This is a genomic window from Streptomyces sp. NBC_01244, assembly GCF_035987325.1.
In the GTDB taxonomy this organism is placed as follows: Bacteria; Actinomycetota; Actinomycetes; order Streptomycetales; family Streptomycetaceae; genus Streptomyces.
Genome location: NZ_CP108489.1, coordinates 111508 through 225352, shown reverse-complemented (window position 1 = coordinate 225352; position 113845 = coordinate 111508). Strand labels below are relative to the sequence as shown.

At 72.7% G+C, this 113845-nt stretch carries 100 protein-coding genes and 1 pseudogene (2 of these 101 running past the window's edge); 34 read left to right on the top strand and 67 right to left on the bottom strand.

All coding sequences use genetic code 11. The annotated features are described in order from the left end of the window. The 6 genes from OG247_RS43405 to OG247_RS43380 form a co-directional block, all read right to left on the bottom strand. On the bottom strand, positions 1-733 hold the start of the coding sequence (locus OG247_RS43405) for an MMPL family transporter (protein WP_327258022.1). Its footprint begins 1550 nt before the window's first position; 733 of the gene's 2283 nt are visible here — the first part of the coding sequence; its start codon is at positions 731-733; its stop codon lies beyond the left edge, outside the window. A gap of 116 nt (positions 734-849) precedes the next feature. Next, entirely contained in the window at positions 850-2232 is a 1383-nt protein-coding gene (locus tag OG247_RS43400; RefSeq protein ID WP_327258021.1) for a condensation domain-containing protein, read from the bottom strand. Next, positions 2229-2495: an acyl carrier protein gene (locus OG247_RS43395; RefSeq protein WP_327258020.1), complete on the bottom strand. Its 267-nt coding sequence runs from the start codon at positions 2493-2495 to the stop codon at positions 2229-2231. Before OG247_RS43395 ends, OG247_RS43400 begins: the two co-directional genes overlap by 4 nt. Before the next feature lie 28 nt (positions 2496-2523). Continuing rightward, positions 2524-4329, bottom strand: coding sequence for an acyl-CoA dehydrogenase family protein (locus tag OG247_RS43390; RefSeq protein ID WP_327258019.1), 1806 nt, complete (start codon positions 4327-4329; stop codon positions 2524-2526). Continuing rightward, a complete protein-coding gene (locus tag OG247_RS43385; RefSeq protein ID WP_327258018.1) occupies positions 4326-6077 on the bottom strand; it encodes an acyl-CoA dehydrogenase family protein in 1752 nt (583 codons plus the stop codon). The genes OG247_RS43390 and OG247_RS43385 overlap by 4 nt, the downstream gene beginning before the upstream one ends. Continuing rightward, complete coding sequence (locus OG247_RS43380) at positions 6074-7738, bottom strand: fatty acyl-AMP ligase (protein ID WP_327258017.1); 1665 nt, start codon at positions 7736-7738, stop codon at positions 6074-6076. Before OG247_RS43380 ends, OG247_RS43385 begins: the two co-directional genes overlap by 4 nt. 323 nt (positions 7739-8061) lie before the next feature. Between OG247_RS43380 and OG247_RS43375 the strand changes: the two genes are divergently transcribed. Next, the gene (locus tag OG247_RS43375; protein ID WP_327258016.1) at positions 8062-9876 is read left to right on the top strand and encodes an AfsR/SARP family transcriptional regulator; all 1815 of its coding nucleotides are present in this window, start codon (positions 8062-8064) and stop codon (positions 9874-9876) included. A 134-nt stretch (positions 9877-10010) separates the two neighbouring features. Here OG247_RS43375 and OG247_RS43370 read toward each other — a convergent pair whose 3' ends face one another. From OG247_RS43370 to OG247_RS43280, 19 genes are all read right to left on the bottom strand, one after another. Then, a complete protein-coding gene (locus OG247_RS43370) occupies positions 10011-10820 on the bottom strand; it encodes a 4'-phosphopantetheinyl transferase family protein (RefSeq protein ID WP_327258015.1) in 810 nt (269 codons plus the stop codon). 76 nt (positions 10821-10896) lie between these two features. Continuing rightward, the gene (locus OG247_RS43365) at positions 10897-11835 is read right to left on the bottom strand and encodes a TauD/TfdA family dioxygenase (protein ID WP_327258014.1); all 939 of its coding nucleotides are present in this window, start codon (positions 11833-11835) and stop codon (positions 10897-10899) included. 239 nt (positions 11836-12074) lie between these two features. Continuing rightward, a complete protein-coding gene (locus OG247_RS43360; RefSeq protein WP_327258013.1) occupies positions 12075-12821 on the bottom strand; it encodes a 2-hydroxychromene-2-carboxylate isomerase in 747 nt (248 codons plus the stop codon). Further along, positions 12818-13570: a 3-oxoacyl-[acyl-carrier-protein] reductase gene (fabG, locus tag OG247_RS43355; RefSeq protein WP_327258012.1), complete on the bottom strand. Its 753-nt coding sequence runs from the start codon at positions 13568-13570 to the stop codon at positions 12818-12820. Before fabG (OG247_RS43355) ends, OG247_RS43360 begins: the two co-directional genes overlap by 4 nt. Then, on the bottom strand, positions 13567-14070 hold the full coding sequence (locus OG247_RS43350) for a 3-hydroxyacyl-ACP dehydratase FabZ family protein (RefSeq protein ID WP_327258011.1): 504 nt from the start codon (positions 14068-14070) through the stop codon (positions 13567-13569). The genes fabG (OG247_RS43355) and OG247_RS43350 overlap by 4 nt, the downstream gene beginning before the upstream one ends. Continuing rightward, positions 14067-14456 carry a 3-hydroxyacyl-ACP dehydratase FabZ family protein gene (locus tag OG247_RS43345; protein WP_327258010.1) on the bottom strand — a complete coding sequence of 130 codons (390 nt, stop codon included), beginning with the start codon at positions 14454-14456 and terminating at the stop codon, positions 14067-14069. Before OG247_RS43345 ends, OG247_RS43350 begins: the two co-directional genes overlap by 4 nt. After that, the gene (locus OG247_RS43340) at positions 14453-15001 is read right to left on the bottom strand and encodes an acyl carrier protein (protein ID WP_327258009.1); all 549 of its coding nucleotides are present in this window, start codon (positions 14999-15001) and stop codon (positions 14453-14455) included. Before OG247_RS43340 ends, OG247_RS43345 begins: the two co-directional genes overlap by 4 nt. 43 nt (positions 15002-15044) lie before the next feature. Further along, a complete protein-coding gene (locus tag OG247_RS43335) occupies positions 15045-16148 on the bottom strand; it encodes a beta-ketoacyl synthase N-terminal-like domain-containing protein (protein ID WP_327258008.1) in 1104 nt (367 codons plus the stop codon). Continuing rightward, on the bottom strand, positions 16145-16987 hold the full coding sequence (locus tag OG247_RS43330; RefSeq protein WP_327258007.1) for an SDR family oxidoreductase: 843 nt from the start codon (positions 16985-16987) through the stop codon (positions 16145-16147). Before OG247_RS43330 ends, OG247_RS43335 begins: the two co-directional genes overlap by 4 nt. Continuing rightward, a complete protein-coding gene (locus tag OG247_RS43325; protein WP_327258006.1) occupies positions 16981-18063 on the bottom strand; it encodes a beta-ketoacyl synthase N-terminal-like domain-containing protein in 1083 nt (360 codons plus the stop codon). Before OG247_RS43325 ends, OG247_RS43330 begins: the two co-directional genes overlap by 7 nt. Beyond that, positions 18060-19337 carry a beta-ketoacyl-[acyl-carrier-protein] synthase family protein gene (locus OG247_RS43320; RefSeq protein ID WP_327258005.1) on the bottom strand — a complete coding sequence of 426 codons (1278 nt, stop codon included), beginning with the start codon at positions 19335-19337 and terminating at the stop codon, positions 18060-18062. Before OG247_RS43320 ends, OG247_RS43325 begins: the two co-directional genes overlap by 4 nt. Further along, a complete protein-coding gene (locus tag OG247_RS43315) occupies positions 19334-20302 on the bottom strand; it encodes an acyl-CoA thioesterase (protein ID WP_327258004.1) in 969 nt (322 codons plus the stop codon). Before OG247_RS43315 ends, OG247_RS43320 begins: the two co-directional genes overlap by 4 nt. Beyond that, positions 20299-21207, bottom strand: a complete 909-nt coding sequence (locus OG247_RS43310) for an alpha/beta fold hydrolase (RefSeq protein ID WP_327258003.1) — start codon at positions 21205-21207, stop codon at positions 20299-20301. Before OG247_RS43310 ends, OG247_RS43315 begins: the two co-directional genes overlap by 4 nt. After that, entirely contained in the window at positions 21204-22313 is a 1110-nt protein-coding gene (locus OG247_RS43305; protein WP_327258002.1) for a beta-ketoacyl synthase N-terminal-like domain-containing protein, read from the bottom strand. Before OG247_RS43305 ends, OG247_RS43310 begins: the two co-directional genes overlap by 4 nt. After that, positions 22310-23476 (bottom strand): beta-ketoacyl-[acyl-carrier-protein] synthase family protein, encoded by a 1167-nt coding sequence (locus OG247_RS43300; protein ID WP_327258001.1) that lies wholly within the window; start codon positions 23474-23476, stop codon positions 22310-22312. Before OG247_RS43300 ends, OG247_RS43305 begins: the two co-directional genes overlap by 4 nt. After that, on the bottom strand, positions 23473-24765 hold the full coding sequence (locus OG247_RS43295) for a beta-ketoacyl-[acyl-carrier-protein] synthase family protein (protein WP_327258000.1): 1293 nt from the start codon (positions 24763-24765) through the stop codon (positions 23473-23475). Before OG247_RS43295 ends, OG247_RS43300 begins: the two co-directional genes overlap by 4 nt. A gap of 122 nt (positions 24766-24887) precedes the next feature. Beyond that, entirely contained in the window at positions 24888-25154 is a 267-nt protein-coding gene (locus tag OG247_RS43290) for an acyl carrier protein (RefSeq protein ID WP_327257999.1), read from the bottom strand. 90 nt (positions 25155-25244) lie between these two features. Next, positions 25245-26288 carry a LuxR C-terminal-related transcriptional regulator gene (locus tag OG247_RS43285; RefSeq protein ID WP_327257998.1) on the bottom strand — a complete coding sequence of 348 codons (1044 nt, stop codon included), beginning with the start codon at positions 26286-26288 and terminating at the stop codon, positions 25245-25247. 174 nt (positions 26289-26462) lie between these two features. Continuing rightward, on the bottom strand, positions 26463-26663 hold the full coding sequence (locus OG247_RS43280) for a hypothetical protein (protein WP_327257997.1): 201 nt from the start codon (positions 26661-26663) through the stop codon (positions 26463-26465). A gap of 286 nt (positions 26664-26949) precedes the next feature. Between OG247_RS43280 and OG247_RS43275 the strand changes: the two genes are divergently transcribed. The 5 genes and pseudogenes from OG247_RS43275 (at position 26950) to OG247_RS43255 (ending at position 30889) form a co-directional block, all read left to right on the top strand. Further along, the gene (locus OG247_RS43275) at positions 26950-28557 is read left to right on the top strand and encodes an acyl-CoA carboxylase subunit beta (protein WP_327257996.1); all 1608 of its coding nucleotides are present in this window, start codon (positions 26950-26952) and stop codon (positions 28555-28557) included. A 90-nt stretch (positions 28558-28647) separates the two neighbouring features. Then, positions 28648-28938, top strand: coding sequence for an acyl-CoA carboxylase subunit epsilon (locus tag OG247_RS43270; RefSeq protein WP_327257995.1), 291 nt, complete (start codon positions 28648-28650; stop codon positions 28936-28938). A 113-nt stretch (positions 28939-29051) separates the two neighbouring features. Beyond that, complete coding sequence (locus OG247_RS43265) at positions 29052-29528, top strand: phospholipase (protein WP_327257994.1); 477 nt, start codon at positions 29052-29054, stop codon at positions 29526-29528. 32 nt (positions 29529-29560) lie between these two features. Beyond that, positions 29561-30538: pseudogene (locus OG247_RS43260) on the top strand (hydroxyacid dehydrogenase); the annotation flags it as partial. Between the two features lie 24 nt (positions 30539-30562). Further along, a complete protein-coding gene (locus OG247_RS43255) occupies positions 30563-30889 on the top strand; it encodes a chorismate mutase (RefSeq protein ID WP_327257993.1) in 327 nt (108 codons plus the stop codon). Here OG247_RS43255 and OG247_RS43250 read toward each other — a convergent pair. Beyond that, on the bottom strand, positions 30878-31510 hold the full coding sequence (locus OG247_RS43250; protein WP_327258067.1) for a response regulator transcription factor: 633 nt from the start codon (positions 31508-31510) through the stop codon (positions 30878-30880). The genes OG247_RS43255 and OG247_RS43250 overlap by 12 nt on opposite strands. Next, positions 31510-32802: a sensor histidine kinase gene (locus OG247_RS43245; RefSeq protein WP_327257992.1), complete on the bottom strand. Its 1293-nt coding sequence runs from the start codon at positions 32800-32802 to the stop codon at positions 31510-31512. The genes OG247_RS43250 and OG247_RS43245 overlap by 1 nt, the downstream gene beginning before the upstream one ends. A gap of 153 nt (positions 32803-32955) precedes the next feature. On the opposite strand from OG247_RS43245, the gene OG247_RS43240 reads away from it, so the two are divergent. Continuing rightward, positions 32956-33477 (top strand): DedA family protein, encoded by a 522-nt coding sequence (locus OG247_RS43240; protein ID WP_327257991.1) that lies wholly within the window; start codon positions 32956-32958, stop codon positions 33475-33477. A 104-nt stretch (positions 33478-33581) separates the two neighbouring features. On the opposite strand, the gene OG247_RS43235 is transcribed toward OG247_RS43240, so the two are convergent. Both OG247_RS43235 and OG247_RS43230 read right to left on the bottom strand, forming a co-directional pair. Then, the gene (locus OG247_RS43235; protein ID WP_327257990.1) at positions 33582-36251 is read right to left on the bottom strand and encodes an FAD/NAD(P)-binding protein; all 2670 of its coding nucleotides are present in this window, start codon (positions 36249-36251) and stop codon (positions 33582-33584) included. 739 nt (positions 36252-36990) lie between these two features. Beyond that, the gene (locus OG247_RS43230) at positions 36991-39177 is read right to left on the bottom strand and encodes an MMPL family transporter (protein ID WP_327257989.1); all 2187 of its coding nucleotides are present in this window, start codon (positions 39175-39177) and stop codon (positions 36991-36993) included. A 515-nt stretch (positions 39178-39692) separates the two neighbouring features. Here OG247_RS43230 and OG247_RS43225 point away from each other — a divergent pair. From OG247_RS43225 to OG247_RS43165, 13 genes are all read left to right on the top strand, one after another. Next, on the top strand, positions 39693-40154 hold the full coding sequence (locus tag OG247_RS43225; RefSeq protein WP_327257988.1) for a carboxymuconolactone decarboxylase family protein: 462 nt from the start codon (positions 39693-39695) through the stop codon (positions 40152-40154). A 247-nt stretch (positions 40155-40401) separates the two neighbouring features. Beyond that, complete coding sequence (locus tag OG247_RS43220) at positions 40402-40812, top strand: VOC family protein (protein ID WP_327257987.1); 411 nt, start codon at positions 40402-40404, stop codon at positions 40810-40812. A gap of 143 nt (positions 40813-40955) precedes the next feature. After that, on the top strand, positions 40956-41495 hold the full coding sequence (locus OG247_RS43215) for a helix-turn-helix transcriptional regulator (protein WP_327257986.1): 540 nt from the start codon (positions 40956-40958) through the stop codon (positions 41493-41495). A 318-nt stretch (positions 41496-41813) separates the two neighbouring features. Next, positions 41814-42590 (top strand): alpha/beta fold hydrolase, encoded by a 777-nt coding sequence (locus tag OG247_RS43210; RefSeq protein WP_327257985.1) that lies wholly within the window; start codon positions 41814-41816, stop codon positions 42588-42590. 119 nt (positions 42591-42709) lie between these two features. Next, complete coding sequence (gene cysC / locus OG247_RS43205; RefSeq protein WP_327258066.1) at positions 42710-43291, top strand: adenylyl-sulfate kinase; 582 nt, start codon at positions 42710-42712, stop codon at positions 43289-43291. Continuing rightward, the gene (gene cysD, locus OG247_RS43200) at positions 43288-44226 is read left to right on the top strand and encodes a sulfate adenylyltransferase subunit CysD (protein WP_327257984.1); all 939 of its coding nucleotides are present in this window, start codon (positions 43288-43290) and stop codon (positions 44224-44226) included. Before cysC ends, cysD begins: the two co-directional genes overlap by 4 nt. Before the next feature lie 2 nt (positions 44227-44228). Continuing rightward, positions 44229-45557, top strand: coding sequence for a sulfate adenylyltransferase subunit 1 (locus tag OG247_RS43195; RefSeq protein ID WP_327257983.1), 1329 nt, complete (start codon positions 44229-44231; stop codon positions 45555-45557). Next, positions 45557-46660 (top strand): aliphatic sulfonate ABC transporter substrate-binding protein, encoded by a 1104-nt coding sequence (locus OG247_RS43190; RefSeq protein WP_442813699.1) that lies wholly within the window; start codon positions 45557-45559, stop codon positions 46658-46660. The genes OG247_RS43195 and OG247_RS43190 overlap by 1 nt, the downstream gene beginning before the upstream one ends. A gap of 72 nt (positions 46661-46732) precedes the next feature. After that, positions 46733-47536: an ABC transporter ATP-binding protein gene (locus OG247_RS43185; protein WP_327257982.1), complete on the top strand. Its 804-nt coding sequence runs from the start codon at positions 46733-46735 to the stop codon at positions 47534-47536. Next, positions 47523-48440 carry an ABC transporter permease gene (locus OG247_RS43180; RefSeq protein WP_327257981.1) on the top strand — a complete coding sequence of 306 codons (918 nt, stop codon included), beginning with the start codon at positions 47523-47525 and terminating at the stop codon, positions 48438-48440. The genes OG247_RS43185 and OG247_RS43180 overlap by 14 nt, the downstream gene beginning before the upstream one ends. Positions 48441-48527: 87 nt before the next feature. Next, positions 48528-48746, top strand: a complete 219-nt coding sequence (locus tag OG247_RS43175; RefSeq protein WP_327257980.1) for a hypothetical protein — start codon at positions 48528-48530, stop codon at positions 48744-48746. Between the two features lie 90 nt (positions 48747-48836). After that, a complete protein-coding gene (locus OG247_RS43170; protein WP_327258064.1) occupies positions 48837-50588 on the top strand; it encodes an ABC transporter ATP-binding protein in 1752 nt (583 codons plus the stop codon). 138 nt (positions 50589-50726) lie between these two features. Continuing rightward, positions 50727-52655, top strand: coding sequence for a multicopper oxidase family protein (locus tag OG247_RS43165; RefSeq protein ID WP_327257979.1), 1929 nt, complete (start codon positions 50727-50729; stop codon positions 52653-52655). 65 nt (positions 52656-52720) lie between these two features. Here the strand turns inward: OG247_RS43165 and OG247_RS43160 are convergent, their stop codons facing one another. The 3 genes from OG247_RS43160 to OG247_RS43150 all read right to left on the bottom strand — a co-directional run bounded on the left by OG247_RS43160 (position 52721) and on the right by OG247_RS43150 (position 54947). Next, complete coding sequence (locus OG247_RS43160; protein ID WP_327257978.1) at positions 52721-53383, bottom strand: sulfotransferase family protein; 663 nt, start codon at positions 53381-53383, stop codon at positions 52721-52723. A gap of 18 nt (positions 53384-53401) precedes the next feature. Continuing rightward, positions 53402-53833, bottom strand: coding sequence for a carboxymuconolactone decarboxylase family protein (locus OG247_RS43155; RefSeq protein WP_327257977.1), 432 nt, complete (start codon positions 53831-53833; stop codon positions 53402-53404). A gap of 85 nt (positions 53834-53918) precedes the next feature. Beyond that, on the bottom strand, positions 53919-54947 hold the full coding sequence (locus OG247_RS43150) for a methyltransferase (protein WP_327257976.1): 1029 nt from the start codon (positions 54945-54947) through the stop codon (positions 53919-53921). Between the two features lie 222 nt (positions 54948-55169). On the opposite strand from OG247_RS43150, the gene OG247_RS43145 reads away from it, so the two are divergent. Then, positions 55170-55787: a mycothiol-dependent nitroreductase Rv2466c family protein gene (locus OG247_RS43145; protein WP_327257975.1), complete on the top strand. Its 618-nt coding sequence runs from the start codon at positions 55170-55172 to the stop codon at positions 55785-55787. Positions 55788-55818: 31 nt separating this feature from the next. Here the strand turns inward: OG247_RS43145 and OG247_RS43140 are convergent, their stop codons facing one another. Together OG247_RS43140 and OG247_RS43135 are read right to left on the bottom strand one after the other, a co-directional pair. Continuing rightward, positions 55819-56697 (bottom strand): NmrA/HSCARG family protein, encoded by an 879-nt coding sequence (locus OG247_RS43140; RefSeq protein ID WP_327257974.1) that lies wholly within the window; start codon positions 56695-56697, stop codon positions 55819-55821. 105 nt (positions 56698-56802) lie between these two features. Further along, positions 56803-57531 carry an SDR family oxidoreductase gene (locus OG247_RS43135; RefSeq protein ID WP_327257973.1) on the bottom strand — a complete coding sequence of 243 codons (729 nt, stop codon included), beginning with the start codon at positions 57529-57531 and terminating at the stop codon, positions 56803-56805. A gap of 350 nt (positions 57532-57881) precedes the next feature. Between OG247_RS43135 and hemG the strand changes: the two genes are divergently transcribed. Then, entirely contained in the window at positions 57882-59363 is a 1482-nt protein-coding gene (gene hemG, locus OG247_RS43130) for a protoporphyrinogen oxidase (RefSeq protein ID WP_327257972.1), read from the top strand. A 239-nt stretch (positions 59364-59602) separates the two neighbouring features. On the opposite strand, the gene OG247_RS43125 is transcribed toward hemG, so the two are convergent. The 9 genes from OG247_RS43125 to OG247_RS43085 all read right to left on the bottom strand — a co-directional run bounded on the left by OG247_RS43125 (position 59603) and on the right by OG247_RS43085 (position 71235). Then, a complete protein-coding gene (locus tag OG247_RS43125; protein WP_327257971.1) occupies positions 59603-61354 on the bottom strand; it encodes an FAD-dependent monooxygenase in 1752 nt (583 codons plus the stop codon). Positions 61355-61582: 228 nt separating this feature from the next. Then, complete coding sequence (locus tag OG247_RS43120) at positions 61583-62035, bottom strand: pyridoxamine 5'-phosphate oxidase family protein (RefSeq protein WP_327257970.1); 453 nt, start codon at positions 62033-62035, stop codon at positions 61583-61585. Beyond that, positions 62032-63183: a threonine aldolase family protein gene (locus OG247_RS43115; protein WP_327257969.1), complete on the bottom strand. Its 1152-nt coding sequence runs from the start codon at positions 63181-63183 to the stop codon at positions 62032-62034. Before OG247_RS43115 ends, OG247_RS43120 begins: the two co-directional genes overlap by 4 nt. 6 nt (positions 63184-63189) lie before the next feature. Then, positions 63190-64593, bottom strand: a complete 1404-nt coding sequence (locus OG247_RS43110; protein WP_327257968.1) for an aldehyde dehydrogenase family protein — start codon at positions 64591-64593, stop codon at positions 63190-63192. Further along, positions 64590-65687, bottom strand: coding sequence for a hypothetical protein (locus OG247_RS43105; RefSeq protein ID WP_327257967.1), 1098 nt, complete (start codon positions 65685-65687; stop codon positions 64590-64592). Before OG247_RS43105 ends, OG247_RS43110 begins: the two co-directional genes overlap by 4 nt. Then, positions 65629-67470, bottom strand: a complete 1842-nt coding sequence (locus OG247_RS43100) for an asparagine synthetase B family protein (RefSeq protein ID WP_327257966.1) — start codon at positions 67468-67470, stop codon at positions 65629-65631. Before OG247_RS43100 ends, OG247_RS43105 begins: the two co-directional genes overlap by 59 nt. Beyond that, the gene (locus OG247_RS43095) at positions 67458-68462 is read right to left on the bottom strand and encodes an alpha/beta hydrolase-fold protein (RefSeq protein ID WP_327257965.1); all 1005 of its coding nucleotides are present in this window, start codon (positions 68460-68462) and stop codon (positions 67458-67460) included. Before OG247_RS43095 ends, OG247_RS43100 begins: the two co-directional genes overlap by 13 nt. Beyond that, the gene (locus OG247_RS43090; RefSeq protein WP_327257964.1) at positions 68459-69868 is read right to left on the bottom strand and encodes an MBL fold metallo-hydrolase; all 1410 of its coding nucleotides are present in this window, start codon (positions 69866-69868) and stop codon (positions 68459-68461) included. The genes OG247_RS43095 and OG247_RS43090 overlap by 4 nt, the downstream gene beginning before the upstream one ends. After that, entirely contained in the window at positions 69868-71235 is a 1368-nt protein-coding gene (locus tag OG247_RS43085) for a formylglycine-generating enzyme family protein (RefSeq protein ID WP_327257963.1), read from the bottom strand. The genes OG247_RS43090 and OG247_RS43085 overlap by 1 nt, the downstream gene beginning before the upstream one ends. Positions 71236-71548: 313 nt before the next feature. On the opposite strand from OG247_RS43085, the gene OG247_RS43080 reads away from it, so the two are divergent. After that, positions 71549-72346 (top strand): phytanoyl-CoA dioxygenase family protein, encoded by a 798-nt coding sequence (locus OG247_RS43080; RefSeq protein WP_327257962.1) that lies wholly within the window; start codon positions 71549-71551, stop codon positions 72344-72346. A gap of 20 nt (positions 72347-72366) precedes the next feature. On the opposite strand, the gene OG247_RS43075 is transcribed toward OG247_RS43080, so the two are convergent. Then, on the bottom strand, positions 72367-73689 hold the full coding sequence (locus tag OG247_RS43075) for an ATP-grasp domain-containing protein (RefSeq protein ID WP_327257961.1): 1323 nt from the start codon (positions 73687-73689) through the stop codon (positions 72367-72369). 78 nt (positions 73690-73767) lie between these two features. Here OG247_RS43075 and OG247_RS43070 point away from each other — a divergent pair, with 78 nt between their 5' ends. Further along, a complete protein-coding gene (locus OG247_RS43070) occupies positions 73768-75009 on the top strand; it encodes an MFS transporter (RefSeq protein WP_327257960.1) in 1242 nt (413 codons plus the stop codon). A 53-nt stretch (positions 75010-75062) separates the two neighbouring features. Here OG247_RS43070 and OG247_RS43065 read toward each other — a convergent pair whose 3' ends face one another. Both OG247_RS43065 and OG247_RS43060 read right to left on the bottom strand, forming a co-directional pair. Then, the gene (locus OG247_RS43065) at positions 75063-76604 is read right to left on the bottom strand and encodes an alpha/beta fold hydrolase (protein ID WP_327257959.1); all 1542 of its coding nucleotides are present in this window, start codon (positions 76602-76604) and stop codon (positions 75063-75065) included. Positions 76605-76853: 249 nt separating this feature from the next. Further along, positions 76854-77588 (bottom strand): gamma-glutamyl-gamma-aminobutyrate hydrolase family protein, encoded by a 735-nt coding sequence (locus tag OG247_RS43060; protein WP_442813698.1) that lies wholly within the window; start codon positions 77586-77588, stop codon positions 76854-76856. A 376-nt stretch (positions 77589-77964) separates the two neighbouring features. Here OG247_RS43060 and OG247_RS43055 point away from each other — a divergent pair, with 376 nt between their 5' ends. Next, positions 77965-79170: a ParB/RepB/Spo0J family partition protein gene (locus OG247_RS43055; RefSeq protein ID WP_327257957.1), complete on the top strand. Its 1206-nt coding sequence runs from the start codon at positions 77965-77967 to the stop codon at positions 79168-79170. Positions 79171-79186: 16 nt separating this feature from the next. On the opposite strand, the gene OG247_RS43050 is transcribed toward OG247_RS43055, so the two are convergent. Continuing rightward, complete coding sequence (locus OG247_RS43050; protein ID WP_327257956.1) at positions 79187-80038, bottom strand: AraC family transcriptional regulator; 852 nt, start codon at positions 80036-80038, stop codon at positions 79187-79189. A 277-nt stretch (positions 80039-80315) separates the two neighbouring features. Here OG247_RS43050 and OG247_RS43045 point away from each other — a divergent pair, with 277 nt between their 5' ends. The 7 genes from OG247_RS43045 to OG247_RS43015 all read left to right on the top strand — a co-directional run bounded on the left by OG247_RS43045 (position 80316) and on the right by OG247_RS43015 (position 88322). Continuing rightward, entirely contained in the window at positions 80316-80645 is a 330-nt protein-coding gene (locus tag OG247_RS43045) for a 4Fe-4S dicluster-binding protein (protein ID WP_327257955.1), read from the top strand. Beyond that, positions 80642-82582 carry a hypothetical protein gene (locus tag OG247_RS43040; protein WP_327257954.1) on the top strand — a complete coding sequence of 647 codons (1941 nt, stop codon included), beginning with the start codon at positions 80642-80644 and terminating at the stop codon, positions 82580-82582. Before OG247_RS43045 ends, OG247_RS43040 begins: the two co-directional genes overlap by 4 nt. Before the next feature lie 122 nt (positions 82583-82704). Continuing rightward, the gene (locus tag OG247_RS43035) at positions 82705-84207 is read left to right on the top strand and encodes a glutamine synthetase family protein (RefSeq protein WP_327257953.1); all 1503 of its coding nucleotides are present in this window, start codon (positions 82705-82707) and stop codon (positions 84205-84207) included. 62 nt (positions 84208-84269) lie between these two features. Then, positions 84270-85556, top strand: a complete 1287-nt coding sequence (gene purB, locus OG247_RS43030) for an adenylosuccinate lyase (protein ID WP_327257952.1) — start codon at positions 84270-84272, stop codon at positions 85554-85556. A gap of 52 nt (positions 85557-85608) precedes the next feature. Continuing rightward, positions 85609-86217: a GNAT family N-acetyltransferase gene (locus tag OG247_RS43025; protein ID WP_327257951.1), complete on the top strand. Its 609-nt coding sequence runs from the start codon at positions 85609-85611 to the stop codon at positions 86215-86217. Beyond that, positions 86214-87257, top strand: coding sequence for a C45 family peptidase (locus OG247_RS43020; protein ID WP_327257950.1), 1044 nt, complete (start codon positions 86214-86216; stop codon positions 87255-87257). The genes OG247_RS43025 and OG247_RS43020 overlap by 4 nt, the downstream gene beginning before the upstream one ends. A 141-nt stretch (positions 87258-87398) precedes the next feature. Next, positions 87399-88322, top strand: a complete 924-nt coding sequence (locus OG247_RS43015; protein WP_442813697.1) for a response regulator transcription factor — start codon at positions 87399-87401, stop codon at positions 88320-88322. Positions 88323-88373: 51 nt separating this feature from the next. Here OG247_RS43015 and pcaB read toward each other — a convergent pair whose 3' ends face one another. From pcaB to eboE, 5 genes are all read right to left on the bottom strand, one after another. Continuing rightward, positions 88374-89876 (bottom strand): 3-carboxy-cis,cis-muconate cycloisomerase, encoded by a 1503-nt coding sequence (gene pcaB / locus OG247_RS43010; protein WP_327257949.1) that lies wholly within the window; start codon positions 89874-89876, stop codon positions 88374-88376. Then, entirely contained in the window at positions 89873-91900 is a 2028-nt protein-coding gene (locus tag OG247_RS43005; RefSeq protein ID WP_442813696.1) for an FAD/NAD(P)-binding protein, read from the bottom strand. Before OG247_RS43005 ends, pcaB begins: the two co-directional genes overlap by 4 nt. 318 nt (positions 91901-92218) lie before the next feature. After that, a complete protein-coding gene (locus OG247_RS43000) occupies positions 92219-93691 on the bottom strand; it encodes an FAD-dependent monooxygenase (protein ID WP_327257948.1) in 1473 nt (490 codons plus the stop codon). 66 nt (positions 93692-93757) lie between these two features. Next, positions 93758-95236 carry an FAD-dependent monooxygenase gene (locus tag OG247_RS42995; RefSeq protein WP_327257947.1) on the bottom strand — a complete coding sequence of 493 codons (1479 nt, stop codon included), beginning with the start codon at positions 95234-95236 and terminating at the stop codon, positions 93758-93760. 178 nt (positions 95237-95414) lie between these two features. Beyond that, positions 95415-96593: a metabolite traffic protein EboE gene (gene eboE, locus OG247_RS42990; protein ID WP_327257946.1), complete on the bottom strand. Its 1179-nt coding sequence runs from the start codon at positions 96591-96593 to the stop codon at positions 95415-95417. 459 nt (positions 96594-97052) lie between these two features. Here eboE and OG247_RS42985 point away from each other — a divergent pair, with 459 nt between their 5' ends. Next, a complete protein-coding gene (locus tag OG247_RS42985) occupies positions 97053-98138 on the top strand; it encodes a methyltransferase (RefSeq protein WP_327257945.1) in 1086 nt (361 codons plus the stop codon). 228 nt (positions 98139-98366) lie between these two features. Here the strand turns inward: OG247_RS42985 and OG247_RS42980 are convergent, their stop codons facing one another. The 10 genes from OG247_RS42980 to OG247_RS42935 form a co-directional block, all read right to left on the bottom strand. Then, positions 98367-99887, bottom strand: coding sequence for an FAD-dependent monooxygenase (locus OG247_RS42980; protein WP_327257944.1), 1521 nt, complete (start codon positions 99885-99887; stop codon positions 98367-98369). A gap of 108 nt (positions 99888-99995) precedes the next feature. After that, the gene (locus tag OG247_RS42975; protein WP_327257943.1) at positions 99996-101534 is read right to left on the bottom strand and encodes an FAD-dependent oxidoreductase; all 1539 of its coding nucleotides are present in this window, start codon (positions 101532-101534) and stop codon (positions 99996-99998) included. A 2-nt stretch (positions 101535-101536) separates the two neighbouring features. Beyond that, positions 101537-102481: an aromatase/cyclase gene (locus OG247_RS42970; RefSeq protein WP_327257942.1), complete on the bottom strand. Its 945-nt coding sequence runs from the start codon at positions 102479-102481 to the stop codon at positions 101537-101539. 50 nt (positions 102482-102531) lie between these two features. After that, positions 102532-103320 carry a 3-oxoacyl-ACP reductase FabG gene (gene fabG, locus OG247_RS42965; protein ID WP_327257941.1) on the bottom strand — a complete coding sequence of 263 codons (789 nt, stop codon included), beginning with the start codon at positions 103318-103320 and terminating at the stop codon, positions 102532-102534. Positions 103321-103332: 12 nt separating this feature from the next. Continuing rightward, positions 103333-103602 (bottom strand): acyl carrier protein, encoded by a 270-nt coding sequence (locus tag OG247_RS42960; RefSeq protein WP_326783021.1) that lies wholly within the window; start codon positions 103600-103602, stop codon positions 103333-103335. Positions 103603-103664: 62 nt separating this feature from the next. Then, a complete protein-coding gene (locus OG247_RS42955) occupies positions 103665-104876 on the bottom strand; it encodes a ketosynthase chain-length factor (RefSeq protein WP_327257940.1) in 1212 nt (403 codons plus the stop codon). After that, a complete protein-coding gene (locus tag OG247_RS42950) occupies positions 104873-106144 on the bottom strand; it encodes a beta-ketoacyl-[acyl-carrier-protein] synthase family protein (protein WP_327257939.1) in 1272 nt (423 codons plus the stop codon). Before OG247_RS42950 ends, OG247_RS42955 begins: the two co-directional genes overlap by 4 nt. Further along, positions 106141-106470 (bottom strand): TcmI family type II polyketide cyclase, encoded by a 330-nt coding sequence (locus tag OG247_RS42945; protein ID WP_327257938.1) that lies wholly within the window; start codon positions 106468-106470, stop codon positions 106141-106143. Before OG247_RS42945 ends, OG247_RS42950 begins: the two co-directional genes overlap by 4 nt. Positions 106471-106724: 254 nt before the next feature. Continuing rightward, positions 106725-107423 (bottom strand): antibiotic biosynthesis monooxygenase family protein, encoded by a 699-nt coding sequence (locus tag OG247_RS42940; protein WP_327257937.1) that lies wholly within the window; start codon positions 107421-107423, stop codon positions 106725-106727. A gap of 50 nt (positions 107424-107473) precedes the next feature. After that, positions 107474-108946 carry an FAD-dependent monooxygenase gene (locus OG247_RS42935; RefSeq protein ID WP_327257936.1) on the bottom strand — a complete coding sequence of 491 codons (1473 nt, stop codon included), beginning with the start codon at positions 108944-108946 and terminating at the stop codon, positions 107474-107476. Positions 108947-109112: 166 nt separating this feature from the next. Between OG247_RS42935 and OG247_RS42930 the strand changes: the two genes are divergently transcribed. After that, positions 109113-109583 carry a nuclear transport factor 2 family protein gene (locus OG247_RS42930; RefSeq protein ID WP_327257935.1) on the top strand — a complete coding sequence of 157 codons (471 nt, stop codon included), beginning with the start codon at positions 109113-109115 and terminating at the stop codon, positions 109581-109583. A 91-nt stretch (positions 109584-109674) separates the two neighbouring features. Here OG247_RS42930 and OG247_RS42925 read toward each other — a convergent pair whose 3' ends face one another. The 5 genes from OG247_RS42925 to OG247_RS42905 all read right to left on the bottom strand — a co-directional run. Then, positions 109675-110094, bottom strand: coding sequence for a pyridoxamine 5'-phosphate oxidase family protein (locus OG247_RS42925; protein WP_327257934.1), 420 nt, complete (start codon positions 110092-110094; stop codon positions 109675-109677). A 300-nt stretch (positions 110095-110394) separates the two neighbouring features. After that, positions 110395-110553 carry a hypothetical protein gene (locus tag OG247_RS42920; protein ID WP_327257933.1) on the bottom strand — a complete coding sequence of 53 codons (159 nt, stop codon included), beginning with the start codon at positions 110551-110553 and terminating at the stop codon, positions 110395-110397. Between the two features lie 34 nt (positions 110554-110587). Continuing rightward, the gene (locus tag OG247_RS42915; RefSeq protein ID WP_327257932.1) at positions 110588-112075 is read right to left on the bottom strand and encodes a condensation domain-containing protein; all 1488 of its coding nucleotides are present in this window, start codon (positions 112073-112075) and stop codon (positions 110588-110590) included. Between the two features lie 192 nt (positions 112076-112267). Continuing rightward, entirely contained in the window at positions 112268-113089 is an 822-nt protein-coding gene (locus OG247_RS42910; RefSeq protein ID WP_327257931.1) for a 4'-phosphopantetheinyl transferase family protein, read from the bottom strand. 207 nt (positions 113090-113296) lie between these two features. After that, positions 113297-113845 carry the 3' end of an acyl-CoA dehydrogenase gene (locus OG247_RS42905; RefSeq protein WP_327257930.1) on the bottom strand. Its footprint extends 1239 nt past the window's final position, so 549 of the gene's 1788 nt are visible here — the last part of the coding sequence; its start codon lies beyond the right edge, outside the window — the gene reads right to left on this strand; its stop codon occupies positions 113297-113299.

The following is a 113845-nucleotide window of genomic DNA, read 5'->3' as shown; positions in this document are numbered from 1 at the left end:
TCGCGATCCACTTGCCGAAGAACGTCAGGAAGCCCATCGCGGCGATGACCGACACCAGCGAGATCAGCACCGGCAGGCCGGCCGAGATCAGCGAGCCGAACACGACCGCCAGGATGACGATGGTGAGCGGGATCGACAGGACCTCGGCGCGCGTGAAGTCCTCGTCCTGGATCTTGTCGATGGCCTGGCTCACGCTGACCTTGCCGGTCTGCGCGATGGACACGGCGGGGTGGGAGGCCGCCTGCTCGATGATCGCCTTCTCCGTGGGTTCCATCGAGTACCCGGTCACGGAGAAGCGGACGAGCAGCGAACGCCCGTCCTGGGAGACCAGTTTGCGCGCCACCTCGGCGCTGTCGCTCGGAGAGACGACGTCGGACACCCAGGGGGCTCCGCTCTCGTCGTTGCCGAGTCCGCGCAGCGCCTGCGCGACGTCCTTCGCCGCGGCCTGCAGATCGGGGTTCTGGGCGAAGCCGGGGGCTCCGTCCTTCGCCTCGATGAGCACGTTCTCCTGGGGCGGCGCGAAGACCATGGCGTCGTCGAGCATCTTCTGTGCACGGCCCGTCTCACCCGGGGCGTGCTCGTCGAGGCTGGTAGAGCCGAGGCCCGCGCCCAGCGCGATGATGAGGACTACCAGACCCAGCCAGCCGAAGGCTGCCCGTTTCCGGTTGTGGACGCTCCACCGTGTGATGCGTTCGACCAGCGGCTTTCGGCCGGCCCCGGATACCTGATTCATGATGACGACCTCGTGGTTGGGGTGGTGGATACACGCTGACAGGCCCCTCTCATACGCGACCTATATCGGCTGCCATGGGGGGTTCGGCCTGGTGGGGGGAGGGCGCGGGGCGGCCGCTACCAGTCGTCGGATCCGGCGCCGAGGCTCAGCAGGTCGGCCAGGTCCTCGGTCGAGACGAGCGGGACCCGGGAGACCGCCGTGTCCGGCTCCTCCACCGCGGCCCGGACCATCCGCTCGAAGACCTCGGCGAACCGCCGTACGGTCTGCTCGGTGAACAGGTCGTCGGCGTAGCGCAGTACGACGGTGAGTCCGGTGCGGCCGGAGCGAAGTTCCACGTTGAAGTCGAACTGGCCCTCCATGTGGGGGAGATCGAGGAGGCTGAGCCGCAGTCCCGCGTACTCGGTGCCGTTCCCGTCCGTGCTGTTCCCGTCCGTGCCGTTCCCGTCCCCGACCAGGCCGGGGACGGGCAGCCGGTCCATGGCCAGCAGGGTCACGGCCATCGCGAACTGCGGGACCGGTACGGGGTGCCGCAGGTGGCTCAGGCCCCGCAGCAGTCCGTCGTGGGCGGCCGACACGGCCTCGCCGACGGTGGTGTCGGGCGTGAACCGGGCCCGCAGGGCGAGGGAGTTGACGAGGTAGCCGACCATGTCGGAGGCGCCCTTGCCCATCCGGACGGAGGCCGGGCAGCCGATGACGAAGTCGTCGAGTCCGGTGGACCGGTGCACCGCGGCCTGGAAGGCGCCGAGGAGCATCCCGAAAGGGGTCGCCCGGGCCAGTGCGGCGGCCTGCGGCAGCCGCTCCGCCAGCTCGGGGTCGATCCGGTGCGCGTGGGTCGCCCCGCGCAGCGCCGCCGCCGCGCCGCGCGGCCGGTCGGCCGGGAGGGTCGCGGCGACGGTCCCCTCGCCCAGTGCGGCCCAGTACCGCTCGGCGCGCTGCCGTGCGGGGGTGGCCGCGAGCCGCCGCTCCTCGGCGACGTGCGCGCCGTAGGGCACCTCGGCGGCGGGAAGGCCGCCGGTGCCGCCGGCGGCGAAGCCGGCGTAGGCGTCCAGCAGGTCGCGCAGCATCAGCCACTGGCTGGTGGCGTCGCCGGCGATGTGGTGGGCGGCCACCACCAGCGCGGCGTCGGCCGGGCCGCGCCGCAGCAGCACCACCCGGTACGGCCGGCCCTCCGAGAGCCGGAAGGGGCGGGCGCCCGCCGCGCGGGCCAGGTCGGCCAGCTCCGCGTCGCTCGCTCCGGTTGCCTCGTGCACCTCGAAGGGCGCGTCCAGGCCGGGGGCGGGACGGCGCAGCGGGCGGCCGTCCTCCTCCTGGTAGAGCGAGCGGAGCAGTTCGTGGCGGCGGGCGAGCTCGGCCGTGGCGCGGCGCAGCGCCCCTTCGTCGAGCGCGCTGTGCACCCGTACGCCCAGCACGATGTTGTACGCGGCGCTCTCGGGCGCGAGCCGGTGGAGGAACCACATGGCCTCCTGGCCCGCGGACAGCGGGAGGCTGCTACCCGTCACCGCCCGCTCAGCTCCTGGGTCAGGTGGGCGGTGAGGGCGTCGACGGTCGGGTGGTCCCAGGCCATCGTCGGCTCCACGACGAGGCCGAAGCGGTCCTCGACGTCCCCGCAGAGGGTGAGGGCGTAGACCGAGTCGAGGCCGAGCTCGATCAGCGCCGCGGCGGTGTCGACGTCCTGCGGACGGGATTCCAGGTAGAAGGCGACCCGCTCGACGAGCCAGTCGCGTATCTCGGTGGTGTCGGCGGCCTCGCGGGCAGCGGGCATGGTGGACTCCCTGTGGTGTGGGCCCGTTTCACAGGAGCGGGGCACGGATGAGGTCGAGCGTCAGGTTCTGTTCGTGGCGGCGGAGCAGCTCGGCGTGGACGGCTTCGGAGGCGTCCTCGGGAAGCGGCGGTGGCCGCAGGCCGAGCCGCTCGGCGAGCCGGTGCAGGGCGCAGACCACCCAGGCGGGCTCCCCGGTGAAGCCGTCCCCCTGCTGCCAGACGCCGATGCAGGCGGCCGCGGCGAGCACGTGCGCGTACCGGTCGGCGAGCAGGAAGCCGCGGCGGGAGGCGATGGCGGTACGGTCGCGCGCCGGGAGGGCGACGGCCCGGTCGCCGAGCCGCCGCAGTTCCTCCGCGAACAGCCGGGCCAGCGCGGTGACCTGCGGGTGGCCGTGGTCCCGGTCCGGGTCCGCCACCAGGCGGCCGAGGGTGTCGCGGCCGCGCGAGTTGAGCTCCAGGCGGGAGAGGTCGAGCGGTGGCAGCGGGCCGCCGGGCAGGAAGAGCCCGCGCGGCGGATCGACCGCCTCCGGCCCGTCGCCGTGCCAGCCGCGGGCGGCGATCCGGGGCAGCTGGGGCACGATCGTGGCCTGGCAGACGGCGCTGCCCGCGTGGGCGAGGGAGACGACCGGGAGGTCGCGGGCGGCCTTCTGGAAGACGGTGTACGGCCCGGTCCGCAGGTAGCTGCGGGCGCCGAGCAGCACGGAGAGCCGGTAGGAGGAGTCCTGGAGCAGTTTGGGGACCAGGTACTTGACGGCCGCGGACAGCACGCTCGTCTCGCCCGGCAACAGGTGCAGGGCGCGGGCGCCGACCGTGGACAGCGCGTCGCACACCAGCAGGTCCGTGAACGCGCCGGTCAAGGCGGCCCGCGGGGAGGGGAGGTCGGTGACGGGCCGCCCGTAGAGCAGCCGTTCGCGGGCGAAGCCCAGGACGGCCCGCAGCTGGGTGTCGCCGGTGCCGACCACCATGCCGGGCAGCACGCTGCGGGTGACCTGGAAGGCGCGCAGCACGGTCTCCATGGCGTCGCCCGGCCGGCCGAGGAGCGTGTCGCCGGGGACGGGGCAGTCGTGGAACTCGATGCCGCCGAGGAGGCAGCCGCGCACCCCGGAGACGGGGTAGCGGAAGTCCCTTCGCACGGCGTCCGCGGGCACCCCGTCGAGATCGACCAGGAGGTGGGAGTGGCTGCGGCTGCCGGGCCGGTCGTCGGTGCGGGCGAAGAGGACCGCGGCCTGGGCGCGGGAGACGTTGTTCACGAGCTGCTTGCCGCCGTCGACCCGGTACCCGCCCCGGGAACCGGGGTCGGGGTCGGGGGCGGCGGTGAGTTCGTGGCGGGAGAAGTCGCTGCCGTGGGCGAGCTCCGTGTACGCGGCGACGATGCGGCCGCCGGACAGCAGGACGTCGGCGGCCCGGCGCTGTTGCGCGGGCGAGCCGGAGGCCCATACGGGGAGCCCGGCGATGAAGCTGGTGACCCCGTAGCCGATGCCGAGGGAGCAGTCGCGCCGGAACAGGGCGCGCATGAGGTGCGCGAAGGAATCGGCCTGCTCGAAGCGGCCGCCGAGCGCACGGGGGACGAACTCGGCGTTCAGTCCGAACGCGGCGAGCATCCGCTCCCCTTCGGGGAGCAGCTCGCCCCGCTCGTCGGCGGCGAGGACGGCGGCCGCGCCCAGCGGGTTGTCCGGATCGGCGGCCGGACCGAGCAGGGCCTCCAGCCGTGCGGCGCGCTCCCGGATCCCGGGCCCGGCGGTGGCGGTCCCGGTCGTGGCGGTCCCGGTCGTGGCGGTCCCGGTCGTGGCGGTCCCGGTCGTGGCGGCGGGCGCGGGAAGCGTCGGGTGTGTCATGCCCCCTCCTCGGTGGTCGGGCGGCCGGCTTCGGCCAGGTCGCAGTGCAGCAGGGAGAACAGCCGTCCCGCCGCATGCTGGCGGCGCAGCGCCGGCAGCAGCCGGTCCAGGGCCGGTCCGTCCTCGTCGTCGAGGTCCGGTTCGCCGGTCAGCCGCCGCACCAGCCGGGTGAGGACGGCCTCCGGCCATCCGTCGTCGGACCAGCGGCCGGACGGGGTGTGCAGCCAGAGGTGGAGGGCGGCGGCGCCCGCGTACAGGAGCGTGTAGTCACGGGCCAGCGCGAAGGCCCGCTCCGGCACCTGACGCGCCGAGGGGCGGTGGGCGGCGAGCTCCCCGTGCAGCTCCCCCGCCAGGCCGAGGAGTCGTTCGGCGAGGGCGGCGAGCGGGGTGCCGGGCGCGCGCCGGGACACCTCCCGGGCGGCCGCGGGCAGCGACTGGACGACGCTGCACCCGGACCGGGCGTAGAGGGTGAGCGCGCCCGGGTCGAGCGGCGGAACCTCGGTGTCCAGGCCCGCGGCCGCCTCGACGCCCGCCGTGTCGGCGAGGCCGGCGTTCCAGCCGCGGACCAGTACGGGGAACTGGTTGACCAGGTAGTTGAGGTTGACGGCCGTGCTGCCGTCGAAGATGCCGACGATGCGGTGGTCGCGCTCGATCTTCTGGAAGGTCCCGTCGGCGTGGTCCCGCACGAGCATCGCGCGCGCTCCGAGCAGCTGCCGGACGGCGGCGATCGTCTCGTCGCCGATGGTGGGCACCAGGTACTTCACGACCGCCGACACCACGCTCTGCTCGCCGGTGAGGGTGTGGATGGAGCGGGTGGCGACCAGGCTGACGGCCTCGGCGGCGAGCAGGTCGGCGTACGCCTCGGCAAGGACCCGCCCCGCCTGCGGGAGTTCCGCGAGGGGGCGGCCGTACAGCCGGTGCTCCTCGGCGAAGCCCGTGCCGATGCGCAGCGCCTGGTCGGCCATGCCGAGGGTCATCGCCGAGCACAGGGTCCGGGTGATCTGGAAGCCGCGCAGGACGATCTCCAGGCCCTCCCCTGCCGCGCCGACCAGGGCGTCGGCCGGCACCTCGGCGCCGGTGAAGGAGATCCCGCTGATATCGGCACCCCGCACGCCGTGGGTGGGGAGCGCGGGCATGGCCTGCCAACTCCCCTCCGCCAGCTGGGACTTGTCGACGAGGAACAGGCTGAAGCCGCGGGCGCCGCCCTTGGGGTCGGTGCGGGCGAGCACGGTCACCAGGTCGGCGCGGGTGGCGTTGTTGATCAGCCACTTCTCTCCGTCGAGCCGGTGGCGGCCCGGGCCGGCCGGGACCGCGGTGAGCTCCCCGGCCAGCAGGTCGCTGCCGTGGGAGCGTTCGGTGAGCGCGAGCGAGACGACCGCGCCGTCGAGGACCCGGCCGGCGAGCCGCCGGGCCTGGTCATCGGCGCCCGCCACCCATGCGCAGACCGCTCCGAGGTAGGTCTTGGTGTGGGCCAGGGCCACGGTGAAGTCGCGCCGGCCCAGGGTGCGGATGATCAGCGACAGCTCCTCGGCGGAGCGCAGCGCGCCGCCGAGCGCTTCCGGTACGAACCACCGGGGCAGCCCGAGCTCGTCCAGCCGGCGGCAGGCCTCGGCCGGGAACCGCTCGGCGCGGTCCAGTGCGCCGAGGCGGGCGAAGGAGAAGGGGTTGGCCGGGTCGTGGGGGTCGCCGAGCCATCCCTCCAACTGCTCGGCGAGGGCGTACGGGGAGCGCACCGGTGCAGTCGTCACTGGTCGGCCGCCTTCCGGCCCCGGGGGGCGCCGGCCGGTACCAGCTCGCCCTTGAGATACAGCTCGCGCATGAGGGTGCGCTTGACCTTGCCGCTGGTGGTGCGCCGGACCTCGCCTATGCGCACCAAGCGCACCTCGCCGACCCGGACGCCGAGGCGGCGGGTGAGCCCGGTCTTGGCGCCGGCGGCGAGCCGGGCCAGTTCGTCGGCGGGACGGCGGCGGGCGCGCAGCTCCTGCACGACCACGATCTCGTCCTGCGGGCCGTCCGGGACGGCGAAGGCGGCGGCCGGAAGGCTCGCGAACTCCTGTTCCAGCTCGCCCAGTTCGCGCTCGATGTCGTGCGGGTAGAGGTTCCGCCCGTGCACGATGATCATCTCCTTGATCCGGCCGGTCACGAACAGCTCCCCGCCGCTGAGGGCCCCGAGGTCCCCGGTGCGCAGGAAGCCGCCGCCGAGTCCGACGGCCACGGCGCCGAAGGTGCGCGCGGTCTCCTCCGGCCGGCCCCAGTAGCCCTGGGCGAGGCTGGCGCCGCGGATCCAGATCTCGCCGACCTCGCCGGCCGGGAGCTCCCGGCCGGTGTCCGGTCCGATGATGCGGACCTCCAGCTCGCGGACGGTTCCGCTGCTCACCAGCCGCGGCGCCCCGGTGCCGGGCGCGGCCGGTTCGAGGCGGCCGGCGGCGAGCGCGGCCGGGTCCGCCGAAAGGACCACCGGGGCCGACTCGACGCGGGTACCGGTCACGAAGAGGGTGGACTCGGCGAGCCCGTACCCGGGCAGCAGCGCCCGGGCGGTGAACCCGGCCGGGGCGAACCGCTCCGCGAACCGCGCGAGGGTCGCCGCGTCGACCGGCTCGGCGCCGTTGCACGCGTGGGTCCAGCGCGAGAGGTCGAGGCCGGCGGCCTCCTCCTCGGTGACGCGGCGCGCGCAGAGCTCGTACGCGAAGTTCGGGGCGCAGCTGATGGCGGCGCCGGTGCGGTCGATCAGGCGCAGCCAGGACACGGGCCGTTTGAGGAAGTCCTCGGGCGGCATCAGCACCGCCGTGCCGCCGAGGTGCAGGGGCGTCAGGATCATCGCGATGAGACCCATGTCGTGGTACGCGGGCAGCCAGCTGCACCAGGTCTGTCCTGCGTGCCAGCCGTTGCTGCGGGCCATCAGGCCGATGTTGTGCACGAGCGCGGCGTGGGACACGACCACGCCCTTGGGGTCGCTGGTCGAGCCCGAGGTGTACTGGAGGAAGGCCGGCATGCGCGGCAGGACGGCGGGCGGTGTCCAGCCCAGCACGTCGGCGGCGGCCGCCTCTTCGAGCCGTTCGTCGTCGAGGACCAGCGCGGCCCCGCAGTCGGCGGCGATGCCCTCGGTGCGGGACTCCTGGAGGCCGTGGCCGCCCTGGGCCGGCACGGGCACCGGGGTCACGCCCGCGTAGAGGCAGCCGAGGAAGGCGCGGACGAAGCCGGTGCCGGGACGGAAGGCCAGCAGGACCCGCTGGCCGGGCGAGGTGTGCGCGAGCAGCCACTGGGCGACCGCCCGTCCGGCGCGGTCCAGTTCGGCGTACGTCATCACCTTCTCGTCGGCGCCCGCCGCGCAGAACCGTACGGCGACCCGCTGCGGATGTTCGGCGACCCGGCGCCGGAACCCGCTCACAAATCCGTCGAAGCTGATCACGCGGCCCTCTCCCCTCGTCCCTCGGCGGCTGGTGGCCCCGACCCTCGGCTGCGGGGCTATCGCGCTCCTATACGGGGGCGGGACCACGCGGCGGCGGGACGGCGGCAGGACGACGGCCGGGCGGCGGCGGGACGGCGGCAGGACGGCGGCACGGGAGGAAAGCGCGGAACGATATACGGAAGATCCGCGGAATCCATGTTCCGTTTCGGGGGCTGGCAGGGTGTTGCCAACGCAATGTCCTGACAGGTGCAAAAGCTGCCACCGGCCCTGAGCAGGGCCAAGACTTGTCCCCGTTGGAACTGCTACCGCACGGGGGAGACACCATGGAGTTCCAGATTCTCGGGCCGGTCGAAGCCCGGCGGGACGGCGAATGCGTCGCCCTTGCCGGAACGAAGGTCAACACGGTGCTCGCGGCCCTGCTCCTCGCCCGCGGCCGGATGGTCTCCGACACGCGGCTGAGCTTCCTGCTGTGGGGGTGGAACCCGCCCGCGACCATGAACGCGCAGATCTACACCTACGTCTCCCGGCTGCGGATACAGCTCGGCGACGAGATCCGGATCGTGCGCCAGCAGCCCGGCTACGCCCTGCACACCGGCGAGGCCTCCGTCGACTTCGTCACGTTCGAGCGGCTGGGCCGGCTGGGCCGCGAGGCGCTGGCCGACGGCCGTGTGGAGGAGGCCGACCGGCACCTGCGCGGGGCGATGGACCTGTGGCACGGGCCCGCCCTGTCCAACGTGACCGAATTCCTCGCCGACGCCGAACTGCCGCAGCTGGAGGAGGCGCGGGCCGCCGCCACCGAGAACCGGATCGAGGCGGACCTCGTCCTGGGCCGGCACCAGCAGATCGTGCCCGAGCTGACCGGGCTGGTGTCCCTGTACCCGGTGCGCGAGCGCATGCGCGCGCAGCTGATGACCGCCCTGTACCGGTGCGGACGCCAGGCCGACGCCCTCAGCACGTACCACGAGGGCCGCCGGGCGCTGGCCGAGGAACTGGGCGTGGACCCGGGCGAGGCGCTGACCGCCACCTATCAGCGGGTGCTGACGGGTGAGCTCCAGGTGCCCGCCCAGCCGCCGCGCCCGGTGACCGCCCGCACGCTGGTGCCTGCCATGCTGCCGCCCGACATCGCCGACTTCACCGGCCGCGCGGCCGAACTGGCCGAGCTCCGCAGGCTGCTGCCGCCCGCCGGGAGCGGCGCCCCCAGCTGGCACGCCCGCCGGTTCCTGATCACCGGCATGGCCGGGGGCGGCAAGACCGCGCTCGCCGTCCGGGCCGCCAACGACTGTCTGGCGGACTTCCCCGACGGCCAGCTGTACGCCGACCTCAGCCACTCCGACGGTTCCCCGCGCGACCCGCGCCGGGTCCTGGTCCACCTGCTGCGGGCGCTCGGGGAGGACGTGTCGAAGGCCGCCGGGGAGACCGACCTGGACGAGCTGATCCGCCTCTACCGGACCCGCACCGCCCGCAAGCGGCTGCTGATCCTGCTGGACAACGCCGTCAGCGAGCTCCAGTTGGGCCCGCTGCTGCCCGGGGCGCCCGAGCCCGCCGTCCTGATCACCAGCCGGACGGCGCTCGGCCCGGTCGGCGGGGTCCACACGATGGTGCTCGGACCGCTCAGCCCCGAGGACGCCTTCGCCATGCTGTGCGCCGCGCTCGGACCCGTCCGGGTGGGCGGGGACCCGGACGCGGCCCGGCGGATCGCCGGGTACTGCGCCGGACTGCCGCTGGCCGTCCGGATCGCCGGCAACCGGCTGATCACCCGGCCGCAGTGGTCGCTGTCGGGGCTCGCGGACCGCCTCGCGGACCCCGCGGGCCGGCTGTCGGAGCTGGAGGCGCGGGGGCTGTCCGTACCGCAGAGCCTGGCCCTGTCGCTGCGCCACCTGCGGCCCGAACGCAGGCAACTGCTGCACCGGCTGCCCGTGGTGGGCGGCTGTGCCCCCTTCCCGGCTGCGGTGGTCGCCGACACGCTAGGGCTGTCCGGGGCCGAGGCTGAGCACGCGCTGGAGGCTCTGGTGGACCACGGACTGCTGACGGTGTCGGACGGTCCGACGGCCCCGGTGTACGAACTGCACGAGCTGGTGGCGCTGTTCGCCCGCTCCCTGGGTCCGGCGCTGCCGGCGGCGGAGCTGGCGATGAGGTGAGTGCCGTGCACAAGCCGAAACCCCCTGCCGACGGGTGGAGCCGTCGGCAGGGGGTCGGGAGCGGAGCGGTGGAGAGAGGCGGGAAAGACGGGGAAAGCGGTACGGGCAGGTGTGTACGGGTGACCGGCGGCCGCTCAGGCGGCGGCCGGGAGCCCGGCGGGTTCCGTGAGGGCGGGCGGTACGGGCAGGTGGACGGGGACCGCGGTGAAGCCGTGGTCCCCGGCCAGGAACACCGGCCCGGTGCTGCCGGCCTCACGGGCGAGGGCGGCGTACCGGCCGGGCCCGAGCGGCAGGTCCTGCACGATCCAGGAGTCCGGACCCCGGAGCTCGCGGTGGCGGACCAGGACCGCGCCGGCGTCCTGCGGCCGTACCTCGATGGCGGACAGGTCGGCGACGATGCCGACGCCGCTGGCCTTGACGACGGCCTCCTTGCGGGTCCAGCCGCGGAAGAAGGCGGCGGTACGGGCCTCCTCGTCGGCCAGGGACGCCAGATGGGCCAGTTCCTCCCGCGACATGACGAACAGCGAGGTTCCGGTGAAGTCGTCGAGCAGCCGGGGATCCTCGATGTCCACGCCGACCTGCCGGTCGGCGGTGAGGGCGAGCAGCCAGTGCCCGCCGGAGCGGGACAGGTTGAAGTCGAGGCCGGTGGGCGGCCAGACGACCGCGGGTCTGCCGTGGGCGGGGTCGGGGCAGCGCGGGCAGGGCTGGCGCCCGAGCCGGATCTCCCCGGGGTCGGACTCCAGATAGCGGGCGAGGACGCGGCGGACGGCCGCGTGGATGTTGGCATAGCGGATGCCGGCGCGGCCCGAGCGGCGGACGGCCAGCGCCCGCTCCTCGGCGGAGAGCAGCTCCGCGGCTCCGGGCTCGGGGTGGTCGGAGGCTACGCCCTGCCAGACGTGGACGGCGTCGTCCTCGCGCAGGGCTCGGTAGGAGGCACCTTTCATGGGCCACTTCCTGACGGGTCGGTGATGGGCGTGCGTGGCGCGGGGCGGACCGGCGCTCACGCGGAGGAGCGCGGGATCAGTCGGACATGGCCACGAGGATGCGCCGGTTGCCGGTGAAGGGGCGGCGGCCGTGGGCGAGCAGCACGTTGTCGATGAGCAGCAGGTCGCCCTGGGCCCAGTCGACGTCGACGGCGTGTTCCAGGCCGCGGTCGCGGATCTGGGCGACGTACGCCTCGGGGATGGGGCTGCCGTCGGCGAAGGTGACGTTCTGCGGGAGCTCGTCCTCGGGGAGGATCTGGGCGAGCGCGGCGGCCGTGTCGTCGCCCAGGCCCGCCGGATGCCACTGATCGGCCTGGTTGAACCACACCTCGGCGCCCGTCACGGGATGCCGGGTCGTGGCCGGGCGCACGGACTCGACACGGATCCCGCCGTCCGGCTGCCAGGCCCACGTGCAGTCGGTGCCCCCGAGGAACGTCTCGACCTCCTCGCGCCGGTCGGTCTCGAAGGTGGCCTGCCAGGACTTGCCCAGGCCGAAGCCGTCGTGGAGATTCTGCACGTAGCGGACGCCGCCGACGAACGCCTCGCGCACCTCGTCGTCCAGGGACTCCAGCCAGCGGGCCGCGTCCAGGACCGGAGTGGCCCCGCCGCCGCCCGGGCGGACCTGACAGTAGAAGGCGAGCCGGGCCGGCCAGGCATCGGCGTAGCTCATCTCGTTGTGCATGGAGATCGTGAACTCCGGCGGGTACTCCGTCGAGGTGTAGACGTTCCCCCCGACCTTCGTCCGCGGCGAGTTGCCGTGCACATAGGCGAGCCGGCGCGGCAGCACCAGGTCGAGCACCGCGTCGAGGTCGTCCGCGGGCACGTCGAACCCCCGGAAGACGAGGCCCTTCTCCTTCACGAAGATGTCGGCGAGCCCGTCGGGGCCCAGGTCTTCAAGGACCTCTCGCAGTTCCTCCGGGCCTCCGCGGCCCTCCGGCCCGATGCGCAGGGGGGCCCAGTCGTCGCTGTTCGGCATGGTCACCTCTCGGTGGGTGTGAACGGTGTGTGGCAGGTGGTGAGGCGGTGTCACGCAGTGGAGTGCGGTGAGTCTTCCGAGGGTCCCGGCGGGGCCCCCGCCATCGCCATGGAGGGTCTATATGGCCCGGTACATCCAGATTTCTTCCCTCTGCCGGTGCGGGACGCGCGAAAGGGCCGCCGCCGGCTCGGGGGAGGAGCGGGCGGCGGCCCCTGGTCGGGCCGGGCGACGTGTGCGCGTCAGCCGCAGCCTCCCGCATGGCCGTCGTCGAAGGACGGTCCGTGCGGCGCACGGGGGGACTGCGCGGGCTCGGGCGCGGGCGCGGGCTCCGCGGCGAAGCGCCGGGTCAGGGCGGACACGAAGGCCGGAAGCCGGTCCAGCCCCCAGTACTTGTCGAAGTGGTCGGTGAAGAACGGGACTCCGAACACCCCGTCCCGGTCCACGTCCAGCAGGGCGCGCACCCCGGCCTCCCGCAGCTCCGGGTCCCGGGCGGCCCCGGACAGCTCGTCCGGATCGATGCCGAGCTCGGCGCCGAAGCCCGCCACCACCCCGGGGTCGCAGACGTCCAGCCCGTCCTGCCAGCGGGCGCGGGCGGCGAGGGCGATGTACTCGGGCCCCTTGCCGTGCCGGGCGGCGGCCAGGTACCCGAGGTGCGGGACCTCCCACACCGGCTCGCGGTCCACCGGCCAGCCGAACTCCAGCCCGCGCTCGGCGGCCAGCCGGCGCACGTCCTGGAGGATGTAGCGGTGCTTGGCCGCCGACATCGCCGTGTACGGGAACTCCCCGCCCGCCGCCCGGAGCATCTTCAGACTGAGCTCGTCCGGCTCGAAGAAGGGGACCCATTCGATGCGGCCGGCGAGCTCCCGGTGCCGGTCGAGCAGTTCCCTGTACGCCAGCCAGGAGTACGGGCTGCGCAGCGAGAAGTAGAACCGGGGCGGCCGACGGGTCCGCCGGCGCGGCCCGGCCGCGGCCGGACCGGCGCTCACAGCGAGATCCCGCCGTCCACCTGGAAGACCTGGCCCGTGATGTAGGCGGCCCGGTCGGAGACCAGGAAGGAGACCGTGTCCGCGACGTCGTCCGGCGAGCCGAAGCGGCCGAGCGCGATCTTCTTCCTCATCTCCTTGGCCGTCTTCTCCGTCAGCACCGCCGTCATGTCCGTCTCGATGAAGCCCGGCGCGACCGCGTTGGCCCGGATGCCGTACCGGCCGGCCTCCTTGGCGAGGGAGCGGGTGAAGCCGATGATGCCCGCCTTGGACGCGGAGTAGTTGGTCTGCCCGGCGTTGCCGGCCACCCCGGCGACCGAGGACAGGGTCACCAGCGCACCGCCGCCCCGCTTGATCATCGGGAAGACCACCGACCGGGCCAGGTTGTAGGTGCCGTCGAGGTTGGTGCGGATGACCGCGTCCCAATCCTCGTCCGGCATCAGCACCAGCGGCTTGTCACGGGTGATCCCGGCGGAGGTGATCGCGGCCCGGACCGGGCCGAGCCCCTCCTCCACGGCGTCGACGAACGCCTGCACCTGCGACCGGTCGGCGACGTCGACCCGGCGCGTCAGCACCCGGCGGCCCGTCTCCCGTACGTCCTTGGCGACGAGTTCGGCGGACTGGTCGTCCGAGCGGTAGCAGAAGGCGATGTCGTAGCCGTCGCGCGCCAGCCGGGCGACCACGGCGCGGCCGATGCCCCGCGATCCTCCGGTGACCAGGGCGACCCCCACGTCCGTCCCGGGGTCCGTCATGCCGCCACCGCCTCGGGCTGCGGGCGCAGTTCGGTGACGTCGCGCAGGGCGACCACCAGGCTGGCCACGGTCAGCAGGGGGCGGCCGTCCGCGAAGGACTCGCCTGCCAGGATGGCGGTGTCACCGGCCAGTTTGACCAGGCGGACCTCGTGCCGGACGAGCTCGCCCGGGTAGACACGGCCGGTGAACTCGACTCCGTTGATGGAGCCGGCCAGTTCCACCTTCCCGGCCAGCACGTCCGGGTTGGGGTCCTCCCAGACGGAGAGCAGCACCGCCGCCTGCGCCCAGGACTCCAGGGTGAGCGCGGCCGGGTAGGCGTAGGCCTCGGGGCCGGCGTCCTGGCCGATCCGTGCGTAGCAGGGCTCGTTGGCGGAGACCGCCTTGACGGCGGTCAGGCGCTCGCCGGGGACGACCTCGGCGACCCGGTCGACGAGCAGGATGGGGCTGCGGTGGGGCATCGTGTTCTTGATCCGGTGGAGTCCCCTGTCATCGGCGCTCACGCTGCTTGCTCCTTGTCCTTGTCCTTGCGGTACCGCAGCCGGATGTCGGCCACGGGGCCGGTGTCGGAGACGGCCTTGGCCCGTACGTCCAGCTCGGGGCCGGCGTCGGTGACGACGACGGTGGTGGTGATCCGGTCGCCGGGCAGGACCGGCCGGTGGAACCGGCAGCGGTTCATGGCCACCAGGTCGAGGGGACCGCCCCCGGCCCAGAGCCGGACGGTCCGGTCGGCGGCCTCCAGGAGGTACACGCCGGGCTGCACCGGGAAGCCCGGATAGTGCCCGGCGAGCACCGGGTCGGCCGGGTCCGCGGTGAAGGCGGTGACCGCTCCGTGCTCGTCGGCGGAGACGGGCTCCAGGGCGTCCCCGAGGACGGTCGCGGAACTCATGCGGCGACCTCCGGGGCGGAGGCGGGCGCGGCCAGCTTGCGGTCCAGCAGATCGTAGGTGCCCTGGAGGGAGGTGATGCCGGTGATCTCGGCCTCGGTCATCTTCACCGCGTACTCGCGCTCCAGGCGGACGGTGATCTCCAGCGCCATCAGGGAGTCGACTTCGAGGTCGTCGACGAAGTGGGCGTGGTCGGTGACCTCGGCCGGGTCGAGGTCGAGCACGTCGGCGATGAGATCGCGGAGCGCTTCCTTGTCGAGGGCGGCGGTGTGGTGGGCCATGTCGGTCATCCATTCGTGGGTTCGGTGTGCGTAGACGACGGCGCCGGGCGCTGCCGCGGGCTCGGGCTCGGGCTCGGGCTCGGGAGCCGACCCGGGCGCGTCCCCGGCCACGGAATCGGCTGCGGAGTCGGACTCGGCCGCGGCCACTGCGGGTCTGTGGAACCGGGGGGTCGGGTGGGCTGGCGGCGGGCCCGGGGCAGCGGTGGCCAGGTAGAGCAGCCGCCGTACCCGGCAGGACCGCCGGCGGGCGGCTGCGAGGAGGGTCAAGGCGCCTCCCGGGGCGGTCTGCCGCCCGCGGGCGCGGAGACGGTCAACTGGCACCACCCGCCTCCAGGACGGTGGCGCCGACCTGGCCGTCCGGGTCGACCGAGGTCACCAGGACGAGTTCGCCGGGGCGGGCGGCGGAGACGGCCGCCGCCAGCTGGAAGGCCGAGGAGGCCGCCGAGGTGTCGCCGATCAGCCGGCGCAGCCGTACCGAACGGCGGCCGCCCCCGTCGGCGAAGACCCCGGCGAGCGCCGACTCCTCGCGTCCTCCCAGCACCCCGCCGCAGTCCGAGGGGACCAGCAGCCGCACGTCCTCGGGGCGTACGTCCGCCTCCTTGAGGACCTCGGTGACCGCCCGTACGACGGCCGGGCCGGTTCCCTCGGGTTCGCTGAAGGCGATGAACCGGGCGCCGCGCACGGTCGCCACGGCCGTCCGGCCGTAGGCCCGGGCCCGGGCCGCCGACTCCAGCAGGAAGAGCGCGCAGCCCTCGCCGAGCGGCCCGGCCGGCCGGTGCGGGGCCCGGCCCCGGTACTCCAGCCAGGCGCGCTCCGCCGAGAACTCCTCGACCGCCCCGCACAGCACCGCCTCGCAGTGGCCCTGGCGCAGCAGCCGGGCGGCGTAGTTGAGGGCGAGCAGGCCGGTCACCGCGCCGCCCGCGACCGTGGTGTTGGGGCCGCGCAGCCGGTGCCAGATGGCGCTCTGGCCGGCGGCCTTGTTCATCACCGTGTTGGGGAAGTGCGCGGGGTCCACGTGGATGGGCTTCTCGGCGGTGAGCGAGGAGCGGGTGAAGTCCATGATCGACTGGACGCTGCCGTGGCCGGTGCCGAGAACCATGCCGATGTCGTCGGGGAGGTCCTGGGCCAGCCCGGGACCGGCCGAGTCGAGGAGCAGTCCCGCGGTGGCGACGGCCAGTGCGGTGGCCCGGTCCATGGCGCGGGTGCCCTTGCGGCCCAGGACGGCGCGGATGTCGAAGCCGGGGACGATGCCGGCCCGGTCGTAGGGGCCGGCCGGGTCGGGCAGCGGGTGCGTCGCCGGGTCGCCGGCCGCCAGGCCCGCGGTGAAGGCGTCGGCTCCCAAGCCGTACGGAGAGGCCGCGGACCAGCCGGAGACGACCAGGGTGCCGGCGGGGGCTGCGGTGGACGTGGTCATGACTCGCTCCTGACGAGGGACGCGGAGCCCCAGGCTCCGGCGGCGGCGTGGAGTTCGGCGCCGTCCACGCCGATGGTGTTGCCGCTGATCCAGGAGGACTCGGTGCGCGAGAGCAGCGCGACCGCGTCGGCGACGTCCTCGGGGCGGGTCAGCCGGCCGTGCGGGTTGTTCTGGGCGGCCCGGGCCACGTACACGTCGTGCTCGGGGATGCGTTCCAGGGCGGGGGTCACGGTGACCCCGGCGCGGATGGCGTTCACCGCGACCCCCTGGGGGGCGAGTTCGCAGGCCAGCTGGCGGACGTGGGCCTCCAGCGCGACCTTCGCGGCGGAGACGGCGCCGTAGCTGGGCAGCGCCTGGACGGTGCCGGCGCTGGTCATCGCGTAGACCTTGGAGCCGGTCCGGAGCAGCCCGGCGGCGGCCAGGTCCTGCGTCCAGTAGACGAGGCTGTGCGCCATGACGTCGAGGGTCATCTCCAGCTGGCGGGGGCTGATCGGCTTGTCCCAGCCCGCGCGCGGCAGGAACGGCACGAGGGTGCCGAAGGCGAGGGAGTGGACGAGGATCCGGACGCCGCCGGAGTCGGCCGTCAACTCCCGCAGGTCGGTGACCAGTTCGGCGCGGGCGGTGCGGGAGGCCGCGTTGGCGTTGTGGAAGCGGACCTCCACCCCCTGCGCGGCGATCTCGGTGACGAGCGCTTCGACCTCGTCCCGGCGGGAGGCGGTGTCGAAGTGCACGCCGAAGACGTTGACCCCCTCTGCCGCCAGGCCCAGCGCGACCGCACGGCCGATGCCGCTGGACGCGCCGAGGATCACGCACCAACTGCCTTCCAGTGACTTCAGCATGGGTTTCCCTCCCGTTCGGGGCCGTGGGGACGTACCGGCGGCCGGCCCAGGGCGCTCAGCAGTACGAAGGCGATGTGGCCGCGGCCGCCCGCGACGACCAGCAGCCGGTCTCCGGGCTCCCCGGTGACCAGGCGGACGAGCCCGACCGCGGCCGCGAGGCTGCCCGCGCCGAGCGGTACGGCGCCGGGCGGCGCGCCGGGCGCGAGCGCTCCGGGCGTCGGCGGGGCGGCCGGCCGGATGGCAAGGACCCCGTCCACGGCGGCCCGGGTGAGGGCGGCCACCGGGGAGCCGTCCAAGACGTAGTGCGGCTCGGGGGCGCGGGCCCCCGGTCCCGCGGCCGCCAGCAGGCGGTCGAGCGCACCGGTGACCGTGGCGGTCAGCCGGGCGCGGCCCGCCCCTTCGGCGAGGGAGCGCGGGGGGACGTGGAGGGAGCGGGCCCGGACGAGGCCGTGCACGGCCGCGCCGCGGGCCTCGGCTGCCGCCGGGGGCTCCAGGACCAGGGCGGCGGCGCCCTGTTCCCCCGGTTCCCCGGCGCCCTTGGGCAGGGCGTGTTCGGCCGCTCCGACGAACAGGGCGTCGCAGCGGCCTGCGGCCAGTGCCCGCGCCCCGGCCTCGACGGCCTCCAGGGCGGCGGTGCCGGGCGCGGCCAGGGTGAGGGCGAAGCCCTTGAGGCCGTGCTCGGCGGCGAGCCGGGAGCCCAGCACGCTGGCCGCGAAGTAGGGGGCGGTGGCGGGCGACAGGGCGTTGGCGCCGCCCTCCGCCGCCACCTGGCGGTCCATCCGGTCGAAGAGCCCGGCGAGGGCTCCGTTGAGGGCGAGGGCGGAGCCGCGCCGGTCCTCGGGCACCAGGTCGATCCCGCCGCCGTCGGCGGCGGCCCCGCGGGCGGCGGCGAGGAGGTACTGGGCGGCGGCGGGCAGGTACTTGTAGCCGCGCGGTCCGAGCCGGGTGCGGTGGTCGAACCAGTCGTCCGGCGGGCCGCCGGGCCACTGCGCCCGCCCTCCGGGTGCGTCGGGCGGCAGCACCAGGGCAGCGCCGGTCACGGCGAGTCCGCCGTCGATGCCGATCGGGAGGCTCATGCCGCCACTCCTCGCGTGGCGGGGCGTCCCCGGTCGGCGGCCGGGCCGTCGGCGGCTGCGGCGTCTTCGGCGTTTTCGGCGGCCTCGGCGTCTTCCAGTACCAGCGAGGAGTTGCTGCCGCCGAAGCCGTACGCGTTGACCAGTACCCGGCGCCGGCCGGGCTCCAGCGCCACCGGTTCCCGCTGCGGGAGCCATACCGGGCACTGCGGGTCCTGGTGGTCCAGGGGGATGTTGCGCGGCACCCGGCCGTGCCGGAGCACCAGTGCGGCGGCGACCGCGCCGAGCGCGGCGGAGGCACCGCCGGTGTGGCCGAGCAGCGCCTTCAGGCTGTACACGGGAACGTCCCGGACCCGGCGGCCGAGCACGTGGTGCAGGGCCCGGCTCTCGACCTCGTCGCCGATCCGGGTCCCGGTGGCGTGCGGGATGACACAGCCGATCCCGGCTTCCCCGCCGGGCCCGCCGAGGGCCTCGCGCATCGCCCGTACGATCTGCTCGCCATCGGCGTGCGGGGCGGTGGGGTGCCCGGCGTCGCAGCTCCAGCCGACGCCGGACAGCCGCAGCGGCCGGGCCCCGGCGGGGCGGGTACCGGTACGGGGACGGGTCGACGTGCGGGCCCGGTGGCTGGTGGCCGACTCGACCACCAGCATGCCCGCGCCCTCCGCGAAGACCGTGCCGGCCCGCTCCTGTTCGAAGGGGCGGCAGCGCTCCGGGTCCACGGCGCCCAGCCGGTTGAAGCAGCCGAGCGCGACGCGCGAGTAGGCGTCGGAGCCGCCCGCGAGGACCAGGTCCGCCTCGCCCGAGCGCACCATGTCCACCGCCATGCCGAGCGCGTAGCCGCCGGCCGAGCAGGCGGTGGTGACGTCGTGCGCGGCGCCGTACAGGCCCAGTTCCTCCGCGAGCCCGCCCGCCAGCCGGAACGGCGGCGTCCAGCCGCCGTCCCCGCGGCCGCGCTCGTTGGTGCCGGGCTCGCCCATGCAGCTGCCGACGACGACGGCGGCCCGGGCGGACCCGTCCCCGGACAGGGTGTCCGGGTCCAGGCCCGCGTCGGCCAGCGCCTCGCGGGCGGCCGCCGCGGCGAACCGGGCGGCCCGCTCCGCCGAGAGGTCGGGGTCGGGGACCAGGTTCATCAGCGGCAGGTCCATCTCGGCGAGCCGGTCCGCAGGCCGGTCCGGCAGGCGGATCCCGGCCGCCGTCATGGCCTGCCACAGGGCGTCCGTACCCCCGCCGTGGCAGGTGACGGCGCCGATCCCGGTGACCACGACCTCCTCGGTCATGCCTGCTTGCCCTCCAGCGCCGCGTTCATGCGGTCGTCGAAGGGGACCAGGCTCCAGTCGGCGCGGTTCTCGATGACCGCGTAGCCGTGGGTGATCTGGCCGGTGGCCGTGTGCAGCAGCTCGCCGTCGCGGACCACGTAGGTGTCCATGCGGGAGTCGTAGGTGAAGCCCTTGAAGACGTTCTCGACGGTGATGACGACGTACAGGTCCTCCTCCATCCGCGCCTCGTCCAGGATGGTGATCCGCGAGTGCGGGACGACCGGGATCCAGTTCTGCTCGTCCAGCAGGGTCTTGATGGAGACGCCGCGGGAGGCGACGAGCTGGTCCTTGGCCTCCTCCATCAGGCGCAGGTAGCCGGACATCTGGATGCGCTCGGTGAAGTGGCAGTACCAGTACGGGATGCGGAACTTCCAGGCGAAGGCGTTGCGGCCGGCCGTGAGCTCCTTCGTGAGGTCGTCGGCGCCGAGGTCGACCCGGGGGGCCTCGACCTTCCAGGCCGGGGTGGCGTGCAGCGTGTCGACGGCGTACGGGGCGAGGGCCGCGGGGGCGGGCTTCTCGCCGCCGCCGCGCGGGTCGAGGCGCAGCTGCACGCGGACGGTGGAGGTGACGGCCTTGAGGAGGGTCTCGCGCTGCACGTGCAGGGTGACGGCGAGGAGGATCTCGCCGTCCTTGGCCTTGCGGTGCGGCTTGACCTCGGCGACGGCGACGTCGTCGATGTGGAAGGCGTGCAGGATGCGGGTGTCGATGTCGACGATGTCGGTGCACAGTCCGTACGTCTCGTAGACGGTGCCGGGCAGCAGGCCGGACCGGCGCAGGTGGTTCAGGACGGCTTCCTCGACGAGGTAGTTGACGTGCTTGAAGCCGATCCAGGTGCAGATGTTGGAGCCCTCGTAGCGGGGGCGGATCTCGAAGGTGGTCGGGGTCGCGAGGTCGAGGGTCACGGACTCGGACACGGTCAGGGTCACGTCAGCTCCGGTGCAGGCAGGGGCAGGGGTTCGGCCAGGGCGGTCAGGACGGTGGGGGCGGTCGAGGCGGTGGGGGCGGGCAGGGCGGCCCCGGTGGCCGTGCGGGCGGGTTCGGATACCGCCGTGCGCGGCCGGGAGCCGGTGAGGAAGGCGTTGACGGTGGCGGCGAACAGCTCGGGCTGCTCCGCCATCGGGAAGTGGCCGCTGTCGTCGAAGACCCGTACCTCGGCGTGCGGCAGGGCCTCGGCCAGGGCTCGGGCGTCGGACGGCGGGGCGGCGAAGTCGTGCTCCCCCGCGACGACCAGAACGGGCCGGGTCAGCGATCCGATGTCGAGGAACGGGCTGCGCAGGTAGGCGTCGAAGAACCGCATCCAGCCGTACGGGCCGACACGTTCGCGCATCTTCAGCGCCATCAGCTCGCGCAGGTCCCGCGGGATCCGGTCGGCGGAGCTGACGCGCAGCCCCTCGTCGAGGATCCGGTGGAAACCGTTGAGGTAGTACTGCGCGGTCTCGAAGTCGAAGTCGTCCGGGTCGCGGCGGTGGAACGGGGAGACCAGGACGACGGCGGCGGGGCGGGCCGGCCGCTCGGCGGCCAGCAGCTCCAGCACGGCGCCGGCCGCGAAGGAGTGGGCGACCACGGCGTCCGCGCCGCCGGGCACGCCGTCGAGGGCCTGGCGGACCCACGGCACCGGGTCGGGCCGGTGGCTCCAGCCGGTGCCCACGGCGGAGGCCGCCCAGGGCAGTTCGGCCTCCCAGACCTCCAGGCGGGGGGCGGCGAGCTCGCTGAACCGGCGCCAGACCTCGGTGGTGCCGGCCAGGCCGTGCAGGGTCAGGACCCGTACGGGCCTTCCGGCGCCCTCGGCGGGGCGCCGCAGGCGGACCCCCACCTCGGTGCGTCCGTTCACGGCGTGGCCCCCACGGGTTCGGAGGCGGACCCGGCTCGCGAGGACTCGTTCCTGTAGGGCTCGGCGGCCACCGGGAGGAACAGCAGCGCGGCCGCCGCGTCGTCCCCGCCCTCGTCCCCGGTGCCGGCCGTGGCCAGCACCGCGGCACCCGCGCCGCCGGACAGCCAGGCCGTCGCGGCCACCGCCTGGAGCACGCCGAGCGCGCCCGAGGACGGCCCCAGCAGCTCCGACAGGTCGTGCACCGGCGTGCCGGCGGTGCCGTCGCCGAGGGCGGACGCGGAGCCGCGGCCCCCCTCGAGGTGTTCGGGTACGCACCACAGCCCGAGGTCCCGGCCGTCCCCGGCCCGTACGGCGACCACCGCGTCGGCGTGCCGGGCCCGGCGGGCGTACGGACCGACCCCGGCCAGTGGGCGTACCCCGCGTGCCGCGGCGGATCCGGCGGACTCCAGGACCAGCGCGGCCGCACCGTCGAAGAAGGCCTCCCGGTCGGGCGGCAGCAGGTGCCGCACCTCGGGGTTGTCCGGTTCCACCCCCACGACCAGCACCCGCTCCACCCGGCCGGCCGCGATCAGCAGCGCGCCCCAGCGGACGGCGTCCAGCCCGGAGGTGGGCCCGTTGCACAGGGTCAGGTTGGCGCCGCGCAGCCCGTGGGTGATGGCGATCCAGGAGGCCACCACGTTGCTGGAGGTGGCCGGGAGCATCATCGGGCTGGTGCCCAGGTAGGTGCCGCGGGCGATGGTGGCGACGGTCTCGCAGACCGTGTCCACATTGCCGAAGTTGGTGCTGACCACGCAGCCCACCGAGGCACCGGGCACGGTCAGGGCGCCGTCCGCGCCGGTGAGTCCGGCGGCGGCGAGGGCCTCGCGGGCGGCGACCATGCCCAGTTTGGTGGCCCGGTCCTTGTAGCGCAGGCCGCGGCCGGTGAGTCGGTCGACCGGGTCGCCGGCGCCGCCGTGCCCGCCCCGCGCCCCGGGTCCCAGCTCCGCCGGGCCGGCGACGCCGGTCAGGGCGGTGCCCAGTCCGGTCACCACCACCTCGGCGGTGCGGCCGGTACCGGTGCCGGTACCCGGGGCGGGGGTTCTGGCGGGGGTTCTGGCGGTGCTCACGACGTGCCTCCCTGCAGGCTCTCGACCACGGCCACCGCGTTGAGGCCGCCGAAGCCGAAGGAGTTGATCTGGGCCAGCCGCAGCGGCTCCGCGGGCCGCAGGGCCCGGGTGCCGCGGACCATCCGGAACGCGCCCACCGCCTCCACCGGGTCGTCGAGCCCGAGGATCGGCGGCACGGCGCCCTGCCGCATCACGTCGACGGCCGCGACCAGACTGTGCAGCCCGGAGGCGCCCGCCGTGTGGCCGGTCATGCACTTGATGGCGGTCATGTAGGGGGACGGGTGCACCCCCGCGAACACCGAGCCCAGCGCCGCCAGCTCGGCCTCGTCGTTGAGCGGGGTGCCGGTGCCGTGCAGCATCAGCAGGTCCACGTCGGCCGGGACGATCCCGGCGCGGTCGTGCGCCTCGCGGATCACCGTGGCGATGTTCTTGGCCTCCGGGGCGGAGGGGTGGTGGGCGTCGCAGTTGACGGCCACCGAGCGGACCCTGACGTGCGCCCGGCCCGCGGGGGCCGGCCCGTCGGCCTCCCGGCGCAGGACCACGGCCACCGCGCCCTCGCCCTGGAGCATGCCGCGCCGCGCCTTGTCGAACGGGCGTACCCGGTCGGGAGCTTCGGGGTAGCAGCGGTCCAGCAGCCCGTAGGTGGACTCGGAGATGGTGTCCACGCCGGCCACCACGACGGTGTCGGCGGCGCCCAGCTCCAGCAGGTCCACGCCGAGCCCGAGGGCGTACAGCGAGGCGGAGCAGGCGTTGGCCACGGTGTGCGTGTCGGCGGCGCCGAACCGGCGCCGCAGCATGGTGCCGAAGTGCATGTCCCGGACGTCGAAGGGGATCCTGTCGCGCCAGGACAGCTCCACGGAGCGCAGTTCCCGCAGGGTCGTCCCGACGAGGACGGGTACCCCGTCGAGGTCCTCGCCGAGGCCGGCGTCCGCGAGGGCCGCGGCCACCGCCCGCTCCAGCCACCGGGTGGCGCGCAGCGGCTCGTCCACGCCGGGCGCGGGCCGGTCGTCGATCTCGTAGGCGACCTGCGCGCGGAACCGTGTGGGGTCGTAGCCGCGCAGCGGGGCCAGCCCGCTGCGGCCGGCGACGAGGGAGTCGTATATCTCGGCGACCGAGCCGCCGATGCTGGCGACGGCTCCCGTTCCGGTGACGATCCAGCTCATACGGGGCTCAGCTCCCCCGCGCCGGCGCGGCCGGCCACGACCCGCTCGGGGAGGTAGCGGGCCAGGATGACCACGGCGTTGTTGCCGCCGAACGCGAGGGCGTTGTTCTGCACGATGTCGAGGTCGGCCTCGACGGCGTGGTTGGGGACGCAGTCGACCCCGCACTCGGGGTCGGTCTCGGTGTGGTTGATGGTGGGCGGGATGAAGCCCTGGGTGAGCGCGACGGCGCAGGCGGCCAGGGCCACGGCGCTGGCGGCGCCCATGCTGTGGCCGATCATCGACTTGATGGAGACGGTGCGGGGCATCGCCTCGGCGCCGAAGACCTGCCGGATGGCGCCGGCCTCGGTGATGTCGTTGGCCTTGGTGCCGGTGCCGTGCGCGGACACGAAGTCGATCTGGTCCGGGGTGACTCCGGCGTTGCGGTGGGCGATGGCGATCGTACGGGCGATGCTGTCCCGGTCGGGGGCGACCGGGTGCAGGGCGTCGCAGGCCAGCCCGTAGCCGAGTACCTCGGCGTAGACGCGGGCGCCGCGCGCCAGCGCCGACTCCAGGCTCTCCAGGACCAGGATCCCGGAGCCCTCGCCGGTGAGGATGCCCCGGCGGTCCTTGTCGAAGGGCTGGCAGACCTCGGGGGCTATGGTGCCGAGCCGGTAGAAGCCGGTGAAGGTCTTGCGGCAGAGCGCGTCGGCGCCGCCGACCAGGGCGATGTCCACGTCTCCGCTGCGCAGGGCGTCGTAGCCGTACCCGACGGCGTAGTTGCCGGCCGCGCAGGCGGTCGGGATGGAGACCGCCTCGGCGTCCTCCAGGGCGAACTCGCGCACGATGGCGGAGGAGAGCCGGCCGGCCGGGAAGCGGGCGGCGGCCTGCGGGTCGTAGCTGTCGGGACCGGTTGCGAGGGTGCTCTCGACGAGCTGGTCGAGATCGCGCGACTCCCCGTCGGTGGTGCCGACGGACACCAGGGCCCGGCGGGCCCGGACGTCCTCCACGGCCAGCCCGGCGTCCGCGACGGCCATGCGGGCGGCCGCCACCGAGAACTGGGTGGCGCGGCCGAGGTCCTCCGGGTCCAGCCGGTGGATCCACTGCGCCGGATCGAAGTCGGAAACCTCGCAGGCGTTCGCGTACGCGAAACCTTCGGTGTCGAACGCGGTGATCGGCTTGGCCCCGCTGGCCCCGGCCCGCAGGCCGGCGGCGAAGGCCTCGATGCCGATGCCGATGCTGGTCACGACGCCGAGCCCGGTGACGACCACGCGGCGAGGCGCGACGCCCGGACCTGGCTGAACTGTGCTCATGGCTCACCCTCTGACTGTCTCGGGGCGGCACCGGGACCGGCGCCGCCGTGCGGCGCCCGCGCGGGGTCGCCCGCGGTCGCGCGGGGTCGCGGTGGGCCCGCGGCGTATGAAGGTTGCGCCGGTCAGGCGCCGAGGGCCTCGGAGACGACGGCGTAGACGCCGACGAGGTTGACCATCCGGCTCAGCTCGGCCTGGTCGATGGTGACCCGCTGGGTGCGCTCCAGCGCGGCGAGGATCTCGATCGCGCGCAGCGAGTCGGCGTCGTGGTCCTCCTTGAAGAGGCTGGTCTCGGTGACCTCGTCCTCGTCGATCTCAAGGATGTCGCAGACGATCTCCTTGATCTCCTGCTTGCGCTCGGTGGACAGCTCGCTGCTCACGACGTTGCTCATGTTCGGCTCCCTCGGAAGGTGGTCGGACGGAGCCGTTCGACTCCCAATCCGTTCGCTGGAGCGATCGTGAGCGAGGGTGCTATCGGACCTCTATACGAGGATCTCCGGCAGGTCCCCGCCGTCGCCGTCGCCCTCCGGAGAGGGTCCCGGCTCGTCGAGCCAGCCGAGTTTGGCCGCGTTCATGCCGGCCTGGAAGCGGCTCTTGGCTCCGAGGCGGCCCATCAGTTCGGCGGTGATCCGGCGGCCCGTGCGCACGGAGACGCCGAGCTTGCGGGCGACGACCTCGTCGGTGAGGCCCTCGCCGAGCAGCCGCAGGACGGCCCGCTCCTGGCTGCTGAGCTCCTCGGAGTCGGCGCTGCTGGCGCGCCGGCGCGGGCCCGCGCTGAGGGGGACGGCCTTCTCCCACACGAGCTGGAACAGCTCGCCGAGGCTGGAGAGGATGCCGGGCCCCCGGAAGAGGAGGGCTCCGGCGCCCGAATCCTCGGGGTCCATGGGCAGGATGACCACCTCGCCGTCGAAGATGATCATCCGGGTGGGGAGGGAGGCGACGGTGCGGACTTCGTTGCCCTGTTCGACGAGCCAGCGGGCGTGCTCCACCGACGGCGGGTCGTTGTAGATGCTGTCGAGATAGACGGTGCGCATGGACACGCCGCGTTCGACGAGGCTCGCGCCGAGCGGGCGGCTGGACCGGCGGGCGGCCTGGGACTGACCGCCGCCGGGGGCGAAGGTGAGCAGGCTCTTGCGGCAAGCCATCGAGATCTCCTCGATGCGGTCGCGGATCCGGTCGATTCCCTCGATCCGCTCGACCTCGCTGTGCCGGCGCTGCTGCCGGGAGACGGCGAATTCCTCTATGAGGCGGGCGACTTCCACCCTGGTTTCGGCCATTTGCCGCTGCCGCGACAGGAGATCGGTCTCGTGCTGGGCGAGCAGGGTCTGGAGTCCGAGGTCGGGGCTGATGGCGCGCAGCCGGCCTGGGGTCTCCCAGGACGGTCTGATGAGGCCGAGCCGCACGCATTCGTCCAGGGCGGCCCGAACCTTGGTGATCGGCCAGTGTAAGTGGTCCACCAGATCCTCTACGGTGCCGCAGGAGTTCAGCAGCAACGTACGGTACAACTCGGTGGCCTCAGCGCTCATTCCGATCGGTTCAAGCACGCGTCCCCCCGGCCCGCCGATTAACCATGCCTGATCATCGAAGTCCTGCAGCGGGTGAGCGTAACATGAACCGGCTGGTAATAACGGAACGCCCGTTCATCCGAGCGCACACTCGGCGAAGGGCGTTCCGTTATTACCGGCTGTAACCGCAATTCGTCAGGCCTGGCCCGGGCGCGGCGGAAGGTCCCACGTGGGGTCCTCCAGGGGCGCGGCCACCACTGAGTCCCACGTCGGGTCCGGCGGTGTGCCCACGCCGCCGGACTCGCCCGCCAGGACGGCGCCGAGGACCGGTGATCCGCTCAGCGCGAGCACCGCGGCCACTGCCACAAACGCCGACTTGAACAAATTGGCTGTCATTTCTGCTCCCCCATGGACTGCAATTCCACTGCGAAATCCGCATTAATCTGCGAGCCGAGTTCGGAGGCTGTTTACGCCTGCCGTTCCGATGACAGGATTCTTGCCGTGCGGATCCCGCGCTCACCAGGGGAATGGATTGTCAGGCTCTTGCCCTGGCAGAAGACTGTCACCGGTGGAATTCGTTCCGCTTGGTCCGCCGAAGGCCCTGCGCGTAGAAGAACTAGAGGTCGCGGGCCTACTACTGGCCGATGACGTGCATCCCCCTCCGGACTTCGGGAGCAGCCGCATGACCGTCGTCGATGCCTCGACCGCCGCTCCACCGGTCCTCGAGCCGCCCCCGAGGCCGGACCCTGCCACGCTGACCGCCGAACTACTGGACCGGCACCGGCGGGCGGCGGAGGGCACGGACCGGTCCGCGACCGAGCGGCAGCATGCCAGGGGCAAACTCACCGCCCGCGAGCGGCTGGACCTGCTCTTCGAGAAGGACTCGTTCTGCGAGGTGGAGCCGCTGCGGGTGCACCGGGCGACGGGTTTCGGCCTGGAGCACAAACGCCCCTACACCGACGGGGTGGTGACCGGCTGGGGCACCGTGGAGGGCCGGACGGTCTTCGCGTACGCCCACGACTTCCGGATCTTCGGCGGGGCCCTCGGGGAGGCCCACGCGGAGAAGATCCACAAGGTGATGGACCTGGCCGAGTCGGCCGGCGCCCCGCTCGTGGCCCTGTGCGACGGGGCGGGCGCCCGGATCCAGGAGGGGGTCACCGCGCTGGCCGGGTACGGCGGCATCTTCCGCCGCAACGTCCGCATGTCCGGGGTGGTTCCGCAGATCAGCGTCATGCTCGGCCCCTGCGCGGGCGGGGCGGCGTACTCCCCGGCGCTCACCGACTTCGTGTTCATGGTGCGCGGGATCTCCCAGATGTTCATCACCGGACCGGACGTGGTGCGGGCGGTGACCGGCGAGGAGATCAGCCAGGACGGCCTGGGCGGGGCGGACGTGCACGGCAGTACGACGGGCGTGGCAGCTTTCGTCCACGACGACGAGGAGTCGGCGCTGGCCGAGGTACGCCACCTGCTGTCGCTGCTGCCGTCCAACAACCGGGAGCTGCCGCCCCGGGAGTACCCGGGTGACTCGCCGGTCCGGCGGACCGAGGCGCTGCTGGACCTCGTCCCGGCCGACCCGTCCCGCTCGTACGACATCCGCGAGGTGATCGCGGAGCTCGTGGACGACGGCGACTTCACCGAGGTGCACGAGGGCTGGGCACGCAACGTGGTGTGCGCGCTGGCCAGGCTGGACGGCCATCCGGTGGGCATCGTGGCCAACCAACCCTCGTGTCTGGCCGGGGTGCTGGACATCCACGCCTCGGAGAAGGCGGCCCGGTTCGTGCGGACCTGCGACGCCTTCTCGATCCCGCTCGTGACCCTGCTGGACGTGCCCGGGTTCCTGCCGGGCGCCGACCAGGAGCACGGGGGGATCATCCGGCACGGGGCGAAGCTGCTGTACGCGTACTGCGACGCGACGGTGCCGCGGATCTCGCTGGTACTGCGGAAGGCGTACGGCGGGGCGTACATCGTCATGGACTCCCGCTCGATCGGCGCGGACCTCGCCTTCGCCTGGCCGACCAACGAGATCGCGGTGATGGGCGCGGAGGGCGCGGCCAACGTGGTGTTCCGCCGGGAGATCGCGGCGGCGGACGACCCGGAGGCGGCCCGGCAGCGGCTGATCGAGGAGTACCGCGCGCAGCTGATGCATCCGTATTACGCGGCCGAGCGCGGCCTGGTCGACGACGTGATCGACCCGGCCGAGACGCGGGCGGTGCTGATCCGGTCGCTGGCGATGCTGCGCAACAAGCAGACGTCGCTGCCGTCCAGGAAGCACGGCAACTCCCCCACCTAGACCCACCCCACGTCGACCCACCCCACCCGGACCCGCGCCGCCCGGACCCACCCCACCCAGATCCACCCCACCCAAAGCCAGGAGGCTCCCTTGAAGACGCTCTCATCCCCGGCCGAGGCTCCGGCCCGGGGCCCGGCCCGGGCCGCCGCGCCGGCCGCGGTCAACTCGATCGACCCGCTGATCTCCATCCTGCGCGGGACCCCTGACCCGGCGGAACTCGCGGCGCTCACCGCCGTCCTGCTGTCCCGGCTGCGCGAGAACGGGTCCGGGACCGGAGCCGATCGGGCGGAGCCGGAACCGGCGCCGGCGAGAGCCCCGTGGAGCCGGCCGGCCTTCCACTCGGCCGGGTCCTGGCACGCACCGGACGGCCTCGGGCGCTGACGCCGCGCCAGGTCCCGTATAGCCGCGGCGGAGCTCCGCGATAACCGCCCCTCCCACTCTGAGGCACGTCGGCGCCGGGAAGATCCCGGCGCCCCTCTCGTTGGAGGATCCCGATGCACCGTCGTCTCGCCACCGTGATAGCCGCTTCCGCCGCCGCGATCGTCGCCCTGGCCACCCCGGCCTCGGCCGCACCGGCCGACAAGCCCCAGGTACTGAGCAGCTGGACGCAGACCAGCACGGCGAGTTACAACGCCTGGGTGTCGGCCCGCGGCAACCAGGGAAGCTGGTCGGCGTACGGGTTCGACTGGACGACCGACTACTGCACGACCTCTCCGGACAACCCGTTCGGCTTCCCGTTCCAGACGGCCTGTGCCCGGCACGACTTCGGCTACCGCAACTACAAGGCGGCCGGCGCGTTCGACGCGAACAAGCCGCGGCTCGACGACGCCTTCTACTCGGACCTCAAGCGGGTGTGCTCCGGCTACTCGGGGCTGAAGAAGACCTCGTGCGACTCCACCGCGTGGACCTACTACCAGGCCGTGAAGGCCTTCGGCAGCAGCGCCGCCGTGGACGGCGGTACCTCCGTCTGACGTCGCCACCCGAGCCGAGAGAGGGACCGCCGATGAGCTCCCCCGCACTTGCCCCCTTCCGCGATCCCGCCGTGCGCAGGGCGACCGTCCTGCTGGCCGAGGAGCTGTCCCCGGCCACCGTGGCGGCCCTCGGGGCGGAGGTCGACGTACGCCGCTGCGACGGCACCGACCGGGGCGCGCTGCTGGCCGCGCTCGCCGACGCCGACGCCGTGATCGTCCGGTCCGCCACCACGATGGACGCCGAGGCCGTCGCCGCGGCCCCGGGGCTGAGGGTGATCGCCCGGGCCGGGATCGGCCTGGACAACGTGGACGTGGCGGCGGCCACCGCCGCGGGCGTGCTGGTCGTCAACGCGCCCACGTCCAACATCGTCAGCGCCGCCGAGCACGCCATCGCCCTGCTCCTCGCGGTCGCCCGCAACGTGGCCCCCGCCGACGCCGCGCTGAGGGCGGGCCGGTGGCAGCGGGCCCGCTTCACCGGTGTGGAGCTGTCGGGCAAGGTCCTCGGCATCGTCGGCCTCGGGCGGATCGGCTCGCTGGTGGCCACCCGGATGGCCGCCTTCGGCATGGAGGTGGTGGCGTACGACCCCTACGCGGACGAGGAGTCGGCGGCCCGCGCCGGGGTACGGCTCGTCCCCCTCGACGAGCTTCTCGCCCTGGGCGACTTCATCACCGTGCACCTGCCCAGGACCCCCGAGACCCTCGGCCTGATCGACGCCGGGGCCATCGCGCGGATGAAGCCGCAGGTGCGGCTGGTGAACGCCGCGCGCGGCGGCATCGTCGACGAGCGGGCGCTGTACGAGGCGCTCGTGGAGGGCCGGGTCGCGGGCGCGGGCCTGGACGTCTTCGCCACCGAACCCTGCACCGACTCCCCGCTGTTCGCCCTGGAGAACGTGGTGGTGACCCCGCACCTGGGCGCCGGTACCGCCGAGGCGCAGGAGAAGGCCGGCACTTCGGTGGCCGCCTCGGTCCTGCTGGCCCTGGCGGGCGAGCCCGTCCCCGACGCCGTCAACGGCTGATCCCCCGAGGAGAGAACCATGACCCGGCAGACGCTTTCCCACACCGTCCTGACTCCCCCCGCCGACGCCGAGAGCGTGATCGCGGGCCTGCGGGGCTCCATCGACGTGCTCGACGCGCAGATCCTGGAGCTGCTCGAACGGCGCCGCGGGCTCTCGGCCTCCGTCCAGCGCGCCCGGATCTCCTCCGGCGGGCGCCGGACCGAGCTCGGCCGCGAGAACGTGGTCATCAAGCGCTACGCCGACCGGCTGGGCCGGCCCGGCGGGACGATGGCCATGGCGCTGCTGGAGTTCTGCCGGGGGGCGACGGCGCCGGGTGTCCTCGGCGCGCCGGGATCAGGACCGTAGGAAGGCCAGGACCGCCAGCACCCGCCGGTGGGTGTCGTCCGCCGGCGGGAGGTCCAGCTTGGAGAGGATGGAGCCGATGTGCTTGCCGACGGCGGCCTCGGAGACCACCAGCTGGCGGGCGATCGCCGCGTTGGACTTGCCCTCCGCCACCAGGCCCAGCACCTCGCGCTCGCGGGCCGTCAGGCGCTCCAGCGGATCGCGGCGGCGGCGCAGCAGCTGGCGGACGACCTCGGGGTCGACGACGGTGCCGCCCGAGGCGACCTCCTGGAGGGCGGCCTGGAACTCCTCGACCTGGCCGACGCGGTCCTTGAGGAGGTAGCCGATGCCGGATCCGTCGCCGGAGTCGAGCAGCTCCGAGGCGTAGGTGCGCTGGACGTACTGGCTGAGGACCAGGACGGGCAGCGAGGGCTGGTCCGTGCGCAGCCGCACGGCCGCGTGCAGGCCCTCGTCCTGGAAGCCGGGCGGCATGCGTACGTCGGTGACGACGATGTCGGGCCGGTGCTCGGCGACCGCCGTGATCAGCGCCGGGGCGTCGCCGACGGCGGCGGCCACCTCGTGGCCGAAGCGGCTGAGCAGGCCGATCAGCCCTTCGCGCAGCAGCACGCTGTCCTCGGCCAGCACTACGCGGAGCGCTCGGTCTCGGTCCACTCGCAAGGAATCTCCACACGCAGCAGGGTCGGTCCGCCGGGTGGGCTGGACAGGGCAAGTCTGCCATCCAGAACGGACACCCGGTCGGCCAAGCCGGTCAGGCCCGAGCCCCGGCCGGTGTCCGCTCCGCCCCGCCCGTCGTCGTGGACTTCGACGGTCAGCCGGCCCCGCTCGTGCCGGCCGGTGACGGTGGCCCGGGCGGCGCCGCTGTGCTTGCCGACGTTCGCCAGCGCCTCGCACACCACGAAGTACGCGGCGGCTTCGACGGCTTCGGGGAGGCGGCTCGCGAGGTCGACGGTGACGTCCACGGGGACCGCGGACCGGTCGGCCGCGTCGGCGATCGCCGCGCCGAGGCCGTAGTCCGTGAGGACCTTGGGGTGGATGCCCTGGATCAGTTCGCGGAGTTCGGCCAGAGTCTTGCCCGCTTCCTCGTGGGCCTTGGCGAGCTGGTCGGCGAGGGGCCCGGGCGGGGCGTCCAGGCGGGCCAGTCCCAGCGTCATGGTCAGGGCGACCAGGCGCTGTTGCGCCCCGTCGTGGAGGTCTCGTTCGATCCTGCGGCGCTCGGCCTCGAAGGCATCGACCAGCCGCACCCGGGACCGTACGAGTTCGGTGACCCGCTCCCCGAGCTCCGGCTCGGGCGGCGCGATGAGCAGCCGGGTCAGTTCGGCGCGGGCGACCGCCACGGCGCCGAGGACGTAGCCGCAGACTCCGAAGAGCAGGAGGCCGAGAAGGGCGATGCCGATCGCCTGCGGCCAGGAGACGGTCGTCCATTCCTTGAGGACGGTTGCCTGGCTGTCCCCGGACGTGGCCAGCAGTACGGGGGTGGCCATCAGGCTGAGCGGCACGCACAGGGCCAGGCCTACGGCGAGGAGGTCCAGCGGCCACAGCAGGGTCGCGAAGACCACGGTGTAGCCGAGCTCGCGCCAGGTCACGGGCTCCCGGAACCGGGTGCGGGCCCAGGCCGTCAGGCCCGGCTCGGCCGGTTCGGCGTGCGGGGTGGGGGTGGGCCTGCCGTCCACCATCCGCAAGCGGCGGCGCTCCAGGGCGGCCACCGGGACTCCGGAGAAGGCCAGCAGGGCGAGCAGCGGGATCCCCACCAGGACGACGGCGAGCGCGGCGCCCACCGCCATCCCGACCACGAGGGCCAGCAGGACGACGATCCCTACGGGGGTGCTGCTGAGCAGGTAGCCGGCGGCCCGCCAGGGCCAGGCGGAGAGCAGGAAGCCGGGTCGGGCCATGGCCTGCCACACATTGACTGAGCGCATGGGTTCACCGTAGGAGACCGGTCTCTGCCGGGGCCATCCCCGCAGGGCGAGGGCCCCGGGTATGGCCAGCCCTACCTCAGGACTCGGCCCAGGGGTCGTGATCGGCGGCGCCGTACGCGGTTGTCTGGAGGGGACGCTGAGAGGGGGTCCGCGATGACGAACTGGCTGGCCGAGCACACACTGGTGTTCGGAACATGGGGTGTGCTGGCCGCGGTGCTGCTGCTGCCCGCGCTGGAGTCCGCGCTGCCGCTGTTCGGCGCACTGCTGCCGGGTCAGACCGCGGTGGTGATGGGCGGGATGCTCGCCGGCAGCGACCGGGTCCCGCTGTACGCGGCGCTGGTGATGGCGCTGGCGGGCGGAGTGCTCGGCAATGCCGTGGGGTTCGCGGCCGGGCGGCGGTGGAACACGCGCCTGCTGGAGCGGATCCCGCGCCGGCTGCTGCGGCCGGGGCACACCGACCGCGCGCTGTCGCTCGTACAGCGCGGGGGCGGGCGGGCCGTGTTCGTGGGCCGCTTCACGGCGGTGCTGCGCACGCTGGTTCCGACGCTGTGCGGGATGTCGGGGATGCCGCTGCGGCCGTACCTGGTGTGGACGGTGCTGAGCAGCGCGGTGTGGGCGTCGGCCTTCGTCTTCGTCGGGTACGGGCTGGGGCACGCGCCGCTGCCGCTGCTGTGACGGCCCGGCGTCCGTGTCCAGGGCCATCACCTTCCTCGAAGGCCGGTCCCTCGTCCGCCGGGAACCGGACGAGGGGACACCGCCCGCGGGCGGGCTCGCCGGCCTCAGCCCGGCAGGCCCGCCCGCATCCGCCGGTCCCGGGGCGCCTGCGTGCGTTCCAGGCGGGCGTCCAACATGCGGGCCGCCGCCTCGCAGCGGCCGTCCGCCGTCAGCGCGTACAGCAGGGTCTCCTCGACGACCTCGCGCTGCGCCGCGCTGCCGCCGACCCGGCGCAGGACGGGCAGGAGCGCGTCGAGGCCGCGGGCGGCGTCCCGGAAGCGTTCCTCGACGAGCGCGGCGAACGCGTCGCACAGGGGGGCGATGACCTCGCGCTGGACCTCGTCGGCGGCCGCCGCGTGATCGCGCAGCCGGCGCAGGGCGGCCAGGTCTCCGACGGCGGTGAGGCTGATGGCGCAGTGCAGGGCGGTGAAGGCGGTCGCGGGCCGTTCCAGGATGTCCGCCTCCACGGCGTCCAGGACGTCCGCGACGGGCAGGTCGCCGCGCCAGCTGTCGCTGAGCCGGGCGCGCCACAGCAGCGACCCCGAGTCCACCAGGGCCCGTACGCCGGTCACCCGGCCCGGGGAGAGCTGGGTGAACCAGCGCTTGCGGACGGCGGCGGGGTCGTCGAGGGCCAGTTCGTGCAGGGCGATGTGCCAGGAGAAATGGGCCCGGTGCACGGCGCCGCGGCCCCGCCCGGCGACCCACCGTTCCAGCCAGTCGCGGCCCGCGCCGTGCGTGCCGGTCTCGTAGTGGACGTGGGCGAGCGCGTGCACGGCGTGCCCGGAGGCGGGCTCGACGGCCAGGGCACGGTGGGCCAGTTCGCCGGCCTCGTGCAGGCGGCCCTGCTCCTGGCGCAGGAACGCCAGCAGGGAGGTGTGGAACCAGTGGCCGTCGTACGCGGAGGAAGTTCGCTCGACCAGGCGCAGCGCGTAGTCGTCGTCCAGGTCGTCGACGCCGGAGAAGGCGATCGTGGGCACGGCGACGGCGAGGGCGAGGGCGTCGGCCGGGTGGCGCTCCAGGTGCCGTGCGAGGGCCGCGTCGCCTTCGTCTCCGTGGACGCGGCGGGTGACGACCTCCACGAAGGAACGCTCGCGTTCGCACGCCCGCTCCCGGGCGCAGCGCTGTGCCTCCGCCAGGGCCCGGGGTACGTCGACGGCGGCTCCGCACTCGTGTCCCAGCAGGGCGAGGGCCGCGTGCCCGAGGGCGAAGCCGGGGTCGAGGGCGACCGCGCGCCTGAGGGAGTCCTCGGCGCCCGAGCGGACCTTCAGGATCCGGTCGAGTCCGGTGCGGTAGGCGGCGGCCGCCTCGGCGTGCGTGGACAGGCCGAGGCCGTGTCCGTCGAGCGGGCGGCGCGTGGTGCGGCGCCGGGGGGTGAGCGGTGCGAGCAGCTCCTGGGCGAGGGCGGCCGCCTGGACGCGGATCTCGGGGATGGCGGTGGTCTCCCACAGCTCGCCGCGGCGCGGGGCGCCGAGGGTGTACAGGGGCAGGGCGGTGGCCCCCTGCCCGTCGAGCAGGCGCCCGTCGAGGGTGGCGACGCCCATGCCGAGCGGGCCGGGCACCGCGGTGCCGGCTTCGGACAGGGAGCGCCACAGGGGGTCCTGCAGGCTCGGACCCGGCCCCGTGCAGTCGATGATCCAGCCCACGTGCAGGTCGCGCCCGCCGGAGAGCCCGATGTCCAGCGATCCGTCGGCGCGGACGTCGGCGCGGGTGACGGCGCCGGCGTGTACGGCGAGGCGGCGCGAGGTTCGGGCGCGCAGGAGGGACTCGCCGGTGTCGGGCGCCATGCGGTGGCGGTGGGTGTTCCACAACGCACCGTCGCGTTTGACGAATTCGGCGCGCTCCTCGGTGGTGAGGCGGCGCCACAGGTGCGCGGTGTGCGGGCGCAGGCTGTCGAGGGCGGGGCGCCAGTCGCCGTGCAGGCGCACGGCGCGGGCGACGTGGCGGTAGACGGTGCGGCGCAGCTGCGCGAAGGGAGCGTCGTAGAGGCCTTCGGGGGCGGGCATGGGGCCGGCCGGGGTCAGGGCGTGCGGCTGGGGCAGCAGGCCGTTGCGGGACGCGGCGTGCACCGTGCGGCCGGGGCGTTCGAGGGTGAGGGCGAGGTCGACGGAGGTCAGGCCGGTGCCGACGAGGAGGACGTCGCTGTTGTCGGCGCAGGGTCCGTCCAGCGCGCCGGGGGTCCAGGGCTCCGCGATGAAGCGGGCGGCGGCGCGCAGCTGCGCGGGGGCCCAGGCCGCGGTCGGGGCGGCGGGGCCGGTCGCCAGGACCGCGCTGTCGGCGTCGAGCCGCGTTCCGTCGGCGAGCCGGAGGGTCACCCCGCCGTCCGGGGCGCCGGCGACGTGCTCGGCGCGGGTGGTCAGCCGGCGTACGGACACGGTGCCGTGCGCACGGACGATGGCCTGGGCGAGCGTGTCGGCGAGATAGGCGCCGAAGCGGTAGCGGGTCGCGAAGTCGGCGGAGGTGACGGTGGGTTCGCCGTGGCGGCAGAGCCAGCGGGCGAAGTGGCCGGGGTCGTCGGGGTAACAGCTCATGCCGCCCGCGGGCACGTTGAGGCGGTGCGCGGGGTCCCGGGTGGCGTAGGCGGTGCCGCGGCCCGCTTCGGGGGCCGGGTCGATCAGGACCACGTCGAGGGGGGTTCGGCGGCGGGTGGCCATCTCACAGAGGTGGACGGCGGTCAGCGTGCCGGCCGCACCCGCACCGACGACGGCCACCGTGTACCGCTCACGGACTGGACTCACGTAATCCTCCGGCAGTGTTCGGCGGCGGGGCCGGTGGAACGGAGCTCCGCCTTCGGGTCGTGCTCGCTTTTCCAACCGAGTGAGTAGGAAAAGGTGTTGTCCTTAGAGGAATCCCACCCGGTGCTCGAGAGCCGCTCAAACACCGGTCGACGCCGGCCGGATCCGTAACCGGGAAACCGCGGACCGGTGGGGGCGGGAGACGGGGCCCGCCGGCCGAAACGCACCGGGTCGTCGCGCGGGGCGGGAGGGGCTTTCCGGTGGCACGGCTGCGCCTCCCTCCGTGCGACCCGCTGCGGGACGGCGCGTGGGTGGTGACCTCGTCGAAGAGGCAGGCGGCGGGCCGGGGCGACGGGCGTGAGGACGTCGTGCGCGCCCTGGAGGACGGGTGGTCCGGGGCGGCGTCGGGCCGGGATCCGCGTCGGTTCGCCGCGGCCGGCGGTGTGGACGCGGCGGCCGCAGGGGGCGTTGACGACGGGGATGTACGGCGGGAACTCCACGGCGTCGGGGGCACCCGAGGGCGTCGAGGACGGCCTCGTGGCGGCCGAGGGAGCCTGCGTCGGGCGGGGTGGTCCGGCCGACGGGGACGGCGTTCGGCCGGGGAAGGGACACACAGACGCAGCGGCCGCTCCTCGGCGCTTCGTTGGTTGACACCTCGAAGCGTGAGGAACGGCCGCCTGCGTCGTACTGGGAGGAACCGCAGATCAGTACGTCCGGTGACCTACGGCGTCACACCGCGATCTCAGACGGTGGTCGGCACGTCGGCCCGGCTCTTCCCGGACTCGTGCGGCGCCGCCTCCAGCTCCGGCAGGCCCGGCCGCCAGAAGCGCGGCCCCAGGTCCAGGGCCAGCGCCGGAACCAGCAGGCTGCGGACCAGGAACGTGTCGAGGAGGATTCCGACCGCTACCAGCAGCCCCTGCTGCAGTGCGCTGACCGTGGGGATGGCCGCGAGGACGAGGAACGTGGCAGCCAGCACCACGCCCGCCGACGTGATGACGCCGCCGGTCACCGTCACGGCGGTGAGGATTCCCTCGCGGTGCCCGCGCAGCTGCACCTCTTCCTTGGCGCGCGTCATCAAGAAGATGGTGTAGTCGACACCCAGCGCGACGAGGAAGATGAAGCCGAACAGCACCAGCCCGCGGTCGATCTTCGCGTGGTCGAGTACGTGGAACAGCAGCGAGGCCGTGCCGACGGCTGCCGCGAACGACAGCACCACGGACACGAGCAGCACCAGCGATCCGATGACCGCCCGCAGCAGGATGAGGAGCATCACCAGCACCACGGCGAGGATCAGCGGGATCAGCAGCTTCTCCTCGCTGCTCTGCCCCTCGGAGACGTCGAGCGCCACGGCCGTCTGGCCTCCGACGATCGCGTCGGCCGCCGGACCGGTCGAGCCGTCCAGTGCCTTCCTGATGTCCTTGATGGTGTCCTTGGCGGCCGCGGAGTCCGGAGCGTCGCGGAGCACTGCGGTCAGGTGCGTCCAGCCGCCCTTGGCCACTTGGGTGTCGACGGAGGACACACCGGGCACCTTGGCGACGGTGGCCGTCGCGGATTCGGCCCCGGCGTCGCGGACGTACACATCGGCGGGAGCCGACGAGCCCGCGGGGAAGTGCTTGGCCAGCAGCTGCTGGCCGGTGACCGAGTCGACCTTGCCGGTGAACTGCTCCGCCTGGGTCTGGCCGGTCTGTACGCCGAAGACGCCCAGCGCCATGACGCCCAGCACCAGCGCCGTGCCGATCCACACGGCGCGCGGGCGCCGTCCCACGGCTGCGGCGATCTTCGCCCACTTGCCGTGGCCCTGGGCGGAGTTCGGGTCGTATCCCGCGGTGACGCGCGGCTTCACGGGCCAGAACACCCAGCGGCCCAGGATCACCAGCAGCGCCGGCAGCAGCGAGGTCATGGCGAAGAACACCAGGACAACGCCGATGGCGACGACCGGTCCCAGACCCTTGGTGCTGTTCATGCTGCCGAACACCAGGCACAGCGTCGCGACCGCCACCGTAGCGGCGGAGGCGGCCAGAGCCGGCAGCGAGCCGTTCACGGCCAGCGCCATCGCCGTGTGGCGGTCTTCGTGCCGGTGCAGCTCTTCCCGGTAGCGGGCGATGATCAGCAGGGCGTAGTCGGTGCCCACGCCCACGGACAGCACCATCAGGACGTAGGCGCTCTGACCGTTGACCACCAGCCCCGCGTGCTTGGCGAGGAGGTAGACCACGCCGCTCGCCACCTGGCTGGCCAGCCCCACGGCGATCAGCGGAATCAGCCACAGCACCGGGCTGCGGTAGGTCACGAGCAGCAGCAGCGCCACCACGGCGAGCGCGGCACCCAGGAGGGCGCCGTCCATGCCGGAGTAGACCTCGGCGAAGTCGCGGATGCTCCCGGCCTCGCCGGTGATCTTGACGTCGAGACCGGCGGGGGCGCCCTCGGAGGTGAGCTTGCCGGCTTCCTCCACCTTGTCGGTGAGCACCTTGTTGTCGCTGGGCGAGGTGCGCAGCGGAACGCTCACGAACGCCGCGACCTTGTCCTCGGAGACCACGGCGGAGGAGACCTCGCCGACGGCCACCTTGTCGCCGAGCAGGGCGCGATCGGCGTCGATCTTGGACAGGTCGGCCGGGGTGAGGCCGCCCTCACGGGCGTAGACGATGACTGCGGAGCTGGAGTCCTTGTCGGCGAAGTACTGCTCCGCGAGCTGCACCGCCTTGGTCGACTGCGCGCTCGACGGCAGCCAGGTCTCGGGGTCGTTGTCCTGTACGTCTGCAAGGCCGGCGGCCAGCGAGCCACCGATGCCCATCAGCAGGAACCACAGCACAAGCACGACCCACTTGGAGCGCCGGCCGGCGACGAAGGCCGCGTACCGGCTCGCAACGGTGGGGGAAGAAGCGGGCGGTGGTTCCGTTTCCGTGGAGGATGGTGCCGGGGTCTGGGTCGTCATGTGACTCTCGCTGAGGGTCAGGAGCCGTGGAGCGGGGGCTCGGACGGAACTGGTGATACAAAGGTTCTTCACCAGAGGGGTGGAGTCCTGGTGGAGCCCCCCTCGAGTTGGCTTGAACCCGGGACTCCCGCGCCCCATGGCACTCCGGTTCTGGCTGATTCCCTACTCGAGCCCCGTGAGGCCGCCCTGGCGTACGGGCCCGGCGGGCGGCGGACCGGGCCCGTACGCGCACCCCGCCGTCGCCCCCGATCCCTTCGAGCGGCCCTTACGACCGGGTGCCGCGACGGGGGGACGTCGTGGTGGAATCGCGCTGGTGGATCGGCTGAGAGGTGGCACAGGCGCGCTCGAGGCTCCCTTGAGGAAGGCCGGGGGCACGCTCGAGACTCCCTTAAATCCGCTGGTCGCCGAAGGGGCGGTCCGTCGCCCGCATGCTTTTCCCCGTTCGCCGGTCACCTCCGTAGGGCAGGCTCGGTCAGTGTTGTGAAGGACGGAAAACACCCCTGAGGGAGCACCTGATGAAGGCTCGTATGCAGAACCCCGCCAAGCTTCTGCCGGACGCCATGACCGGCATTCAGAACCTCTACAAGGCCATGCACCAGGGCGGCGTCGAACCGCGCACGCTGGATCTGGTGCACCTGCGCGCGAGCCAGATCAACGGCTGCAGCGCCTGTGTCCACGGCGGCGTCACGGGCGCCAAGAAGGGCGGGGAGACCGACGAGCGTCTGCACGCCGTCGCGGCCTGGCGCGAGACGCCGTTCTTCACGGACTCCGAGCGCGCCGCGCTCGCACTGACCGAGGCCGCCACCCGGCTGGCCGACCGCAGCGGTCAGGCCGTGCCGGACGCGATCTGGGACGAGGCCGCCGACCACTTCACGGAGCAGCAGCTCGCCGCGATCCTCCTCATGATCGCGACGACGAACTTCTTCAACCGGCTGAACGCCACCATCCAGGAGCCCGCGGGCCAGAACTGGGGCTAGAGCCCAGAGGCCGACAGGACGGCCGCGAGGCCGTCCTCGGCCACGGGGGACCGGCGCGGCGCTGTCCTGACGGCCGGCGCCCACGGCCGGTCGACGCTGTGACGGGGGTGCCGGGGGATCTGTCGCGGGGAGCGGGTGCGCTCCGCGTGACATCCCCCGTGAACGTCACGGCGTGTCGGGGCGGCGGCAGGTGGCGGATCAGGAATCGAGAAGTTCGGTTCGCGCGGTCGCCCCTAGCCTGCTTGCCATGGACATCACGATTCACACGGCTTCCCTGCCGCATGACGACCCGGACGCTTCGCTCGCCTTCTACCGCGACCTCCTCGGCTTCGAGGTCCGCAGCGATGTCGGCCAGGGCAAGATGCGCTGGATCTCGGTCGGCCCCGTCGGTCAGCCGGGCACCTCGATCCTTCTGACACCGCCCGCCGCCGATCCCGGCATCACCGAGGACGAGCGCCGCATGGTCACGGAGATGATGGCCAAGGGCACCTACGGATGGATCCTGCTGGCCACTCCGGACGTCGACGCCACCTTCGAGAAGGTGCAGGCCGGTGACACCGAGGTCGTGCAGGAGCCGACCGAGCAGCCGTACGGCATCCGCGACTGCGCCTTCCGCGACCCGGCGGGCAACCTGGTCCGCATCCAGGAACTCCGCTGAGCAGTGCGCGCACCGGTGCGGCCGTGCGGGCCGGCATCGCCACCACCCGTATCGCCACCACCCATGAGGAACGCGGCGGCGCACGAGCGACGTCTTCGCGTGTCCGGGGCAGCTCGAAGACGAAGGACAAGGGGAGGCTTCTCATGTGCAAGCCCGAATGGCGGCGTGCACGCGTCCAGGCGCAGCGTCTGGCCGACCTCGCGCGGCTGCGCCGCGTCCGCGACCGGATCGACAGGGAATACGCGCAGCCACTGGACGTGGAAGCACTCGCCCGTTTCGTGGACATGTCCGCCGGGCACCTGAGCCGGCAGTTCCGGGCCGCCTACGGCGAGTCTCCGTACTCCTACCTGATGACGCGTCGCATCGAGCGGGCGGCAGCGCTGCTGCGGCGCGGCGACCTCAGCGTCACCGAGGTCTGCTTCGCGGTCGGCTGCGCGTCGCTGGGCACGTTCACCACCCGCTTCACCGAGCTGGTCGGCATGCCGCCCGGGGCCTTCCGGCGCCAGGCGGCGGGTGCGGCGGCCGACCCCGCCGACCCCGCCGACCCCGGCGATGCCGCGGGTGCGGCCCGCGGTGCCGGGCCGGCGATCAAGGTGGAGGGGATGCCGGCGTGCGTGGCGAAGCAGGTCTCGAGACCGGTCAGGGTTCGAGAAGCCCCGGCCTCCGCACGGCCCCTGGGGTAATCCCCCGGCCCGGCGCCCCACCCGCGGGTGTTCCGGCAGGAACACCCATACACAACGGCCGTTCCTCAGTGCTTCGTTGCCCGACACCTCGAAGCGTGGAGAACGGCCGTCCGCGTTCTCCCGGGAAGAGCCCTCCCTGCCCCGGACCTGCGGCGGAGGTCGCCGCGGCGGCCGTACGGCTCCCTCCGGACGCCGCCGGAAACGGCAGACGGCGCAAGCGGGCCGCTATCGGTTCTCGACCGGTGATGCATCGACGCACTCGAAGCTGCAGACACAGGGCGAGGTGAGATCACCTCCGGTCGGCATGAGGAGTGCGTGATGCTCAAGGTCGTTTCACGGGACGGCACGACGATCGCTTACGAGAAGTCGGGCGAAGGCCCCCCGCTCGTTCTGCTCAACGGTGCCTTCCGCGACCACACGATCTTCTCCGAACTCGTTCCCGAGCTGGCGCGGCACTGCACCGTGTACGCCTACGACCGCCGCGGGCGCGGCCAGAGCGGTGACGCTCCCGAGTTCGCCGTCGAGCGGGAGATCGAGGATCTCCAGGCGGTGATCGAGGAAGCGGGCGGCTCGGCGGCCGTGTTCGCCGGGTCCACGGGCGCCAACCTGGCGATCCAGGCGGCGCTCACGGGCACGCCGATCACCAAGCTGGCGCTCCACGAGCCGTTCTTCCGGGTCGACGGTTTCCCGAAGCCCCCGTGGAACGCCGCGCGGACGCTCCAGGTCCTCCTGGAGGACGGCCGGCGCGACGAGGCGGCCGAGTACTTCCTCGGCCCCGTCCTGGGCCTCACCCCCGACAACGTCGCGGAGTGGCGCAGGAGCCCGATCTGGGCGATGAACGAGGCGAACGCGCACACGCTGTCGTACGACGTCGAGATCTGCGGCGACTTCTCCGTACCGGCCGGCCCGCTCGCCGGATTCCAGACGCAGACGCTGGTCCTCAACAGCGACAACACCAGCGCCTGGCTGCGTGCGGCAGCACAGGCGACCGCGGCGGCCCTGCCCAACGGCCGGGGCCTTGAGCTCTCCGGATCCTGGCACCGGATCGACATGGACGTGCTCGGCCGGACGCTGGCCGAGTTCGCCGGCGCCTGAAAGGTCCCGCCATCCCTGCCCGCGCCGACGCCCTGCGGCGCGGGGGACGTGCTCGACCCATCCCTGTAAGTCCGTCATCTACCTCCCGGGAGAACACCACCGTGACCACGGCTCACACCCTGGCCGCCCGGTACACCGCGGAGGCGGCCCCGGCCGCCGCCCCCAGCGAGCGCGGCGCCACCGTGTGGCTGACCGGGCTGCCCAGCGCGGGCAAGACCACGCTCGCCTTCACCCTCGCCGAGCGCCTGCGCGCCGAGGGGCACGAGGTCCAGGTGCTCGACGGCGACGAGATACGAGAGTTCCTCTCCGCCGGCCTGGGCTTCACCCGCGCGGACCGGCACACCAACGTCCAGCGGATCGGCTTCGTGGCCGGGCTGCTGGCCTCCCACGGCGTCAAGACGCTGGTACCGGTCATCGCCCCGTACGCCGAGTCCCGCTCCGCCGTCCGTGCCCGGCACGCCGCCGGCGGCACGCCGTTCCTGGAGATCCACGTGGCCACCCCGGTCACGCTCTGTTCCCAGCGCGACGTGAAGGGCCTGTACGCCAAGCAGGCGGCCGGCGAGATCTCCGGTCTCACGGGCGTCGACGACCCGTACGAGACACCTGAGAACCCGGAGCTGCGCATCCAGACGCAGGGCCGGTCGGTGGCCGATTCCGCAGCAGAGCTGCACACCTTCCTGACCGAGAGGGGCCTGGCATGACGACCGCGACCCATCGCCTGATCGAGGCGTCGGGGAACCCCTTCGCGCTGACGCACCTGGACTCGCTGGAATCCGAGGCGGTCCACATCTTCCGCGAGGTGGCGGGCGAGTTCGAGAAGCCGGTGGTCCTCTTCTCCGGCGGCAAGGACTCGATCGTCATGCTGCACCTGGCGCTGAAGGCGTTCGCGCCGGCGCCGGTGCCGTTCGTGCTGCTGCACGTCGACACCGGGCACAACTTCCCCGAAGTCATCGAGTACCGGGACCGCACGGTCGCCCAGCACGGCCTGCGCCTGCACGTGGCCTCGGTCCAGGACTACATCGACGCCGGCAAGCTCACGGAGCGCGCCGACGGCACCCGCAACCCGCTGCAGACCGTCCCGCTGACCGAGGCGATCCAGCAGCACGCGTTCGACGCCGTCTTCGGCGGCGGCCGCCGCGACGAGGAGAAGGCCCGCGCCAAGGAGCGCGTCTTCTCCCTGCGCAACGAGTTCTCGCAGTGGGACCCGCGCCGCCAGCGCCCCGAGCTGTGGCAGCTCTACAACGGCCGCCACGCCCCGGGCGAGCACGTGCGCGTCTTCCCGCTCTCCAACTGGACCGAGCTGGACGTGTGGCAGTACATCGCCCGCGAGAAGATCGAACTGCCGGACATCTACTTCGCCCACGAACGGGACGTCTTCCTGCGGGGCGGCATGTGGCTGACCGCCGGTGAGTGGGGCGGCCCGAAGGACGGCGAGACGGTCGAGAAGCGGCTCGTCCGCTACCGCACCGTGGGCGACATGTCCTGCACCGGCGCCGTCGACTCCGACGCCGCCACGCTCGACGCGGTGATCGCCGAGATCGCCGTGTCCCGGCTCACCGAACGGGGCGCGACCCGCGCCGACGACAAGATGTCCGAGGCCGCGATGGAAGACCGCAAGCGCGAAGGGTACTTCTAGGGATGACCACAACCACCGAGCAGCTCAGCGCCACCACGCTGCTGCGCTTCGCGACCGCGGGCTCCGTCGACGACGGCAAGTCCACCCTGGTCGGCCGCCTGCTGCACGACTCCAAGTCGGTCCTCACCGACCAGCTGGAAGCCGTGGAGCGGGTCTCGGCCAGCCGCGGCCAGGACACCCCCGACCTCGCACTGCTCACCGACGGCCTGCGCGCCGAGCGAGAGCAGGGCATCACCATCGACGTGGCCTACCGCTACTTCGCCACCACCCGGCGCCGGTTCATCCTGGCCGACACCCCCGGGCACGTGCAGTACACCCGCAACATGGTCACCGGCGCCTCCACCGCCGACCTCGCCGTGGTGCTGGTCGACGCCCGCAACGGCATGGTCGAGCAGACCCGCCGGCACACCGCGGTCGCGGCCCTGCTGCGGGTCCCGCACGTGGTCCTCGCCGTCAACAAGATGGACCTGGTGGGCTACAAGGAATGCGTCTTCGCGGAGATCGCCGAGGAGTTCACCTCCTACGCCGCCACGCTCGGGGTCAAGAACGTCGTGGCGATCCCGCTCTCCGCGCTGGCCGGCGACAACGTCGTCGAACCCTCCGCCAACATGGACTGGTACGGCGGCCGGACCCTGCTGGAGCACCTGGAGACCGTCCCGGTCGGCAGTGACCCGAGGGAAGAGCCCGCCCGCTTCCCCGTCCAGTACGTGATCCGCCCGCAGAGCGCCGAGCACCCCGACTACCGCGGCTACGCCGGCCAGATCGCCTCCGGCGTCCTGCGCGTCGGGGACGCCGTCACCGTCCTGCCCTCCGGACACACCACCGCCGTCGCGGCCATCGACGCGCTCGGTACGCAGACGGACGTCGCCTGGGCGCCCCAGTCCGTCACCGTCCGGCTCACCGACGACATCGACATCTCGCGCGGCGACCTGATCGCGGCCGGGGGCACGGCCGAGGAGCCCACCAAGGACATCGAGGCCAGCGTCTGCCACCTCAACGAGCGCCCCCTGCACGTCGGCGCCAAGGTGTTGCTCAAGCACACCACCCGCACCGTGCGCGCCGTGGTCAAGGACATCTCGTACCGGATCGACATCAGCACCCTCGAACGGCGCCCCGGCGCCGAGGGTCTGCAGGTCAACGACATCGGCCACGTCGTGCTGCGCACGGCCGAGCCGCTCTCGCTCGACCCCTACGCCGACAACCGCCGGACGGGCTCGTTCCTGCTGATCGACCCGGCCGACGGCACCACCCTCGCAGCCGGCATGGCGGGCGAGCCCTTCGAGACCGTACGGCGCAAGGCCGCGGCAATCGACGAGGAGGACTGGGTCTGATGCACCACCAGACGATCGGGCGCGTGGCCATGGCGGCCGTCGCCGTGACCACGGCCGCCGGACTGCTGTCGGGCTGCAGCTACGGCGCCAGTGCCGACGAAGCCCCGAAGCAGACCGTGGGCGTCTCGGGTGCGAAGCTCTCCGCCGACACCGTGAAGATCGGCTACTTCCCGAACCTCACGCACGCGACCGCCCTGGTGGGCCTGCAGGACGGCCTGTTCCAGAAGGAGCTGGGGTCGACCCGGATCAAGTCCCAGTACTTCAACGCCGGCCCGGCCGAAATCGAGGCGCTCAACGCCGGTTCGATCGACATCGGCTGGATCGGCCCGAACTCGGCGATCAACGGCTACGCCAAGTCGCACGGCACCTCCCTGCGGATCATCGGCGGCTCGGCCTCCGGCGGTGTCAAGCTGGTGGTCAACCCGGCGAAGATCGGTTCGCTGGACGACCTCCGGGGCAAGAAGATCGCCACCCCGCAGCTCGGCGGTACCCAGGACGTCGCCCTGCTGAACTATCTGGCGGGCAAGGGCTACAAGGTGGACCCGGCCTCCGGCGCGGGTGACGTCAATGTGCTCCGTACGGAGAACAAGGTGGTGCCGGAGGCGTACAAGTCCGGCTCCATCGACGGCGCCTGGGTGCCCGAGCCGACCGCCTCCAGGCTGGTCACGCTCGGTGCGAAGGTCCTGCTGGACGAGAAGTCGCTGTGGCCGGGCGGCGTGTTCGTGACCACCAACATCATCGTCTCGCAGAAGTTCCTGGCCGCGCACCCCGACGTGGTCGAGGCCGTGCTGCGCGGCGCCGTGGCGGCCAACGCCTTCATCAAGGCCGACCCGGAGAAGGCGAAGGCCGACGCCAACCTGCGGATCAAGGCCGACACGGGCAACGCGCTGCCGGCCGCCATCCTCGACCCCGCGTGGGCCGGCATCGACTTCATCGACGACCCGCTGGCCGCCACCCTGCAGACCGGGGCCGACCACGCGGTCGCCGCGGGCCTGCTCGACAAGCCCGAACTCGCCGGGATCGTCGACCTGACCCTGCTCAACAAGGTGCTCACGGCTGCGGGCAGGCCCGCCGTGGCGGACGCCGGGCTCGGCGTCAAGTGACGACCCGCACCCCCTAGCTCCGCGCAGCAGCTCCCCGCAGCGCCCCGTCCACTCCCGCAGGAGGTGTCCGCAATGACCACGGCACTGACCATTCCGAAGTGCGCCCCCGTCGTCGAGACCACGGACGAGTACCCGGCGGTCCGGCTCTCGCATGTCTCCAAGGCCTTCGGCCGCCCCGGCGCGGCCTCCGTCGTGCTCGACGACATCAGCCTGGACGTGGCCCCGGGTGAGTTCGTCACCCTGCTCGGCGCTTCCGGCTGTGGCAAGTCCACCCTGTTGAACCTGGTGGCGGGGCTCGACGAACCCAGCGCCGGATCCATCGAGGTGGCCGGCACCCGGCCGTCGCTGATGTTCCAGGACCACGCACTGTTCCCGTGGCTGAGCGCGGGTCGCAACATCGAGCTGGCGCTGCGCCTGGCGGGCGTACCGCGCGAGGAGCGCAAGCCCGAGGCCGAGCGGCTGCTGGAACTGGTCCGCCTCGGCGGCGCGTACCGCAAGCGGGTGCACGAGCTGTCCGGCGGCATGCGCCAGCGCGTGGCCATGGCCCGCTCGCTCGCCCAGGGCAGCAACGTACTGCTGATGGACGAGCCGTTCGCCGCACTCGACGCCATCACCCGGGACGTCCTCCACGAGGAGATCACCCGGATCTGGAACCAGCGCAGGCTCACCGTCCTGTTCGTCACCCACAACGTCAGAGAGGCCGTGCGCCTCGCCCAGCGCGTCGTCCTGCTGTCGTCCCGTCCCGGCCGGATCGCCCGCGAGTGGCGCGTCGACCTGCCGCATTCACTGCGGGGCGAGTCCCGCGAGGTCGCGGCGCTGTCCACCGAAATCACCGAGCACCTGCGTGGGGAGATCCGCCGCCATGTCCAGCACTGACACCCTGCCCGCGGCGGGCGACCGCGCCGTCCGACGCGACGGCGCGGGGGCCGGCCTCGACACCCTGGGGGCCGGTCTCGACGCGCTGGAGGCCGCCCACACGCAGCGCGCCTCGTTCAGCCAGGTGCTGAAGAAGAAGGTGCTGCCGCCGATCCTGGGCATCGTGCTGGTCGTCGGTGCCTGGCAGCTCGCCTACAGCCTGCACCTGACCAGCCCCGAAAAGCTGCCGAGCCCGGCGAACGTGTGGCACTCGCTCACGGTCCTCTGGGACGAGGGCACCCTGTTCTCCATCGTCTGGACCAGCCTGTGGCGCGGCGTCTCGGGCTTCCTGGCGGCCGTCGCGATCGGTACGCCGATCGGCCTGTTCGTCGCCCAGGTCAAGCCGGTACGAGCCGCCATCGGACCGGTGCTGGCGGGCCTGCAGTCGCTGCCTTCGGTCGCCTGGGTGCCGGCCGCCGTCATCTGGCTCGGCATCAACAACTCGGCCATGTACGCCGTGATCCTGCTGGGCTCGGTGCCCTCGATCGCCAACGGCCTGATCGCCGGGATCGACCAGGTGCCTCCGCTGACCCTGAGGGCCGGGCGCACGCTCGGTGCGAGCGGTCTGCGCGGCGCCCGGCACGTGCTGCTGCCCGGCGCCCTGCCCGGGTACCTGGCCGGGCTGAAGCAGGGCTGGGCGTTCTCCTGGCGGGCGCTGATGGCCGCCGAGCTCATCGCCTCCTCCCCCGAGCTGGGGATCGGCCTCGGCCGCTACCTGCAGAACCAGCGGGAGTTCTCCGACATGCCGGGTGTGATGCTCGGCATCCTCCTGATCTTCGTCGTCGGCGTCGCCATCGACCTGCTGTTCTTCAGCCCGCTGGAGCGCCGGGTGCTGCGCAGCCGCGGGCTGCTGGCCGCGCGCTGAGGCGCCCGTCCTCCAGCGGGACTCGACACGGTCCCGATGTCCGTTGAGCAACGTTGCACAAGATGACGTCGGGCGGTTCCTCTGCGAATGGAGATCGACATGGGCGCGAAGCCCAGGTCCGCTTTGCGATCCCTGTGGAAGAAATTCGGTGAAGGCCTGATGTGGACGGGGTTCGCGTGGAACGGCATGTACCCCCCGTACGCATGGAAGGAACTCACCGCCCTGCCCGATGACCAGCCGTGCCTGCCGGCGCTGTCGGAAGCGGAGCTCGCCCAGTGGGCGGCACTGGTCAAGCAACTGCAGTAGGCACGACCTGGATCGACCGGAACCGACCCCATAGAGAAGGAGGCCAGGGTGGGCAGCGCCAGCTCGGGCATCACGCGTCCCCAGGCACTGATGAAGGACGGCCAGCTGCGACGCGTCCTCGGGCTGTTCCGCCCGTACAGAAGGCGGCTGCTGTCCGTCGTGTTCCTGGTCGCGGCCTCCTCCCTGGTCTCCCTGATCAACCCGTTCCTGATCCGTGAGGTCATGGACACGGCGCTGCCTCAGGACAGGCTGGGGCTGCTGTCCCTGCTCGCCCTCGGCATGATCGTGGTGTCGGTCACCACCAGCTCGTTCAACGTCTGGCAGACGCACGTGTCGGCCACGGTGGGCCAGCTGGTCATGCACGACCTGCGCACGGCGGTGTACGCCCACCTCCAGCGGATGTCGCTGGCCTTCTTCGCCCGCACCCGTACCGGCGAGGTGCAGTCGCGCATCGCCAACGACATCGGCGGGATGCAGGTCACCGTGACGACCACCGCCACGGCTCTGCTGTCCGACATCACCATCGTCCTCGCCTCGACGACCGCCATGTTCCTGCTCGACTGGCGGCTGACGCTCGCGTCCATGCTCATGCTTCCGGCGTTCGCCCTGGTGAGCCGTCGCGTCGGGAACGAGCGGCGCCACATCACCCGTGACCGGCAGGGCCAGCTCGCCGGGCTCTCCTCGACCATGCAGGAGTCGCTGTCGATCAGCGGGATCCTGCTCAGCCACACCATGGGCCGCTCCCGCTCCCTGACCGACGACTTCGCGCGGCAGTCGCGCAAGCTCACCGATGTCGAGGTGCGCGTCACCACCGCGGGCCTGTGGTACCAGTCCACGATCTGGATCGTCATAGCCTCCATGCCGGCGGTGATCTACTGGGTCACGGGGCTGACCTCGAGCAACGGCCACATGTCCATCTCCATCGGCTCCCTGGTCGCCTTCACCTCGCTCCAGCAGAGCCTGTTCCGCCCGGCGCAGCGGCTGCTGACCGTCGGGATCGAGATCCAGGGCTCTCTCGAGCTGTTCAGCCGAATCTTCGAGTACCTCGACCTGCCCGTGGACATCGCCGAGCCGGAGCGGCCGGTCGAGCCGGCCGTCTTGCGGGGGGAGGTGCGCATGCGGGGGGTCGGCTTCTCCTACACGGGAACGAAGCAGCCGACGCTGGCCGGCGTCGACGTGACCATTCCCGCGGGCCGCAGCCTCGCGATCGTCGGAGAGACCGGCTCGGGGAAGACCACGCTCAGCTACCTCATCCCGCGGCTCTACGACGTCACGTCCGGTTCCGTCACGATCGACGGGGTCGACGTGCGCGACCTGTCCTTCGACACGCTCACGTCCGCGGTCGGCGTCGTCTCCCAGGAGACGTACCTGTTCCACGCCACGGTCGCGGACAACCTGCGGTTCGCCAAGCCCGACGCGACCGACGAGGAGCTGTTCGCGGCGGCGCGGATCGCCCACATCCACGACTATCTGATGCTGCTCCCCGACGGCTACGACACGGTGGTCGGCGAGCGCGGGTACCGGTTCTCCGGCGGCGAGAAGCAGCGGCTGGCGATCGCCCGGACCATCCTGCGCGACCCGCCGATCCTGGTGCTCGACGAGGCCACCAGTGCCCTCGACACCCAGACCGAGCAGGCCGTGCAGAAGGCCATCGACGCGGCGAGCGTGGGCCGTACCACCATCACGGTCGCCCACCGGCTGTCGACGGTCCGCAACTCCGACGAGATCATCGTGCTGGACCGCGGCCGGGTCTCCGAGCGCGGCACCCACGACGAGCTGATCCTGCGCGGTGGCCACTACGCGACGCTCATCAACCGGGACAGCGAGCCGATAGCGGTCTGAACCCCGCTCCCCGGACGGCCTTGCCGAAGCGGCAGGGCCGTCCGCCGGCGCCGGGCCCGTCCGGAAGACACGTCCGGAAGACACGTCCTAGAGCCGAGCACGAGTTCGGCGAAAGCGGCCGCCCCTAGCCTCGGGCGAATGGATCCCACAGCTTCCGAAACATTCGAGCCTTCCGGGCCGAACCGCCGTACGCTGCTGCGCTACGGCACCGTCGCCGGCCTGGGCGCCCTCGTGACCGCCACCCCCTTCTTCAAGTCGGACGGTGCGGCCGCCGCGACTGCCGGAGGGCCCGAGCCGTCGGCGCCCGAGCTGAAGCTGACCAAGTTCCGGGATCCGCTGCGGATCCCGCCGGTGATGCGCCCCCGCGACCGCGGCGACCATGACGAGCTGACCGTCCGCATGCGCACCGCCGAGGTCACCGTGCATTCGGAGATGCCGCCGGTGACGATGTGGACGTACGAGGGCGTCTACCCGGGCCCGACGATCAAGACGGTGAGCGGCCGTCCACTGCGGGTCGTCTGGGAGAACCAGCTCACCGGCAACATCCCCGTCAAGGCCGTCGACTTCGACTCGCCCACGGGCCGCGCGCCCGACCCGCTCACCAACTACCCGGGCACCACGGGGACCAAGGTGGTCGGTGGTGTGTCGGACCTGGAGCCGTGGGCCGCGGTGCACCTGCACGGCATGCTGACCGGCGGCGGCAACGACGGCTGGATGGAGAACCTCATAGGCCCGGGCGACGTGCAGTTGTCGGCCTATCCGAACGCCCAGGCCGCGACCACGCTCTGGTACCACGACCACACCCATCACGTGAGCCGCTTCAGCGTGTACGCCGGGCTCGCGGGCATGTTCCTCTCCCGCAACGAGGAGGAGGAGGCGCTCGACCTGCCCGAAGGCGCCCGTGACGTGCCGCTGTTCCTCAGCGACCGCAACTTCGACGTGGACGAGTCCGGTGCCCTCGCCGGGCGGCTGGTCCACAAGGTGGAGATGATCGGCCCGCAGCGCCTCATGCGGACCCACTCGGCCCCGTACACCCTGGTCAACGGGGTGGTCTGGCCGTATCTGGACGTCGCGCCGCGCTGGTACCGGTTCCGGATCGTCAACGGCGCGAACTCCCGGATCTACCGGCTGATGCTGCTGGCGGACGGTCAGCCCGTCCCGGGGGCGCTGCGGGTGATCGGTACCGACCAGGGCCTGGTCGACAAGCCGCTGACGGTCGAGGGGGCGCTCAACCTCTCCCCCGGCGAGCGCGTCGACGTCATGATCGACTTCAGCGCGTTCCGGGGGCGGGCCCTGAAGCTGGTCAACACGCTGGAGAGCATCGCGCCCGGTGCCTCCAACAAGCTCAACGACCTGCTGGAGCCCGACGTGATGCAGTTCCGCGTCGCGGACCAGCGGCCCTCCAGCCGACCCGCGCTGCCGGCGGCGCTCTCGCCCACGTTCAAGCGGCTCACCCACCACGACCTGCCCCACGACCTCGCCCCCCGGTGGGTGGTCGTGGTCGGTCCCGGCTCGACGAACATTCCCGAGCTGTGGGAGATGGAGGAGGTCGACCCGGCGGGGATCACCTTCCCGTCCGCCGGGATCGTCCAGGTCCAGGACGCCGAGGGCACCGTCAAGACGCTGCGCAGGACGGCGATGGCGTACGACGACGGCAAGACGTTCACCGCCGCGCTGGGCAGCGTGGAGATCTGGAAGTACCTCAACCTCGCCGCGTCCCCGCACCCCATGCACATCCACCTGTCGCACTTCCAGGTGCTGTCCCGCGAGAGCTACGACATCACCGGGTTCCACCGGGTCACCCGCGGCTCGTCCAAGCCCATCGCGTTCAAGGCCGCGGGGGCGCTGGAAGCCCACGAGCTCGGGGAGAAGGACGTGATCCGGGTGGGTACGGCCGGCCTGATCACGCCGAACGCCACGCTGGGCGAGCTGGTCACGGTGGCGGTCCGGTTCCCCGTCGTCGGCAGGGGCGTCCACCACTGCCACATGCTGGAGCACGAGCAGCACATGGTGCGGCCCCTGGTGGTGTCGCCGGCCGTCCATCTGCACGCGGGCGGCCACCACTGACGCACAGCGCCGTGGGCCCGCGCCGGTGATCGGCGCGGGCCCACGGGGCGTGCTGCGAGCTTCGCTCAGCCGGCGGAGACCGGGGCGGCGCCGGCCGCCTGGGCTATGCGCTGACGCATCTCCTCGGTGCTGTTGGCGCGCGGGAACTCCTCGTCGGGAACCTCGACGCCGAGGAACGCGCACAGCGGCTCCCACCCCTGCTTCACGTCGTACACGAGGACGTTGTCCGCACCGAGGGCACGTACGACGTCCTCGGTGTGCCGGTGGTAGACCTCGATGGCGTGGTCCTTGTCCGAGAACCGGCCGCCGAAGAGACCGTCCCAGACCAGGGCGTTGACGACGCGGAACAGCCGGGCCTGCCGGGAGCCCGGCTCGGGCGGGTGCTCCATGGTCCGCAGCGCGAACTGGTACAGCGTCTCGTACGTGCTCTTGTACCAGCTCTCGGCGTCGCGCACCGTGAGGACCACCTTGGTCCCGGGGAGCGCCTCGCTGATCTGCCGGTAGTAGACGGTGGAGGGGCCGTCCACCGCGGAGGCGAAGCCGTCGTACAGCGCGGCCCAGTCGGGGCGCTCGCCGTCGCAGATGATCCGCTCCCACTGCGCGAGGCGCTCGTCGTCGTCGACGATCTCGAACATGTGGAAGCAGGGCCCGAGGCCGAGCCGCTCCAGGGCCACCTGGAGTGATGTCGTACCGGTCCGGCCGAGGCCGGCGTTGATGAGCTTCAACACGGTGATGTGTCCTCTTCCTCAGCGCCAGACCGCGTCGTCCTGGTGGGTGGCGACGTTCACCCGGTTCCAGAAGTTGACCAGGCTGATGTGCATGACCAGGGCACCGAGCTGCACGTCGGTGTAGTGCTTGGAGGAGTTCGCCCAGACCTCGTCCGACGGCGCGTTCTGGGCGTCGGTCTGCAGGGTGACGGCCTCGGCCAGCTCCAGGGCGGCGCGCTCGGCGTCGGTGAAGGAGGGCTCGGTCCGCCACTCGTCCACCAGGGGCAGGCGCTTGTCCGCGGGCTCGGTCGGGAAGGTGTAGACGCGGCCGTTGAGCCCGGCGACGCGCAGCCGGATGAAGTCGAGGGTCGACTGCGGCACGCCGACCTTGCCGATGACCTCGGACAGGTCGAGCAGGGGCTGCAGGGCGCCGGGAACGACCAGGGAGGGGTTGCCCATCCGTTGAGCCATCGAGAGTTCTCCTGTGTGATAGCGGTGCGCTGGAAGGTGAGAGGACGTCGGACAGGGCCGTCGGACCGGGCCGTCGGACAGGGCGTCAGACCGGGATCGCCTCGATGATCGAGATCGGTGACGCGGTGGGGATCGCCCTGGTGATCTTGAAGCCCGCCTTGGCGAACAGCTCGTCGTACTGCGCGAGGGTGCGGTCCCGGGAGCCGATCATCAGCATCAGCCAGAGGTCGATGGTGTGGCCGATGTGGCGCTCGTTGTTCTCGGGGAGCAGGTACTCGATGCAGAGCAGCTTGCCTTCGGGGCCGATCGCCTCGCGTGCGTTGCGCAGGGCGGTCAGGGCGTCTTCGTCGGAGAAGTTGTGGATGATGCGCTTGTACAGGTACGCATCGGCGCCCTTGGGCAGCGTGCCGAGGTAGCTGCCGTGCTCGACGGTGTAGCGGTCCGCGACGCCGGCCTCCTCGAAGAGCGAGGCCGAGTCCACGGTCGCGATCTCGAAGTCGTACAGCACGCCCTTGGCGTTCGGCGCCTGCTGGAGGACCCCCGCCAGGAGGTAGCCGCGGCCGCCGATGACGTCCACGACGGTGTGGAACGGGGAGAAGTCGTAGGCGGCCAGGACCGGGTCGGTCTCCGACTCCGAGACCTTGCCGAACGCCTGGAAGAACGCGGCGGCGTAGGCGTGGTTCGCGTGGAAGAAGTCCAGCGTGCTCATGCCGCGCAGCTTGGGCAGGTTGGCCTCGCCGGTCTGCACGGTGGTGAGCAGGTGGCCCCACTCCTCGTGCAGCAGGGGGTGGCTCATCAGCTGGGCGAACTTGCGCATCGAGTCCTGCGCGTCCTCGCGGAGCTTGTCGGACAGCGCCGTGTTCTCGTACCGGCCGTCCGGACGGACCGCGAAGACTCCGTGACCGGACAGCGCGCGCAGGATCCGGTGGGTCGCCTGCGGGTCGGCTTCGACCCTCCGCGCGATGTCTTCGGCGGACAGCGGCGCGTCGGCGAGCACGTCCGCGATGCCGAGCCTGGCCGCGACGGAGATCGCCTGGGTGATGACGGCACCCTGAATCAATTCGAGCAGCGCGTAAGAATCCGACTGGTCGCGGACCTCGGCCGATGCGGACATCGCTTTCCCCTCAGAGTGTCTTTTCCCGGATTCCAGACGATAGGTCGACGCCTCTCTCCGCCGCAACCGACCGATTTTCTCAGATCATTGACAAGAAGGGTTCAACCACGGAATTCTCGCGTTTGAACGGAGCCCACCTCTACTAACACTCGAGCGGGAATCCGACCCCGCTTGTCAGGCTGTGCCGACCGCGACCTCGCAGTCGCCTTGAGGAGGCCGACGTTGGCGCACGACACCCCGACCCCGGTGGATTTCTGGTTCGACCCGACCTGCCCCTGGGCTTGGATGACATCCCGATGGGTCCTCGAGGTCGCGGAGCGGCGGCCCCTGGAGATCCGCTGGCACATCATGAGCCTGACGGTGCTCAACGAGGGACGCGCGGACCTGGACGAACGCTGGCACCGGAACCTGGCCCTGCGCATGGAGCCGGTACGGGTCTGCGCCGCCGCCGAGCAGACGTACGGACCGGGGGCGCTGGGCCGGCTCTACACCGAACTCGGCACCCGCTTCCACCTCGAGAAGGCGCCCAAGGACCGGGTCACCTACGCGGAGGCCCTGGCCGCCTCGGGCCTCGATCCCGCCCTGGCCGACGCGGCCGGGTCCGACGCGTTCGACACCGCGGTGCGTGCTTCGCACCACGAGGGCATCGCCCGCGTCGGCACCGATGTGGGCACCCCGATCGTCGCCGTGGGGGACGTGGCCTTCTTCGGCCCCGTGGTGACGCCCACACCGCGGGGGGAAGCCGCGGTGAAGCTCTGGGACGGCGTGCTCGCGGTGGCCGAGACCGACGGGTTCTTCGAGCTCAAGCGCACCCGGACCCGGGACCCGATCTTCGTCTGAGTCCCGGCGTCCACCACGACCGGCCCGGGCGTCAGCCCCGGGCCGCGACCGCCGGGGCGGTCCAGTTGTCCTTCAGCCACGCCTCGACGGAGACCAGGTTCGGCCTGTTCTTGCGCAGTTCGGTCAGGTCGGCCTGGAAACCGTCACGCTCGAACCAGTCGAACATGTTGGCGAGGTCCGGGCGGCCGGCGCGCAGCGGCTCGATGGGCAGCTGCTGGAAGCGGGTCGGGATGCCGGAGACGGCCTCGAACGCCGCGGCCATCTGCGGCCCGGTCAGCTCGTCGCTGGCGATGTCGACCGTCCGGCCGATCCACTCCCGCGGGTTCTCGAAGGCGTCCGCGGCGAACGCTCCGATGTCGCTCGTCGCGATGCTCTGCACCGAGGTCTCGGGGTCGAGCCACATGGCCAGGACGAGCTGACCCTGTATCGAGCGCGGTGCGATGTCGAGCAGGATGTCGTGGAACATCGCCGGGCGCAGCACCGTGGTCGGCAGGTCGAGCGTCGCCAGGTACTGCTCGCCCACCAGCTTGCTCTCGAAGTGCGGGACGCGGGTGTCGCGGTCCGCACCGCCGACCGAGCTGTAGACGAAGTGCTTCACGCCGGCCCGCACCGCGGCGTCGGCCACCGACTTGCCCTGGCGGATCTCGGCCTCGACGCCGCCGGGTCCCCGGAAGGTCTGCACGCTGAAGACCCCGTACGCACCCTCCGTCGCCACTGCCAGCGACGCCTCGTCGTCCATGTCACCGCGGACGAGGACCACGCCCGCCTCCTCCAGCGCCCGGGCCTCCGCCTTCTGCGGGTCGCGGACCAGGGCGCGTACGGAGAAACCGCGCCGCAGCAGGTCGCGGGCGACCGCCCCGCCCTGCCGGCCGGTGCCGCCCGTCACCAGGATCGTCTCTGCAACCGCCACTGTCTGCCTCCATGTCGTGTGCCCGCCGGGCCTTCGCCCGGCCCGGCTGTCGGGTGTGATGGCCGCGAACGGCCGCGGTCCCTCGCGGGACGGTGACGGTCCGCGCTACCAGGGAACGGGGCCGTCGTCCGCCAGGCACTGGCCCGACGGGCCGGACTCGTCCAGCGTGGCGAGCCGGACGGCGATCTCCGCGCCCTCGGCGGGGGACCGGAACCCGCGGTGGTGGTTGATGTCGGTCCGGACCACTCCGGGGAGCGCCGCGTTGACCTTGATCGGGGTCTCCCGCAGCTCCTTGGCGTACGCGAGCGTCACCGCGTTCAGGGCGGTCTTCGAGGACTGGTAGGCGATCATGCTGAGGCCCGCCAGAGGTCCGTCCGGGGCCGAGCCCAGGGTCAGCGAGCCGACGTGGCTGGACAGGTTGACGATGCGGCCGGCCGGGGAACGGCGCAGCAGCGGCAGCATCGTGCGGGTCACGGTGACCACCCCGAACACGTTGGTCTCGAAGACCTCCCGCAGGTCGGCGGCGGTGGCCTCACTGGGCGCCCCGGTGAAGCCGCCCGCGATGCCGGCGTTGTTCACCAGGATGTCCAGGCGTCCGAACCGCCGCTCGATCTCGCGGGCCGCCTCCTCCACGGAGGCCGGGTCCGTCACGTCGAGCCGGAGCGGCACGGCCGTGATGCCGGCCTCTGCCAGCTCGTCGGCGGCCTGCTTGCCGAGCACCTCGTCGCGGGCGCCGACGAGAACGGTGATCCGCTGCTCGCCGAGTTGCCGCGCGATGGCGAATCCGATGCCCTTGTTGGCGCCCGTGATGAGCGCGACCTTCTCGAACGGCACGTTTTTCCCTTTCGTGAGGTCCGGGTCCAGCTGCCCCCGGAACGCCACTTCGCCGGATACGCAGAAGCGGCGAGGGGAACGTCGTGCGCCCGGTTTTCAAGCAATGAATTAATACGTTCACGGTACGAAACGCAAACATCGGAGCACCTCCGATGATGCCGTCGAAACGCCCTGTTCAAATGCCGAAAGTCCGCGGTCGAACGGCCGATATGAACGCAATGACGGAATACGGGCCCGCCTTCTAGGCGCCCTCCACCCGGGTTCCGGGGCGCTCGGCCAGACTGCCCACGCCTGCATCGGCGCCGACCGTACGGGCCTTACAACACCGTAACCATGAAGGAGCTGGTGGAATGACTGGGAGCGAACAGGCTCAGGCGAGCGGTAAGCCCCACGTGGTCATCGTCGGTGGCGGGATCTCGGGGCTGGCGGCGGCGTTCCACCTGCGGAACGAGCCGGTGCGCGTGACGCTCCTTGAGGGCTCGTCCCGGCTCGGCGGAAAGCTGCTGGTCTCCGACGTGGCAGGGGTCGCGGTCGACGAGGGCGCCGAGTCGCTGTACGCCAACCGCAAGAAGACCACCGGCCTGATCAAGGAGGCGGGGCTCGGCGAGCAGATCGTGTCGGCGGGCCCGGTCACCGCGTCGGCGATCTGGACCCAGGGCGTGATCAGGCACCAGCCCGACCGTCAGTTCATGGGCGTGCCCTGCGACATGGACGACCTCGCCCGGTCCGGGGTGCTGTCCGCCGCGGGCCTGGAGCGGGCACAGCAGGACCTCGTGCTGCCCTCGTTCGACCTGGAGGGCGACATCTCGGTCGCTTCCTTCGTCGGCGGCCGGTTCGGCCAGGAGGTCGTGGAACGCCTCGTCGAGCCGTTCCTCGCCGGTGTGTTCGCCGGGCGTGCCTCGGACCTGTCGTTCGAAGCCACCCTGACCCCGCTGGCGAGGGCCTCCCGCGACCACATCTCGCTCGCGGACGCGGCCGGCTCGCTGGTGCCGCACCTGCAGGAGGGCGAGAAGCCCCCGCCGGTCAGCGTCGCCACCCTCGACGGGGGCTTCGGCACCCTGCCCGCGGCGATCATCCAGCAGGTCCTGGACGCCGCGCCGGACACGGCCCTGCGCACCGGAACCCCCGTACGCGACCTGAAGCGCAGCGGTGACGGCTGGCAGGTGACCGTCGGGTCGGCCACCGACCCTGAGGTCATCGACGCCGACGCGGTCATCATCGCCACCCCGGCCGGCCCGACGAGCAGCCTGCTCGCCGGGGTCCCGGGTACGGCATCCGCCGTCTCGGCGCTCACCGAGGTGCCGTACTCCAGCACGGTCATGGTGACGCTCGCCTACCCGAAGACGGCGTTCCCCGGCGGACTCTCGGGCCGCGGCTACGCCGGCTACCGGGTCCCGGCGGAGGAGGGGAAGGCCGTCAAGGAGGTCACCTTCACCACGGTGAAGTGGCCGCACCTGGCGGGCGAGGTGGAGATCGTGCGCTGCTCGCTCGGACGGTTCGGCGAGGAGCACCTGCTCCAGCGCGACGACGCGGACCTGATCGCGCTGGCGACGGCCGAGCTCGCCGAGGCCACCGGCGTGACCGGTGTCCCGGTGGCGACCCGCGTGAGCCGCTGGGAGAGCGCCCTGCCGCAGTACACCGTCGGCCACGTGGACCGGGTGCGGCTGATCCGCGAGGCCGTGGCGACCCAGCCCGGACTCGCGGTGTGCGGTGCGGCGTACGACGGCGTGGGCGTCGGTGTCTGCATGATGACCTCGCGCAGGGCCGTCGACCAGATCCTCCCCCTCCTGAAGAAGGCGGCCGCCGCCTCCTCGGTCGCGGTCGGAGTGTGAGCCCGGATCCACCGGGGTGATCCCGATGTGATCACCCCGGTGGATCCGCCAGGACGAGAAGGGGCCGTGCCCGATCGGGCACGGCCCCTTCTCGTCTTGCCCGTTGCTCGGTGCGCGGTGCGCGGTGCGCGTCACAGGCGGCGGTCTTCGCCGCCCAGCCGGAAAATCCGGTCAGCGATCGGATCGCTGACCGGATCTCTGACCGGATCTCTGGTGCTCCTGTCGGAACCCCGACCGGATCAGCGGTCCAGGATCGTGGCGAAGACGTCCGCCAGCGCCTGCTCCGCGTCCTCGCCGGCGCCGGTGCTGCGCCAGGCCACGTGCTGGTCGGGGCGGATCAGGAGCGCGCCGGCACCGGTGATCTCCCGGACGGCCTCCCATCCGCCGTCCACGTCGGCGTACTCGGCGCCGTCGCCGATGCGGACCGCGTCGACCGGGACGGAGAACTTCTCCGCCACGCGCGCGGCCGCCTCGCACCACGCCGTCCCCTCCGGGCCGGTGATCAGCGTGAAGCCGGTCGTGCCCGTCAGGTCGAGGGTGGACAGGCGCTCGCCGTCCCGGGTGATCCAGGCGTGCGGCAGCCGGTGGCCGGGGCGCGAGGTCGGCGTGTGCTCGTCGCGCATGGGGACGCGGGCCGGGCGCTGGGTGCCGTCGGAGAGGACCGCGCCCTGCTCGTAGGCGAAGCCGATCTCCATCTCGAACGACTGGCAGCCGCCGCGGTGGGTGTGGAACACCTCCAGGGCTCGCGCCCGCACCGTGTCGCCGAGCGGGGACGGGTCGAAGTAGGCGGCCAGACGCTGTCCGCGGCGCCCCGCCGGGATGTTGTGGCCGCCGCCGATGGCGTCGATGACCACCTGGTGGTGCTGAGCCGCGGAGACCGCCCAGTCGACGTTCTCGCGGCCGACGGGCCGGCGCTCGTCCTCGTAGGTGTCGATCAGGCTGTCGGGCGCGGTGCCGTTCAGCACCGCGGCCAGCTTCCACGCGATGTTGTGCGCGTCCTGGATGCCGGTGTTGAGGCCGAGGCCCACGGCGGGAGGCTGCTTGTGCGCGGCGTCGCCGGCTATGAGCACCCGGCCGACCCGGTACTTGTCGGCGAGGATCGCGTTCACGATCCAGTCCGTGACCTTGTGCACGGTCACTTCCAGGTCCGGCACCTTCAGCACTTCACGGATGCGGTCGACGACCGTCTCGTTGTTCCAGCGGCCGGCCGGGCCGGGGGCCATGTGCAGGCCCCACTGCTCGCAGGCCTTGCCCCAGCTGGGACCCATCTCGATGAGGTTGACGGAGAGGTCGGGGTCTTCCGGGCTGAGGTAGTGCGTGATGAGCGTCCCCTCCTCCCACCACTGCGACAGGTCCGCGGTGAAGTACACGGTCGTGGTGTTGACGTTGCTGGGCGGGCCCTGCATCTCGATGCCGACCTTGTCGCCGACGAAGCGGCCGCCGTCGGCACCGAGGAGGTACTGCGCCTTGACCGTGATGGTCTCGCCGGTCTCGAGGTTGCGCACCTCGGCGAGGACGTGGTCGCCCTCGTCGGAGAAGTCGATCACCTCGTGGCCGAAGCGGATCTGCCCCGGATTGCGCTGCTCCGCGTGACGGCGCAGGATCGGCTCCAGCCACATCTGCGGGAGCTTCGCGGGCAGCTCCGGCCCGGCCGCCCCGTAGCGCTCCGTCAGTTCGCCACCGCCGAAGGCGTCCATCTCATGGATCCGGCGGGCGTCCAGCGGCCCGTCACCGGCGAACGTGGTCGCCCAGCGCACCTTGCCGAACTTGTCGAGCGGCGCCGCCTCCGCGAGGACGTCATCGCGAACCCCGTGCTGGCGGAAGATCTCCATCGTGCGCTGATTGAGGTAGTGCGCCTTCGGCACCCTCGACGTGTCAGCGTGCCGCTCCACCAGCAGGTGGTCGACGCCCTGGTCGGAGAGGAAGACGGAGGCGGACAGGCCACACCCGCCGCCGCCCACAATCAGGACCGGAACCTCGATTGACGTCATGTTCGCCCTTCCAGAATTCAGATGGCTTTTCCCGCACAGCCTGACAAAGCCGTCCGCAACCCTGGTCAAGAACGACTGGACTCCGGCACGCCACCGGACTCCGACACGCCGCCGGCCGGTCACGCGCGAACCGCGCGGGTGACCGGCCGACCGCCGCCTCGGGGAAGGGGGTCCCTCCGGGGCGCCTCCGGAGTGCCTCCGGGGCACCTCCGGTGTCCTCCCGGGTGCTCAGCCGAGCCAGACGCCGTCGCTCATCAGCGTGCGTCCGGACAGCTCGTTGGCCTCCCGCCAGGCCTGGATGCGCCGGGGCCGGATGCGGAAGTACTGGTAGGGCTGGTCGAGTTCGCGCGGGTCGAACCCGGTCTTGGCCGCGAAGTCGTCGGCCGTCTCGCCGAGTTCGGCGACGTCCGCCGGCTCCGCGTCGCCGTCGACGATCACGACGTCGCGCGTCAGTCCGAGGCCGACGCGCACCCGGCCGTCCGCCAGCAGGTTGCGACCGGTGACGGAACCGCGCGGAGTCGAGACGAGGAAGGCCGTCCCGTCCCAGAGGAACGAGAGGGGAATGAGATAGGCACCCCCCGGGCCACCCGCCGAAGCGACCCAGAGATCGACCTCGTTCTCCAGTCGCTTGCGAGTGTCTCCCAGCCGCTCTTCGAGCCCACGCGGTGGCACAGCAGTCATGCTTCCTCCGTCCATGTCGTGGAGAGTCCCCGTCCGACGAGGTCTCCTCCGGTCGTCGTACGGGCCACCGGCGCGGTGGCCGCGACGGCCGCCAGCGCCGCGACGGCCGCACGCACACCGATCATGTCGTGTGCCCGGTGTACGGCGAAGCGCACGAACCCGTTGGGCAGGGGCAGGACACGCACCCCGTGGCCGGCGAGGCGTGCGGCGCACTGCTCCGGGGTCAGCCCGGCAAGGCGTGCCATGACCATGTTGGTCGGCCGCGGCGGGTACATCAGCTCGACGCCGGGCACCGTCTCGAAGCCGGCGGCGAGCGCGGCGGCCGTGGCGTGGTCGGCTGCCAGGTCGGGCAGCCGCTCCAGCGCGACGAGGGCGGGCGCCGCCACGACGCCCGCCTGGTGCAGGGAGCCGCCCAGCGCGGTCCTCAGTTCGCGGGCGCGTGCGACGTACGCGCGGGTCCCGCACAGCAGCCCGCCGACCGGCGCGCCGAGCCCTTTGGAGACCGAGAAGGCGATGCTGTCCGCGGGCTCCGCCAGCTCGGCGGGGCGGACCCCGAGGGCCACGGCCGCGTTCGCGAGCCGGGCGCCGTCGAGATGGACGTGGGCGCCGTACCGGTGGGCCAGGGAGGCCAGGGCGCGGGTCGCCTCGGCGTCGAGGGCATTGCCTGAGCGCATCATGCTCGTGTTCTCGAGGCAGACCACGGTGGGCCGGCCGCCTCCGGTGGCGAGAGCCGCGTCCACGGCGTCGAGGTCGGGCAGGCCGTCGGGGCGCTGCGCCACCGCCAGCAGCTCGACCCCGGCGAAGCGGCGCAGCCCGTCCGCTTCGAGGAAGGACATGTGGGTGTCCTCGCCGACGACCAGCCGCGGCGCGCGCGGTCCCGGGGGGCCGGCCGCGGCGAGCGGGGCGAGCAGGTTCGCCATGGTGCTGGTGGGCGTGAGCAGCGCGGCCTCGGTGCCGAGCAGCTCGGCCACCCGGGCTTCGAGGAGCAGGGCCGTGGGGTCGTCCCCGTACACGTCGTCCCCGACCTCGGCCGCGTTCATCGCCGCGCGCATCCGCGCGTCCGGCACGGTGCGGGTGTCGCTGCGGAAATCGAGCCGGGGGAAACCGAGCCGGGGGAAGTCGGTCTGGGGGAAGTCGGTCCGGGCCATCGTGGCCTACCCCTGAGCCCGGTGGGCCACCCAGACGGCGCGGGGCCTGGTGTAGCCCTCGACCGCGTGGATGCCCAGCTCACGGCCGTATCCGGACTGGCCGAGACCCCCGACGCTGACCGTCTCCTCGGTGTCGCCCCAGGTGTTGACCCACACCATGCCGGCGCGCAGGGCCCGGCTGAAGCGCTCGACGCGGTGGGCGTCGGAGGTCCACACGGATGCCGACAGGCCGTACGCCGTGTCGTGGGCGAGGGACAGCGCCTCGGCGTCGGTGTCGAACGCCGCCACGGACAGCACGGGGGCGAAGATCTCCTCGCGCCAGGCGCGGCTGTCGGACGGCGGACCGTCCAGGATGACCGGGTTGACGAAGAAGCCGCCGCCGAGTTCGTGGCGGATCCCGGCGCGGCCGGGCGGCACGATGACCTTCGCTCCCCGGATCTCCGCCTCGTCGACCACTTCGGCCGCGCGGTCGACGGCCGCCCGGCTGATGAGCGGGCCGAGGTCGGTGGCGGGGTCGTCGGGCAGGCCGACGCGCAGGTCGGCGGCCAGTTCGGCCACGCGGCCGACGAATTCGGTGTGGACGGCCCGGTCGACGATCAGGCGCGTCCCGGCCACGCACACCTGGCCGGTGTTGCCGGTGAAGCCCGTGACGACCGCGCGGGCGGCCGCGTCGAGGTCGGCGTCGCGGAAGACGACGACGGGGCTCTTGCCGCCGAGCTCCAGCGCGGCGGGCTTGAGGCCCTCCGCGCAGCGTCGTGCGACCTCGCGTCCGGCCGCCGTCGAGCCGGTGAAGGAGACCATCCCGACGTCCGGGTGGTCGCACAGCAGCCGGCCGGTGTCGGCGCCGCCGTGGACGGCGGTGAGCACGCCTTCGGGGAGCACCTCGGCGGCGCGCTCGACCAGTCGGCGGGTGGACAGCGGTGTCTCGGGCGCCGGCTTGACGATGATGGTGTTGCCGTACGCGAGCGCCGCGGCGATCTTCCAGACGGCCAGCAGGAGGGGATAGTTGTTCGGGGCGATGGCCACGCACACCCCGACCGGCACGCGGTCGGTGTACGTGCGCATGCCGGGGCCGGCCGGGTGGGTCTCGCCCACCGGGTACCGGGCCGCCGCCGCGAACCAGTCGACCACCTGGGCGGCGAATCCGACCTCTCCGACGGCGCGTGCCAGGGGCTTGCCCGCGTTGCGCTGTTCCAGGGCCGCGAGGGCGTCACGGTCGTCACGCAGCAGGCCGGCGAGCTCGCGCAGGAGGCCGGAGCGGTGGGCCGGGGAGGTGTCGGCCCAGCCCTCGTGGAATGCCGACGCCGCCCGGGCCACGGCGTCGCCGACGCCGGGCCCGGAGGTGTCCGGTACGTGGGCGAACGCCCGCCCGGTGGCGGGGTCGAGGATCGCGCGTCCCGCCTCGGTCATCCCAGCGCCCCGGCACGGCCGCCCAGCCGCAGTCCGGCGTCGATCTCGGTGACCAGGCCGAGGAAGGCGTCCCGCCCCAGGCCCGTGCCCGAGCTGCCCAGCAGCCTGAGCTCGTACCCGTCGGGGTGCTGCCACCAGGCGTCGCAGGCTCCGAACTCGGCGTTCGGATAGCCCAGGTGCAGCGGGCGGCCGTCGAGGTCCAGGAGCTCGTCGGTGGCGGGGTGCTTTTCCCGTTCCGGCGGGAACACCAGGCGCCCGCCTCCGGTGCGCTGCGCCGTCAGGCGCAGCTCACCGCCGGACGCCGAGGCGTAGACGACGTCCAGCTCGCGGACGGCGGCGCCGTCGCCGAACGTGGCGGCGCTGTCGGCGTGGTACTCGCCGGCCGACACCGGCACCCCCTGCCCGGTGAGGAAGGCGGTGAGCTCCCCGGACGCGACCCATTCGCCCTCGTGCTCCCGCCCGCGCCGGTGGAAGGAGAAGACGCCGGTGGGCACCGACACCATCTCGGCCGGCCGCCGGGCCCAGTAGCTCAGTTCGGCGAACGGGGTGGCCAGCACCCTCGCCGCCGCCTCCGGCAGGGCCGGGCGCAGCGCGGCGAAGAACTCGACGAGCTCGTCTTCGGTGAACTCTCCCTCCAGTACCGAGAGTTCGACCGTGGTGCGCGCCATTCGGGCGCTGGCGGCCTGGTGGCCCAGGTAGTCGGTGCCGAGCCAGACGACCCTGCCCTCGCCGATCTCGTACGGCCGGGTCGCGCTGCCCCACAGGCACGGGTGGTCCGCGGCGGGGAAGGCCCAGTCGTACAGGAACTGCTTGAGCCGCAGCCGCCGCCCGCCGCCGGAGACCTCGGTGCGGTAGCCGGACGGGTTGGCGTCGGTCCACGGGCTGCGGCCCTCGGCTTCGACGCGTCCGGGGGGCGCCTCGCGCCGGATCGTGCCGGTGACGGTGTCGCAGCCCTCGGGGAGTTCGGACGGCCGCCACACGACGAAGTTGCACCAGTCCTGGGCGAGCTCCTCCGTGATCACCGGCGGCACCGGGTCAAGATCGGCCGCGCTGTCCAGGGTGTGCCAGCGCCAGTGGGGGACGAGACTGCTCACCGTGACTCCTCGGGTCGGTTCGGAGCCCCGCGAGGTGGTCGAGCCAGGCGGAGCTTGAGGCAAGGAACATCCATTCGCCGACGCCCAGCTCGGCGCGGAGCTCGGCCGGCACCTTCGGCAGCCCGAAGGGGGTGCCGAGCCCGTCGGCCAGGTCGGTCAGCCGGCGGACGTATTCGGGGTCGGTGGGGGTCGGGAAGCCCTGCTTGCGGCGGAGCTGCACCGATTCGGGCAGCAGGTCGGCGAGCGCCGCCTTCAGCAGCCCCTTGTGGGTGCCGGGCTTGTTGGTGTCCTTCAGGTGCTCGGGGCAGCGGAAGGCCAGCTCGGCGAGGGTGACGTCCTGGAAGACGGGCCGGTCCTCCAGGGTGAAGGTCGAGGAGGTGGCGTCCACCATGTCGTTCACGTAGACCAGGAAGCGCCGCATCAGGTGGTGCCTGCCGCGTTTGAGCGGCGACGCCGTCTTGAGCGCCCGGTACTCGGCCATGGTGCGTTCCCACACCATGTCGGTCACCGTCTTCATGTCGACGTCGAGCTCGTGCGCCATCCACCCGACGAGCCGGGACCAGACCGGGCGTTCGTCGGCGTGGAGGCTGTGCGTCAGGTAGTGGCGCCCGTGGATGAACGTGGGGGCGTAGGGGTCGACGATGGGGAAGTACCGGCCGGCCTGGTACCCCCAGAACTCGTCGGCCCCGTGTCCGGAGTAGACGACGACCTTCCCGTCGGCGGCGATGGCCTGGTAGAGGTGGTGCATCGCCAGCTCGGCGCCGTGCAGCAGCGGCCGCATCAACCGGGTGGGCAGGACCGGCAGCAGGTCGGCGGCGGCGTTGCGGTCGAGGTCGATGACGGTCAGCGGTACGCCCAGGTGCCCTGCGACCTCGGTGGCGTAGGTGACGTCGTCGCCCGAGCCGCCGATGCCGTCCTGATAGCGCATGACGTACGTGTCCACGGGCAGTCCCAGGGCGGTCAGGCCCGCGACGATCGCCGTGCTGTCGACGCCGCCGCTGAGCACCGCCGCCCGGGGGACGTCGGACACGGACCGCTGCTCGATCGCCCGGTCGAAGGCGGCCCTGATCTCCTCGGGCTCGATGGGGTCGTCCACCGCCCCGGGATGCCAGTAGCGGTGTTTGGTCGCGCGGGGCCGGTCGATGACGAGGTACTGGGCCGGCGGCAGGGCTTCGATGCCGCGCAGCCAGGTGCGGTCGTCCGCGGCGTCCATCCGGATCCAGGAGCGCAGCAGGAACTCCTCGCGGTCCACCTCGGGGGTGACGAGGCCGGTGCTGAGCAGCACCCCCTGCTCCGAGGCGAACAGCAGGCCGCCGTCGGTGTAGGCGTAGAACAGCGGCTTGACGCCGAAGTGGTCGCGGGCCAGCACCACGCGTCCGGTCCAGGTGTCGTGCCAGGCGAGCGCGAACATGCCGTCCAGCGGCAGCAGCGCGGCGGCGGGATCGGACTCGCGGCAGACCTGCTGGAGCACGAACTCGGTGTCACAGGTGGTGCGGCGCGGCCAGAGCGGCGGCGCGGGCGAACGGGAGCCGTAGACCTCGCCGTTGTGCACCAGCACGATCCGGCCGGTGGGGTCGGTCATCGGCTGGTCGCCGGCGTGGCTGCGATCGCGCACCGCCAGCCGCGTCGCGCACAGCATGACGGTGCCGCAGGGCGAGACGTAGGGGGCGCAGGCAGCTTCGCCGCGGTGCGCCATGGCACCGGTCATGGTCCGGCCGAGCGCGTCCATCCAGTCGGGATCGCGCCGTCCTTCGAAGCTGATGAAGCCCGCTATGCCGCACATGCGTCGCCCTCCGGTTCCCGCCACAGCTTCCAGAGCTCCGCCAGAGCCTCGGTGTAGACGTGCTCGATGCCCTGGTGGCCGCCCTCGTGCTCCAGGTAGAGGTGGGGGACCCGGTGTGTGTCGAGGGCCGCGTGCAGCGCGCGGGCGCCCCAGTGCATGCCGTACTCGTCGCGCCGGCCCACGCTGAGGTGCAGCACGCCGAGTGCGGCGAGCCGGTCGGCGTACGCGGGGAGCATCCGTACCGGGTCGTAGGTGAGCCAGCGCTGCCACACCTCGTCGCGGAACAGGCCCGTCACGGGGTCGCAGGGCAGCGCGTCCGAGGCGGTGGTCAGGGGGTCGTCGGCGTAGCACATGCCCATCGCGATGATGCTCATCGCGACCATGAAGGGGGCGTCGATCGGGCCGTTGTCGCGGCGGGCCAGCAGCGCGTCCATGCCGCCGGCCGCCCTGATGGTGTCGAGCGTGCCGGGCAGCAGCGGCAGGTAGCTGTGCTCGAACCCGGCGTCGGGCGAGCAAGCGATGACCGCCCCGAACAGGTCGCAGGTCATGCCCGCGACGAGCGCGCCGTAGCCGCCGCTGGACTTCCCGCCGATGGCGCGCCACTCCGGCTGCGGCCGGGTCAGGAACCGCCCGTCGATCTCGGCGACGACCTCGGCGAGGTAGTCGCCGTACGGGCCGGAGGCGGCGGAGTCGATGTACTGCGAGCCGCCGTAGGCGGTCGTGCAGTCGGGCACGACGAGCAGTGCGGGCGGCACGCGGCCGTCCGTCATCGCCTGGCGCAGGCGGTCGGCGACGGTCGCGCCGAAGGCGAGCGCCTTGCCGGCGAGGCTGGGGTGGGCGCCGAACCCGGGCAGCCAGTACACGACCGGGAACCGCCGGACGCCGTCGTACCCGGGCGGCAGGTGCACCTCGATGCGGCGCCGGTGGGGGTCACCGAGGGGGTTGCCTCGCAGGCAGGTGCTCTCGTGATCGAGCACGACCATGTCGCTCATGCTTCGTTCGCCTCCTGGAGCGCGCGCTCCACGTGGTGCGTGTAGAAGGAAGGGTGGTGGAAGACCGCGGAGAGCAGCAGGCCGTTGCTGGCCCACAGGCCGTAGGAGCTGCCGATCAGGAGGTCGGAGCCGAGCATGGCCTCCAGGGTGCTCGCCGCCATCTCGGTCCAGCCCTCCGCGCCGGTGACGTGGCTGCGGGCGGGGCCCGGGCCGAGCCGGGTCACCCGGTCCGCGACCGGGTCGAGCAGGAAGGCGGTCTCGGTGCCGTCGTCCTCGTACAGCGAGACGACGTGCCGTCCGGCGCCGTCGTCCAGCGCCCGGTACCAGTAGTCGGTCGCCACGAGCCGCTCCAGCAGGTCGCGGAGCATCTCCTCGCCGCCGCGGGTCTGGCGGCCGTACCGGTCGAGGGAGGCGTCGAACGGCGGCACGGGCGTGGCCGGGTCGAGCGTGATCTCGGCGTAGACCTCGTCGAAGTCGTACGCGCCGGGCGCGACCGGTCCGTCGACCAGGGCGGCCTTGCCGTGCGCGACCTCCAGCACCTGGCCGGGGCCCCACAGCAGGCCGTCGCGGCCCAGGTCGTCCAGGCGGCGCAGGGCCTGGGCCGGGGTGAAGGGGAACATCGTCTTGTTGCACCAGGAGTAGTCGCGCTCGCCGTCGCCGCTGATGCGCCAGCCGAACGAGGAGGGCACGGTCAGGGTCGCGGGGATCGAGTCGATGTACCGGTCGAAGTTCGCGACGGCGCGGGCGTGCACCGCGTCGGAGTCGGTCAGCGGGCGGCGCTCGGTGAGCACTCCGGGCGGCGAGATGCTGTGCGCGGGGACGAACACGGCGTCGATGCGCGGTGCGTCGTCGCGCCGGAAGGCCGCGACGGTGTCCTCGTGCAGGAGCGCGTCGCCGCACAGCATGACGGCGGCGTCGGCGGTCTGCACCAGCACGCTCATCTCGGGGAACGACACGGCCGAGGGGAACGTCCGCAGGACCGTCCCGCCCGGGGTGGTGATCGTGTCGCCCGGCGTGACCGGGCGCAGGCGCTCGAAGCCGAAGCGGCGCAGCGTCCAGGAGATCGCCTGGTGCCCGAGCCCCGAGGCGGTCAGCACCGGCGGCACGGGGCCCGCGGGGTAGACGCAGGTGACCTCGGAGCTCTGGCGCGGGCTGTCGTCGAAGTCCACGTCGGCGCCGTCGGTCAGGCGGAGCAGGGAGGGGAAGTGGTGGTGGTCGTAGTGGTGGTGGCTGAGGACCACGTAGTCGACGCCCTCGTCGAGCACCGTGCGGACCAGGTCGTCCGACAGCGGCGGGTGGTGCTCCCAGAAGCGGTCCAGGCGTTGGGTGAGCCACGGGTCGAAGAGGATCCGCTCCGTCCCCGTCTCGATGAGGACGGCGGCGTGGCCGAGCGAGGTCAGGCGCATCAGCCGGTCCCCTCGTACACGCAGCGGAAGCCGACCTCCATGTGGCGGTCGGTGATCAGGTCCTTGCCGCGGTAGAACGTGGTCAGGCAGGTGGGCGGCGAGGTGAAGGTGCCGCCGCGCAGTACGTGGAAGGCTTCCTTGCGGTTCATGAAGTCCAGCGGGTGGCGTCCCCTGAAGAAGGGGTCCATGTCCTCGCCGGTGTAGAAGTTGGTCCGGGTCAGCTCCCAGACGTTGCCCGACATCTGCAGGACGCCGTACGGGCTGGCGCCCTCCGGGAGGGCGTCGGCCGCCAGCACCGGGTGGGCGGGGTTCTCCCCCTGCTCGATGGTGACGAGGAGCGCTTCGAGGGAGTCGAGGTCCGCCACGGCCTGGCCGAACGACCGCTCGACGTAGTTCACCCGATCGGGGTCCCAGTCATCGCCCCACGGGAAGCGGCGGCCGTCCACGCCGCGCGCGGCCTTCTCCCACTGGACCTCGCTGGGCAGTGCCCCGCCGGCCCACTTCGCGAAGGCGTAGGCGTCGTACCAGTCGATGCCCACGACCGGGTGGTCGGGTGCGTTGAAGCGCGGGTCGTGCCAGTGCACGGGGCGGTGCGATCCTTCGAGCGGCTGGTCGGGGTGGTCGAACCGACCGGAGTCGCCCACCTCTTCGAAGAACTCGCGGTAGCGGGCGTTGGTCACGGTGGTGCGGTCGATGAAGAAGGCGGGCACGTCCACCGCGCGCAGCGTGGTGTCGTCCTGGGCCATGCGGAACGCGTCGGGCTGCTCGTCCGCACCGATGATCGCCGGACCGGCCGGCACGAGGGCGACGTCGTCGTTGCGCCGGGGGCGCGTACGGACGGCGTCGACCCGGGCCCGCATGTCCGTGAAGTACTCGTCTTCCAGACGGCGGAGTTCGGCGGGGTCGCGGGTGCCGAAGACGGCGATCAGGGCGCGCTTGGTGAGCGCCGCGCCGCAACCGACGGGCTTGCGCGCCCAGTCGGGGCGGGTGAAGTTGCTGGGCCAGCCGGAGATGCGGATGAGGTCGGGCACGGCGGCGGCGATCCGGTACTCCGTGATGACCTTGAGCGCGGTGAACGCGACCCAGTCGACCGTGTCGTGCGTCGCGGAAGCCACGGCGGTGTCGGCCGCGGGGGCGCCCGCGTGGTGCGCGGCCAGCAGCCGCACCGCGCCCGCGCGCACGGGCCACTCGGGGTGGGCGACCACGAGGCTCGCCAGCAGCGGTATCCCGTCGGTGGCCCGGCCCTTCTCCTCGGCCAGGTCCACGACGCGCTGCACCGATGCCCAGTAGCGGGCGTCGGTGGAATCGTCGATCACCAGCAGGTCGGCGGGAACGTCGATGACGCCTGAAACCTGATTGCCTACCATCTCTACCTCTCTCGGACGACGAGCCGCCCGTACGGAATTGATCCCGTACGGGCGGCTAATTCGTGGCTCAGTGCATTACCACTTGGAGCATTCCTGCTTGGCGTCACGGGTCTCGATGAAGTCACGGTCGCTCATTGTTTTGCTCCTTTCGCACAGGGGATTCGAGTTGGTTCCTGTGTCGCCTCTCGGCTTCACGACTCAAACATTAGGCAGTTCCCTGGAGGTGCCGCAACGGTGAACCAGGAAAAGAGCATTCCTCGATAACCTGAGGGTAAGTTCATTGCGATCTTGGCGTTCAGAGAAGGAGGAAAGAATGGTTGACACCGCTTCCCGGGACATACGGGAGAACGGGTTCACACGGCTCCCGGGGCTCGCGACCGGCGACGCGCTCGCCCGGCTCCGGCGTGCGGTCGGCCGGATCGAGGAGCTCGCCGCCGACCGCACGGCCTCCAGCGGGGAGTTCGTCCTGGAGGCGCCCGGCGTCGGCGGATGGGCGGCCTGGCAGCAGGGGGCCGGCGCCCTCCAGGGGGTGCTCCGGTCGGCCGACCGCATCCATGAGCACGTCCCGGAGTTCGACGCCGTGCAGCGCTCGCTGGGCCTGGCCGACGGGCCGGTCGCCCGGGGCGTCGGCGCCCCGGGCGAGCTGGTCAACGCGTTCCTGTGGGCCAAGCCGCCCGTCGTGGGCTCGGCCAAGCCCTGGCACCAGGACATCGCCTTCGCGCCGCCCGGCTTCGGCGCCGAGGAGCACGGCATCGTGACGATCTGGATCGCGCTCGAACCGGCGACCACGCGCAACGGCTGCCTCGAGTTCATCCCCGGTTCCCACGCGCTCGGGCTGTTCCCGCACGGCGGGGACCGTGAGCGGCTGCCGGGCGAGGCGCCGCTGGACAACGCGGTCGAGCCGCACATCGCGGACGCGCACCTGCCCCGTACGGCCGAGCCGGTCGCCGTGCCCCTCGAGCCCGGTTCGGCCGTCATGTTCGACGGCCTGGTGGTGCACCGTTCGGCGCCCAACACGACGGCGACGGAGCCCCGTACCGCCGTCAGCTTCGTCTACAAGGTGCCGCGCCCGTCCTGGGCCCGGTGGGAGCCGGCCGCGGCTCCGGTGTGACGTTCGACCGCGGCAGATCCTCAGTCGAACGTTGAGTTCCGGTGCTCGCCCCCGTGGTCGAGGACGTAGAACCCGGTGCCGTCGAGGTGGCGGATCGTGTTCAGGTCGCGCTGCACGACCTCTTCGAGGTCGTGCAGCAGCGTCACGATGACCGGGTAGCTGAGGTCGTCGACCGTCCGGCGGATCTCCTGACCGGGCTTCACCGGGGTCAGCAGGGTGCGGAAGCTCTCCAGCACCTCGATCCGCTCGATTCCGCGGTACTCGCTGAGCACGCCCTCCACCGGCGAGACCATGCCGGCGATCGCGCAGTACTTGCGCACCTCGTACGGGGTTCCGGCGCGGGCGTGGAACCGCTCGGGACTCAGGTACGCGTCGACCGTCCACTCCAGCTGCGACTCGCCGATGCCCAGGCTCGCACCGGCCGGGATGCCGCCGCCGGCTATCCGGGCACCCACCTCCACCAGGCACGGACCGCCGGGGGTCATCCTGATCTCCACGTGCGCCGGGCCGTGCTCGATGCCCAGGGCGTCCAGGACCCGGAAGGCGTACTCCCTGAGCGACTCCACGACCCGCTCCCCCGAATCGATCAGGAGGAGGGCGTCGCAGAGGTCGACGACGCCGTTGGCGCTGACCCGGGTGGTCCGCCAGACGTCGCACAGGTGGTGGCGGCCGTCGCGGCTGACGGTGTTCACCATGTACTCGGTGCCCGGAAGGTACTCCTGCGCCACGGCCCCGTTGTTGGGCTGGGAGAAGACGTCGTCGGCGTCGGCCAGGGACAGGAACGCCGCGACGGACTCCTCCGGGGAGTCGCAGAAGGAGACCCCCTGGCTGCCCGCGCTCCGCGGCGGCTTGAGGACGACGCGGCCGCCGAGCTCGCGGTGCCAGGCGGCGAGCTCGTCCGCATCGGTGGCCCGCAGCTGACGGGCGGCGCGGAGCCCGGCCGCGCGCACGGTCTCGATCATGAGGTGCTTGTCGCGCCGCGCGGTGCTGAGGGCGGTGCCGTTGCCCGGCAGCCCGAGGCGCTGCGCGAGCAGGTCCGCGAGTTCCACCCCGACCTCGCCGCCCGAGATCACCGCGATCGGCGAAAACCCCGCGACGGCGTCGGCCGTGGCCGCGAGATCTCCCTCGTGGATGATGTCGGCGATGAAATCGTCCGGGACGTGCGGCGACTTGAGGTAGACGAACGGCACGTCACGCGTGCTCTGAACACGGACGACGGAACACCCCTGCTTCAGGAATTCCAGAACGAGCGAACGGGCCGCGGCGTAGGCGTCGACCATCACGACGCACGGATTGTTCCGACTTCTCTGACTGCTCTGGCTGCTCTGATTGTCTGCTGTCATGAGTTCAACATAGACAGACCCACCGCTCGCCGAAATCCGTTCAGCTCTGCCATCCTCCGATCCCGGAAGGAAGAGCTGATGACATCTTATTTCGCGAGCGTTCGCTCGCCGCATATCACGCCCGTACTGCTGTTCGTCAATACGTGCGGCAATTTCCTGGTCCTCGTGGCCCTGTCCACGCACGTGGGGTCGACCACCGGGTCGGGACTGCTCGCGGGAGCCGTGCTCAGCGCGCCGTGGTTACCCGCGCTACTGCTGGCCGCTCCGCTCAACCGGCTGCTCAGCAAGCGTGCCCCGGAAGGCCTCGTCCGGCTGGCCGAGGCGGCGGGCCTGCTGGTGACCGCGGCCGCGCTCCTGGCGCCGGGCGGGGCGCTCCTCGTGGTGGCCGTCTCCGTCGTGGTCGTCCGCGGGTTCTTCGAAGCGGTCACCCGCTCGGCCACCTCGGTCCTCCTGCGCAACGTGGTCCCGTCGCAGCGGCTCGACCACGCCAACACCGTAGCGGAGATCTGCAAGTTGACCGGTGTCAGCGTCGGGGCAGCGCTGGCGGGGCCGGCCTCGTCGGTCCTGTCGCTGCGGGGCCTGATCGCGGTGAACGCGGCCACGCTGGCGCTCTCGGCGCTCCTCGCCTGGGCTCTGCCGTCGACTCCCGGGGGAGCCGTGGCCGGCGCCAAGGACGGCGCGGCCTCCAAGACCGGCGCGCGCCTGCGCGTCCAGGACCCCGTACTGCGCCGGCTCTTCAGCCGCTTCCTCCTGGTGGCGTTCTGGCAGGGCTTCCACACGGTGGCCGTCACCGTGATCCCGCTCCACCTGCTGGGCGGCGGAACCCGCCTGGTGGGGGTGTTCGTCGCGGTGTCGGCGGTCGCCGTCTTCGCCGGCTCCCTCGCCGCCCTGCCGGCCCAGCGGTACCTCGCGCACGTGCCCTCGACCACATGGGTGCTGCTGCCCATGGTGCCCTTGGTGGCGGCGGTGGCGGTCGGCCGGACGGTGCCGACGATCGCGCTGTACGCACTGTTCCTGGTGCTCTTCGAGATGGCCTTCGTCCACTACAACAACCGGCTGCTGGCCTCGGCATCCGATGAGGAGCTCCCGTCGGTGGTGACGCTGCGGGCCACGCTGCTGCCCTCGGGCGTGGCGGTGTCCATCCTCGTCATGGGCGCGCTGTGCGACCTCGCGGGCCCGCTGCCCGCGGCCCTCGCGGTCGCCGGCATCACGGTCCTGGTCACCGCCGCGACCGCGGACACCGGGCGAGCCTGGCGGGCGAAGCCGGCCAAGCAGGCCGAGCAGCCCGACGCACACCGGCCGGTCTCCGCGACGCGCTGAGGAAACGCGGCGGGCCCCGCATGGTGACCATGCGGGGCCCGTTCGGCTGAGGGTCAGGTGGTCGGCGGCACCGGGTCCGCGGCCGCCTGGCAGGTGGCGTCGATGCCCCACCACGAGGTGGGACGGGTGCCGTCCCGGAAGTAGTCACTGGCGTAGGTGTTGAGGCAGGCGTTGTTGTTGGCCGTCAGCGTCGAGCCGAGGTTGTGGCCTCCCAGCTCCACGATGAGACGGGAGTTGGGGAACCGGATGCGCATGTCGAGGGCGCCGAACATCCCGTGCGAGGGGTCGTACTGCGGCTGCACCAGCAGAATGTTGACGTTGCTGTTGCCGACCTGCGCCGGGGCCTGCGACTGCGTCGGCCAGAAAGCGCACGGCGCGCTGTACCAGGCGTTGTTCCAGGTCAGGATCTTGTTCCCGGCGGCGTACTGGCCGGCCAGGGTGGCGCTCCAGACGTTCCAGTTCTTCGGCCACGGGCCTTCGGAGCAGTTGACCGCGTTGGTCATCGCGACGCGGTTCTGCTGCGGGAAGCCCGGGGTCGGGGAGTCGGTCCGCAGCGCCGTCGCGTCACCGCGCACCACGAAGTCGGAGAGGATCTTCGCGCGGCTCACCCAGGTCCAGCTGCGGTAGACGACCTGCTCGAAGACGTTCGTCCACTCGCCCGGTCCGATCCTGCCGTCGACGGGCGTCGCACGGAGGGTGTCCAGGGCCTCGTAGTACTTCTCCTCGACCTGTTCCGCGGTCGTACCCAGGTGGTAGACGGAGTCGTACTTGGCGACCCAGGCGAAGAAGAGCCCGCCGGTGTGCTCGGCCGTGAAGTTCTTGGCCATCTGGTTCTGGTAGCCCACGCCGCTGGGGCTGGGCACACTGTCGAGCATCATGCGCTTCACCCGGGTCGGGTACATCGACGCGTAGACCGAGCCGAGGTAGGCGCCCCAGTCGATCCCGTAGTAGCTGATCTGCTCCTGGCCCAGCGCGATCCGTATCTGGTCGAGGTCGCGCGCGGAGTCCTTGGTGGTGAAGTGCTTGAGCGTGTCGCCGTACTTGTCGCCGCAGCTCTTGGCGTACGCCTGGGCACGGGCCACCGACGCCTGCTCGTCCGCGGCCGTCTTCGGCACGGGGTCGGGCAGCAGCGGGTTGATGTAGGACGCGTCGCACACGATCGACGGCTCGCTGGCCCCGACGCCGCGCGGGTCCAGGCCGATCCAGTCGTAGGCGGGGCCGACGTCCTTCGCCAGCCCGCTCGTGCCCTTGGCGTACCGGGTGGGCATGTCGCGGCTGATCGGGCCGGGCCACTGGCCGCGGTGCAGCAGCACGACGCCCTTGTACTGGTCTTCGGCGACGGTGTGCTTGGCGCGGGTCAGCGCCACCTTGATCTTCTGGCCGCCGGGCTGGGCGTAGTCGAGCGGTACCTCCAGCGTGCCGCACTCCAGGCCCTTGAGCAGTGCGCCGAGGTTCGGGTCGGGGTCGGGACACGGCGACCAGGCGATCGTTCCAGTGGCCGGCGCGGCAGCCTCCTCGGCCACCGCCACGGGGGCGACGGCCTGAACCAACAGGCCTGTCACGATCACCGCAGTGACCAATGCGAGCTTTTTCATGAATACCCCTTCTGAATGCACGGCGCTCACAGCGTGGCAACGGGGTCTTTGAATCGGCTCGAAACCGGCTGGAGCCATCAGGAACCGCTGAGCTTCGTTCCTAAAATTTCCTTGTAATTCGACACATACGCCCCAACCCCTCAGGAGTGATCATGGCCGAATCTGCCATCCAGGGCTGATGCGGCGCTGATCCCGGGAAACGGAAATCCTGAGGGGCTGGAATCTTGTGAAATTCGACGGACAGTCGATTTACGGACGCCGGGCGGCTTGCACGAGTGCGTGATGGAGTCGTTGGTCGGGCGTGAATCCCGCCTCCCATTGCACGCCTACGGCGAAGGGGCGATCCGTGACTTCGATGGCCTCGACGGTCCCGTCCTCGGCCCAGCCGGTGACGGTGAGGCCGGCACCGAGCCGGTTGACGGCCTGGTGGTGATGGCAGGCCGTCTCCGGCGCGTCCTCGTCGAGGACACCGGCGATCCGGCTGCCCGGCTCCAGCTTCAACGGGTGGGCGCCGAGGGTGAAGGACGGCGTGTTCGGGCGGTGGCCGTCGTGGCCCGTGACCTCGGGCAGGTGCTGGTGCAGCGAGCCTCCGTGCAGCACGTTGAGCAGCTGCATGCCGCGGCAGATGGCCAGCACGGGCAGCTCGGCGTCCAGGACCGCCCGGATCAGCGCCAGCTCGGCGCGGTCGGCGTCCGGGGTCATCGCCCGCGTGCCGGGGTGCGGGTCCTCGCCGTACAGCGACGGATCCACATCGGGGCCACCCGGGATCAGCAGGCCGTCGATCCGGTCCGCCATGGCTTCGACGCCGGGCAGCAGCGGAAGCAGCAGGGGCGTGCAGCCCGCCGCGGCCAGGAAGCCCAGGTGGGCCTGGAGCGCGAAGCTGACGACCATGTCGTCGCCCTGGAACGTGACCGGCGCGGTCCGCGCACAGATCCCGATCACCGGCCGCCCCGTGCTCGCCGAATCATTCACGAATGATTTCATAACCACCTTCACGGGTTTCCGGGTTCAACTGAGGAAAATAGGCAGATGAAACAACCGCTTCCGCGGAGGGTCGCCACGGCAATAAAATAGCCGTGTGCGTAAAGCGGCGGCCATCGTTCAAAACCCGGCAGGCCGGCAGCTACTGAACGGAATGACCCTCCTGATACCACAGACGGGGACCGCTTTCCCCCGCTCATATCGAGCCGAAAGCCGCCGCGAACGACCTCGCGGCCCCGCCGCACCGGCAGCGGGTGCCCGCCGGACCGGCGGGCACCCGCTGTTCTGCGTGTCCACGAAAAGTCAATCTCCCCTCGACTGCGACTAGAGCCCCTCCTGCGACGCTCATCGGCAGCGGCATCAGAGAGGAAGTCAAGGAATGGCTCAGAGCAGCGCACAGGCCATCTTGATCACGAACGCGTTCGGCTCCGTCAGAGCGGAGAGCGTCGACGAGTCGGCCCGCAGCGAATTCGATCTGAAGAACCTCGAGCAGCTTCCCGCCCGCGACGTCCTCGTCAGCGCTCTGTCGGCGGGCGTGTCTCTGCGCCAGAGCGGCACGGACGCCGCGCACATCCAGCTTCTCGTCGACGCGGCCGGCTCGGCGGAACTGCCGCCCGTCCTGGTCCAGATCGACGGCTACCGCATCATCGACGGCCTGCACCGGCTGGAAGTCGCCAAGCTGCGCGGCGACAGCAGCATCAAGGCGCGCTTCGTCGACTGTTCGAACTCCGAGGCGCTCGTCATCGCCATGAAGGCGAACGGCTCGCACGGACTGCCCCTGTCGAAGGCCGACCGCGTGTCCGGAGCCCGGCGAGTCCTGGGTTCCCACCCTGACTGGTCCGACCGTGCCGTCGCCCGCATCACCGGGCTGAGCGCGAAGACGATCGCGTCGATGCGCGAGCAGCCGGGTGAGGGAACACCGCTCGACGGCAAGCGCATCGGCCGGGACGGCAGGCGGCGTCCGGTGGGCCCGGGCGAGGGCCGGCGGCGAGCCGCCGAGTACATCGCCGCGCACCCGCACGCCCCGCTCCGGCAGGTCGCCCGGGAGACCGACGTGTCGCTCGGCACGGTCCACGACGTGAGCTCCCGGCTGCGGCGTGGCGAAAGCCCCGAGCGCAGCGGCTGCCGGACACCCGACGCGGCGCCGCAGCCCCTGCGATCCGTCCACCCCGCCCACTCCGTCCCACCCGTGCGGTCCGTACCGCCGGCCGGGGAACCGCCGCGGTCAGCCTCCGAGGTTCCCGGCGGCGCCGAATCCGTTGGCGCGGCCCCTGTGCCGCTGCGGGTGGCACCGGGCATCGGCGGCGCGCCGCAGCGCAGGAACCGCACCGACGAGGTTCCGGCCTGGGCGACGGTGGCGGCGAAGATGGCCACCGATCCCACCATCCGCTACACCGCGGGCGGCCGGGAGTTCCTCCGCTGGATGCAGCTGCACGCCGCCGAGCCGGACGACGGCTGGCGGGAGCTGATCGACGCGGTCCCGGCCCACTGGCTCGGCGTCATCGCCCCGATCGCCGAGCGCATCGGCAAGGAGTGGAGCCTGCTCGCCGAGGGGCTCAAGACCAAGCAGGACATGTTGCCGTGAACCGCGGGCACGCCCGTCACGGCACCGGTGCCGCGGACACCAGCCGGAGGTGGCCCGCGGCCTGGCGCTGGTCGTCGGCGCCCTGACGCGGGGTGGTGGACGGACATCCGGGGGGCGGCACGAAGGTGGCCGGGGGCACGAGCTCGGGCAACGCCAGCAGGACCGGCGTATCGGTCGGCCGGCTCGGGCGCAGCCGGACCGCCGCGCTCGTGACGCCGTCGGCGGTCACCGTCACGGGCAGCACGCCGTGCCCCCCGACGAGCGGGGTCCGGCAGGCCGCGCGGTCGGGCCCGAGGCCGTCGGACACCGCCACCGCGAGCAGGTGCCAATTCCCTTCGGGTACGTCCTTCAGGGAGTAGCAGGACGGCCGGCCGCTCGGTACGTCGAAGACGGCCGAGGCGACACACGGGTGCTGGACGACGGGCGTGGCGAAGGCACCCAGGAACACGCGCGCGTTCCCATGGCCCGCGGGCAGACCGACGGTTCCGCCGATCGTGCCCCGGCCCTGCCACGGGACGGGCTCCGGCACCGGCAGGCCGGCTCCCCCGTCCCGCACCAGCCGGCGGAACCGGCCGGGGGACACTCCGACGCTGGCCGTGAAGTAGTTCGTGAACGAGCCGAGACTGTTGTATCCGACCGCGCAGGACACCGCGGTGATGCTCATCGAGGTCTGCTCGATCAGCCGCTTGGCCTCGTGGATGCGGACCGCGGCCAGGAACCTGCCCGGGGTGAGCCCGGTCTCCTCTTTGAACAGCCGCGTGAAATAGAACCGGCTGAGCAGAGCGCTTTCCGCGATCCGTGCAAGGGCCAGGGGCTCACCGTAGTGCTCCCGGATGAACTCGATGGCCCTTTCGACTGCCGTATCCATACGCACCTCACCACGTGTAGGCCGATCAGCAGCCTGACGTGTGCACATCGCGCTCAGCTCGAGTGCCGCTCGCGATCCGGAGCCGGCGGTTCCAGGGAACGCGCCTGTTCCGGACGCCTCCCCGGGCTCCGGCGGCGCTGTCGACGCGGCCGCACGGCCGGACGTGACGCTCCAGCACGCCCCGACCGGGGTTCAGGAGTTGGTCGAGAGGAACCCCGGATGCTCGGAGCGTCCGTTCGAGCCTTCATCGACACGACGTCTAAAGGGGTCCATGCCCGTGGAAAACAACGCTTCGTCAGATGTGCGGTCCGGGCGGGACCTGCGGATCGTCACGCGCAGCCGCGCCGACAACTGGACCAAGCCCCCGCGGCGCATCGAGACGTCCGAGTGCATCACCTGCGACACCTGCCTGCGCAGCTGTCCCGAAGAGTTCGGCGCGATCTTCGACCGCGGGCTCGACGTCGTGATCATCCCCGAGCTGTGCTCGGGCTGCCCCCGTTGCGTCCTGGAGTGTCCGGTCGACTGCATCTATGTCGACGAGGACTGGACGCCCACCGACGACGCGATGTGGAGCCACATCGCACTCACCGGGGAAGGTGCCGCATGACCGCGCCCGTAGACCGCGAAGGCTCCCGTAGAGCCGCCAACGCCCGCAAGCGCCAGAGCCGGCGGCCCAGCCGCCTTGGCCTGGCCGCCGGCGCCACGCCCAAGCCGGACCGGGTGCGCGAGGAGGACGCCGGGTTTCCCGGGCTGTTGGCCCGGGTGTGGCGCAAGACCTCGGCCGCCGCCGACATGCGCTCGGCCCTGGACACCCTGCTCACGCTCGACGGACACGTGCCCGCGGAGGTCCAGGAAGGCGGTCTGCGCACCGCGGACGCCGCCGCGCTGAAGGTCGTCGCCGGCCTGTCCGCGGACGTCCGGGAGCCGGCCGGAGCCGTCGCCGACCCCACCGAGCACGCCGAGCCCACCGTGTTCCTCGGTGAGATCGGCCTGACCACCGGCGGCCGGGTCGTCGTCCGCGTCCCCTCCCAGCAGCCGCTCGCCAAGCAGCACACGCTGGTCGCCGGCGTGCTGCGGGTTCCGTGGACCCAGCGGCACCTGGACGAGTACCGGCGCGAGGTGACGACGGCTCAGGAGCGGTTCGACCGCTACACGGCCGACAGCCGCCGCTGGCTGGCGGAGCAGGGCCCCGAGGGTCGTGAGGCGCTGCTGGCGCAGCTGACCGAGGGCGCGCAGCGCACCGCCCCGTTCATGCTCTACATCGAGGACAAGCAGTACACGAACTTCCGCGACACCAACACGGTCGTGGGCAAGACGCTGTGGCCGGGCCACCCGGACTGCGTGTTCGGCAGCCTGGCCGGCCTGCCGCTGGACCTGTGGTCGGACCACGACGCCCTGCTGGTCGTGGGCATCAGCCTGCTCATCCGCTCGGCCGGGTACGGCCGCATCGAAGAGGCCAACGGCTCGCAGCTCACCCCGGACAACGTGAGCCGGCTGCTGGAGCACACCCGCCGCAACTACAACGGGGCCCTGGGCGGGGAGCGGATCCCCGCGGCCGGTCCCGACGCGGGCATCGACGCGCTGATGGCCCTGGCCACGGCGCTGGGCACGCACCGCCCCGAGGTGACCCGCACCGCCCAGCTGTACCGCGAGATCCACGGCGCCCTGATCCACAAGGTGGAGCGGGTCGCGGCCCCGTACGGCGAGGTGGCCGCGGACCGGGACCGGCAGGTCACCGACCACTTGCGCGCCACGCTGCCCGTGGCCGGCGACCGGCTGGCCGAGCTGCGGCTCGCCGACGACACCGACCCGGCCTGGCTGGCCCGGCCCCACGGCGAGTTCGGCACCGGTCTGGAGGCGGTCGTGTACGAGGCGGTCGCCGCGACCACCGCCGCGTTCGGGGCCGACTTCTCGATGAGCCGGGGCATCCGGTCGCTGCCCGAGCTGGTCCGCGCGCTGCGCGCGGAGGCCTGGGACGAGATCAGTTCCTGGGGCATCACGGACTTCTTCTGCTGCGTGGTCCCCGCGCAGGAGGCCCGGCGGCACTACGGCGACTCGCTCGCCACGCTCGCCGACACCGCCTGGGCGATGTCCTCGCGCATGCAGTACAACTCCTGGCACTTCATCGCCGGCAACCTGCCGCGGACCCAGAAGGTGCTGGAGCGCGACCACTTCGTGCCGCCCACCATCCCCGACATCGCCCACTTCTCCGACCAGCACCACCACGGGCACGTCAACAACATGGTGCGCTTCACGATCCGCAGCCCCCAGTCGGTCGAGGTGTGCGGCCGGCCCTTCAACGGGTTCATGGACCTGCGCATCGTCCGCGCCGACGGCGAGCCGTACACCGAGCAGGAGATGCTCGCGGCGCACCAGGTGGCCGCCTTCATCGCCCGGATGACGCAGCAGGCGGCCGTGCTCGCCGAGCAGGGGGAGCAGGCCGGGGTGACGGCCTTCGACTCGGCCTGGCACTGGACGTCCGTCACCGGCACGCCGGTCGAGGTCGCGGCCGGCCCGGAGCCGGCCCGGCCCCGGGTCGCCTAGCCGGCGCCCCGCGGGCCGCCCGCGTCCCGGGGCGTCCCCGGGTACCGACGGGCCGGCCCCCTGACCACCTGCTTCGCCTCCTGACGCCCCCTGTCGGCCTTCTCGAAAGGACGCTCCCCGTCATGTATTCCAGGTCATGGTCGGCCCCTGCCGTGGAGGGCAGCGTCGGGAGCCACGCGTTCGTCGCCGAGCACGGGCTGTGGGACGACGCCCGGCTGGCGGCCGCCGAGCAGATCGAGGCGGGGCTGGACGGAATCGACCTCGTCCGTCTGGTGTGGGGCGACCCGCACGGCCTGGTGCGCTCCAAGACCCTGACCGCCCGCACCTTCCGCGGGGTGCTGCGCAACGGCATGAACTACAGCCCCGGCCCGTTCCTGAAGGACACCGCCTGCACCACGGCGGTGGACTACCGGGGCGAGCACGGCACCGGCGTCGACGAGATCGCCGGCCTGGGCAACTTCGTGCTGGTGCCCGACCCGCTGACCTTCCTGGTGCTGCCCGGCGAGGGGGCGCGCACGGCCTGGGTGATCGGCGACGAGTACCTGCGCGACGGCCGCACCCACCCGCTGTCCTCGCGGCACGTGCTGCACCGGGTGCTGGACCGCTACGCCGGCCGCGGGCTGACGCCCGTACTCGGCCTGGAGGTCGAGTGGTACCTGGCGCGGCGCCTGGACGACGAGCCGGGCAACGAGGGCAACGGCTTCGGCCTGCAGGGCCCGGCCCCGAGGGTGGCCGCGATGAACGCGGGCTACCAGTTCAACCTGGACGCCGCGTACGACACGGTGGCCCCGGTCACCGACCCGCTGGCCCTCGCCCTGCTCGGCCTGGGACTGCCCGTGCGGTCGATGGAGCACGAGATGGGCCCCGGGCAGGTGGAGACCACCTTCGACCCCATGTCGGCGCTGGACACGGCGGACGCGATGCTGTTCTTCCGCGTCTTCACCAAGCGCTGGTGCGCGGCCCGGGGCCTGCACGCCTCGTTCATGTCGCAGCCGGCGATCGCCGGGGCGGACCCGAGCGGCTGGCACCTGAACCAGTCCGTCCTGGAGACCGCCACCGGCCGCAACGTCTTCGGCGCCGAGGGGCTCTCGGTGGGCCTCTCCCCCACGAGCAAGGCGTACGCCGAGGGCCTGCAGGACTGGCTGCGCGACCTGTTCCTGCTGTCGGTGCCCACGGTCAACGGCTACCAGCGCCTGGGCACGCAGCACGCCCTGTCCCCGACCCGGGTGGGCCTGAGTCTGGAGTCGCGCACGGCCATGCTGCGCGTGGTCGGCTCGGGGGCCGGAGCACACATCGAGAACCGCATCGGCGAGCCGAGCGCGAACCCGTACCTGAACGTCGCCGCCCAGCTCTTCGCCGGCCTCGAGGGCCTGGACGGGCTCGCGGGGGGCGCGGCCGACGGGCCCCGCGAGGGCTCGGACACCGTCCCGCAGTCCCTGCGCGAGGCCCTGGAGGCCTTCCGCACCGGGCGCGCGGCCAAGCTGCTCGGCGACCCGCTGACCGCCGTCCTCACCAAGCTCAAGGAGAGCGAGGTGCGCCGCTACGAGGCCTGGGCGCTGGGCGCGTCCCCGGCGCCGGGCCAGGTCACCGAGTGGGAGCAGCGCGAGTACTTCGCGGCCTTCTGACCCCGCGGCGGCGCTGCACCGTCACGACGACCGGACCGTTCCCCACCCGACGAAGGCCTCTGATGATCCCTCGTTTCACGCTCCCCGAGATGGCGGCGCTCCTCTCGGACGAGTTCCGCTACGAAACCTACGTACGCGTCGAGATCCTCGCCACCGAGGCCCAGGTCAAGCTGGGCCGGGTGCCCGCCGAGGTGCTCGACGACATGCGCCGGGCGCCCGTCCCGACGCCGGAGAAGGTCATCGAGATCCAGCGGCAGCGCGACCACGAGGTGCTGTCCTTCCTGGCCGCCTACTGCGAGGACATGCCCGAGTCCTCGGCCCGCTGGGTGCACGTCGGCATGACCAGCTACGACCTGGTCGACACCGCCCTCGGGCACATCCTGGCCCGGGCCTGCGACGTGCTGATCGCCGCCGTGAAGCGGCTGCGCAAGGTCCTCACCGACCGGGCCGCCGAGCACTGGGGCACCCCGACCGTGGGCCGTACGCACGGCATCCACGCCGAGCCCACCACCTTCGGCCACAAGCTCGGCGGCTTCGCCTTCGCCATCGACCGCTCGCTGGCCCGCCTGGAGGCCGCCCGCGAGGCCGTCGCCGTGGGCACGGTCTCGGGCTCCGTCGGCACGTACGCGCTGATCGACCCGGCCGTCGAGGGTTACGTCTGCCAGGAGCTGGGCCTGGGCATCGAGCCCTGCCCCAGCCAGGTCGTCGCCCGCGACCGGCACGCCCAGCTCATCCAGGCCGTCGCACTGCTCGGCGCCTGCGTCGAGCAGATCGCCCTGGAGTTCCGGCTGCTCCAGCGCACCGAGGTCCGCGAGGTCGAGGAGCGCCGCACCTCCGCGTACCAGGGCTCCAGCGCCATGCCGCACAAGGCCAATCCGTCCGGCAGCGAGATGCTGGTCGGCCTGGCCCGGCTGCTGCGCGGGTACGCCACGACGGTCCTGGAGGACGTCGCGCTGTGGCACGAGCGGGACATCGCCCACCAGGCGGTGGAGAAGGTCGTGCTGCCCGACGCGCTGACCGTCGCCCACTTCCAGGTCACCAGGGCCGCGGACATGATCGAGAACCTGCGCGTGGACACCGGACGGATGCGGGCCGGCATCGACCACACCAACGGCCTCGTGTGGAGCTCCTCCGTGCTGGTGGAGCTCCTGGAGCGGGGCGTGGAACGGGAAGAGGCCTACCGCGCCGTCCAGGCCGCCGCCCGGCGCACCGCCGAGCAGGGCGAGAACTTCGCCGACGCGCTGCGCGCGGAGGGCATCGAGACGGCCCCCCGCAGCCCCGAGGACTTCCTCGTCAACCACCACGTCATCCACAGCCGGCTGGAGGAGCTGCGCGAGCAGGCGGGCTGAACCGCCGGGCGACCGCACTTCCCCCGACCCACACCACCACCGGAGTCAGAGCATGAACTGGGCCGAAAACGCCGCCACCCGCCTGGAGAACGACCACGTCCTGTTGACCCCGCTCGGCGAGGCCGACCGCGAGGGCATCCGCGCCGTGGCCATGGACCCCGACATCTGGCGCTACTTCACGGTCGTCGTCGGCGACGAGGCGGACTTCGAGACGTTCTTCGCCTCGAACCTCTCCGAGCACGCCGCCGGCCGCCGCGCCGTCTACGTGATCCGGGACAAGCAGACCGGCCGGGTCGCGGGCAGCATGAGCCTGCTGAGCTTCGCCGAGAAGGACCGCCGACTGGAGATCGGGGCCTCCTGGCTGGGCCACGACTTCCGCGGCCAGGGCATCAACCACTGGGCGAAGCTGCTGCTGCTCCAGCACTCCTTCGAGGTGCTGGAGGCCGAGCGGGTGGAGTTCAAGACGGACGAGCTCAACGTCCAGGCCCGCAGGGGCCTGCGCAACATCGGCGCCACCGAGGAGGGCACCCTGCGCTCCTTCAACTACATGCCGGGTGGACGCCGCCGCGACGCGGTCTTCTACAGCATCCTGCGCGCCGAGTGGCCGCGGGTACTCGACGCCCTCTCCCGGGGCCCGAAGAAGGTGGCTGCCTCCGCATGAGCGTCGCGTACGTCAAGGCCGTCGGCACCCCCTTCGAACTGGGCCGCGCCCACGGGGCGGCCCTCGCCGGCCCGCTGCACGCCTTCCTCAGCGACGGCATGGCCCGGCTCGACCACCTCGCCGACGGGCCGCTGACGCTCAGGGGGCTGCTGCCGTCGATCTCCGCGTACCGGACGGAGATCACGGCGGCGGCCCCGGACCTGGCCGAGGAGGTCGCGGGGCTCGCGGCGGGGGCCGGGATCTCCGAGGACCAGGCGTGGCTGCTGCAGCTGCGCCGCGAGGTGATGGGGTACACCGGCATGCCGAGCGCCGGGGACTGCACGGGGTACTCGCGCACCTGGCCGTCGGGCCGACCGGTACTGGCACAGACGGTGGACCTCAACGCGTACGTCGACAGCCACATCGCCGTGCTGTCGCTGGCCCGGGCGGGGGCGCCCCGCCGGGTGACGGTGCTCAGCTTCGCGGGCATGCTCGGCTACCTGGGCATGAACAGCGACGGGCTGGCCATCGGGGTGAACCTGACGACCGACGGCCAGTGGCGGCCGAGCCTCACCCCCTACCTGGCCATCCGTCACCTGCTGGACGGTGCCGGAAGCGTGGACGAGGCCCTGGAGATGCTGGCCGGGATCACCCTGTCCAGCTCGCGGAACCTGATGCTGTGCGACCGGCGGCGCGCGGTGTACGCGGAGGTGTGCGGGACCGAGCTGCGGGTGACCGAGCCCGCCTCGCGGGAGGCCGTGCACACCAACCACTTCCTGCACGCGGACTTCACCCCGCTCGACCGGCAGTCGGCGCCCGACCGCGTCAACTCCGACGCGCGGCTGGAGTCCGTGACGAAGGGACTGACCCGCATCGGCCCGGTGGCCACGGTGGAGAGGCACTTCACGGTGCTGTCCCGGCCGCCGGTGTGCATCCCCGACCACGGGATCTACAGCCTGGAGAGGACGGTGGCCTCCGTGGTCATGCTGCCCGGGGTGGGCGAGATGCACCTGCGGGCCGGCGACCCGAACCACGCCACCACCGAGGTGTTCTCGGTGTAGGGGGCTCCGGCGGCGTCAGGACCGGCGGGCGTCCGGGCGGACCCTGGACCGGCGCTGCACCAGGATTCGACCGCGCACCGCTAGCGTCGGCGCGGGAGGCGGCCGACCCGGTCCGGTCTCGCCACGACCCCCGGGGGCGGCATGAGTCAGGTTCAGGCGCAGGCATTGCCGGAGCACCAGACGTCCGCTCCGCACCCCGAACACGAGGGGGCGCGGGCCCGCGCGCTGGTACGGGAGCCGCGGCCGCCGCGCCCCGGATCCCCCGGCGCGTGGCCTCCCGGCCAGCACGCTCCCGGCCAGCGGAGCCCCGTCCAGAGCGTGCCCGGACCGGGCGCGCCCGGTCAGACGTCGCCCCGCGACGGACTGGGCGGGGCCGCCCCCCGGCAGGCGCCCGCCGTCTCCGGCCGGCGCATCCTGGTCGTGGGCGCCGACACCGGGGACGGGCTGTCGCACCAGCTGCGCCGGCACGGCCACACCTGTACCAGGGCGGCCCTCGGCGGCGCGGCCCTGCAGACCTACGGCAGCGCCGACCTCGTCCTGCTCGACCTCGAACTGCCGGACCTGGACGGGCTGGAGGTGTGCCGGGCGATCCGCTCGGTCAGCCGGGTGCCGCTCATCATCGTCACCTCCCGCGAGTCCGAGATCGACTGCGTGCTCGGCCTCCAGGCGGGCGCGGACGACTACGTCACCAGGCCCTTCGGGATCCGCGAGCTGATGGCCCGGATCGAGGCCGTCATGCGCCGCACGCAGTGGCAGCCGGCGGCCGCCGCGGGCCCGGCCCAGGAGATCCGGCACGGCCGGCTGCGCATCGAGGTCGGCTCCCGCGAGGTGACCGTCGACGGCACGCCGGTCATCCTCACGCGCAAGGAGTTCGACCTGCTGTGCCTGCTGGCGCAGCATCCCGACACCGTCGTCCCGCGCAGGCAGCTGCTCCAGCAGGTGTGGGGCGACTCCTGGTCGCGCCGCACCGTGGACACCCACGTCAGCAGTGTCCGCGGCAAGCTGGGGGACCCCGGCTGGATACTCACCGTCCGCGGCGTCGGCTTCCGCCTCGGCACCGTCTGAGGCCGGGGTCCCGCCCGACGCCGCGGTCCGTCTGACGCCGGGGTCCCGTCCTCAGAACACGCAGGCGGTACGGGCGACCGCGCTCTCGGGCGCCGGCGGCGAGGCGGCCGGCGCCTGGTCGGCCGGTGCACGGTCGGCCGGTGCACGGTCGGCCGGTGCACGGTCGCCCAGTGCCCGGTCGACCAGCGGCCCGGCCGCACCGGTGTAACCGGCCGGGTCGAGCAGCGCGGTCAACTCCGCGTGCGTGAACACCCCCCGCAGCTCCTCGGACTCCGCCAGTACGTCGGCCAGCGGGCGGGCCGTCTCGGCCGACCGCAGCGACGCCCGCGTCAGCAGTTCCTTGGCGGCCGCCTTGCCCAGCCTCGGGGCGAGCACGGCGGACACCCGCTCGGAGACGAGCTGCCCGCCGGTGGCCTCCAGGTTGACCGCCATCCGCTCGGGGCTGACGGTGAGCCCGCGGACCAGCTCCACGGCGGTGTGCGCGGCCCCGCCGGTCAGCCGCAGCGCCTCGCGCAGCGGCTGCCACTCGGCGTGCCAGACCCCCGCCGACCGCTCGTCCTCGTGCGGCAGGCACTGGGCGAGTACGGCTGCCAGCGCCGGGACCTGGAGGGCGGCGGAGCGGATCAGCGTCGAAAGCACCGGGTTGCGCTTGTGCGGCATCGCCGAGGAGGCGCCCCGCCCGGCCACCGCCGGCTCGGCCACCTCCCCGATCTCGGTGCGGGCCAGCACCAGCACGTCGGCAGCGATCTTCCCCAGTGCCCCGGTGGTGTGCGCGAGGGCCGCGCCCAGGTCGGCGACCGGGGTGCGCAGCGCGTGCCAGGGGAGCACCGGTGCGGCCAGCCCGGTCTCGTCCGCGAAGGCGGCGACCAACTCGTCCAGGACGGCCGCCGGGTCGGCGCCGTCGCCCGCGTACTGGAGGTAGCCGGCCAGCGTGCCGGCCGCGCCGCCCAAGGAGACGGGCAGGCCGCCCCCGGCCAGCCGCTCGAGCCGCTCGGCGGATTCCAGGACCAGCTGGCGCCAGCCCGCCGCCTTCAGCCCGAAGGTGGTGGGTACGGCGTGCAGGGCGAGGGTGCGTCCCGCCATCACCGTGTCCCGGTGGTCGGCCGCCAGGCCGGCGAGGGCCTCGGCCACCGCCCTGAGGTCCGCGGCGATCAGCCGCAGGGCCCGGGTCGCCACCAGCATCGCGCCGGTGTCGAAGACGTCCTGGCTGGTGGAGCCGCGGTGTACGTACTCGGCCGCCTCCGGCGAGCGGGCCGCGACCCGCGCGGTGAGCGCCGCGACCAGGGCCACCACCGGATTGGCGGTCTCCCGCGAGGCCAGCGCCAGCTCCCTGGTGTCGAAGTTGGAGGCCCGGGCGGCGGCGGTGATCACGGCGGCCGCCGCGGGCGGGACCGTGCCGCACCGCGCCTGGGCGCGGGCCAGCGCGGCCTCGGCGTCGAGCATCGCCTGGACCCAGGCGTCGTCGGCGACGGCGGCCTCGACGGGAGTGCCGGCCCGGACCGGGGACAGCAGCCCCGTGTCCGGGCCGACCAGGTGGGCGGCGGTCCGGCTCATGCGACCGCTCCCGCACCCGCGTTGCCGGACAGCGCCGGCCCCGCCGCGACCGCGGGCGCCTCCGGCAGCCGCAGCGCGGGGCGCGGCTCCGGCAGTGCCAGCACCGCCGCCGCGATGGCGTCGGAGTCCTCCAGCGTCACCGAGCCCACGCCCGGCCGGATGCCGGCCGCGGTCACCCAGTGCACGGACTCGGTGGGCACCCCGTACGCGAACCGCCTGAGGTGTGGCACCCCCTGCCCCTGGAGCAGGTGGTACGGGCGCTGCGAGACGGCCAGGCCGCCGGTCTCGTAGGACGAGCCGTCCGCGCCGGCGATGCGGTGGGTCCGGGCCTGACCGGTGCTCAGCAGCCGGTACATGAGCGGATCGGCGGTGCGCCGCACGTCGATCTCCGGCAGCCGGGCCTCGATCAGCACCGTGGCCCGCACCCGCAGGTCGGGCATGTCCGGGGAGGTTCCGGCGAAGGCCGGGCCCGCGGGGTCGAGGGGGTCGGTGACCACCCGCAGGCCCGGTCCGGTCACGTCGAGGATGCCCGCGTCGATCAGGGCGGCCATCTCCTCGATGCGGGAGGCCGGCGGACCGATCGACAGGAAGGCGTTGAGGGGCGTGTACCAGCGGTCGAGCTCGTCGCGGTGCGAGTCGGCGTCGAGGCCGCCGTGGTCGATCGCCAGGCGCAGCTCGTTGCGCAGGTCCCGCAGCAGGTCCAGGGCCGCCTTGAACGGGCCGCTGACGTTGCCCTCCCGGGCCCGGCGCACGTCCTCGTCGAGGTAGCCGCGCAGCCAGCCGCGGAAGGAGGCCAGGTCCCGGAAGACCTGCTCGCCGTACGGCCGGGCGACCGTGTCCCAGTCCCAGCGCTCGTCGTCGGCGAAACCGGCCGCGGTGAGCACCGCGTCCTCGGCCCCGTCCTCCCCCGCCCGCAGGAACGCCTCCGCGAAGGCGGCCACCGCGGCCGGCTCCGCGCGCCGCGCGAGCAGCGCCTCGTAGTAGACGGTGCGCACTTCCTTGGAGATCAGCGGCCACAGTTCGGTGCCGAAGCGGATCGGCTCCCCGCCCCGCACCCGGGCGCGCAGGGCCGCCACGAAGTCGGTGGTCAGCAGCCGCGGGTGGTAGCGGCCGTGCGCGCCCTTCTCGTTCTCGCCGCGCGCCTGGTACGGCACGCCGCGGCGGGAGCCCGCGTACAGCCGCGGCTCGCGGCCCGAGGGGCGGTACACCAGGCGGCCGCCGACGCGCTCGAACAGCCCGCCCCGGGCGTGCGTGAACAGCGCCATGTAGTCGAAGAAGTTCAGGCCCAGGCCGCGCAGCAGCACCGTCTCGCCGGGGGCGATGGCGGACAGGTCGACGTCCGCCGGGTTGCTCGGCGCGATGTAGGTCAGCCCGTGCCGGGCGGCGTACGCGGTGAACTCCCGCTCCCTGTCGGTCGGCCGCACCTGTACGTGGCCCTGCGCGAGCACCACCGCGCCCAGGCCCGTCAGCCGGGTGCCGTCCTCCAGGAGCACGGTCTGCGCCCCGCCGGGGCCGGCGCCGGGCTCGGCGTCCTCCAGGGCCACGGCACGCGAAGGGTGCACGCGGATGGTGGTGTGCGCGGCCGCGCTCGCGGTCACCCGGCCGAACACCCAGTGCAGGTACTGGCCGTACAGGGCGCGGGTGGGGTAGGTGTCCGGCCCCAGGTCCCGGGCCTCGGCGAGGGTCTCGTCGTCGTACGGCGCGCCCGCTCCGGGCGTCAGCGCGCTGGGGCCCAGCGCCTTGGCCCACTGGTACAGGCTCGGGCCCTCCTCCAGCGGCCCTTCGATGGCCACACTGGCGTCGGTGTAGACCGTCACCTGACAGGCGACGGTGTTCATCAGGAGGTGCCGGGACTGGGAGGACCGCCAGACCCGGCCGGAGCCGGGCGGGTCGGGTTCCACGATGTGCACGGTCAGCTGGTCCCAGCGGGGGGACTTCCGCTCCTGTGCACAGAGTCGTTCCAGTACGGACAGCCCGCGGGGTCCGGCGCCGACAAGGCACACTTCCATACGTCCGCTACTCACGAAGCACTCCGCTCAGGAGACGGGGGACGGCTGGACCGCGGCGCCGCAGCGTCGGCCCCGCCGGTGTGCCGGCCCGGCCTGCTCCCCGGGGGTCAGGGTGGTGTCCGCCAACCGTCGGTCCCGCCGCTCAACCAGGGCTCGGATACGAGTGGAAGACCGGTCCTGGACCGGTTTCGGACGCCTTCCGGACCGGTCGAAAACGCGTACGGGCGCCGTGACGCGCGAAAGCACCCCCCGCTCGGGGCGGGGGGTGCTCTCGGGCCGGACCCGGCTGACGCCGGTACCCCGCGCGCCGCGGACGCGGCGGCGGGGAACTCCTCAGGCGGCTCCGAACCAGCGCTCCAGCGCCTCCTGGAGGTCCGCCTCGTCCGGGGCGGCCCAGGCGATGTAACCGTCGGGGCGGACCAGCAGCGCGTGCGGGGCGTCCGGGGCGTACCCCTCGCCCTCGGCCCAGTCGCCGGTCACCGTGTCCACCCGGTCGCCCCAGCGCGCCGCGGTGGCGCGCAGCGCCTCGGAGTCGGCCGCCGCGGGGGTCACGAAGAGCACGCCGCGGGCCGGCCCCAGCAGGTCCCGGACGGTGGCGGGGCTGCCGTCCGTGAGCTTGAGCGGGGTGTCGGGGCGCAGCCGCAGGCCGAGCCGCGGGTGGCTCCCGGAGCCCATGTCGTAGCGCACGTCGAGGCCGGAGACCTGGCCGGCCAGGTGGCGGGCCACCGCGACGTCCTGGACGAGTTCCTGCATGACCGCGCGCAGCGGCTCCATCTCCTCGCCGGAGAGGTAGAGCTTGGTCTGGGCGCGGGTGTTGCGCATGAGCAGCTCCCCGACCGGGTGCCGCTCGGACTGGAAGGTGTCGAGCAGGCCTTCGGGCGCCCAGCCCTTGAGGGTGGCCGCGAGCTTCCAGCCGAGGTTGACCGCGTCCTGCACGCCCACGCTCATGCCCTGCGCGCCGGCCGGCATGTGGATGTGGGTGGCGTCGCCGGCCAGGAGGATCCGGCCCTTGCGGTACTGGGCGGCCTGGCGGGTGGTGTCGGTGAAGGAGCTGACCCAGCGGACCTCGGCGTCGTGCAGGTGCTCGCCGGTCATCTCCTGCCAGGCGTCGGCGATGGTCTCGAAGGTGAGACCGCTCTTGTCCTCCGGCGGGCGCAGCGACTCGTTGTGGATGACGATCCGGTGGACGCCGTTCTCCAGGTTGAAGGCCATGACCATGCCGCCGGGCACGCGCTCGCCGATGGGGCGCTGGCGTACGTCCGCCCCGACGATGTCGGCCATGTACATCCCGCGGGTGGGCTCCCAGCCGGGGAATTCGATGCCGGCGAGCCGGCGGACGATGCTGCGCGCCCCGTCGCAGCCGACCAGGTAGTCGGCGCTCTCCTCGCCGCGGCCGGCGGGGCCCTCGTACTCGACGACGACGCCGTCCTCGGTCTCGCGGAAGCCGAGCACCTCGTGCCGGCGGCGCACCTCGACGCCCAGCTCCTTCAGCCAGCCCTCGAGGATCTCCTCGGTGCGGAACTGCGGGATGCCGCGGACGCTGAAGTGGTTGTCGTCCAGCTTGGAGAAGTCGATGTGGACCCCGCCGAAGTGGCCCTGGGCCCATTCGACGTCGCCGAAGCGCGCCAGCAGGCCGCGCTGGTCGAAGACCTCGGCCGCGCGGCGGGTGAAGCCCACGCCGCGGGACTCGCCGCTGGGCGCGGGGAGCTTGTCGAAGACGACGACGTCCACGCCGCCCAGTTTCAGTTCACCGGCGAGCGTCAGCCCGACCGGCCCGGCGCCGACGATGATCGCGCCCTTTGCCATGTCCTACTCCTCAAACGTCAAAGCTGCCGCGCATGGGGCAGCGCCAGGGTGTCGTACGACGGGCCGTCAGACGGCTGCGGGCGCCCCGAACCAGCGGGTGAGGGCGGCTTCGAGGTCGCCGCCCGCCGGAGCCACCCAGGCGATGTAGCCGTCGGGGCGGACCAGCACGGCCTGCGGGGCGTCGTGGTGGTCGGCCTCCTGGTCGGCCCAGGCTCCGGTGATGACGTCCACGCGGTCGGCCCAGCGGGCGGCGAGCTCGGCCGGGCCGGTGTCCCCGTCCGTGACGATGAGCACGCCGCGGCCCGCGTGCAGGAGTTCGGCGACCTTCGTGCGGCTGCCGTCGGCGCGCTCGACGGCCCGGTGCGGGGCCAGTCGCAGCCCCAGGAAGGGGTGGCCCTCGGCGCCCACGTCGTACTTGATGTGCAGGCCGGAGACGCGGCCCGCGAGCCGGCGGGCGGCCTCGGGCAGGGTGACGAGTTCGCGCACGACGGTGCGCAGCGGCTCCATCTCCTCGCCGGCGAGGTACAGCAGCGACATGGAGTGCACGTCGCGCATCAGCTCCTCGCCGATCGGGTGGCGCTCGGCGTGGTAGGTGTCGAGCAGGGACTCGGGGGCCCGGTCCCCGAGCACGGCGGCGAGCTTCCACCCGAGGTTGACGGCGTCCTGGAGACCGACGCTGACGCCCTGGGCGCCGAGCGGGGCGTGGTCGTGGGCGGAGTCGCCGGCGAGGAAGACACGGCCCTTGCGGTACTCGGCGGCCAGGCCGGTGGCGTTGGTCAGGGCGCACATCCAGGAGGCGGAGGCGCCGTGGATGTCCTCTCCGGTCAGGCGCTGCCAGGCCTCGGCGAGCTCGGAGAACTCCAGCTCGCCCTCGCCGTGGTGGGGGCGGACGCCGGCCTCGTGGATGACGATGCGGTCGACACCCGGCTCCAGGGTGACGGACAGCACCATGCCGCCGCCCGCGATGCGCTCGCCGATGGGCCGCATGCGCACGTCCGCGCCGACGACGTCGGCCAGGTACATGCCGCGGGTGGCCTCGTCGCCGGGGAAGTCGATGCCGGCCAGGGTGCGCACGGTGGACTTGCCTCCGTCGCAGCCGACGACGTACGTGCCGGTGGCCTCGGTGTACCCGTCGGGGCCCTGGAAGCCGAGGAGCACGCCGTCCTCGGTCTCGGTCAGGGTGGTCAGCTCGTAGCCGCGGCGCACCTCGACGCCCAGGTCGGCGACCCAGCTGCCGAGCGCGTCCTCGGTGACGGACTGGGCCAGGCCCATGACGCCGAAGTGGCTCTCGTCCAGGAGGGAGAAGTCGATGCGGATGCCGCCGTAGTGGCCCTGCTTGCCCCAGCGGATGTCGCCGAGCCGGTCGAGCAGCCCGCGCTGGTCGAGGACCTCCGCGGTACGGCTGGTGAATCCGAGGCCGCGCGACTCGCCGCTGGGGGCGGGCAGCTTGTCGTAGACGACGACGTCCGCGCCGCCGAGCCGCAGCTCACCCGCGAGCATCAGACCGACCGGCCCAGCGCCCACGATGATCGCGCTCTTTGCCATTTTCGATTCCTCCATACAGACGGTTGATCAACAGAGAAGACCAGGGGGGTCGCAGGGCGGTGCAGCGGGACCGCAGGATCGCTCAAGCGATCCTTGAGGTCGGTTCCTCACCCCGCGCGAGGCGGCTGCCGGTGCGCGGTGCGCGGCGGGGCCGCCACCGGGGCGGTGGAGGCGGTGGTCACGGCAGCTCCTTCAGGCCGTGCTCCGTCAGCAGATCGCGGGCGAAGGCGAGTTCGGCGGCGATGGCGTCGACGAGCTGCGCCGCGGTGCGCGGGCGCAGGGCGGGCGGCAGCGCCTGCCAGGCGTAGGTCTCGACTTCCAGGTGCCCGGTCAGCGCCCGTTCGCCGCCGACCAGGTGGGCCAGCGCCTCGTTCAGGACGGGCAGGGTGGCGGTCAGGGGCGCGGCGGGGGTCGCGTGCAGCGGTACGTGGAAGAGGGCGCGCCAGGGCCCGGTCTCGGGCAGGGCCCCGCCGGCCAGGGCGGGGCCGAGGTCGTCGGTGCCGCGCAGGCCGTCGGCGGCGGGGCTGCGGGTCTGGTGCAGGAACCGGGACTCCCCGTGGGCCCCGACGGCCGCGAGGGCCGCGCGGACCACGGGGCGGTCGGGGTGCTCGGCGTGCAGGGCGGCCGACAGCTGGCTCTTGACCACCGGGATGCCGGCCGCGGCCAGGGCGGCGAGCGCGGGCCCCGGTTCCTCGAAGGAGGTGGCCAGGTGGCAGGTGTCGACGCAGACGCCGATCCGGTCGTGGCCGATGGCCCGCAGGGGCGCGATGGCCTCGGCGGTGGTCTCGAGGGCGCAGCCGGGTTCGGGTTCCAGGGCGATGCGGATCGAGCGGCCGGTGGCGTCGGCGAGGTCGTCCAGGCGGCCGCCGAGGTCGGCGAGGGCCGTCCGGGCGCGGGCGGCGCGCTCGTCGTCGTAGACGGTGCGCCAGGCCAGCGGGAGGGTGGAGATCGTTCCCTCGGCGGCGTCCTCGGGCAGCAGGGCGGCGAGTATCCGGGCGAGGGCGAGGGTGTGCTCGTACCGCTGGGCCTGGGCCCAGTCCGGGCGGTAGACCCGGTACTTGACCCGTTGGCCGCCGAAGCCCTGGTACGGGAATCCGTTGAGGGTCACGACTTCCAGACCGCGCCGGTCGAGTTCGCCGCGCAGGGCGGCGAGCGCGCGGGGGGTGGCGTCGAGGTCGCGGACGGTGTCCGCGGCCAGCCACAGCCCGATGCCGAGCCGCTCCAGGCCCAATCGACGGCGTACCGGCTCGCCGTACGCACGCAGCCGGTCGAGGAGCCCGTCGAGGGTCTCGGCCGGGTGCACGTTGGCCGAGTACGAGAGGTGGACGGTGGTGCCGTCCCGGTGGAGGAAGCGCACGGGCCTACACCTCGGCGGGGGCCGTGGCCCGCTCGGGCGCGGCGCCGGCCGGGGCGTCCTTGAGCCACACGCCGGTCCGGTCTCCGGCAAGGGGGGGCGCGGTACGAACGGACACGGACGGCCTCCAGGGGCGTCGGAGTGCGCAAGGCGATGCCGGGCCAAGGATGCCGAGTACTTCGTCCCGGACGAACCGGTCTCCGGCCCGCGTCGAGCGGGCGCCGAGCAGAGGCCGAGCCGTTCTGGGCCCGCCGTCCGGCGGCCGTGCCGCGGGACCGGCGCATTCGGGGGCCGGCGCGAAGGGCGAGCGGAACGCGAGGGGCGTGCGCAGCCTTCCGCCCCGCTCCAGATGCGTCCGAGCCGCGTTCCAGGGCGGGTCCATCGCCCCTCCCTACGGTGGCGGGACGGGTCCCTTCCGGCGGTTGGGACAGATTTCTCGCTCTTCTGCCATGGAGGAAACTCATGCCCGCTGTGCCGCCCCCCGAAGTCGTCCGCGCCGCGGAGAAGACCCGGGCGGACCTGCAGAAGCAGGTCCGGGAGCTGGCCCCGCCCCCGTTCGCCCTGCTCGAACTGGCCATGGGCTCCATGGTGACCCAGGCCCTGTACGCCGCCGCCGAACTGCGCGTGGCCGAGGCCCTGCAGGGCGGTCCGCGACCGATCGAGGACCTGGCCGCGGAGGTCGGCGCGCACGCCGAGGCACTGGGCCGGGTGCTGCGCCTGCTCGCCTCCCAGGGCGTGTTCACGCGCCAGGACGACGGCCTCTGGGCGCTGACCCCGATGGCCGACGCGCTGCGCGCCGACCACCCCATGACGATGCGCGACATCTGCGTGCTGATGGGCCACCCGACGCACTGGGACGACTGGAACGGTTTCCTGGACGCGGTGCGGACCGGCGAGCCGAGCCTGCCGAAGCGCCGCGGGATGGGCGCCTTCGAATACCTCATGCAGAACCCGGAATACGGTGCGGTGTTCATCGGCGGCATGGGGAACATGTCCGGCACCGAGACCGTGCCGGTCGTGGCCGCGTACGACTTCTCGCAGTTCGGCACGGTCCTGGACTTCTGTGGGGCCAACGGCGCGCTGCTGGCCGGCATCCTCAACAGTGCGCCCGACACCAAGGGCATCCTCTCGGACCCGCGCGTCGCCGGGAACGGCGCCGCGGAGTTCCTGGAGGCGCAGGGCGTCGCGGACCGCGTGACCCTGGCCGACGGTGACCTGTTCGCCCCGATGCCGTCGGGCGCGGACGCGTACGTCCTCAAGCACATCGTGCACGACTGGCCGGAGGAGCAGGCCCTGCAGATCCTCCGGAACGTGCGCGCCGCGATCAAGCCGGGCGGCAAGCTGCTGCTGGTGGAGATGGTGGTCCCGGAGGAGGGCGACGCGCCGCACTCCGGCAAGCTCGTCGACCTGTGGCTGCTGCTGCTCGTGGGCGGCAAGGAGCGCACCCGGTCGCAGTACGCGGAGCTGGTGGCGAAGGCCGGCTTCAAGCTGGAGCGGGTCGTGGAGACCGCCGCCGCCGTCTCGGTCGTGGAGGCCGTCGCGGTCTGACGCACCACCCCCTGAGCAGCCCCGGTTCCGCGTTCTCCCCCGTCGCGGAGCCGGGGCTTTCCGCGTGCCCGCCCCGTACGTCGCCCCCGGTGCGCGGTGCGCCGTCCGCGGTCGGCGGTCGGCGGTCCGCGGTCCGCAGGGCAGGACGGACCCGGCCGCGGACGCGGGAGAGCCCCTGCCCCGCCGGTCGGCCGGCGGGGCAGGGGCTCGGGCGCCGCTCTGAGGGGGTCAGGCGGAAGCGGCTCCCAGCCACCGCACCAGCGCGGCCTCGAGCCCTTGCGCGGGCTCGCCGGCCCAGGCCACGTACCCGTCGGGACGGACCAGCAGGGCGGGGACGCCGGCCAGTACGTCCGGGCCGTCGACCGGCTTGGCGGACACGGTGTGCACGTCGAGGCGGCCCTGCCAGCCGGCTGCCGTGCGGCGCGTCCCGGCATCGTCGGCGAAGTCGAGCAGCACGGCCCGGCCCGCGTGCAGCAGCCGCGCGGTGCGCTGCTCGCCCTCCGCGCCGACCAGCAGCCGCGGCGGCATCCGGCGGCCGACCAGCGGGTGGGCGTCCTCGCCCGCGCCGAGGTCGTAGCGGATGTCGAGGTGGCTGACCGCCCCGGCCAGGTGCCGCTTGACGTCGTCGTACCGGACCAGTTCGCCGAACAGCTCGCGCAGCGGGTCCGACTCCGCGCCGCCGAGGAAGACGATCCCCTGGGCGCGGGTGTTGGCCAGCAGGCGGCGGCCGACCGGCCACCGCTCGGCGTGGTAGGTGTCGAGCAGCGCCGCGGGGGCGTCGCCGCGGACCACTGCGGCCAGCTTCCAGCCGAGGTTGGCCGCGTCCTGCACGCCGGTGCTCAGACCCTGGCCGCCGGCGGGCAGGTGGATGTGCGCCGCGTCGCCGGCCACGAACACCCGGCCGCGCCGGTACTCGGAGGCCTGGCGGGTGGCGTTGGTGAAGGAGGACACCCAGTCGGCGCCGCCGTGCGAGATGTCCTCGCCGGTGATGGTCTGCCAGGCTTCCGCGACCTCCTCGAAGGTGACGGTCCGTTCGCGGTCGTGCGCCGGCCGGCCGTCGGGGCAGACGATGATCCGGTCCACGCCCTCGGCGAGCGGGGCCGCCATCACCATGCCGTTGTTCAGGCGCTCGCCGAGGAACCGCGGCCGCAGGGCACAGCCGGTGACATCGGCGAGGTACATGCCCTGGGTGGCGTCGGTGCCGGGGAACTCGAGGCCGGCCGCCTTGCGGACGCGGCTGGAGCCGCCGTCGGCGCCCACCAGGTACGCGGCGCGCAGCCGCTGCTCGTCGCCCTCGGGCGTACGGACGGTGATCTCGACGTGGTCCCCGTCGAGGAAGCCGTCGGCGAGCGAGACGAACTCCCAGCCGCGCCGGATGTCGGTACCGAGTTCGGCGGCCCACCCCTCCAGCACGGCCTCGGTCTGCCCCTGCGGGATGCCGCGGGCGCCGAAGTGGGCGTCCTCGAGGACGGTGAAGTCGAACTGCGCCCCGCCGAAGTGCCCCACGGGGCTGGTGGCGAGGGTCTCGCCCTGCCCGAACCGGGGCAGCAGCCCGCGCTCGTCGAACAGCTCCATGGCACGGGCGGTGAAGCCCAGGCCGCGGGACTGCCCGGTCGGCTCCGCCAGCTTCTCGATCACGACGACGCGGGCTCCGCCCAGGCGCAGGTCGCCTGCGAGCATCAGTCCGGTCGGGCCGGCGCCGACGACGATGACGTCGGTGTCCGCCGCTGTCCCTTCGGTGCCTTGCATGGGGTGTCCTTCCTAGCAGTGAGAATCACTGGAGACTGGGTGGTGAGTGGGTGTGCGGCGGGGTGCGGACTTGCTCGTGGGACGCACGCGTGGGGGGAGTGCGCACGCTCAGGGGGTCGGTGGGCGGGCCGGGCCGAACCATCGGTCGAGCGCCTCGGCCAGTCCGTCGCCGTCGCCGTCGGCGGACCTGCCCACCCATGCCACGTGGCCGTCGGGCCGTACGAGAACGGCCCCCGGCTCACCGGGGAGCGAGCCGGGCTCCGGGTCGCCGACGACCGTGGTGACCCGGTCGGCCCAGCCTGCGGGCACCCGTACGCCGGTGCCGTCCAGGTCGAGCAGCAGACCGCCGCGGGCGCGCAGCAGCTCGGCAGTGCTGCCGTGGTCGCGCCCGCCGGACCGCACGACGGTGTGCGGCAGCCGGGCGCCGAGCAGCGGGTGCGCGGGGCCGGGCACCGGGTAGCGCACGTCGAGTGCGCTGATCATCCCGGCCAGGTGGGCCCGTACGTCCTCCAGGCCGGTCAGCTCGACCACCAGCGTGCGCAGCGGCTCCACCTCGGGGCCGCCGAGCAGCAGCAGTGCCTGGGCCTGGATGTTCGCCAGGACCCGGCGGCCGACCTCGTGCCGCTCCTCGTGATAGGTGTCGAGGAGGCCCTCGGGAGCCTGCCCGCGCACGGTGAGCGCGAGCTTCCAGCCGAGGTTGAAGGCGTCCTGGAGACCGAGGTTGAGGGCCTGGCCGCCGACCGGCATCTGCCGGTGGGCGGCGTCCCCCGCGAACAGGACGCGCCCGTGCCGGTAGGAGGCGAGCTGCCGGGAGGCGTCGCCGAAGGAGTTCACCCACAGCGGGGTACCGCCGCTGATGTCCTCTCCGGTGACCCGCTTCCAGACGGTGGCGACCTCCTCGAACGAGGCGTCCGCGGTCCGCGGCCCGGCCGTCGAGCCGAACTCGTGGACCATGACGCGGGTGACGCCCTTGTCGTTGCGCCAGGCGATGGCCAGCCCCCGCTCCAGGCGCTGGAAACGCCGGTTGGGGATGTCGATGCCGTCGACGTCGGCCCGCAGCAGTTCCCGGCCGGCGTCGTGGCCGGGGAAGTCCACCCCGGTCAGCCGCCGTACGGTGCTGTCCTCGCCGTCGCAGGCGACCAGGTAGCGGGCGCGCAGCCGCAGGACTCCGTCCCGGCCGACGGCCTCGGCCTCGACGTACGGGCCGACCTCGCCGGCGGCGACCAGTTCGTGGCCGCACCGGATGTCGACGCCGCGCGCGATCGCCCACTCCTCCAGGACCGCCTCGGTCTTGGTCTGCGGCACCTTCCACTGGCCCGGGTGGGTGCTGGGCAGCGTGAGGTCGAGCGGGAGGCCGCCGAAGTGGCCGTTCGGCTCGTTGGGCGGCGTGCCGACGTCGGGCAGCAGGTCCCGCGCGTCGAGGATCTCCATGGTGCGGGCGTGCAGGGTGGAGGCCCGGGACTCGGTGGAGGGGGCCCTGCGCTGCTCGACCACGACCACGTCCACGCCGCCGCGGGCCAGTTCGGCGGCGAGCATCAGCCCGACGGGGCCGGCGCCGACGACGAGCACCTCGGTGTCGAGCCGGTCCGGGCGGCCCGCGCCGCCCGGTGCCGGCTCGCCGGCGCCCGTTCCGGGATCGGGCGTCATGCTCAGGAGGCCTTCGACTCGGCGTGGGCCTTCGCGTACGCCAGGGTGGCGGAGCTGTTGGTGGACAGCGCCGTGTGCACGTACGTGCGGGCGTCGGCGACGGTGGCCTGGTCGCCGAGGATGCGCGCGATGTTCTCCGTGTTGATGGTGACGGTGTGCTGCGAGGACGCGGACGTGCCCTCGTCGCTCTCGGTGAACGTCCACTCGCCGGTGTGCAGGGTCATCAGCGCCGGCAGGGTGACCTGCTTGTAGGCGATCTTGTCGTGGGGGAAGATCACCCGGTACGACTTGGTGGTGTGCACCGAGCCGTCCTTGGCGCGGGTGTCCATCTCCAGCTCCTGCAGGCCCGGGGTGTCCTCCTCGAGGCGCACCACGGCCACGTGCGGGAGCCGCTCGGCCCACAGGTGGGCCTCGTTGATGAAGTCGAACACGTCCTTGGCGGAGCCCGCGATCTGGACGGTGTCGGTGAACGAGAAGGTCAGCTCCTCGGTCTCCGCGGCGTGCGCCGCCTCGACGTTGACCTTGAGCGCGGCCAGCTCGGAGGTGCTGTTCTTGTCCACCGCCTGCTGGATCCACAGCAGGTCGTGCGGGTCGTCGTTGACGGCGCTGTAGTCGTGCAGCAGCCGGACGCGGGACTGCGCCTCGCCGAGCGGCTCGATGATCCAGGTGCCGCCCATGTGCTTGACGGGCTCCGCCGGGACCTCCTGGCGGAAGGTGATGCGCAGGCCCTCCGGGTCCAGGGTGCGGCGCGAGGTCCAGTTCTTCGGCTGGCCGTTGGCGGTCGCCCAGATCCGGATCTTCTCCTCGGCGCCCTCGGCCTCGACCCGGTCCACGTGGATGGTGGGCGGGAAGATGCGCGGCCAGTTGGTCACGTCCGCGAGCAACTGGTACACGGCGGCGGCCGGGGCGCCGACGGTGATCTCGTGCTCGACCTCACGCGTGGTCATGGCGGGTTCTCCTCAGGTGGTGTTCGGTGGGTGCGTGGGGGCGGGCCCTGCTAGAAGTTGCCCAGGCCGCCGCAGACGTTGAGCGCCTGCGAGGTGATGGAGGCGGCGGTGTCCGAGGCCAGGTAGCCGACCAGGCCGGCGACTTCCTCCGGGCTGGAGTAGCGGCCGAGCGGGATCTTCGACTGGAACTTCTCGAGGATGGCGTCCTCGGAGGTGTCGTAGGCGGCCGCGTAGCCCTGGCGGACCTTCTGGGCCATCGGGGTCTCGACGTATCCGGGGCAGACCGCGTTGACGGTGATGCCGGTGGGGGCCAGCTCGTTGCCCAGCGCCTTGGTGAAGCCGACGACGCCGTGCTTGGAGGCGGAGTACGGGGCGCCGAGGACGACGCCCTGCTTGCCCGCGGTGGAGGCGATGTTGATGATCCGGCCGCGGTCCTTGTGCCGCATGCCGCCGGTGGTGAGGACGGCGCGGGTGACGCGGAAGACGCTGTTGAGATTCGTCTCGATGACGTCCTGCCACAGCTCGTCGGCGATGTCGGCGGTCGGTCCGCCGCCGGACCGGCCGGCGTTGTTGACCACGACGTCGATGGTGCCGAAGCGGTCGACGGCGGCCTGGACGAAGGCGTCCACCGAGGCGGTGTCGCGGACGTCGAGGACCGCGCCGTCCACGTCCAGGCCCTCGGCCTGGAGCTCCTTGACGGTGGCGGCGATGTTGTCGGCGTTGCGGGCGCCGATGAACACCTTGTGGTTCTGCGAGGCGAGCAGGCGCGCCGAGGCGAGGCCGATGCCGCTGGTCGCGCCGGTGACGACGGCGACCTTGGGGGTGGAGTGCTGGGTCATGTCCGGATCCCTTCAGGCGGCCGTGGCCGGAGCGAGCTGCATGTTGACGACGTCTATGAAGGTCCGCGGCGTGTGGGCGTCGTTGACGGCCTCCTCGTCGAGGGAGATGCCGCACTCGCGCTCGATGAGGCTGCCCGCCTCCAGCAGAGCGAGGGACTCGTAGCCGAGCACGTCGAACTCGGTGTCGAGGATGTCGCCGTCCAGGTCGACGCCCTCGGCCACGCCCGCGGCCTCCTTCAGGATGCGCTTGAGGTCGTCGAGGGTGAACGCCTTGGTGGCCATGGTGGAAGTCCCTTTCATCGAGATGCTGCGTGGGTGGTGGCGTACGTGCGGACGACGCCGCCCTACTCGGCGGCGCGCACGACCATGGCGGAGTTGAACCCGCCACTGCCGCGGGCCAGGACCAGCGCGGTGCGCACCGGTGCCGGGCGCGGCTGGCCCAGGACCAGGTCGAGCTGGTAGTCCGGGCACGGGTCGACGTGCACGGTGGGCGGGATGACCCCGTCTCGGATGGCGAAGAACGCGGCGGCCAGGTCGAGCGGGGCCGCGCCCGAGTACAGGCGTCCGGTCATCGTCTTGGGCACGGTCACCGGGACGGCCCGGACTCCGAAGACGGCGCTGATCGCCTCGGCCTCGATGCGGTCCAGCGTGGGGTCACCGGCGCCGTCGGCGAAGACGACGTCGATGTCGCCCGCGTCGACGCCCGCGTCGGCGAGGGCGAGCTGGATGGCCTTGCGCAGGCCCGGCTCGCGGCCGCTGCCGGGCCTGGGGTCCATCGTCGAGCCGTGGCCGGCGATCTCGCCGTAGATGCGGGCTCCGCGGGCGCGCGCCGCGTCGGCGTCCTCGGTGATGAGGATCGCGCCGCCCTCGCCGGGCACGAAGCCGCGGGCGTCGCGGTCGAAGGGCAGGTAGGCGCGGGCGGGCTCGTCGCTGGTGGACAGCTTGCCGGTGGACAGCTGGGCCACCCAGCCCCACGGGCAGATGGAGGCGTCGACGGCTCCGGTGACGATGAGCGCGGTGCCCTTGCGGATCTGGCGGCGGGCGTGGGCGACGGCGTCGAGGCCGCCGGCTCCCTCGCTGACCACGACGCCGGCCGGGCCCTTCATGCCGTTGCGGATCGAGATCTGGCCGCTGTTGACGGCGTAGAACCAGGCGAAGGACTGGTACGCCGAGACGTACTGGCTGCCCCGGCCCCACAGGTTCTGCAGCTCGCCCTGCCCGAACTCGAAGCCGCCCGCGGCCGAGGCCGTGATGACGCCCATGTCGAACTCGGACATCGCCTCGGGGTCGACGCCCGCGTCCTGCAGCGCCCAGTCCGTGGCCACCAGCGCGAGCCGGGTGACCCGGTCGGTCTGCGGCAGGATGCGCGAGGGCAGGTGGTCCTCGGCGACGAAGCCGGGGACCTCACCCGCCAGGCGGGCGGGGTAACTCGACGGGTCGAAGCGGGTGATCCGGCCGATGCCGCTCTTTCCGCCCAGAGTCGCCGACCAGTAGTCCTCGGCGCCCAGCCCGTTGGGCGAGGCGATGCCGAGGCCGGTGACCACCACCGACGTCATACGAGGCTCCTATCGGGGCTGGCCAGCACCATGGCGCTCTGGAAGCCGCCGAATCCGCTGCCGACCGTGAGGACCGCGTCGACCAGCTGGTCGCGCGCGGTAACCGGGACGTAGTCGAGGTCGCACTCGGGGTCGGGCGTCGTCAGGTTGGCCGTGGGGGGTACGACGTCGTACTCCATGGCCAGGGCGGACGCGGCGATCTCGATGGAGCCGATCGCGCCGAGCGAGTGCCCGACCATCGACTTGATGGAGCTGACCGGCGTCCGGTAGGCGTGGTCGCCGAGGCTGCGCTTGAAGGCGGCCGTCTCGTGCCGGTCGTTCTGCTTGGTGCCCGAGCCGTGCGCGTTGATGTAGTCGATCGCATCGGGGTTCATGCGGGCCTCGCCGAGGGCGATGTTGATGGCCTCGGACATCTCCAGGCCATCGGGGCGCAGGCCCGTCATGTGGTACGCGTTGGAGCGCGTGGCGTAGCCGGCGATCTCGGCGTAGATGTGCGCGCCGCGCTTCTTGGCGCTCTCCAGCTCCTCCAGCACGAAGAACGCGGTGCCCTCGCCCAGCACGAACCCGTTGCGGGTGCCGTCGAAGGGACGCGAGGCGCGCTGCGGATCGTCGTGGCGGGGGGTGGTGGCCTTGATGGCGTCGAAGCAGGCCATGGTGATCGGGGAGATCGGGGCGTCCGAGGAGCCGGCGATCACCACGTCCGCCGAGCCCTCGCGGACCAGCTCGACGGCGTAGCCGACCGAGTCGAGGCCGGAGGTGCAGCCGGTGGAGACCACGGTGGAGGGGCCTTCGGCGCCCACGGCCCAGGCGACCTCGGAGGCGAAGGAGCTCGGCACCATGTGGTTGTAGAGGTGCGGGACCGCGTAGGTGTGGTCGACCAGGTCGAGCCGGCCGCCGTCGCTGACGACCCGGTACTCCTCGTCGAGGCCCATCGTGGCACCGACCGCGGAGCCCACGGTGACGCCGATGCGGTGCGGGTCCAGCCCGCCCAGCTCGATGCCGCTGTCGGCGACCGCGCCGCGCGCGGCGACCACCGCGAACTGCGCGGCCCGGTCCAGGCGGCGCACCTCCTGCGGGTTCAGCCCGTGCGCGTACGGATCGAAGTCGATCTCGGCGGCCACCCGGGAACGGAAGGGCGCGGGGTCGAAGAAGGTGATCCCCCGGGTGGCGGTGCGGCCCTCGCTCAGCAGGTTCCAGAACTTCTCCTTGCCGACACCACCGGGGGCGATCACCTCGATTCCGGTGATGACGACGCGTCGGCGGGTCACGCGGACGCCTCCCAGTTGTAGAAGCGTGCGGCCATCGCGTCGGCCGGTGAGCGCCAGGTCTTGGGGTCGTAGGCCTCGATGAAGGGCTTGAGGTCCTCGCTGATCCCGACGAAGCGCGGGTCGCTCTTCGCCTGCTCGATCAGCTCGCCTCCGTTGTCCTCGTCGAAGTCCTGGAGGTGGAAGTACAGGCCCCGGTACGAGAACAACTGGCGGCGCCGCGTTCCCATGCGCTGGGGCATGTCCGTCGCGTCGAATTCGGAGAACAGTTTTGCCACATCGGCGGACGAGGCTGCTGCCATCCGGGCGACAATCAACGTGCTGTGCATACGGTTTGGCTCCTCAGCGTGTGCGCGGGAGAGCGCGGTGCGGGCGCGGCCTGCATGGCCTGAATTCGCTACCGACTCGACGGTCCCGCCTGGCGATAGCGCGCCGCACGGGGGATTCTCGAATTCCGCCGGAGCGGGTGCGCCGCGCGCCTTCTCATGGATGGGGGCACGTACACGGGACGCCCGGCTCCCCGAGCGGGGTGCCGGGCGTCCGGGGCATTACGGTCCCGTCGTGCCGTGGGGAGCGCGACGATTCACTCGCTGGCGGAGCGGGAGTGCACCACGGTGTACGTGTTGATGTACGGGTCACCGGCGGAGACGGCGGAGACCCGGTTCTGGGCCTTCTCGCGCGCGGCGGACTGCTGCTCGGAGGCCTGGTCGCGGTAGGCCTCGTAGGACTCCTTGCTGTCCCACTGCGCGTAGGAGACGACGAACTTGCCGTCCAGGCCGCGGGCGCGCAGGCCCTTGAGGACCACGTGCGAGCGGAAGCCGGGGATCTCGGCCAGGAACTCCTGGCCCTTGCCGAGGGCGTCGATGGCCTCGTCCTGGCCGTCGTCGGTCACGGAGAAGACGCCGAGGACGGTGTAGTCGTCGCGGTGCGGGCCGATCTCGACCTTGCCGGCGAGGGCGTCCGAGGTCACCGTGTAGGCGACCTCGTTCTGGAGCAGCTTGATCGAGGTGGTGATCTCGCCGAAGACGGGGAGGGTGCGGTGCTTGAACTCCTCGCCCTCGTAGCGCCGCTCCAGGTCCTCGCCGCTGCGCCACTGGATGAAGTTGCAGGTGCCCAGGCTGTCGACACCCGCGTGCACGGTGCTGTTCATCCAGCCCTCGTACGTCGCCGCGTCGACGATCTTCGTCATCTCCTCGACCAGGCGGTCCTGATTCTCAGGCGCGTCGGTGGTGAAGAGGTTGAGGACCGTCAGGTGCTTGTCCTCGAGGGAGATGAAGGCCATTTTTGTTCGCTTCCTGTGGAGAGTACGGACGGAGCGGGACGGAACGGCGCTCAGTTGGCGGGGCCGAACCAGCGCGTGAGTGCGTCGGTGAAGCCTTCGGGGCCGGCGCCCGCGGGCGCGAGCCAGGCGACGTAGCCGTCGGGGCGGACGAGGATGCCGTCCACCGGGGCGTCGCATTCGGGCTGGTCGGCGCGGACCACTTCGACGCGGTCGGCCCAGCCGGCGGCCGCCTCGCGCAGGCCGTGGTCGCCGCCGATCTCGAGGAGCACGGCGCGTCCGGCGTTCAGCAGCGCGAAGACGGAGGTCTTCTCGCCGTCGACGACGAGCTCCCGGTCGGGCAGGCGCCGGCCGAGCAGCGGGTGGTCGCCCGCGCCGACGTCGTGGCGGATGTCGAGGCCGGTGACCATGCCGACGAGGTGGCGGCGGACCGATTCGTGGTTGTTGACCAGCTCGGCGAAGACCTCGCGCATCGGGGTGATGTCCTCGCCGCCGAGGTAGAGGATGCGCTGGGCGAGCGTGTTGGTCAGGATCCGGGCACCGACCGGGTGCCGCTCGGCGTGGTAGGTGTCGAGCAGGCCCTCGGGCGCCCGGCCCTGGATGTCCAGGGCGAGCTTCCAGCCGAGGTTCACCGCGTCCTGGACGCCGGCGCTCATACCCTGCGCGCCGATGGGCAGGTGGATGTGCGCGGCGTCACCGGCGAGGAAGACCCTGCCGCGCCGGTACTCGGCGGCCTGGCGGCTGTTGTCGGTGGTGGAGCTGACCCACAGCGGCGTGGCCCCGCTGATGTCCTCGCCCGTCAGGCGCTGCCAGGATGCGACCACCTCGTCGAAGGTGATCGCCCCGGGGCCCTTGCGCAGCGGCTCGGCGCTGTCGAAGTAGATGACGCGGCTGCGGTCCGGGCCCATGGGGATGACCATCACCATGCCGCCGGGGACGCGCTCGCCGCTGAAGCGCGGGCGCAGCTGTACGCCGGCCACGTCCGCGAAGCGCAGCTCGAGGGTCGGCTCGGTGCCGGGGAAGTCGATGCCGGCGAGCTTGCGCACGATGCTGCGGGCGCCGTCGCAGCCCACCACGTGGCGGGCGCGCAGGGTGAGGCCGCCGTCCGGGCCGAGCGCGGTGACCGTCACGCCCTCGTCGTCCTGGACCAGGCCGGTGACCTCGACGCCGCGGCGGATCTCGGCGCCCAGTTCGCGCGCCCAGCCGCCGAGGACTCCCTCGGTACGGGCCTGCGGGATGCCGCGGGCGCCGTACGAGCCGCCTTCGATCACCTGGTAGTCGAGCGGGACGCCGCCGAAGTGGCCGAACGGAATGACGCCGACCTCTCCGAATCGGGCGATCAGGCCGCGCTGGGCGAATTCCTCGATGGTCCGGGCAGAAAAGCCGAGCGCCCGGGATTCCTTGATCGGCTCGGCCAGTTTGTCAAGGACTATCACCGAGACTCCATTGAGCCTCAATTCGCCCGCGAGCATGAGTCCGGTCGGACCGGCTCCCACAACAATGGCATCTACATCAAAGGTGCTCATCCCGCCTCTTCCCACTGGTGTTCGGCCAGTATCGAGAGGGCTCGGGCGGGGCGTAAAGAGAGATTGATACAGACCTTCGACAATCAATGACAGAAGAGCGTCGGCAATGTCAGATCTTTGTCAGGCGGGATTGCCCGGACGGGCCGGGACAGGCGCATTCTCAAGGATGACCTCCACCGAAATCCTCGAAGAATCCGGCACCGCAAGCCTTCTTGTGGCGGGCCTTTTGAACCGCTATCTGGTCTCCCTCGACGACGAAGAGCTCGACGACGCCTGGGCGGCGGAGCTGTTCGCCCCGGACGCGGTGGTGGCCTTCCCGCCGATGAGCCGGCACGAGGGCACCGCGGGCATGGCCGAGTTCCACCGCAAGGCCCTGTCGGCCTTCGCCGCCACCCAGCACCTGGGCTCCCCGGCCGTGGTCGTCCTGGACGGGGACCGGGCCACCCTGCGCGCCAACCTGATCTCCACGCAGGTGCACCACCCGCGCCACGTCCCGCCGCAGGGCGTGCTCGCGCGGCTGTTCACCACCGGCACCTTCGTCGACGGCGAGGCCCTGCGCACCCCCGCCGGGTGGCGGCTGACCCTGCTGTCCTTCCGCCTGCTGTGGGCGGACGGCACTCCCCCGCCGGCCGCGTAGGCGCGCGCGGTACGGGTGAGCGCGCGGCGCAGCCGGGAAGGTTGCCGCCGCGCGCTCGGGTGCCGGGGCCGCTGTGGTGCCCGGGCATCGCTCAGGTGTTGAGGGTCAGCACCCGGTCGACCTCGATCTCGATGACCACCCGGCCGGGCGGGTTCGGCGGCGCCGACCAGTACCGCCTGGCGTACCGCTTGACTCCCTCGGCCACCCGCCCGGGCTCGCGCACCACCGTGCCGGCGCCTTCCAGCGTGACCCAGGCGAAGCCCTGCACCTGGCAGATCGCCACCCGGCCGCCGGGCCCGGTCAGCAGGTTGCGCGCCTTGCGCGAGGAGGCGACGGTCAGGACCCGGACCAGGCCGGCCGTCCCGTCCCAGGTGAACCGTACGGGCGCCGTGTGCAGGGTCCCGTCGGGCCTGACGGTGGTGAGCACGCCCACGTGCTCGGGGTCGTTGAGGAACGCCTCGACCGAGGACGAGACCTGCGGTGCGCCGGCGCGCTGCTTCGACAGCGACATCGGGTGACTCCTTCTTCTTTCTCTGGGGCGTGAGCGGGGGCGGGCCGGCGGCCGGGGCCGGAGCCGCGCTATCCGCCGGGTCGGGTTCCGCTCGGAACCGGCTGGTTTCCGCCATGGGTCACCCGGGGGGCCGGGCAGGCGGGGCGGCCGACGGCCGGATCCGCACCGCGTACGGCGAGCCAGACCACACGGCGCAGCCGCGCGACGCGCGTGGCCAGGTGAGCGGAGAGGTGGGTGGAGAGCGGAGTGGAGACAGGGCCGGCAAGCCGGTCGACCGGTGGGTTCCCGTACGGCACGGTGTTAGTCGATGCCGCGGACGATGGTGAACTCCTCGTGGAACTCCGCGTCGTCCTCGTCCGCTCCGGCCAGCCGCAGCGGCGGCGCTACCCCCACCGGGCCCAGGCCGAAGAAGTACATCTCGACCTCGCGGAAATCTTGCCTGATGTCGTAGGTGAACATGGGCGGCTCCTTCACGGTGAGTCGCCCCACGGTGTCAAGACCCGCTGGCGATCCGCTCGACGCCGGGTCGATCGCCGATCGAGTGAAGGCGGAGCCGGGCCGCCCGCTGGGCGGCCGAGCCGCGCCGCTGGGCGATCCGCGGCGGCTCGTCCCCTTCGAGGACGGCGAGCACCTGGGCGAGCGTCGTCTCGGCGCTGGTGGCGGGCAGTTCGCGCAGCAGCCGCGCGCAGTGGCCCACCAGGCGGCCCGCATCGGCTCCGGACATCCGGGACCGGTCGTGCGCCGCGGTCAGCGTCAGCGAGCCGTCGGGGCCGCGGTGCGTGAGCAGGGCCACGGGGAAGGCGGTGTGCGCGCCGCTCGCGTACAGCGGCTCGATCCGCACGCCGTGCTCGGCCAGCCCGGCGCGCAGCTCCCGCGGCGGGCGCGGCACGCTCCCGACGGCGACCAGGCTCGCCAGCAGCGGCCCGCCGCCCGCGGCCCGGCCGGTCCACTCGTGGATCTGCCCGGCGGAGACCCACTCGTAGGCCGCCATGTCCAGCGCGCGATCGCGCAGCGCCGTCAGCAGCCGGCCCAGCCGGTGCGCCGGATCGACCTGGACGGACATCGGCAGGCAGTTGCGCATCGGCGCGGGCAGCCGCTCGACGGCCTCCAGGGCGATGCCGCGCCCCGAAACGGTGACGCCGAATCCGACCTGCGCGGGGCCGCTACGGCCCGCGCCGCGGTACAGCAGCAGCGCCCAGACCGCCTGCAGCGCACTGGAATCGGGGACCGCCAGGGCCGCGGCCCAGCGGTGGAGCCGCTCGGCCTCCTGGGCCGACAGGCGCGCCTCGGCGCGGCCGCAGCCGCTCTCCAGGGTGTCCGGGCCGGGCACGGCGGGCAGCACGGCGGGCGCGCCCTCGGGTACCGTCCGGGTCCAGAAGTCCCGTGCCGGGCCCGGGTCCTGGTGCTCCAGCCAGCCCGCCCAGTCGCGGATGTCGGGCCGCCGCTCCCCTCCGGGGAGCGCGCCGCCGGCCAGGTAGGCCCGGTAGAACTCGTCCAGGAGGACGAACACGCTCCAGTCGTCGAGCAGTGCGTGGTGGAAGGTGAGCAGCACGCGCGTGGCGGGCGCGGCGGACGCCGGGTCGTCGACCAGGGTGACCCGCAGCGGTCCGGGGCCGCGCAGGTCGAAGCCGCGCAGCCGGTCGCGTTCCACCAGCTCGTCCCAGTCCACGCCGCCGGCCCGGTGGCGTACGACTTCGGCGGCGGCCCGGTCGTGCAGGACCACGCGCGGCCACGGCTCCCAGTCGACGGCGGCGCGCAGCACCGTCTCCCGGTCAGTGACGGACTGCCAGGCCGCGGTGAACCGCTCGGTGTCCAGCGGTCCGCACCAGCGCCAGGACAGCTGCTCGACGTGGCGGCCGGTGCCGCGGTGCTCCAGTGAGTCCAGCAGCAGGTCGTGCTGCCACCAGGTCAGCGGCAGGGCGGAGTCCGCCTGGCGGCCGCCTCGTCCCCGGCCCTTGCGCGGGCGGCTCTGCCTGGCCATGCGGTCGCCCTCCTCCGGTCCAGCTCATCCCGTACGGGGCCCGGAACGCCGGAGGACCCGGGGAGCGGGGCGCCCGAGGGCGCGGTACTCCCGGGCCCACCGTGGAGCAACCCGCTGCCGGGGACCTGTCGGTGCGCTGACGCGGCTCGAAGTCCGCCACAGAACGCCTCAAGGCCCGGACCCGGGCCCAGGTCAGCTCGCGCTCTGGTTCATGGCCGACAGGAACCCCTGGTCGAGCATGGTCCCCACCGACGTGTCGTTCGCGGTGGACAGCCCCGCGTCGTGGCAGGCCGTGCTCAGCAGGTAGCGGCCCATCACCGGGTGCGTGGCGAAGCCCCACTCACCCCGGGTCGCCGCGCTGCCGTCCGGGGCGTGCAGCCGTGCGCCCCTCGAGCCGGACTCCTGGAAGCCGAACTCCTTGAAGCCCAGCCGCAGTCCCTGCCCGAGCGCCTTGCTGTAGGCCTCCTTGAGGGTCCACAGCTTCAGCGCGTACGGGACCCGCTCCGCCTCCGGCAACCCGGCGATCTCCGTCATCTCCGCCGGGGTCAGGATCTGCGCCTCCAGCAGTTCCAGCCGTACGTTGCGGTTGGCCGGCTCCACGTCCACCCCGATCCGGCCCGTGCGGCTCAGCCCGACGGCCATCAGGTCGCCGGTGTGGGACAGGCTCAGCTCGATCTGGTCGAAGCCGCGCAGATAGGGGCGCCCGCCCAGCCGGTAGGCGAGGTCGAGGTACTCCGGCGGGATGCCGAGCGCCGCCGCCGCCGTGTACTTGATGAGCAGCCGGGCGGCCGCGAAGCGGTAGCGCACGGTGGCGTCGGTGGTACGCCGGTAGCGGTCCCAGTCCGGCCCGAGCAGTTCGCGCAGCCGGGGTGTGGTCAGCACGCTGGGCAGCCATTCGCTCCAGGTCGTGTGGACCACCGCGTTGCCGAGCCCGGTCAGGTTCTCCTTCACCCCGTGCCACGGACCGTGCGGCCGCGGCACACGAAGGGGGGCGGCGCATCTCACCTGGTCCATCGTCGTCTCCTGCGTGTAGTGCCGTCCGTCCCGGTCCCGCGGGGCGGACGGCGATCTGGCCGGGGCGTTCGTCCACCGCCCCGACACCTCTGCGGTGCCGTGACCGGAAGGCGGGCGGGCCACGGCCCGTCGTCACGTTCCCGTCGTCGCCCGAAGGGCCGCAGGGCAGGCGGGAAGGTGACGAGGGGCCCTGGGTCACCGCACGCCTCAGCCCGCCAGCGCGGTCCCGTACAGGTCGAGGCTGCGCCCTTCCCGGCACCGCCCCAGCACCTCACCGAGCACCGAGCCCACCACGCCGTCGGGGAGGTCCGGCACCACGGCCCCCAGCCGCCGTGCGATCCGGCTCAGCGCGAGCACGGCCCAGGCGGGCTCCTCCAGGAACGATCCGCTCCCGGCCTGCCCCTCCCACACGCCGAGCACGGCCGCCGCCGCGAGCACCAGTGCGTAGCGGTCGGCGAGCGCGCAGGCCTGCGCGTCGAATCCGGTGCCGCCGACCGGCGCGCTCAACGCGGCGCACCGCGCCCTGAGCACCCGCAGCTCCGCCACGAACGTCTGCGAGAGTCCCGCCAGCACCGCGTGCGGCGACCCGTCGGCGTACCCGGAGCGCCCCCTCGCGAGCCGGGTCGCCGCGCCGACCAGGGTCGCCGTCAGCAGGTCGTCCGTACCGGAGTGCGCGAGGCGCCGGTGGTCGAACGGGGGCAACGGAGCCCCCGGTTGGAAGAGTCCCGCCGGCGGCTCCGGTGTACGGAACCACGC

Excerpts from the sequence above, each read along its gene's own strand:
- OG247_RS43395 (WP_327258020.1), bottom strand. The coding sequence starts at position 2,495 with ATGCCCGCTGCCCGCGAGGCCGCCGACACCACCGAGATACGCGACTGG.
- OG247_RS43390 (WP_327258019.1), bottom strand. The coding sequence starts at position 4,329 with ATGACACACCCGACGCTTCCCGCGCCCGCCGCCACGACCGGGACCGCC.
- OG247_RS43375 (WP_327258016.1), top strand. The coding sequence starts at position 8,062 with ATGGAGTTCCAGATTCTCGGGCCGGTCGAAGCCCGGCGGGACGGCGAA.
- OG247_RS43370 (WP_327258015.1), bottom strand. The coding sequence starts at position 10,820 with ATGAAAGGTGCCTCCTACCGAGCCCTGCGCGAGGACGACGCCGTCCAC.
- OG247_RS43365 (WP_327258014.1), bottom strand. The coding sequence starts at position 11,835 with ATGCCGAACAGCGACGACTGGGCCCCCCTGCGCATCGGGCCGGAGGGC.
- fabG (WP_327258012.1), bottom strand. The coding sequence starts at position 13,570 with ATGACGGACCCCGGGACGGACGTGGGGGTCGCCCTGGTCACCGGAGGA.
- OG247_RS43345 (WP_327258010.1), bottom strand. The coding sequence starts at position 14,456 with ATGAGTTCCGCGACCGTCCTCGGGGACGCCCTGGAGCCCGTCTCCGCC.
- OG247_RS43335 (WP_327258008.1), bottom strand. The coding sequence starts at position 16,148 with ATGACCACGTCCACCGCAGCCCCCGCCGGCACCCTGGTCGTCTCCGGC.
- OG247_RS43330 (WP_327258007.1), bottom strand. The coding sequence starts at position 16,987 with ATGCTGAAGTCACTGGAAGGCAGTTGGTGCGTGATCCTCGGCGCGTCC.
- OG247_RS43325 (WP_327258006.1), bottom strand. The coding sequence starts at position 18,063 with ATGAGCCTCCCGATCGGCATCGACGGCGGACTCGCCGTGACCGGCGCT.
- OG247_RS43320 (WP_327258005.1), bottom strand. The coding sequence starts at position 19,337 with ATGACCGAGGAGGTCGTGGTCACCGGGATCGGCGCCGTCACCTGCCAC.
- OG247_RS43300 (WP_327258001.1), bottom strand. The coding sequence starts at position 23,476 with ATGAGCTGGATCGTCACCGGAACGGGAGCCGTCGCCAGCATCGGCGGC.
- OG247_RS43295 (WP_327258000.1), bottom strand. The coding sequence starts at position 24,765 with ATGAGCACAGTTCAGCCAGGTCCGGGCGTCGCGCCTCGCCGCGTGGTC.
- OG247_RS43290 (WP_327257999.1), bottom strand. The coding sequence starts at position 25,154 with ATGAGCAACGTCGTGAGCAGCGAGCTGTCCACCGAGCGCAAGCAGGAG.
- OG247_RS43285 (WP_327257998.1), bottom strand. The coding sequence starts at position 26,288 with ATGAGCGCTGAGGCCACCGAGTTGTACCGTACGTTGCTGCTGAACTCC.
- OG247_RS43280 (WP_327257997.1), bottom strand. The coding sequence starts at position 26,663 with ATGACAGCCAATTTGTTCAAGTCGGCGTTTGTGGCAGTGGCCGCGGTG.
- OG247_RS43275 (WP_327257996.1), top strand. The coding sequence starts at position 26,950 with ATGACCGTCGTCGATGCCTCGACCGCCGCTCCACCGGTCCTCGAGCCG.
- OG247_RS43265 (WP_327257994.1), top strand. The coding sequence starts at position 29,052 with ATGCACCGTCGTCTCGCCACCGTGATAGCCGCTTCCGCCGCCGCGATC.
- OG247_RS43255 (WP_327257993.1), top strand. The coding sequence starts at position 30,563 with ATGACCCGGCAGACGCTTTCCCACACCGTCCTGACTCCCCCCGCCGAC.
- OG247_RS43245 (WP_327257992.1), bottom strand. The coding sequence starts at position 32,802 with ATGCGCTCAGTCAATGTGTGGCAGGCCATGGCCCGACCCGGCTTCCTG.
- OG247_RS43240 (WP_327257991.1), top strand. The coding sequence starts at position 32,956 with ATGACGAACTGGCTGGCCGAGCACACACTGGTGTTCGGAACATGGGGT.
- OG247_RS43230 (WP_327257989.1), bottom strand. The coding sequence starts at position 39,177 with ATGACGACCCAGACCCCGGCACCATCCTCCACGGAAACGGAACCACCG.
- OG247_RS43225 (WP_327257988.1), top strand. The coding sequence starts at position 39,693 with ATGAAGGCTCGTATGCAGAACCCCGCCAAGCTTCTGCCGGACGCCATG.
- OG247_RS43220 (WP_327257987.1), top strand. The coding sequence starts at position 40,402 with ATGGACATCACGATTCACACGGCTTCCCTGCCGCATGACGACCCGGAC.
- OG247_RS43215 (WP_327257986.1), top strand. The coding sequence starts at position 40,956 with ATGTGCAAGCCCGAATGGCGGCGTGCACGCGTCCAGGCGCAGCGTCTG.
- OG247_RS43210 (WP_327257985.1), top strand. The coding sequence starts at position 41,814 with ATGCTCAAGGTCGTTTCACGGGACGGCACGACGATCGCTTACGAGAAG.
- cysD (WP_327257984.1), top strand. The coding sequence starts at position 43,288 with ATGACGACCGCGACCCATCGCCTGATCGAGGCGTCGGGGAACCCCTTC.
- OG247_RS43195 (WP_327257983.1), top strand. The coding sequence starts at position 44,229 with ATGACCACAACCACCGAGCAGCTCAGCGCCACCACGCTGCTGCGCTTC.
- OG247_RS43190 (WP_442813699.1), top strand. The coding sequence starts at position 45,557 with ATGCACCACCAGACGATCGGGCGCGTGGCCATGGCGGCCGTCGCCGTG.
- OG247_RS43185 (WP_327257982.1), top strand. The coding sequence starts at position 46,733 with ATGACCACGGCACTGACCATTCCGAAGTGCGCCCCCGTCGTCGAGACC.
- OG247_RS43180 (WP_327257981.1), top strand. The coding sequence starts at position 47,523 with ATGTCCAGCACTGACACCCTGCCCGCGGCGGGCGACCGCGCCGTCCGA.
- OG247_RS43175 (WP_327257980.1), top strand. The coding sequence starts at position 48,528 with ATGGAGATCGACATGGGCGCGAAGCCCAGGTCCGCTTTGCGATCCCTG.
- OG247_RS43170 (WP_327258064.1), top strand. The coding sequence starts at position 48,837 with ATGAAGGACGGCCAGCTGCGACGCGTCCTCGGGCTGTTCCGCCCGTAC.
- OG247_RS43165 (WP_327257979.1), top strand. The coding sequence starts at position 50,727 with ATGGATCCCACAGCTTCCGAAACATTCGAGCCTTCCGGGCCGAACCGC.
- OG247_RS43155 (WP_327257977.1), bottom strand. The coding sequence starts at position 53,833 with ATGGCTCAACGGATGGGCAACCCCTCCCTGGTCGTTCCCGGCGCCCTG.
- OG247_RS43150 (WP_327257976.1), bottom strand. The coding sequence starts at position 54,947 with ATGTCCGCATCGGCCGAGGTCCGCGACCAGTCGGATTCTTACGCGCTG.
- hemG (WP_327257972.1), top strand. The coding sequence starts at position 57,882 with ATGACTGGGAGCGAACAGGCTCAGGCGAGCGGTAAGCCCCACGTGGTC.
- OG247_RS43125 (WP_327257971.1), bottom strand. The coding sequence starts at position 61,354 with ATGACGTCAATCGAGGTTCCGGTCCTGATTGTGGGCGGCGGCGGGTGT.
- OG247_RS43120 (WP_327257970.1), bottom strand. The coding sequence starts at position 62,035 with ATGACTGCTGTGCCACCGCGTGGGCTCGAAGAGCGGCTGGGAGACACT.
- OG247_RS43115 (WP_327257969.1), bottom strand. The coding sequence starts at position 63,183 with ATGGCCCGGACCGACTTCCCCCAGACCGACTTCCCCCGGCTCGGTTTC.
- OG247_RS43110 (WP_327257968.1), bottom strand. The coding sequence starts at position 64,593 with ATGACCGAGGCGGGACGCGCGATCCTCGACCCCGCCACCGGGCGGGCG.
- OG247_RS43100 (WP_327257966.1), bottom strand. The coding sequence starts at position 67,470 with ATGTGCGGCATAGCGGGCTTCATCAGCTTCGAAGGACGGCGCGATCCC.
- OG247_RS43095 (WP_327257965.1), bottom strand. The coding sequence starts at position 68,462 with ATGAGCGACATGGTCGTGCTCGATCACGAGAGCACCTGCCTGCGAGGC.
- OG247_RS43090 (WP_327257964.1), bottom strand. The coding sequence starts at position 69,868 with ATGCGCCTGACCTCGCTCGGCCACGCCGCCGTCCTCATCGAGACGGGG.
- OG247_RS43085 (WP_327257963.1), bottom strand. The coding sequence starts at position 71,235 with ATGGTAGGCAATCAGGTTTCAGGCGTCATCGACGTTCCCGCCGACCTG.
- OG247_RS43080 (WP_327257962.1), top strand. The coding sequence starts at position 71,549 with ATGGTTGACACCGCTTCCCGGGACATACGGGAGAACGGGTTCACACGG.
- OG247_RS43075 (WP_327257961.1), bottom strand. The coding sequence starts at position 73,689 with ATGACAGCAGACAATCAGAGCAGCCAGAGCAGTCAGAGAAGTCGGAAC.
- OG247_RS43070 (WP_327257960.1), top strand. The coding sequence starts at position 73,768 with ATGACATCTTATTTCGCGAGCGTTCGCTCGCCGCATATCACGCCCGTA.
- OG247_RS43065 (WP_327257959.1), bottom strand. The coding sequence starts at position 76,604 with ATGAAAAAGCTCGCATTGGTCACTGCGGTGATCGTGACAGGCCTGTTG.
- OG247_RS43060 (WP_442813698.1), bottom strand. The coding sequence starts at position 77,588 with ATGAAATCATTCGTGAATGATTCGGCGAGCACGGGGCGGCCGGTGATC.
- OG247_RS43055 (WP_327257957.1), top strand. The coding sequence starts at position 77,965 with ATGGCTCAGAGCAGCGCACAGGCCATCTTGATCACGAACGCGTTCGGC.
- OG247_RS43050 (WP_327257956.1), bottom strand. The coding sequence starts at position 80,038 with ATGGATACGGCAGTCGAAAGGGCCATCGAGTTCATCCGGGAGCACTAC.
- OG247_RS43040 (WP_327257954.1), top strand. The coding sequence starts at position 80,642 with ATGACCGCGCCCGTAGACCGCGAAGGCTCCCGTAGAGCCGCCAACGCC.
- OG247_RS43035 (WP_327257953.1), top strand. The coding sequence starts at position 82,705 with ATGTATTCCAGGTCATGGTCGGCCCCTGCCGTGGAGGGCAGCGTCGGG.
- purB (WP_327257952.1), top strand. The coding sequence starts at position 84,270 with ATGATCCCTCGTTTCACGCTCCCCGAGATGGCGGCGCTCCTCTCGGAC.
- OG247_RS43025 (WP_327257951.1), top strand. The coding sequence starts at position 85,609 with ATGAACTGGGCCGAAAACGCCGCCACCCGCCTGGAGAACGACCACGTC.
- OG247_RS43020 (WP_327257950.1), top strand. The coding sequence starts at position 86,214 with ATGAGCGTCGCGTACGTCAAGGCCGTCGGCACCCCCTTCGAACTGGGC.
- OG247_RS43015 (WP_442813697.1), top strand. The coding sequence starts at position 87,399 with ATGAGTCAGGTTCAGGCGCAGGCATTGCCGGAGCACCAGACGTCCGCT.
- pcaB (WP_327257949.1), bottom strand. The coding sequence starts at position 89,876 with ATGAGCCGGACCGCCGCCCACCTGGTCGGCCCGGACACGGGGCTGCTG.
- OG247_RS43000 (WP_327257948.1), bottom strand. The coding sequence starts at position 93,691 with ATGGCAAAGGGCGCGATCATCGTCGGCGCCGGGCCGGTCGGGCTGACG.
- OG247_RS42995 (WP_327257947.1), bottom strand. The coding sequence starts at position 95,236 with ATGGCAAAGAGCGCGATCATCGTGGGCGCTGGGCCGGTCGGTCTGATG.
- OG247_RS42985 (WP_327257945.1), top strand. The coding sequence starts at position 97,053 with ATGCCCGCTGTGCCGCCCCCCGAAGTCGTCCGCGCCGCGGAGAAGACC.
- OG247_RS42980 (WP_327257944.1), bottom strand. The coding sequence starts at position 99,887 with ATGCAAGGCACCGAAGGGACAGCGGCGGACACCGACGTCATCGTCGTC.
- OG247_RS42975 (WP_327257943.1), bottom strand. The coding sequence starts at position 101,534 with ATGACGCCCGATCCCGGAACGGGCGCCGGCGAGCCGGCACCGGGCGGC.
- OG247_RS42970 (WP_327257942.1), bottom strand. The coding sequence starts at position 102,481 with ATGACCACGCGTGAGGTCGAGCACGAGATCACCGTCGGCGCCCCGGCC.
- fabG (WP_327257941.1), bottom strand. The coding sequence starts at position 103,320 with ATGACCCAGCACTCCACCCCCAAGGTCGCCGTCGTCACCGGCGCGACC.
- OG247_RS42960 (WP_326783021.1), bottom strand. The coding sequence starts at position 103,602 with ATGGCCACCAAGGCGTTCACCCTCGACGACCTCAAGCGCATCCTGAAG.
- OG247_RS42955 (WP_327257940.1), bottom strand. The coding sequence starts at position 104,876 with ATGACGTCGGTGGTGGTCACCGGCCTCGGCATCGCCTCGCCCAACGGG.
- OG247_RS42945 (WP_327257938.1), bottom strand. The coding sequence starts at position 106,470 with ATGCACAGCACGTTGATTGTCGCCCGGATGGCAGCAGCCTCGTCCGCC.
- OG247_RS42940 (WP_327257937.1), bottom strand. The coding sequence starts at position 107,423 with ATGGCCTTCATCTCCCTCGAGGACAAGCACCTGACGGTCCTCAACCTC.
- OG247_RS42935 (WP_327257936.1), bottom strand. The coding sequence starts at position 108,946 with ATGAGCACCTTTGATGTAGATGCCATTGTTGTGGGAGCCGGTCCGACC.
- OG247_RS42930 (WP_327257935.1), top strand. The coding sequence starts at position 109,113 with ATGACCTCCACCGAAATCCTCGAAGAATCCGGCACCGCAAGCCTTCTT.
- OG247_RS42925 (WP_327257934.1), bottom strand. The coding sequence starts at position 110,094 with ATGTCGCTGTCGAAGCAGCGCGCCGGCGCACCGCAGGTCTCGTCCTCG.
- OG247_RS42920 (WP_327257933.1), bottom strand. The coding sequence starts at position 110,553 with ATGTTCACCTACGACATCAGGCAAGATTTCCGCGAGGTCGAGATGTAC.
- OG247_RS42915 (WP_327257932.1), bottom strand. The coding sequence starts at position 112,075 with ATGGCCAGGCAGAGCCGCCCGCGCAAGGGCCGGGGACGAGGCGGCCGC.
- OG247_RS42910 (WP_327257931.1), bottom strand. The coding sequence starts at position 113,089 with ATGGACCAGGTGAGATGCGCCGCCCCCCTTCGTGTGCCGCGGCCGCAC.